This window comes from Pseudobutyrivibrio sp. YE44, assembly GCF_900104335.1.
In the GTDB taxonomy this organism is placed as follows: Bacteria; Bacillota; Clostridia; order Lachnospirales; family Lachnospiraceae; genus Pseudobutyrivibrio.
Genome location: NZ_FMXT01000003.1, coordinates 1 through 115,343, shown reverse-complemented (window position 1 = coordinate 115,343; position 115,343 = coordinate 1). Strand labels below are relative to the sequence as shown.

Here is a 115,343-nt window from a genome sequence, read left to right as displayed (position 1 = left end):
TCACGGGATTTCTTTGCATAAGCCTTTTTTATGGCGCGCACATCATCTGTTGGCTCAATTCCAAGATCCTGCCATATGCTTCTAAAATAACTCATTTACTAGTCCTCTTTATCATCCTTGCCCATAGAGCCTTCAATATATTCCTTCCAAAGGTTGGCATCAAATTCAGAGAAACTAAACATTGATTTCTCCACCTGATCAACAACCTCCTGAAGTTCCTCCCCTGCCTTGCGGGAGGCTTCAATTCCTGCACTTTCAAGAATCATCAAATAATTCCTGATTGCAGCCTCAAGAAACTTACGCTGCTCCAGGTTGCACTCTGCTGCCAGTCTGCTAGCTTTTTCAATAAGCAATCTGGATTTCTCACTACTAGACTGATTTTCTCTGATTCTCTCAAGATTTTGGCGCTTAGCCTCTATTTCTGCCTCTGACAATCCTTGAGCATTTCCAAGGTGTACAGTCTTGTTCTCCAGCAGACCATCTCCTGTAATCTCTACATCAAAAATACCATTTATGTCATAGGAGAATCTTGCTGCAACACAAACCTGTCCAGCTGGACGTGGTTCGATCTTTAAATTAATTGTGGTAAGGAGCTCATTCTTATCTGCAATGATATTCTCACCTTGATATATTTTAAAGTTAACTTCCTTCTGGAAGTCCCCAGCATTGGAATAATACTCTACCTTGCTACATGGCAGTACCTGGTTCTTTGGTACAATTACCGAGAAGGAACCGTCTGCCACCTTTGTTCCAAGAGAAAATGGAGCAATATCAGTAAGAATCAAATCCCTAACCTTATCATTTCTAGACTTAATTCCAGCAACAATTCCAGCTCCTTCACAAACAATAACATCTCCGTTACGCTCGTACTTTGTATTACCCTGGAAAAGTGAATTGATAAACAACTGTACCACTGGCATCTTTGAAGAACCGCCAATCATGATAACACCATCAATATCATTAATAGCAAGACCTGCGTCATTCATAATTCGCTTCAAAACAATTGTTATTCTATTGAAAATATCTCCTGAAATATCTAACAATCCCTGTCTATCCAAGCTATAGTTGTAAGCCTTGCCATCCAAATAAATTGTGTGCTTGCAGCTAACCTCAGCAGTAAGAGCTATCTTTATCTCTTCACCGTGATTTAAAAGAATTGCCTTCTTCGAAGCATCCAAATCACTCCATTTAATATTGTTTTTCGCACAGATATCAATAGCGATAGCCTTGTTGAAATCAGCTCCTCCTAAATAATTATCTCCAGAGATACTCTGAATTTCGATAATATTATCGAAGGCATCAACGAGAGTAACATCCAAGGTTCCTCCACCAAAATCGAATACCAGGTATGTCTCGTCCTCATCCATATTATTGGCATGATAAGTAAGGGCCGCTGCACTTGGCTCATTAATCAAACAAATCACATTAAGACCTGCTATTAAACCTGCGTTTCTTGTGGCAGCACGCTGCTTATCAGAAAAGTATGCTGGCACAGAAATAACTGCGTCTTTTATTGTCTCACCTGTAAACTTTTCTGCATCTGCCTTAAGCTGCTTAAGCACTAAGGCAGAAAGCTCTTCTGGTGTGTGACTTTCGTCGAATGCCTTATAGATTCTGTCTGAACCCATATCACGCTTGAATTCCTTAAAGGTGGTTTCAGGATGTGTAACAAGACGCTCCTTTGCTACAGCACCTACATAATAAGTTCCATCCTCGTCAAAGCTTACCACCGATGGAGTCAAAACCTCTGCAAAACTGTTTGGTATAAGCTGAAGTTCTTCATTTATAAATGCACTAACAGATGAATTGGTAGTGCCTAAATCTATTCCAATTATCAATTTCTATTTCCTCCAAAAAACTACACAACTGTCTGATAATTTAACATGTGAGCATAGTCAGGTCAATAGATAAACAATTAATTCACATCTTTGTGGTAGTATGACCTCAGGTCGTATATTTATGAGAGGTATTACACATGGCAGAGAAAAAACACAAGGACGCCCTAATTAGTGATTCGGGCATAATCGAAAGCAATAAAACAAAACAGTCCATCAGATTTGTTGCCCTGTGTGATGTGCTGGCTGTAGCGTTAATTGTCCTTGGTGTAGTTGCGTTTGTTAAGGGATATTTTTAGAGGTGGCCTATGTACGATTTTAAACGAAGAATATATGAGGTTCTTGAGGTTGGAAGCGTGGAAGATAGGTCAAGTCGCGCATACGATCGACTGATGACTGTGGCCATTATTGTGGGTTTGGTACCTCTGACACTGAAAGGAAATAGCAGATACACCATCGCCATTGATATTGTCACCAGCATTCTGTTCCTTATCGACTATGTTGCCAGAGTTTATACTGCAGATTATAAAATGGGCTATAAAAACTATAAGGCGTATATTGCTTACCTCTTCACACCGCTGGCAATCTTCGATTTTCTTTCTATCGTTCCTGTGATTTATATATTTTTACCTATTTCCTCATGGATTGGATTACTTAGACTGTTTCGAGTTTTTAGAGTATTGAAGCTTATAAGATATTCAAAGACTATGATAGTCATTGCAAATGTAATCAGGAAGGTTAAAAATCAACTGTTGGCAGTTTTGATTCTTATTATTGTTTATATTTTCGTTTCTGCCATGCTGGTATTCCAGCTGGAGCCAAATCTTTTTGATACATTTTTTGATGCTCTTTACTGGGCCACAATCTCCATCACCACCATTGGCTACGGAGATATTTCTCCAGTGACCCCTGTGGGCCGACTAATCACCATGGTTTCCGCCTTGGTAGGAATGGCGGTAATTGCACTTCCAACCGGTATTATCACCGCCGCTTACATGGCAGAGATTTCAAGGAAGAAATCTAAATATGAGTTGTGATTATTTGTTTCTATATAAACAAAATCCCTAGTACTCAGCTTAATATGTCTCCTCTTTACTGAACAATCAGTAAGTATGATACATATAAGTCTGGGGTCTAGGGATTATTTTTGTTTAGTAAGAATCTTCTTCCTTTGCAATATCCTCTGGTGTCATATACTTGCGGAAAACTTTTTCCAATACTGGATGAAGACCGCAGGCAAAAAGACCTGGTGCAAACAGAATCAAGAATGGAATGTAATACATAAGCACAAGGATTGCTGCGCAAAGCAATACGATTACCATGCTCCAACCAAGGTTTAGAATCATGAAAATGAAAGAAACCTTGAAGGACTCCTTGAAGCCATTTTCAAAACGAGCGATGTATGAAAAATGATAAATGGCCCAAACCATGGTAAGTAAAAACAATACTAAGAAAAAGATTGACGCTGCTGCAAATGGACTGCTTGGATCAAGCATATTTCGTGTGATATAAATATCTCCTGCAAGAATTCCAAAGATAAGTGAGAAAATCAACCAAGATAAAGTTGCCTGCTTGAAATTCTCCTTGAAGGATCTAAAGAACTCTCTGTCATAACCGCGCCCCTTATAAACCACCTTGTGGATGGTGTAATAAAGAGCTGTTGCACTGGCTCCAATTGTAAAAACTGGAATAGAGCAAATCGCAAAAAAGAATCCTAATATTAAAACGTCTGTGGCCTTTGTAAGGCTGTCAAAAAATCTGCTGTTAAAAAATCTTCCCAAAACTATTCTCCCATCTCTACCTTATATAATAAATCATAAAAATTATTCAAATATTCTTCGCTGCCACTTAAATCTGCGATCAAAAGATATTTGATATTGTCATCCAATCCAAAATACTCATGGATTGGGCTATTACTAATGTCTACCGCCACATCATAGGTGTCTGTCTTGCCACCGTCATCTGTGACTTCCATGCTGTAAATCAGGCCTTCATCTGTCCACTTGCTGAGAAGCTTGTCTGGAACAGTGTCCTTCACATCTCTGACAGCACCCATGTTTACTAAATATTCCACTCCGGCTTTGTCCGTAAATGCGAAGTCAAGCTGGCCTGCCATAACATAGATATCAAGCTTGTTGCCATATCCACCCATGTTGGCTGTTTCGTCGGTGTATAAATCTGCTGTGATATTCACACCGTCATGCTTTTCCATCTTCAGGATGTCATGTAGCTGCCCCTCGACCTTCGTGTCGTACTGGCCTGAGTTGATAACCATTCCGTAAAACTTGTATTGAACGTAGGTCATGGCATGATGAACGCCCCAACCTATCACTCCTAAAATGAGAAGCACCACAAAAATATGAATCTTGTAATAGGTCCAAATGTAGTCCAGCTTCTCTTTTTTATTCATTTTTGAAAGCTTGTTTTTTTCGCCGGCAAAGGTCTTTGTGACAGCCTCCTGCTCGGCATCTTCATATCTGTTTCCCATAGGCTTTATCCTACATTAAAAAAATGGCTACCGCAAGACGCGATAGCCAAAATTTACAATTATTTTATTTAGCCTTCGGCAAAGGCTGCTCTAACATAACTAGATATCAAGAAGCTTTGCGTATGCTGCAAGAGCATCTGTTGTGTCGCCAGCAAGAACCTTCTTTGCAAGAACCTTACCAAGCTGAACACCTTCCTGATCGAATGAGTTAAGGTTCCATACGAAGCCCTGGAACATAACCTTGTTCTCGAAGTGAGCAAGAAGAGCACCAAGTGTTTCTGGTGTAAGCTGCTCGCCAACGATGATTGAAGAAGGACGGTTTCCTTCGAAGTATTTGTTTCTGTTGTCATCATCCTTACCACAAGCAAATGCCATGATCTGTGCTACAACGTTAGCGCAGAGCTTCTGCTGTGATGTGCTGTCCTCGATAACAACATCTGTTGCCATCTGGCTCTTCTTGAAGCCTACGAACTGAAGTGGGATGATGTTTGTTCCCTGGTGAAGAAGCTGATAGAAGCTGTGCTGGCCATTTGTACCAGGCTCACCAAAGATAACTGGACCTGTAACATAATCAACAGGCTCACCAAATCTATTAACGCTCTTACCGTTTGACTCCATGTCGAGCTGCTGTAAATGAGCAGGGAAACGGCTTAAGCCCTGTGAATATGGAAGAACTGCTGTAGACTCGTAACCAAGTACGTTTCTCTCGTAAACACCAATAAGTGCATCGAGCATAGCAGGGTTCTTTCTGATATCAGCATTCTTTGCAAGAGCATCCTCTGCAGCTGCACCGTTAAGGAAACGAGCAAATACGTCTGGACCAAATGCAAGTGAAAGAACTGCACCACCTACAGAAGATGTAGATGAGTAACGTCCACCGATGTAATCATCCATGAAGAATGCATCAAGGTAATCAGCGCTCTTTGCAAGAGGTGATGTCTCAGATGTAACAGCGATCATGTGCTTAGAAGCATCAAGACCAGCCTTTGCGAGAGCATCCTTAACAAATGACTCGTTTGTAAGAGTCTCAAGTGTTGTACCTGACTTAGAAACAAGGATGAAGATTGAGTGAGCAACATCAACTCCAGCAAGAACTGATGCAGCGTCGTCTGGATCTACGTTTGAAATGAAACGAGCTTCCATCTTGAATGTGCCTGTAACCTTTGCCCAGTTCTCAAGTGCAAGATACATAGCACGTGGGCCAAGATCAGAACCACCGATACCAATCTGAACAGCTGTTGTGAACTTCTCACCCTTTTCGTTAACAATTTCACCTGCGTGAACCTTGTTAGCGAACTCAGCAATACGCTCCTGCTGCTTTACATAGAAATCTCTCTTGTTTACGCCATCAGCCATAACATCGCTACCAAGCTGACCACGTGTAAGCTGGTGAAGAACAAGTCTCTTCTCACCTGTGTTGATAACCTCGCCGTTGAAAAGTGCTGAATACTTTTCTGTAAGCTGAGCCTCATCAGCAAGCTCCTGAAGAGCTTCGAGAACGATACCGTCCACCTGCTTTGAAGCAAAGTTGTAAGACATACCGTTTGACATTGGTACAGAGTACTCTGCAACACGCTTTGCACCATTTGCACCAACCATAGCTGTCTTAAGCTCTAGTTGATTCTTAAGTCCCTGAAGCTTTGAAAAAGACTTAAGCTGGTCAAAATTCTTCCATTCTACCATCATTAGTCACTCCTTTATTATTAAAAAAATACATTGGCCTAACTACTTTTCCCCTTTTAAATGTTAATCTAGTCTTCCCTTAAACGTTTAACGAACTATATTTAGTCCTTCTACGCCTACTTTAAATTAACACTCAAATTTTATAATAATTCTCGCGTATTATCAATACACTTTATGTTAATCAACATCTATCCTTGTGTGTCACTAATTCTTTTTTGGTGTTTTGATGTTCTTATTACTCGTGATTAATCATTAATTCCGACTCTGAAATGGGTGGCATCTCTGGCCATGGCCAAATTTCCAAAGGCATGTTTAATATTGAAAAGATTCAGTATATATACAGAGCCAACCGCATCTAGGCAAAGTCCCAAAGTGGCATATTTGAAGTCGATTTCTGCCCCCTTCTTTAACTTATAATAGGAACTCCACCAGCTCAGGCTGTAGCTTCCACCTTCTTTTCTGGCCCAGCCTGATAGGGGTGTTCTGGAAACATAATCGTTGTCCACAACTGTATCACCAATATATGGATGAAGCAGTACAAGTTTTTTAGCCACATCCTCTACAGGGACCTTTGCATCCTTTGGAAGACCTGCCATTTCCTTTGCCAGGGACGCAAACTCATCTGCAGCCCTAAAGATTACCTCTTTGTATTGATTGGAATAAACTCGATCCACAAGAAGCTCCAAGTTTTTGGAGTTGGACTCAGTTCCTTTCAACACGTATTTTTCTGCCTCGGCAAAGCTTTTTTCCAGAAGAAGAAACAGCTTCCATCTGTCCACTACCCAAGGCATTCCTTGGTATTTTCTCTTATCATATTCCATGGTTGGCCTCCTGAAGGAATTTGGCGGTATTAAAACCCCATCCGCCTTGGGATGGGGTTGCATACTATTTTAATGTGTTATTTTGTGATCTATTGAATTTAGTTTTCTATCCAATGGTTAGGTTCCTGTATCTGGGCTAGGAGATGCCGGCGCTGGTTCTGGGTCAGATGCTGCTTCTGATGGAGCTGAACCTGAGTCGCCTGATGAATCCGTGTTTTGGTCTGTGGAGCCAGAACCACCTGTATCTCCTGCTTGTGAGGATGGTTCTGATGACTGGCTGTCAGAGGTACCGGTTGAATATTCACCCTGGTTATTCTTATCTGAGTTTGTGATTGTTCCCTGACTGTTGTTTTCCTGAGAATCCTTATCCTGAGATTGGCCTTCTTCTGTTGTCTCTCCAGCTTCAGTTGCATTGGTCTCTTCCGTCACTGGCACAGTCTCAAAAATTTCCTGAAGGAGCTCGATAGGCTGCTCATCCTCTTCGGTGATGATTGGCTCGACCTCCCAGGTCAAAGAAACTCGTGGACAGATTTCCATGTCATCCCAAACTCCATTTGGATTGCAATATCCAATGAGTCCAAAGGAATAAGTGTCGAAATCTATATTCTCAGGGGCTCCTGACATAACATAGCTGTAGGTGCCTGATTCTGGGTCGATATTGTAAACATAGGCATTTTCTGGGGCCTCACGCATCTGAACCTCGATGGTGACAGAACCATTATCGATGAGAGGACGCTCGTGTCCCTCATCATCTACAATTGCCATGTACATTGCGCAATCTTCCCTGTCCCCAAAGTTAGGATTATCCACCATGTCGATTTCATCCAGGTTGCTCATGCTGGCGGTAACCTTAACTACCACTGGCACATTGCTCTGATTTTTAACGGTGAACCGATCACTATATCGAGAGAAATCATAATCACTTTCATGATTTCTAAAGAGCATCGTTGCCCCTTCATCCACTCGACCACCGCCATACTTTGCGGCATCTGTAAGATATACCAACTGCTGTGGGTCGATAAGAAAATCCAATGGCGATTCGCCCTCATCTGAAATAGATGGAAACAATACTGAAATGATTGGATCCTTATGAGCTGTGGTTGGAATTGTGACGGTCTTAACGATTTGCTGCTGGGTGGTGGCTGGAGTTTCAGTCGCGGCTGTTGCTTCGTCACCCTGGGCTTCGCCTGTGTTAGCGTCCGTGGTTTGGCTGTCGGATGTAGTTGCAGTGTCACCTGTGGATGATGTCCCGGAATTGTTCTGACTATCATTCCGCGCCTGATTACCTGTAGTAGCTGGCGCAGTAGTACCTGTAGAATTTTCTGAATTAGTAGAAGGGCCACCTGTTGTGAACTCTGCTGCTGTTGAATTTGTAGCTGAGTTTGATGATTCTGATGAAGATGAAGTGGTTCCTGTTTCGCTTGCACTTGACGAACCAGAACTCGACGATTCGCTTCCACCTGACTCACCTGAAGAAGAGCTCTCCGCTGAAGCAACAGAGCTCTGTGAATTATCAGAAGATGTTTCTCCTGACTCGCTAGCTAGCACACTAATTGGAGCCACCAAAATAAGAGTCAGCACAAACACCAATATTGTCTTACAAACCCTAAACCTTCTCATAGAACATGCCTCGCAGATTATAAAACCCCAGATTCTTGCGGCGCTAAACAAAACTCGTGCAAAGAACCTCAACTTGCTGCAGTCACTAAAAAGTCCACCGACAACAAGTCACATTAATCTGTATTATGCATTATACTCCCTAAGTGTTAAAAAACTTTGACCTATTCTATATATCGGAGAGATTTGTAATAAATATTATTTTTTATACATTCGTACTTTTTATCATAATTGGCGATTTATAGCACTCCTTTTGTGCTATAAATCGCCAGAATTTATTTTATCAAATCGTCCATTGTTATTATATTAGTGAATATACCACTATATTCATTCTTATCTAATCCAAAAGTAGTCACCAACGTGTTTCTAACAACCTTCTTTCTATCTATTTCATTTTCTAACAAGCTTTGTCGCTCTCGAAGCTGCATATAATAGTCTTTGGTGACTTTGAAATTATTGCCATAGTATTTCATTTCACACATGTTAACAACATTATCGGCCCTATCTATTATTAAATCAATTTGATAGCCTTTTTCTGTTGCTGAAGCTTTTTTTCTCCATGATGATATAGATGTTTTTACACCAGGGATTCCCAATGCTGTTTGTATTTCGTTTATATGATTTATACACACATTCTCAAAACTAAAGCCTCTCCAACTTACAATCTGTGAGCTATTATTTGCAGATGCCCAAAACTCGTTTGTAATCTCTTTCCTTCCTTGTACAAAGTATAAAAAGAATTTACAAAACGGATCTATAAGCTTGTAATATTCAACTTTACCTTTCTCTGCAAAAGGTGTGTACCTCATAACAAAATCACTAGCCACAAGCGCATTTAAATCATCTGATAAATTACCTCCGTCAGATAGACTAAGTGATTCTATTATCTCATTTCGAGTATATCCGTCGCCTCGTTTATTTAATAATTCCACTATAGCTTTCATTTGATCCGGTTTTGAAAAAATAGACTCAAACAATCTATTATATTCGTCTGATAAAATCGCATTACTATCAAAAAATAACTTATCAATATTTTGTGACAAGCTTAGTTCTGGTCGCATATAACCAAGATAATAAGGTATTCCTCCAAATATCATATATGATTGGACAATATCATACTTAGAATAACTCACGTTTTTTCTTTCCAAAAACATTTTTGTTTCGGACAAATTGAATTGTGATAGCTTCATTTGGTATGTTGTCCTATTATAAAGCCCTCCATAATTGTTTATTAAATTATCTAAAATCCATGAACTAGCACTTCCACATACGACAAGCATAATGTTTTTTCTTGCACATGCCCATGAATTCCAAAAAGCCTCAAGCGCTGTGACAAATCCTGACCTCGGTGTGTCCATCCATGGTAACTCATCAAAAAATATTACCTGTCGTTTACCATCATCCTTGTCCATCAAAAGTTGTTCTAACATAAAAAACGCCTCAAGCCAGCTCTTTGGCCTATGGCTTTTCTTCATCCCGTGCATTTGAAGAGATAGGTAAAAATGTTCAAGCTGTGCTTTTAGTAAACCATTAGGTTTCTTCTCAACTGGTGATAATCCTGTATGGCGAAAGGCAAATCTATCTTCAAACACTTCGTTTATTAAATATGTTTTGCCAACTCTTCTTCTTCCATATACAACCACAAACTCAGCTTCACCGCTATCATATAATCTATTTAGTTCTTTTATTTCATCATATCGTCCAATCATAATTCTATTATATATTCGTTTTATCGGGCTGTAAATATAATATTTTACATTAATTCCGCCTATTAAGACACATTATATGCAGTTTATTCGGCGGAATTACTTTTTTCAACATTTTCAATGTGGAAATTTTCCCAAATTTAGTCGAATATCTTCATTTTCTCATCGGATTACAAATCCCCAAAGCATTTCGCTCCGCCATCTTCAAACATCACCCAGTAATTATCAAGATGGTTATTCCCATTATTCTTCCTGATATATAAATCAAAATCCATTTTATCCATGCCAAGAGCCTTTAGGTGCTCTCTGTAAAACATGCAGCCCTCACGCATGGTTCGACGCTGGAAAAACTGGTTGAAGCTTCCGTAGGACACGCCAAGCTTTGCCAATTCCCATGGATACAGTTTACCCTGGCTTAAATCCTCGGCTTTTACTAGCTCACGATTCTTAATCTCGAAATCCATAAGAGGTGTATCGATATAATATAGTATGCCCTTAAGGTTGTTTATTAATCTAACTTCTGCCATAGCTGCTGCATCCTCCTTTCGTATTCTTTTGAAAATGACGTGTTTAAAATATCCAAATATTTTATTTCATCTATTCCAGCGTATAGTTGCTTAAGACGGAAAGCATCGTTCAACTCCTCCAAGAATTCAAAAGGGTCTTTCCCATACGGCGCCACATATACATTATTCATAGCCTCATCAAAAGTCTTGTAATTGTCCCTATAATAATCGTGCTCGAACAGCCCCATTCCATTATCAAAGATTAATGGGATGGAATAGTCCCCTTTGTTAGAATTGAAGAACAACCCAAAGTTTCTAGTGTGACGATCCACATTCCCCACAAGACAATCTATAACCGCCAAATCCACCATATATTTCTCTGCTTGCTCATAAGGTAAGCTCCCTATTTCAGAAAGCTGCGATGCACACCATTTCAATTTCTCGATGCTTCCCCTCTTTATAAAGGAATCGTCCTTTGTTGATAGATGCTTTGTAGCTATCAAGGATTCAAAGGATAAAAAAGTATATCCATCAATCTCAAAATTTTTGGAATAAACTCCATCCCATTTGCGATTACCAAATGCAAAATTACATTGATGCTGCTGCACACATGGAATTCCTAGCTGATTAGCAAGGTCTGACGCTATAATTTCAACCGCCCAATCTCGCATCTCAACACCTGAGATGACTGCCTGGGATTTTATAAATAATTTCCTGTCAAAAGACAATGCTTTCATCTGATAACCGTCAGTATCAGTTCTTGTAAGAATAAGGTCCTTCTTTTGAAACTGAAAAACAGGGATTTTACTGACATCATCAGTCTGTATGTCTATCACTTCATCCACTGAAAAGTCCTTTTTACCGTCTGTAAAAAGAAATGTTCCCGGCTCATCCACTCCCCTATCCATAAAATACTTTTCTTCTAGAAGACTGGCAAACTGCTGCCAGGTAGGATTATTATTAAATCCAAATGGAAGCTTGGAAATCTCCATGACATAATTAGATAACACTAGACCTCTTTTGTGAAAATCTACTTGCAAGGTAGATACTCGTTCACCATCAACAATCCAATCAATTTGTACAGGTTGTTCAGCCTTAGCTTGCAATCTCTTGTGCAAGGCCTGGCGAGTCACCCCGTGTTCCAAAGCAAGGCTACTGAGACTTTCACCATTCTCGTAACGCTCTTTTATTTCATTTAATTGTTCATCGGTTATTGTAGGCTTTCGGCCTGCATTTCTTTCATTAGACATAAAGATAGCCTCCATAATTTGATTATGGAGGCTAGAAAGCAAGTTGTCAACTTATTAATTTATTTACAGTTTCCTCACTCCAAAAAATTCTTATCTGCAAACACAACATTATACTTATCCCTATTTCTCTCAAAGAAAAAAGTGATTAATCTTTCGGATAAGAATCCTGGATAGCGATTTTGGTAATTATCCTCTATAACTCCGCCCTGCTCAGCAACGTGAAACAATACTGGGAATAGCCACTCACATAATGAATCAAATACTTCTTTTCTGGCTATAAGCATATTGCAAGGATTATAAAGACCTGAATTTTTATAATACTCTATTGCTGATTCATATTCAGCCACATCTCTTTCCTTTAGGTACTCCAACATCAAATCCCAATACTTCTTTACATGCCTATTGCAATAGTTAGCTTCTACATTTGGATGAACATATAAAGGAACTGGGAGGATTACATCTATATCATTTTCTTCCATTATTTCAATCCAATTTTCTGGAAGAATAAAATGGCGGCGGTAATGTACCAAGCCAACGATATCATCCTTGGCATTTTTCCATATCCAATACAACGCTGTAAGCTCACAGAATTGCTTGTTTTTAGCAGAGATATTTTCACCAGTATTATCAAAAAATACAGCATCTATTCTGTCACTTGTTAGAGATGCTCCAACTTGGATTTTTTTCTCCATATCCAAAAATGAATAGTGCGACTTTAATTCCTTATCAAATATTGAATTAGCTACATAGATGGTAACATTCTTAGTAGTATCATGTTCACCAGCTGGGAGCTCATAGATTTTATCGTATTTACGATTTTGATTCTCATAGTACTTCTTCAAGTAATTATTTCGAAGTTCCATGTCCAGCCGGACATCCACAGGAATGATGTATTTCATGCCGCATTTAAGCAATGTCTTTGTTAAATGCTCTTGATTTACACCACGTGTTCCAATGTAAACCGTTTTATCCACATCCAGCTTGGAATTCTCATTAATTCTACATACAGGAACCCCATCCACCTCTGACGGGTTTTCTTCGTCATTATCATATAGATACGAAATAATTTCCACAGATGGATCCAAATACTTTAAATAATGTCCTGTTGAAATGCCTCGAGAATGCGCTCCCGCTATATATATTTTTGGCATAACCGTTCCCCCAATTTACATTAATACACAACCTATTCCCATCCATTGGTCTGGATATTTAGAAAAAATCCAGTGTTTCCTATCTTTTGTTCGTTCAAGCACCTCATTCCAGGTCCTAACTGCTCCACCATTCTCATCATCATATTCATGTGCATAGATATCATGAAATCCAACCAAAACCTTCGCTGCTATTCCCATATTTTCATAATCCTTAATTGATGCATCATAGGAATGATCTGCGTCTATAAACACAAAATCAAATTTCTCATTCCTATAATCATCTGATGTAGCTGGAATACATAATTCCAACTGAGGAAGAACACTCTTAAACAACTCGTAATCATCTATCCTATTGGCAATATCTATCATCTTGTATTTTAGATTCACGTTCTTACGTGCCAAAATTGAGCATATAAAGAATGCGCTTCTGCCTCTATACACACCTACTTCTGCCGCTGTCTGAATTTTCAAAACGGAGAGCCTACAACAAAACTGCGCAAATTCCTCTGGCACCTGCTGCAATCCATATACTGCCCAGTTTAGTTTTTCGTCTGCCTCATGCCAGTGTTCCTCATCAAAACAGAATAAACCATACTCTATAACTCGTGAATACATCCAATCGTAATCTGATATTTCCTTATCCGTTGCAGAAAGGATTTCTTTTATTACTTTAAGCTGCCTTTTGTTGGTAAATTCCAAATAATCACTTTCTGCCGTCTGCGAATCTAGTTCATTTATAGTGACACATTTATCTGCATAAACCTTTCCTAAACCCGCAATCTGCTGCTTAGCACTCTCTATATCAGCAACCTCAACAGTCAGCAGAATATAATCCATATCCAAACTTTCCATCTCTGTTGGATCTACAACTTTTGCACCGTAGATTGCTCCCTTGATCGAATTAGTCGACACATAAGCTACAATCTTATAGTTTTCTTCTAACCATTTTCTATACATGGCAGTTCTTCTGCCTGTGCCCCAAACGACAACCTTTTTCTTTTCAGCCATACAAAACCTCATATATCCCGCTTCAAGACTAATAAAAAATAACCTTCACCTTAGAATTCATCTTTTTTATTTGTTCATATATCTCCTGACCATGCTTCTCATTTGCAACTATTACTCTTGCATCACTTGTTAACTCCACAAGCTTATTCGGTGAAACAACGGTAATTCCATTCACCGTAGTATTCCATGTACTTTCAGCGTTATCCATAAAATACTCTGCCTTGAATCCAATTTCTCTAATATATCTTTCGGCCTCTCGGCCATATATTCCGCAGCCAAAGATTATTATCGGAGAACCTTCCGTCAAGAATTTTTTAAATTCGTATTTACGATTTTTTCTTAATTCTACATACTTATCAATAGAATCAGTTACACTCTTATAAGTCATCTTTAAAGCATCAGGTAAAGTTTCGTAACTTACATGTCCGTCACAACTCGCCATATGGAGCAAATCAACAAACCAAGTCAGAATCTCGCGTCCCTGAACACTTTCCAAAAAATCTTCTGCACTTTCCATGCACGCTCTACAAAATGCCCTTGCCATCCTTGTATATAGCAGTCTTTTCTCATCATCGCAGCTAATAGCATCCACTAAAAATCCATATTCTTGTCGTAAATAAATCAAGGATTTTCCTGTATTTGATGATGCTCCATCTCTATCTGTACAATATCTATACAAAGATTGGTCTACATATCTTACTCGCTTCGCAACCGCCTTTACCCTATGTAAGAACCCCACATCTTGAAATGCTGCCCCTGAGGTTTCTGAAAATCTTATTCTTTTTTCTTTTAAAAATGAAGTCTTATATATTCCATTCCATAGATAGCTATCATTTGACATTTCTATAGGGTGTTCCATTGGCACAAACACTGACTGATAAAACAACTTATTATCGGTTATATTTCGTCTTGTAAAAACTCTTTCTCCATAAGCATCTGTTATATATGCATCGTAATCAGACTTCACGTAATCCAAATCCTCCTTCGATGCAATTTTATAAAGTATTTCACACATATCTAGCGAGATAAAATCATCGGTTTCAAGTATTGCTATATATTCACCAATAGCCTTTTCTATCCCCATATTAACTTGGAATCCGTAGCTTTTTATTGGACTTTGCAAAGCGATAATTCTGTCATCTTTAGCAACAGCCTTCGAAATAATATCAACAGTTCCATCCGTAGACCCCGCATCAACAGATATTATCTCTATATCTCTTATTGTCTGTTCTCTGGCACTTTTAATAGCTTCTCCAATATAATCTGCCACATTAAGAGATGGCATTATTATTGAAACTTTTGGTCGCATATTATTCCCTCCAAAAGCGCCTTTCATGAATTGACTTCTAAATTAACAGTCTGACGCATTTATCAATATCACAGATATAAATCTTACTTGGTTCTATTCCATTTTCTATCAAGTAATCATATATTTCCCCGCTATGCTCGCGATTCGCCACCAAATAAAGCGGATTAGCAACCCCACTTTTTGACTCCTCAAGAGAAAAAATCACCTTGCCATTAAGCTTCTGTCCATGTTTTCTAACATCACTGTCTATATATCCTTTGATATCATATCCACGTGTAGATAAGAAATAATGAAGATTTGCGCCATAGCTTCCCGCACCATAAATATATATATAATCGCGCCCTGTTATCGCGGATATTAATTCTTTCTCTCGTCTTATTCGCTCCTCATCCTCTGCCTTCTCGACAGATAAGTATTCCTCCTCTGAACGCAGTAACATGTCAAGTTTCTTTAGTTCATCTTCATAAAAAATACTTCTATTTACAGATTTATCATAATACTCTGTCAAAACCTGCCTCATTCTATGAATAACCTGCGGTTTAAGATCTTCATCAATACGCTTCAAAGCCATACAATTATCATAGAAAAAACCTCGACAGTATGGAGTCCTTAATTTTTCAAAATCAATTTGCCCCTCTGAAATCTCTTTAAGAATATATTCATATTCCACGCAAACATTCATTGTCTTTTTTGGATCTTTGACAGATGCATAGGGATTATCTGACCTATAATGATAGAAACTATCCTTCATCAAATAGACTTTTGTAGCATATGCAAATGTAAGAAACCAAAAACCTGTATCCTGAAAGGCAGCTCCTGGGGTTTCATTATGTCGAATGTTGTACTTTCTTAAAAAATCTACTCTATAAAGACCAAGCCACTCAAACATAACCCACTTAAAGCATCCCATATATTCCCTTGGATTAAGAATCTTCTCGTAATCATTGCTATTCAACGCAACTGTTTTTGGAAAGTCATATCTATTTTCTCCCTCTCCAATAAAAGAACTGAAATTAGATTTTACGAAATCTACTCCAGTTCTCTCTGCTACCTGATACAACTTTTCCAGCATATCTAATTCAATGTAATCATCTGACTCTACAATGGCATAATATTCCCCTTTAGCCATATCAATTGCCACATTTTTAGAATAACCAGTGCTCTTCTTAATGTCATCAACCAAGGTCACTCTGGTATCCTTCTTCATATACTCTTCTATTATTTCCCGGGTGCCATCTGTAGAAAATGCATCCACAACTATGACCTCGATATCTTTCAAAGTCTGTCCCAAGACACTATCCAAGCATTTACCTATATACTGAGCAACATTAAAAGATGGCACTACAACTGTGACCTTAGGTTCCATCAATTTAGCATCCTTTCATTCCCGACAAAATGAACATCATCATATGGTTTAACACAAGATGTATATCCTCAACTATCTGCATATTATCGATATTAACATGTATATTGTATTTTGATATCTCTTTCAGCTTACCACCGCTATAACCTGTTAGTGCTATAGTATCCGCTCCTATACTGTTGGCATATTCAAAAGCTTTAATAACATTAGTGGAATTACCACTACCAGAGATTCCTATTACAATATCGCCTAACTTCAACTTATTTCGGAGTGGAACAACAAAAATATCATCGTATCCAATATCATTGGCAATAGCCATAAGCATAGGAACATTATCACTCAAACATTCAATATCATACTTAACTGTTTGGTCATAACTTATACCTTTATTGAAATCACATTCTAAGTGCGCTGCAGTTGAAGCACTTCCACCGTTTCCACAAATAAAAACTCGCTTCCCCTTTAACCTTGCATTCTCAAGGACATTCATCACCTCATTTATTTCTTCTCCATCCAGGTTGTCCAATACCTGCTTTTCCATGTCTATATACTGCTTGATTTGAGCCTTGTAATCAGTCATCTCTCACTCCCCCACAATCTGTTTAACTGCCTCTAAAAGATTATCTGCTACAAAATCTGGTTCTACATAATACTTCTTATCCTGCCCACCTTCGCCAGTCTTTACTAATATGGTTTTCACTCCTGCATTTATTCCTGTTTGAATGTCTTGAGTAGTATCACCAATCATATAAGATTTTGATAAATCAATGTTATATTTCTTTACCATCCTATCTATCATGCCCGTCTTTGGCTTTCGACATTCACACACAATTTTGTATGCAGGATTTTCCTCTGGGTATCCTTTGTCAGGATGATGTGGACAAAAGGCTATATCATCTACATATGCTCCATCATTTCCAAGAATAGACTCCATTTTCTTATGGATATACTCAACATCTGATATGTCACATAGTCCTCTTGCAACCACTGGCTGATTTGTAATAACTATAGCTAGATAGCCTGACTGGTTTATTAGTTTTATCGCCTCTGAAGCGCATTCTTCTAAGACTAATTGCTCATCCTTGTATACCAATCCAACCTGCTTATTGATAGTACCGTCTCTATCCAAGAATATACATTTCTGTTTTTTCTCTAAACATTTCTCCTCCCACACCCCTGCCTTTTGCTCTATACATGCATTTGCAAAACGCTCTGGTGTACCAACATCTTTAACATATTCTGGAGTAATATATCCGTAGACTTTTCCTGTTCCCATTAATGGGGCCAACAAGTCTTTTTCCAAGTCCGTTTTCTTTAATTCTTGTATCGTATTTACGAATTTTTCACTTAAAATATAAATACCTGCATTTACACAATTGGAATACCAATAATCTCTTTTATTATTCTTTGAATCTATTCCAATAACCTCTTCATTCTCTGCCAAGATTAACAAATCTGAATCATATGGATGGGCATTGGGATGTGCCAACAAAGTAGCATCACCCATGTGCTTCTCATGAAAAGAAATAATTCTATTCCAATCGATACAAAACATTACGTCTCCGAAAATCAAGATGTAATCTCTATCTGAATAGAATTCGTTTAAATAATATAAAGCTCCAGCAGAACCTAATGGTTCTTTCTCCTCTATATAACGAATAGAAACTCCAAAAGAGCTTCCATTACCAAAGTATTCTTTAATCTTTTCACCTAAATGTCCTATGATAATTACAAATTCTTTGATCCCATATTTTGCCACATTTTCAATTTGCCACTGAATCATAGGTTTTCCATTCAATTCAAGCATAGGTTTAGGAATTTGGTCATGAGTTAGGCTAACCATTCTTGTACCTTTTCCGCCTGCTTGAATCACTGCAACATACTTCGAGTTATTCAAATTATGCCTCCAGATTTTTTCTCACTGTAATCCTTACTGCTTCATCAGAATTGTACTTTGCCTTCCAACCTGCTACATGTATTTTATCTATGTTATATTGAAATCTAGGAACATCTCCTTTCCAACCACCTTCACCACCGGTGTAGTTATACTTGACATTTTTTAGTCCCATTTCTTCGCAAATAATATCTGCAATCTTAGTAACACTGGTCGCCCCTTCAACACCAACGTTGTAAAGTGTTACTCCCTGTGGTGCTTCCATAAACTGAAGCATCGCATCGACTAAATCCTGAACATAAATATATGGCTTCGTCTGGCGGCCATCTCCAAGAATTCGTAGCTGTGAACTATCCTCTTTTAATCGATGCATAAAATCGTATATAACGCCGTGAGTTAAGTTCTCACCAATAACATTAGGAAATCTAAAAACCAACACAGACATATCATTCATGTATGAAAAAGCACTGATTAAAGCCTCGCTTCCAAGCTTTGCTGCACCATAATAGGAAATTGGAGCAAGCCCTGGAGTGTTTTCATCCAACTCTACATCTCTTTTATCTCCATAAACTGCAGAGGTCGATGAAAAAAACAGTTTCTTAATATTATGCTTTCTCATGCAAGATAGTATTTGAAAAGTTGTAGAATACGTATTTACGTACTCAACATCAGGATTGCTAGCACTGGCCTGGATATCTGAATTTGCCGCCAAATGAAAAACATATTCTGGTTTGAAGGTTGTAAACACTTCATCCAGCTCATCAAGTTTTGACGCATCACCTTTTACAAGTTCAAATTTGCTATTTTTCTCTAATTCTCTAATATTATCCTCATTACCCAGAGAAAAATTATCAAAACAAGCAACCTGATGGCCCATCTCTAAAAGCCTTTTACAAAGATTGCTTCCAATAAAACCTGCGCCACCTATAACAATTACTCTCATAATAACACTCTCCCAAATTACCAGTATTTATCTCCAATATATACAACAGATGTTCCATCATGTTCAAAAGCACAAGGGAACCTACGTAAGTTCAATGCCTCCAGCAAGTGCTTTTGTCTATATTTTTCACAATAGAACAACAGGAATCCTCCACCTCCTGCACCAAGAAGCTTTCCTCCAGACGCACCATTTGCCATGGCACACTCATACATCTCATCAATACGAGGATCTGTTATTCCACTTGCCAATTCTCGTTTCTTTTTCCAACCCTCATCAAGAATTGCCCCAAAATCTGATAAATCATTATTCTCAAGAGATTTTTTCATAGCATGAGCCAAACCACACATATGAATCAGATTATCTGTCTTATCCTTCTGTGAGATATTATTCTTTTGCTCTGCCAATATTTTATTAGCATCGTGTGTTAACCCCGTGTAAAGAATAATCAAATTGTCTTGTAGTGCCTGACTTGTCTCTGGCTCCATGATAATCGGACTTACCGAAACAGTATCATCCTTATGAAATTCAATGAAATTCAATCCACCGAATGCTGCTGCATATTGATCCTGCTTACCAATAGGATTACCCAACTTATTGATTTCTACATCACATGCTTCTTCAGCTATTCTACCCTTAGACACATACTTACCCTTGTAACAATAAATTGTGTTTAAAAGACCTACTGTGAAAGTGCTGGAAGAGCCAAGTCCAGTACCGCTTGGAACATCGGCAGTACTAGTTATCTCTATCCCCTTAAGGTTCATATCTCCTAGTACTTCCTTAAAGATTGTATGCTTGATTTCACTTATATCATTAACAATCTCTGTGCGAGAATATTTAAGGGCAGTTTTTTCCTCATCAAAATAGGGATGAATGGATATATACATATACCTATTTATAGATGTACTAAGAACGCATCCACCATGCTCCCTATAAAATTTTGGAATATCACTACCTCCTCCACAAAAGCTAACTCTAAAAGGTGTTTTTGTAATAATCATTAGCTCATACCTCCCCAGGTAAGTATCTATCAAAAGGATTCAGCCATATTCTTTGCTTCTCTCAAAACCTTATCCATATTCCAATATTCAAAGTTTCCGAAACGACCATTTAAATCTATTCCTTCAGCTTTGTAGTAATCTCTGATAGCTGTCATGTTCTCTTTATGCTTTAGGTCATAAATCACATAGGCATATTCATGCCTAGTAATGTTTATAAAGGTTGTATCTGCTAATTCTTTCGCAAATCCAACACGAACCATACCATCGGAAATTCTATGTTTTAATTCTTCTTCATTAAGTTGGTCTGTATAATCCCCTTTTCTATAGGTGACCTCCACCATATATGTTGCTGAGTCTGATTTATAAGCATCTCCTAGAAAATCCATCTTAGATATTCGGTGAAAAATAATATCTTTTTCTGGATTCATAAACGCAAAATTGTCGCCACTTAAATCTTCTTTAGTTTTTACAAAAGCAATAATTATTGAATTATATTTTAAGTCGTTGACATGCTCTACCACACTTGATGGAGCAGCTTTGTATGCCGTGTTCAATGCCTGTATTGGAATTGTGGAAATTAATCTATCAGATACATACTCGTTCTCTGAATTAGTTCTTATACCAAAGCTTCCATCCTCTGTTTTCCATACTTCTGATACTTCTTCATTTAAATGAATGGTACATTTCTCAGTTAGCTTTCTTGCAAATCCTTTAGGCACTGCTTCTATACCACCTTCACTTGGGAAATGAAAATATAATTGATGAACATAACCATCCACTGTCTCACCAGAGGCACTTCTCATTATTTCCTCATCGGTAGGCTGAGGTATTCTTTCCACCATCTGTGTATCCATAAAGGATGGATCATACTTCCAAATCTTCTCATTGTACGGACGTAAATATGTATTTGTTATTCCTTCACCAAAAGTCTTTAAAAAGAATTGCAGCATGTTCTTAGGCTCATATCCCCTATATGGATTAGCCTTAAACATGCTGACACAATAATCCAAATCATCCTTTGGTAATTTGGACAAATCATTTTCAAATGGATATTGGACCCACCGGCCCTTGTAGATAATCTGATTAGAGCGTTTTAAATCATTTTTTGCATCAAGAACAGAGAGCATAAGCTCTAGCATCTCTTTATCCTTCGAGAAAAGAATATGAGGACCTATATCATAGGTATAGCCATCTTTTCTAATACTACGACAAAGTCCTGCTATATCATCATCTTTTTCGATGATATCAATGTGTTCAATATCATCTCTGTCCTGCAAAAAATACGCAAGTGAAATTCCTGATAAACCAGCCCCAAGTATTGTAATATTCATAGTTATACACCCCACAGCATAACCATTGCTAATTAACAATTATTTTAAAATTGTAATCAGCAAGATAAAACACCATTGTCGCTAAGACCCAAACAAAACCATCTTCTTGACACTCACTAACTCTGTTTTGTAGTTCTAATATTTCTATATCTGATATTTCACTGTATATATCTTGTAACTTTTGATTTTCTATTTCATATATATTTCTAGTTATATAGTTCGCCTTTCGGATGGATTCCCTTGTTATTGCATTTATTAAAGACCTTGTTGTAGCCCAATAATCCTTTCCACACATTTCATTCGCTTTAATCGCACAAATAAGATTATTTATATAATGATAACAACCTTCTTTATCCTTAGTCTTAAGATTTGAAATCAAATCCATAACATTTGCTTTATCAGAACAAAAGTCCAATTCTAGAATTCTCTCTCTTATTCTCTCATCTGAAACCTTTTTCGCAATTTTTTGAGGATATTTAATTACAGAACTAACATAGGTTTTGTCTACTTTTCCTTTAAAAGATTTACCACTTAAATCTGATACAGAAACAGTTTTATCCTTGTACGCTGAAGAAGGCCATCCATCAAAATCTTGTATTGCTTCTATCATTGGATAATTAATATATAGCTTTCCTTGGTCAGTCGAATCCGAAAAGTACTTCAACATCCTTTGTATCTTCTCACCAGTAAAAAATGTATCTTGTCTTTCATAGTCAAATATCATAAAAATTTCTCTATAATCATCTTTTCTAGAAGCTTCTATACTTCCCTCCATTTTGCTGACTATGAAAGCTAAATCTACATCCTCTTCATCCCAACATTCGTCATACTCTTGCACTATTTTATTGTAAAGATTATATATGTTACTGCCAAAAACAACTATTTCGTTTTCTGCAACATTAATTTCTGGATATGCTTTAAATATCAAATGGATAAAGTCATCTCTTTCTTTTACTCCTTCAACTATAAAAAGCATTTTTCGACGTGAAGGTCTCTCTAAATACAAATAATCACTCATATTTTTCAAATTCTCCACTTATAAATAGCTTTTCTAGGTTGTGACCTTCTCGTAGCTCTCTTGCAGTAGCATCACAAAGTGCTGTAAGTGTTCCTTCGGATGACAATATAAACACGCAGTCTGGACGAACAAGTCGATTTGTCATCAGATTCGTATTATGGGTGGTCATAATAACCTGCGAGTTAGGTCTATTCATTTTGAAAAATTTAATTACCTTTTCTGCCATTTCATAGTGATAAAAAGCATCAAATTCATCAAGATATATGAACGAATCATTAACCGATGATGTTATTTTTCTATATAAATCTATTAATCTTAGTGTTCCACTAGATGCATTTTGTATAAATGGAATCGGTCTTTTATAATCAAAATAAATATCCTTCTCCCAATCAGTTCTTTTTTGGATAGAAAGTTTACATTTGACTCCCATAACATTTAAAAACTGCTGAAAATCTTCCAATTTTCCATTGTCCAAAGCCTCAACAAAGGATTGATATGAATAACTACCATTATACTCTAGGGTTTCGTTTGCCGAGAAAAACCTCATCCCATCAATTGAATCAGCCAATTGTCTCAATAATGATTTTTCTTCTAAAACGGTATTATTTATAATCCATCTTAAAAAAGGTACATTCTCTCTTTCAATAGCGTCGCTATTATTTTGATTTAATTCTTTGAACCTATCTGCAAGTGCAGGCATAACATCTAATCCAACTATATTGAATTGGCATTCATCTGTTAGAAAATCATATTCGAAGGTTACATCTCCATCAACCGTCATTTTCTCATATATTAGCTGTCTTTTTTCGTTTCTCCAGTATTCATATTCAAGATTTATCCCGTCAAATACAAAATCATATATAAATACAGCATGTGTACTATCTGAATCAGCATTCAAAAAGGTTTGGGTATTCTTGACTTTTTCCAAACCCATAATATCTCTAATGTCAAAAAGCGCCAAACCCAGGTTAGTTTTACCACTAGCATTCTTTCCATACAGAAGCATTTTTGAAACAAGACCATCACAAAGACAGTCTTGATTAAACTGATATTTACCTACATTAGCGAAGTCAATTTTTATTGAGTTCTTAAAATTTTTATAATTCTGCACCTGAAAGCTTTTTAACATGACAACATTCCTCATAAAAAATCATTTATATCTTGATTTTAGTAGATTCTCCCTTCATTTGCAACACCATCCGTAATTTTTTTACGGATGGTGTTAGCTTATTATTTTTCTTCTTATCTCATATGCCACATTATGATAAAACGCATCATTCACATGATATGGTGCACATCCGAATGGAAAACCTTCATAGGAGAAAAAGCTTTCATTTTCATTTGGTGTAATCACTACTACCCCTGGACATTTTTCGATAAAGTAATCATAGTATCGATCTAGCTTTTTGTTTATTTGTTCTATCCATTCGTGATTAAAAAATATAGCTGTGCCCTTGTAAAATCCCATTCTATTGCACAAACGGTTTCTAACAAGCACTATACGAGTTGCATCTGTAACTATTAAAAGCTTTTCTATTAATCGATCACAAGCTTCCCTGAACAAAACATCTGCTTCATCACTTAGTCTACTTATTCTTTTAACATCACACTCTGATGTAACCGTGTCTTCATATAAATCACTCCAAGTAAAGTATGAATCACCCTTTTTTCCAATATCAAAACGTTCTTCTAGAAAATCTATAAATATGTACTCGCCTGTTTTAGGCTTTATCTCTGTTAAGAAGCCTTTTTGAAAGTCATTCTCAAACCATCTTTTTCTATTATTATCTTTCAGTTCTACCCCAGGTGCTTTCAACGGAGAAGACATCAAACTTACAACTGAAGAATACTGCTGATGTACTCTGATTTCATCAAAAGAATGATAGGCTAGCCATACCTCTCGCCTAAGGCTATAGCTGCCAATGATGTATTGCTTTTCAAATATATCTGGGTATCTATTAGTATGATAACTCTTTATTTTTTTAATCAGTTCATCTGCTTCAGCGTCAATATTTCCGTTAGCCACATTACGCATTGAATCTACGCCAGCCAAGGCAGTGTCTACAGAAATCATTCTTAAGATTTGGTGTAATGAATCGTCGTTCTCTCTTTTAAAATAGTCGTGGAGTGTATTTAGGCAAACATCCATTGTTGACCACGCTTTTATAGTGTTTACAAGGCTTCCTCCACGTTCAGCATGATAGTAATACAACGGCTCCCTTACTCGCGCAATACCTCTTGCTTTATAAAGTACATAGTGCATAACAGCCCTATCTTCTGCCGCGCACCAAGGAGTTTTTATACGGTTTTCAGTAAACAGTTTTTTTCTAAAAAGCTTACCGTTTATACTCACTTCCAACATCTGTAAGATTTCAGGATTCTCATCATAACATTCTGACCCATCCTGCATAATTGGCTTAGTCATTGGATATTTGTTAGTTACTCTTCCATCTGAACTAAAATGATAGTTTATCCTGTCACACATACAAATATCTGCATTCGACTCTAAAATAGCATTGCTCATCTTCTCAAGATAAGTAAGATTCCACCAATCATCAGAATCTATGAACGTAACATACTCTCCTCTGGCATATTCTACGCCTTCATCCCGAGCTGGTCCCAAGCCTTTGCTTTTTTGAAAGTAACGTTTTATTCTAATGTCCTTCTTTACCCAGGAATCTTCACGCTCAATAGTACCATCAGTGGAATTACCATCAATTATTATAACTTCAAAGTCAGAATATGTTTGATTGATAATCGAGTCCAAACATCTGTCTATGTATTTTTTCACATTGTATGTTGGTACTATTATGCTTATCATGTAGACCAATACTCCTATATCTGTTATCTATAATATCTGTCCTACATATCTTCCATCCAATTCATTATTTGTCATTTCATAATACGATATATGTGACTTATCTACCCCTAAATCCATCAACTGCCTCATACAATCTAGATAATATTTTTGATTTGCAATCAAATAATAAGCATCTCCGTACTTATTTATAGCATAATCTGGTGTATACACATCCTTTCCTCTAATTAGCTGATTCTCGTGAGCTTTATTATCACAAAAAGCAATTATTTTTATATCTTCAAATTGTTCTAATACTGCGCATATTCTAGTGCCAAATACTCCAGCACCAAAAATTATTACACTTTTTCCACGCATGTTTTTGATTATACTTTTTAGATAATTATCCTTTGCAAGTATTATAGATTTGACATATTCACAGTATAATTCAAAATTATCCTTTAAAAGCGCCAACTCACAGTATTTCTCCATACCTATCATTTTAGGTGTAATATAAGCCTCGCCAGCATGTAGGTCATATATCCATTTTTCTATAACCTGTTTTTGCTCGCCTGAAAGTTCAAAGTCATTCTTTACGTATAGCTCCACCCATCGTTTTAATGTATAAAACATTTTGTCGTAATAAATCGACCAATGTTCTGACATCGTTTCTGAAGAATTATTCAAGATATTCCTAACAAAAAGAAATTCTCCATAATCCTTAACTATTCCATTAAGATTATTCATAGATGAATTAGCATTATCGTTGCGATAAAAATAATATGACTCATCGAGATACATAGCTTTTCTTGCTTTTAATATTGTTTGCCATTGAAATCCATGATCTTGATATGATGGACCTTTTGATTCATTTAATTTTACGTTCTTATCCTTCAGATATTCCCTTCTATAAATACCGTTCCACATACAATGATCAAACCAATTAACCTCAGGATACATGGATGGATTAATAATAAGGCCATAGTTTCTCTCATATGGAGACTCTCTGAAAACTCGTTCTTCCTCAAAAAAACGTTCGTTTCCTACATCTGTAAAATTCGTATGGTTACCCTTGACATAGTCCAAGTTATTGGCTTCGGCTACATTATATAACCTTTCAAACATATCTAATCTGACATAATCATCCGTCTCTACAAATCCTACATATTTTCCTCTTGAAATAGCGATTCCAATATTGTATGCATAACCGCAACTTCCCATATCATCATCTAACAAAATTATCCTATTATCATCATTCTTATATTCCTCAATTATTTCTCTTGTACCATCGGTAGAATTAGCGTCAACACATATTATTTCTATATCACGTAGCGTCTGGTTAATCACGCTTTCCAAACATTCTTTAATATAATCTTTTACATTTTTAGATGGTAATACAATAGATACTTTGATTTCATTCATAGTCAGCCCCATATCTTTTTATAAATTTATCAATATCGTAAAAATCCTTATAGCACATCTTTATTTTTTCAATTGGCCAATCCCACCAAGCCAATTTATTCAAAGCGGCTATTTGCTTTTCGTTAAACCGATATCTAATTATCCTAGCAGGATTTCCCACCACAACTGCATAATCAGGAATATCTTTTGTTATTATACTTCCTGCTCCAGCAATTACACCATTTCCTATTCTTGCTCCATTCGTAACTACAACGTTCTGACCAAACCATACATCATTTCCTATAACAACCTTTTTATTTATACTTTCCCATGTGTACTCTTTATCTTGTTGTAATTCCTTGCAATTAGTAAACTCAAATAAAAATTCATGAGTCGACACAGCATCAAGAAGATGGTTTCCTACCACACAACATCCAGGTGCAAAACTACAAAAAGAACCAATACTATCAATCAATGGTTCATAATTATCAACTAACGGTCCATACGAAAATCGTCCAACCTTATTCTTTTTTTCTGACTTATCATCAACCAAACTTACTATATTAGATTCATCTATATAAACAGTTAACTCGTTATAAATATCAGCGTTTTTTGATGTCAAAAGTATTACTGAATCACTAACATCATTGTCTTTTAAATCCCTAACAGCCAAAACATTTTTATTGTAAATACTTAGACCATTATCTACTATTAAATACTCTTGTATATCAAATTGTATGTTTAATACATTCTTCACCCTCATTCCACGTTCGCCAAATGGGCAAATTATAAATTTTGACACACCTTTTTCAAGACTATCCTTTATGACCTTATCAGCGAAAGAAACTAATTCCATAATATACGTCCCCACATTAATCAATAAAGAAAATATCATCGATTGAATCGTATGTTTCAATTTTATTATTAAAAAGTATGTCTCCTGTATGTTCTCTAACCCACCAATAGTGAAGAACATGCATCATAACCGCATTGTTAGAAAATTTAACCTCTTTATTCCTTGCATAAATCTCATAGCAATATGTTTTTAGCTTATCCTCTAGATTATAATCAGGGGTAATTAGAGAAGCCTTAAACTCAAATAATTTTCTATCCTCATCTTTTATTTCAATACCAAATATGCTCCTCAACGATTCACCTACAATCAACGGATACTCAGCATTAATTGTATGCAATTTTTCATTGGAAATATTACTCTCCCCTTCATAATACTCCCCAAGTATTTCAGGTAAATTTTCAATCTTCGTTACTCTCATTAGCTCGGTCCATAATTTAAAATCTTCTATTGAACTATTTTTATCATAACTAAAACCTTGCTCGGAGAACAATTTTCGCCTCATCATAACCGTCGAATGACACATGTTACAATCAAACAGTAAAATTGCTCGACATTTATCATACTTTCTAGCTGGTGCGTGTACCCAATCACTTTTTCCGAAATGATGCTGCCAAGTGCCTAGCACTCCAACATCATCATTTTCTTCTAAATACTTGACCTGTTTTTCTATTCTTTCTTTATGCGCCAAATCATCTGCATCTAATCGAGCTATGTACTTTCCGTCAGCATTTTGTATACCTATATTTAAAGATTCTGCCAAACCTTCTTTTTTCTTATTCTGAATCAGTTTAATTCTCGAATCTTTTTTTCTATAAGAGATAGCAATTTCAGCTGTTTCATCACATGTTGTTGCCTCATTAACAATTATTAATTCCCAGTTGCTATAGGTTTGTGCCAAAACGCTATCTATAGCAAAGATCAACCTGGCCGCTGCGTTATACGTAGGCATAACAATACTTACTTTTTCTTCTTCCATATATACCTCGCCTTATGTACATCGCTCTGATTTTGCATTTATACCAACTACTATATGAAAATAATACTTTTGCTATTTGCTATTTCACTCAAAGTTATTGTTAATTCCCTATTCTCCTTACCGCCGTTTATAGCTACAAGTATGACATCGTACTCAATATCTACTATAGATGATATATCAAATACATCTAGTCCCATTTTTCTATACTTTTCAAAATTTGAGTCAACCCATTTAACAAGCTTAACACCCTTAGTTCGTTGAATCTGCATATAAAATGATTGGCCTATATTTCCCGCACCAAACAGCACAATTTTCTTTCCTTTTATCAGTTCATATGGAAGCCTCCAATCTTTCATTTTTATTTCATTCCAATCATTCTGAGAATAAAAATAAAACATGAGCTCCTCTACAGTATTTTTCCTTATATAGTTCAGCCAGTTTCTATAATGCTCGTCTCCAATATAATGTTTTTCAGGAACTTTCAATTCGTCTATCAAAAAAGACCTTATATTATCATATACGAGCTTATATGTATTCCATGTATTCTCCCTTAATAGAGCATTTACACATTCCACTATTGCTTTGTTATAATAACTTGTTTTAAAAATTTCAAATAACTGTACTACGCCTAAGCTTTCCCTTATATCTCGTAGGGCTTCAATAAAACATAGGCTAGTTTTATTCATTGCTCGATCCTGTGTACTGATTCCAGTATTAATACGATAGTTGTATATAGCATCATCAGAACAAGCAATTTTTTCAGAATGTACTAATATCATACAACCAAACAATTCATCATTCGCATCATCTAAATTTGAAAATCTAATACTATTTTTTATGACAATATCCCTTTTCACCACCTTATTCCAAATGTTAGTTGAGAACATTTGGAATAGCGTATCTCCATATTCATTAGCATTAAACGGATTGCATTTAGGCAGTAAATCCTCTCGGTATACCCACTGTATCGGATAGGTTAATCTGCTATTTTCATCATAATAATTTGCACCAAATACAAAAATATCAAAATCTTTTTTTCTTATCGTTTCTGCTATTGTATACAGATAATTCTCACCTACAAAATCATCAGCATCTATAAATATTAGCCACTCTCCCTCGGCAACTTCTAACGCCATATTTCTAGCATCTCCTGCATTAGTATGCGATTTCTTCAAAAGTTTTATTCTTATATCTCCTGTTATTGTTGCTTTTATAATATTCAAAGATCCATCTGTAGAGCCATCATCAACTATTATTAATTCATAATCAGAAAAAGGCTGATTCATAATACTTTCTAAACATTTTTTTATATATTTTTCTGAGTTATAAACAGGAATGATAATAGAAAAAAGCATTTACTTATCCCTCATGCTTCATTGCGTCAAAACAATGCATACCACCTAATAGATATCAAAAAACGCTCCACACCATTACGATGTGAAGCGCACTTCCAACAATATTACCTTTTTACTCCCCACCGGCCGTTTATTTATGTACTAATTATATAAAAACGGCCCGTTATTTACAATACAATTAGGCTGTCGAACACTAAATTGTCACACTTTATAACTTTCCAAATACTTTTATCTCTAATCCTATGATTTTACTCTCACATACCTTTGGTTTTTACTTGATGGTCTATTAGGTATGGTCATTTTTACATCGCCACTTTCTATCAGTGGATCAATATATCTATGTATAGCATATGTAACCGATTCTCTATTTAGGAACTGGGCAATCTCTTTACGAGTACGTTCCTGCTCCAAGAATTCCAATATTCGAGCACGGGTATTTTCCTGTATATGATTCTCAGACTCTTCTATAACTTCCATCGGATGATTGCTAAATGTCACAACAAAAGAACCTCTTCTATCCTCAAAAACAGGTTCTCTCAAACCAAAGTCTTTAATAGCTGTTTTTATGGTTGGAATTCCCGAATATCTATTCTCTGTGACCCCCATTGTCTCTAAAATCTTGACCAAGACAGGATTTCTTGTATCAGGTTGTATTTTCCCCAATTGATCTACTGTTATTCTACCGTATAGTCCTCCCGGATTACTAATCTCAAGTCTATCTTCATACATCACAAGCTGTATAGGTTTTCCTTCTGTATGTATACTATAATCTCTATGTACCAATGCATTGAGAATTGCTTCACGTATTGCTATTATTGGATATTCAGGTTTATCAACACGTTCTCCTGTATTTGAATTAAACAACACACTATTCTTCATATTTCTAAGCACAAATGATACCGCACCTTCTAATAGTTCAACGATATTTCCTTCAATATTCTGATTGTCAATAAAACGTACTCCAGCTATTGATGAATCACCTATTTCCTTACCCGGAACCACAATGGCATGTATAGAAAGTTGTGGATAAAATGCTTGTGGAAAATGGCAAAATGTGAATACCGAGCTTATCGTGTAGAAACCATCCTTCTTTATATTAAAAAGATTCTCAACAACTTCATCTGGCATTTTTTCCAAATTTGGTTTACCTTTTCTAATACGCCTAATAAATTCATCAAGAAGTTCCTTGTCAATATATTCTTCTTTTGCTCGTTCAACAGGACGAATATCATCTAAGTATTTTTTTCTGTATGCTTCAAAACTATAGATTTCATATTCTGTCATTCGCTCATCGCTATCCCCAACACGAATATAAGAGCCCTTAATTTTTCCAGCCCCCTTGTAGAAGCATGGTCTGTCAACTATATCAACTGCAGGTATTTCAGCCGCCAAAAAGAATTTACCTTCTTTCATCAGCTCCGTTAAAACTGGTCTAATAATCGGTTCCATCTGTAAACACTGATTATTCACCTGCTTTTGTAAATCGTTAATATCATAGACACCACATTCTTCATAGTTATTCGTTTCATCTATGCCAAAAATAATAACTCCGCCATCATCTTGATTAGAAAAACTAGAAAGTGTATCATATAATTTTTTCGGGCATCCTTCTCTAGCGGCCTTTAATTCTAAAATTCTATTTTCACATTTTAAACTTTTAATTTCATTCAATAAATCTATAAATTCTTCTTTTGTCATTTAAATTCCCCTCCCGTTTTTATATAATTTATTTTAACATTTAAATTTCATTGCTTCAATATTTAAAATTTATTGTTCATAATTTTAAATTTTAATTAAGATATTTAAAATTTAAAATATTAACAAAAGAGGACCTGGTGTTTACCAGATCCTAAAAGTTTTATACTTATCAATGAAGTTAATGAACCGAACAGTGAAGTGTAGTGAAGTTTTCAGTGAAGTGCAGTGAAGTTTTTGTTTACAACTTCACTGTATTTTTTATGAGCCACTCTCAATACTTAATAAAATATTTTTGAAATTTCTAAAATGTATTATTAAAGTATCTGGCATTCACCAAATTCTTTATCTTCAACTCTGCACTCCTGCCTCAACAATCCTCCACTCATCGCTGTTTGTACAATAATTACAAGCCTCTACATAATCTGACAAATAGAAATCCCTTAATTCTCTAATAGCGTCATCTTTATAAATATCTATATAATTCGATTCATCCTTACAAATTCCTAAATCAAATAAAGATGCTGCTCTTGCGCAACAAAATAACCGTCCCTCCATCAATGTCTTGCAAAACCTCGCGGAACTACATTTTAAATATGATTCTCGACACAATTCTTTCGACTTTCCTTTATAAACTGGTTCTCCTGAGTCAATCCATATTAAATCATTTAATATTTCATAGTTAATTCCATATTCCTTGAATTTTTTTATAAGTCCTTCGATTTTTGCGGAGGCATTATATTCACTAATACGTACAATAATTCTTTTATCTCTTAATGCCTCTAACACATTATTATTTGGAATGATAGTACCATTTGTGGTTATTTCTAAAATATCATACTGTTCTATTCTCTCTAAAAACAATAATAAATCACATAATTGAGGGTAACAGAATGGCTCTCCACCTATTATTTCAAGAACCAAAATATGCTGAACTACAGAAAAAAGTTGTTCAATATCTTTCTCTATTGAATCTAAATCAAGATGCCTTTTCTTTTGATAATATGGCATAAGATTATTACAGTATTTACATTTCAAAGTGCAATGTGTTGTTGCTTCTATAACTACCCTCGGCAACACTATTCCCGTCTTATTCGCTCTCTCCAATATATCGACGACATACTTCATTCCTTGCAAGCATTTACTTGATATTTTTTTATAGTGTAAGACATTTTTGATTTCTTCTTTTATTGGGTTAGTCATAAAGAATGTTTCTTTGTCATATAATATTTTAGAAGTTGAGCCGATTCCCCAAACAATCTTCTCCTGTTTGACCCCCTGCTCTAATAAAAAACTATTTATATCGCACGCTACTGAATGATTTGCTACAGCTAATAATATCAAATCATATTCTTTTTCTAAGAATACATTTATAGATTCAATGTTTAATCCCCACTCAGAGTATTTTTTATAGTCTTTATCTATCCATGACACAACTTCACAATATCCCGACTTAATTATTTGAAAGTAATATGCCTGGCCTACATCACCAGCTCCATACAGAATTATTTTAGCACCAGGTTCTATATCATCATACGGAAACACCCAATCTTTTCTTTGAATATATTCACTCTCATACCGCTCAAAGTTATTACTTTTTCTCATATGTTCCCTCGTATATTCATCCTATATGTTAATCCACTCTAATAAATCAAAATAATTCTCTAGTACAGGCTCGTCCCGAACCATAAAATACTCATCAGGAACATAAATAATGTCTTCGCCACCTATACTTAAAGATTTTTTTGTTAGGATAAGAAGCTTTTTCCCGTCTAATTGCATAAATTTTTTACATACATTTAAACTAATAGGTGGCCTATATTTTTGTTCCTCCATAATATATACAATTCTATTCCAATTAACCCTTTCAATCATTAAATTCCATCTTTTTTCAGCTTGCTCAAATGTATCTGTGTGACCAATTTTAATTGTAATATCTCCTACTTTTCCTATAATATGTGGCGTATCAATACCATCTGATCTGCATTCTCTAATCCATCCGTAACACTTTAATTCTTGAGTAAAATAGTAACTTATATTATTTACTAACTTTATGTAGTCTTCTCCTTCTATATTTACATTTATTGTTGGAGACGCTAACGGCAATCCTAATGCGTCATAAATATGGCCTCCCACACAAGTATTAGTTATTATAGTTGGTACCTCTCCTTTAAAAAGCGTTCTCCGAAAGTATCCAAGCATTTTATTGATATTGTATACGTCGTCTTTACTACTAATACTCTTATAACGTGGTATAAGACAAATAATGTCCATATCAAATAAATGATCATACCATAATAACTCACCAAGTATTTCTTTATATACATATGGAGTAATAATCATCCTTATAGATTCATGTTTAATATTATTAAGTTCCCCTACCTCAAATACTGGATGGTTATTGTAAAGAACATCTCGTTCCTCACGTCTTTTGTCAATATATCCTATATATGATATATTGCACTTGGTTAAGTAATGACCAACCCAAAATCCTGCGTTTCCAGCTCCATATATATATATTTTCCCCGGTTCCTCTTCAAAAAAAGACTTACAGTCATTTGTCACTCTAATCATTTTGTTTACACTCCATAACTACTTGTTTAATTGATTGTAAGCTATTAAAATGGTACATATCTATTTTCTCAATAGGTACTTTTATCTTATACTCTGATTCTATCAACTTCACATATTCTAATATATCCAATGAATCAATATAGCCATCTGTCATAAGATTATTATCTTTAACAAAATTCTTCCCCTTTAACTGCTTTAATAATTCCATTAATCGTTCTTCCAAATCTAATCCTCCATCTAGATAATATCTTTGATTAACAATACTAAGTCATTCAAGCTACTACCATCAGACTCACATACTATATATGACTCAGAAAATCTTTTCTTTAATCTAGCTATATTCACCTCTGGCAATTCACGCTTTAGCTCAGATATTATTTCATTTTTCTTCATGTCATATTCAATCCATCTACATGTTGTTCTTGTTTGAACTCGCAATATGTTATTTACTAATTCAACACAATCCACCCCCAGTTCACCTTGTAAAACCTTTCTGTTAAAAGCACTGAATTCCTCAATTTTATTATTTGAAAAACTAATTACATATGCCTTCTCTCCATGATTAGGAAAAACATATATATCATCACAAAACATAACGGGAGGATAAAACACTCTTCCGTCCATATTTTCTATTTCTGAAAAGCATATCTCGTCACATACGGCTGTATTTTTATGTATTCTCACTATTTTATTCTTGTCTCCCTCAGGCCCCAATACATAATAATATTCATCGATATGACTAAATGACTCTATACCATCCAACTTTATTGGTAATTTTTTTATTTCAAAACTGTCATTAAGTAATGACAGTTCTAGAAACGCTCCCGTATACCCCATTGGAACGAATGCCTTATTATCACATATATGAAACCCAAAAGAAAAAAATCGACGATTTCCCCTGCTATAATCAATACCTTCTACTTTTTTTATTTGATATTCTTCAGTAGCTGCATTTAAAATTAGTATACCTGGAAATGAATCTCCAAACATGTATATTTTATTACCATATATAAAAGATGTAGCAAACCACTTATTTGACGTTCGACTAATATCACATGATATATGGATTGTTCTAATCTCTTTTTTTTCACAATCTACAATAAGTATTTTTTCTGCTCTATATGGTATAAAAAAAAACTTATTCATGTACAGTAAAATGTTATAGTATGCATAACTCAAATCTATATTGTCTTGGTCAATATAGATTGTTTCCTCATCATCGTTTAAAACTTTAATACCGTTATAGTTTGCAATTGCATATGCCTTTTTTTCTTTTGAATATACCTTTGCACCACATGTATAATAATTCATAGCTACACGCTTTCTCTTTCCCTCAAATAATATTCTACCAATTGCTTTCTATCCACTTTACCATTATTATTTCGGATAATTTTTTTTATTCTTATGTACTCATATGGTCTCATATACACAGGCAGTTTCTCATTTACAATATCAGCAAGAAAACCTTCATCTACCTCTCCCTCAAAAAATACAATTATTCTATCTTCATAATATACTGTAGCAGCCTCATAGACACATTCTACCTGTTCAACCATTTTGTCAATTTCCTCTAACTCGATTCTGTATCCTTTGTGCTTTATTTGATTATCTATTCTTCCTATATAATAAATTGTATCTCCTATTTTTTTTACCAAATCCCCTGTTCTATATTCACAGCTAAAACCGTTATCCTTTTTCATAAAAATGATATTTCTGTTTTCACTTTCCGGTAAATAATTACTATATAAACCATCTGTCTCTACATATAATTCGCCAATTTCTCCGTTCTCAACTTCTTTAGCAACATCGTCTCTTATATGTATTTTCACATTTTTATAGGGAGTACCAATTGGAATACTTCCAGAATCAATGTTTGTCTCCTTAATATTTATTCCAATTATTACTCCAACAGTCTCTGTTGCACCATACCAATTTATAACCTCGACATCAGGGATTTCTCCTTTTAATCTTTTTACTAAATCTTTTTTCAATTCAGAGCCTGCTAGACAAATTCTTTTCAGAGAGTCAATTTTATACTTCTCAATAAATCTGTATTGTAAGAACATATATATCCAACTTGGTGTTCCAATTAACATACTTGGGTGTTTATCCTGTATAAATCTCACTAATGATGCTGGCCCACCGCCTTTATCATTCATAATAGAAATAGTTCCATGACTTTTATATATACAAAAAAAAGACATTATCGATAGAATAGTAGAAAATGCAGATACAACCATTATTCTTTCTTCAAAATTACAGCTATCTTTCATAGATGCAATTCTGCTCACCATAGCATAATTACTTATAACAACCCCCTTAGGATGTCCTGTCGTTCCTGATGTATATATGATGGTAAAAATATCTTCTCCTAACGTTTCTTTTTCAACATAATTCCCATCCATTTTACTTTCAATTAATTCTTCATATATCTCATACTCTACTCCCAAGTTTTCCATTATGCTTTTGCAACTAATATCTACTAATACAATAGGATTATCTAAACTTCTTATAATACTAATAGTTCTATTTATAGGAGTATTCTTTTCTACTAATATAAAATAATTTCCACTTATAATAACTGACATGATAGCCAAGAGATAGTTCTCTATTGTTCCCATCACAAGAACAACTGGTCGCTTATATATATCTAAATCAGATAACGACTTAGCAAGAACATTTGACGAATTAATTAATTCTTCATACTTAATAGTTCTATTTTCTGTTTCTATTGCTGAAGTTTCATCATTTTTATTAGAATTAAATACATAATCCATCAGATAATTCGACAAAATAATCCCTCCACAAAAAAGCCCCTAATCGGCTTTCGCCAATTAGGGGCCAAACTATTATTTTATTTTATATTATGGTGTATATGTGCCCTTATATGTAGTGCCATCATATACGTATTCCATATTTAACTTACCACCATCTATATCTGCAAATGAACTAATATCTAAGGCAGTCTTTATATCTGGCCATGAAACGATAATCATATTTCTACCTATAGATGCCTTAGCAGTTACATCTACATTGTTAGCTTTTACACTTGTAATCTTACTAGCTTCTAATGTAGTTGTAAAACCACCCTCTGGTGCTGCTGCAACGTAAGTTGTACCATCTCCACCTGTCAGCAACTCGATTGTAGCTGGTGTAGAAGCTTCTGGATCTTCATATGACCAAGTAACCTTAATTGAAGGAGCTGTTGTATCTGACTCAATCTCCTTACCTGTTGTTGTCTCGCCCTCAAGCTTAAAAGTGGTCTTTGCCCAAGTATTTAAGAAATCAGCTTCAGTAGCTGATGAATTATCTGTCTTTGTCTGATACTCAGCTAGTGTCAATACTCTATATTCATAACCACTCTTATCTGCTTTTGGTGCTATTTTATAATTTCCAGGAGTACCTGCAATCTCAACTGTTTTTGAAACTGCTTCAGTTTCAGAAAGAGCCACTGCTGTCTCAGAACCTACAATAAGTCCTAGATATAATCCAGCTTCCTCAGGATCGGTCAAATCTGCTTTTGCAACTAATGGAATATCCTTAGCGCCTGCAACTGTCTCTGCCTTTACTGTAAGATTAATCTTATGGCTACTCTTATTTGTTACTGTAAGCTCTGTTGAAGTTGCCGCATATCTAGTATTATCCTTATCTGCGCCATCTCCACCAACCTTTCCTACTGCGAAATATACACCTTTATCATCTGTTCCTGTTGGGAATGAAGATGCTGTCCACTTTCCACCGCTAGTTGTAGCAATCAAACGTTCAGGATCCATTGTGTAAGCAAAAGTTGAAGCTGCTACTTCTGTAGGTAAAATAACGTCAATCTTTTTCTGATTAACGTGACCTTCAGATGTACCTGCACCAGTTGTTGTACCTGTTGTTACAGGCTCTGTGTCCTCAGCAAATGCTGTTATGGACATAGCAAACACCAATGTAGTTGCCATTGCTACTGCTAGAATTCTTTTACATTTCATGGGCTTTTCCTCCTTGAAAGACTTATCTTCCCTACCATCCGTGGCAAGGGTTTTGTAAAACAATTGTTACCATGATAATTCTTATTGGTTTACTACAATAGTAATACCAATTCTCAAAGTACTTACTGTTTTTTGTTCTTCATCAATAAGATGGTAAATACAAACACAATCGTAAGTACCCGCGTCTAATGGAGTATCCAAAGCAATCGTCTTTATCTCACTTCCCCTTGGAAGGACAGGTGACTTATAAATAACATTGCTTTCATCGTCTGCCATAACCACATCAAAGTACACATCATTAGTATTGCTAACATCATTTGCAACATATGCATCCTCCGAAACGTCGGATCCCGTAGCAAACGTCCATGTAGTACTCATTTGTGTGTCATAATAACCAGGTTCAACATAATCCGCCATTGTCATTTCTTCTACAACGTCATCTACATTGTCTTGGGTTACTACAACATTCCTCTTTTCAGGCTCTTCCGCTTTGTCTTTTCCTACCAACAGGAAGATAATCACCCCCAGCAAAGCTACTATAACAACTATTCCAACTACTATCGCAATCTTTAAACTGTTACTTCCTTTGCTGTTTGTATTATCTGACACGTCTAAGCCCTCCAAATCTTTCTGTACAATTCTCCATTACCTCGATATTCAGTTTTCCAATATTCAATTTTATATTATTCAGTTGTTTCAGTTTCGCGCGACTCACCCCCTATAGTGTCTATATCGGTGTGAGTATGCTTATACTAAACCCTAATTGTTAAAAAAATGTGTTGAAAATCGATTAATTTTCACTTTTGTAACAGTTTACTAATTAATTGCAATCATTTTCGACATATTGCAAATAAATTTTCGCACTTCTTGCCAAGGATTATTTCAAGGAGTTTTTTAATTGGCGCCCTCTATATTTATTTATCAAGATGCGATGAACCATCTACCTAATACCATAGGTTCTTAGTCACTATTCTACTCTATTTTGTCGGAAAGTACTCCTGTTTTCACAGAATGTTGCGAATTTTCTTGAAATATATTTAGGTAAAGTGAAAGCGGCGCATTGGCGCCGCCTTCACTTTACTCTTATTCACAAATAGCATCCCTTATTTCTTTTGGTAAGACACTCAGAATCTGTTGTCGATTCTTCCCCTCGGTATAAAACGGCTTTAGTGTCGACTTGTCATATCTTTTCACCGAATCTTCCGCTGTTGATTTTATTAAGAGATCAGTAAAATATCTTTCCCAGCTAAAATAATCTTCACTAGTAATAAAATCTTCTGGAGAATCAAGAATTTCCATCCACAGAAATACATCTGTTATTTCCAAAAACAGATGAATAGAACTGATAGCCCGACTTAGAATCCTCCACCATGACTATAACATCTTTTTCAGGTTCAATCTGTTTTTCCATATAGATATTGTAAAATTCATGATAAATCTTATCTGGATAGTGATACTTTCCTGTAGTCCTAATACCATATATTTCTTGTATGCTATAAGGTATATTGTACAGTGGTTGCCTTGTTATCAACACATAGTAATTTGATGTGTTCTGAATTTTATCAGCAAATTCCTTCGTGTAAATAAATGAATAATCCTCGTCAAAGAATACTATACTGTTTTTATACGTTTCTAGAATAATATTCCAACTCTGACTATCTCCTGAGTAAACCACACATGGAACATCCGACTGAAGCATAATACCGCTATCATCTTTAAATTGGCTATACAAACGAAGCAAGTCAATCAACGTAGTTTTTCCAGTAGCACTATCTCCCTGAATAATTGTAATATTCCTCTTAATAGTAAACTCGTATTTTAATTTTTCTGTTTCAATAATTATTCTATGTTTGCCCTTCATCAGTCAAACGTTCTCCACTTACTATACATATTTAATAGCCAATTCTAAGTACTCACTCATGTTATGAACAATACAATTATCATTCAAAATATTTATTTCAAAGGTTTCAGCGTCGTCAAATGGCATTAGATACCTAAGATTAACGGTAACATCTTTTCTTTTTCCTATTTCTATTAACCATTTTGCACAATTCTCACCACAACTGGTCGCATTGAACATCAAATCAGGTCGCTCATAAATCGATATTAATGTTTGTAATCCTCCAGATAATCTTTCTGGTGGAATTGGACCTAGGACTTCACTTTCAATCAGCTCTCCACCCTTGTAGCTCGACTTATCTATGCTTTCCATCATCTCCTGAACTAAAGAATCAGCTAACCACTCCGAACGATAGTTAAATCTAAACCAGGTTGGTCCATGCATTACTTTTTCTCTTTCCCCAAAATAAATATTTAGCATATAATTACTCTTCCTTGATTTGTTGGATTATTAATTTCATTATAACGGTTCGATTGATTACTTCAATAGTTCTCATAATGTTTATATTGTTTTACATAGACATAAATTTTGTCTAATTTTATCGTCTTTATCAATCTACACTTGTTATCTCTCCCCTTAAGAATACATTTTCTCTCCAACCGTTCTTTAACGGATGAAGTACATTTGTCTTGATTAAGTGACTCATGTTCTGCCTTGTGCACTCCAACATAGTACAAGCCTCTGTCGTATTGACTATACTATGCTTTGCAAAATCCCTAAACACTTGTGCATAAATTGGTATCACAATTCCATGTTCTAAGAGTACTCTCTTCTCTATAATAATATCTTCATTTATAGAAACACTATATCCACCAGCATCGACCTTTAAAGTTGAAAGCAACCTCTCATTAGAAAGGATTGTTTCAAGTTTTGGAACGTCTTCTAAACATTTTCTTAGGTCCACCTCAAGAACAGTATCATCATTTAACAGACATATTATTCTGTTTTCGACTATTGGAAAACACTCATATATATTGTTTTTCTGTCGCTCCTTCACCCAATCAGGGATTTGATTCTTTTTTATTCGCTTAACATAACAATCATCCTGTGAAGATTTTCCATCACTTAATTCTAAAAGTTTTGCTTCATCATATTTGTTTAATCCTGCATTTTTTAAGATAATTCCAATATTTTGTCTGTTGGGAGGAATAACACGTTAAACCACCCACAACCTGGCGTAATTCCTCGGAATAGTATATTTCCCATTTTTTACCATACCCGCAAACAATAATGGAGCATTCCATTCATCAAGATTTTCTTTTAACTCTATAACATAATGATTTGATCTCCCTTTTGTGATCATTTGTGATTAAACCAAAAAGAGCCACCAGCCCAAGCCAGCAGCTCCAATTATCCCTATTATATAAGCATCAACTCTGATACCCCCTCCTTATTCTGCTACTATTTCTACTACATCCTTCTACATCTCCGCCATCACCTTCACATAAGCTTCCTTCTTATCCCTCATAATCTCAAAGCCTTCCACTATATCCTCCAATGTGAATCTATGAGTTATTAGCTTCTCAGGATGAATGCCCCCCTGCTGCAATCGCTTCAAAACATAATGCCAGTCATCATCAGCTTCATGTGTGAAGGATGAATTCCAGGTGCCCACTAACGTAAGCTGGTTTCGAAGAATCTGCCAATATGCGTGGCGGTGTAAGTCCATGTCCCCAGAAGGATTTCCAACTGTGCAAACAACACCTTCAGGTGTAGCTCCATAAATGCACGCATCCAGCGACCGGCTATTGCCGACACATTCAAATAAGAAGTCGGCCCCTTTAACACCTGTGTTTCCTCTTATCCAATCGATTTCATCCCAAACATTTATATCACAATAATCATCCTCATCCACGCCAAGGCTTGTAACCATTTTCTTCTGCAGCTCTTTATTTCCTATCGTATATACGTTTTTAAAACCTAAATCCTTTAGGAACATTACCACCAAAAGACCGATGGTGCCAAGCCCCACTACCACAAACTTCTTATCCGCAAGCGCAGACACATCGTCTACATCATATCCCTTTGTTCTGAAAGCCTGCCTGATAGCGTGAACTGCCACGGCCATTGGTTCCAGCATTGCTGCTGCATCAAAGTCCACCTTATCAGGAAGCTCTATCAAGTTCCACTCAGGCACAGTCACATATTCAGCAAAGCCTCCATCCCGACGACTTCCCAAATAAGAATAAGACGAACACATTTCGTATTTACGAATTTTACAGCAGACGCATTTCATACAGGGGATAAGAGGGAATACACCGACACGCTTTCCAACCCAAGCTTCTGAAGCCTCTGAACCAACAGCTTCCACCACTCCTGCAAACTCATGTCCGATGATAAGAGGCATATTGTGAGCCCCATCTCTATAGGCCCTTGGAATGTCCGAGCCGCAGATTCCACAAGCCTGCACCTTCACCAGCACCTCATCTGCACCAGGCTTCGGACAAGCCACTTCCTCTATTGCAATTTTCTCTGGAGCTCTTAACACCAATCCCTTCATAACTCTGTCTCTCTAATCTAATTCTCAAAAACCCTTTACAAAATATCCCAGCAACACACTATTCTAAATCGCTACCAAACTATCCCTTCACCATCTCCGTAAACCTATCCAAGTCCTCCTGGGTAGTAATCTTGAAATTCCTCTCATCTCCAGGAATCAAATGCATCTTCATACCCGCCTTCACCGCAGGCTCTGTTGATCCATTTATCACATCAATCTCTCCGGATGCCATCACCTGTTCATTTGCCTTCAAATATTTTCCAAACACAAAGGTCTCTGGTGCCTGGCCTGCGAAAATCTCCTGACGCTTCAAAAGAGAATCAATCTGCTTGCCATCACTGCTGACATACACTGTGTCCTTCATTGGAAGCACAGGAATCACGCCATCATAACCCTCCATTCCCGCAATAGATTTTTTAATCATCATATCTGACAAAAGAGGTCTGGCGCTGTCATGAATAAACACATAATCCTCGTCACTAATCTTGTCCTTCAAGTCCATAAGGGCATTGAAAATAGAAAGTTGCCTATTTTCCCCTGGAGCAGAAAAGCCCATCAGCTTTTTTCTCAATCCGTATTTACGAAGCCACTCTTCAATTTCTGGAATCCACGTATCCTCAGCCACAATTTGTATACCTGAAATCAAGTCATTGTTTTCCAAGGTTTCAAGGCAATACACAATCAAAGGCTTACCTACAACTTCCACATAAGCCTTCGGCACGTTGGCCCCCAGTCTGGCCCCTTTTCCACCTGCAAGAACAATAGCAACCGTCACGCTAAAACCTCATCTCTCTTATATCCCTCAAAATATCCTTATACTCTCTTCCCCGTCCAAACAGCAGCGTGGTTCCTAGCACGAAACCGTCCACTCCCATTGGTCCATAGGTCTGAATTTTATTGGCCGAGCAAGCTCCATCCCAGTATAGCTTGAACCCCATCTTCTCCTTCAGCTCAATCAGATATTCCACCTTCTTGCCAACATAAGGTAGATACATCTGGCCAGCATTTCCAGGATTAACCGACATTACCAAAACCTTATCCACAATCCTCAGCATTTCCATGACAGTTTCCACACTGGTGCCAGGATTGATGGCGATTCCAGGCGTCATACCTGCATCAATAATCTTCTGCAGAGTTGTGGAAGGATGATATTCTGCCTCCGGATGAATATAAATAGTATCTCCTTTACGAAGATTCCTGATAAAAAGCTCGATATTACTGCTTGGATGCTCAATCATCAAATGTACATCCAGCGGCTTGAAGGTGGTGTTGGCAATATAGCTCATGTCGTTTAGGGACATGGCATAGTTTGGCACGTAGCGTCCATCCATAATGTCGATGTGGAAGGAATCAATTCCTGCCTCCTCCAGCTCTGTCACCTCTCTTGCCAAATGTCCATAGTTGGCACACATCATAGATGCGTTAAGTTCATACTCCATCAACTCCCCCATTTAGCCCTCCTCGCAGCAAAGAACATCTGCATTTTGAATCATTATTGGTTTTTCCAACAGCTCGTATAGCTGCACCAAGCTGCTGCCGTCTCCGTAATAGGCATCACTGACAATGATTGCCCTGTCCATATCTGGCGAATCATCATATATTCCCCAGCCTTCTTTTTTATATTCCTCAACGATTGCCTTGTAGTCTTCACAAAGATCTGGCATCATGCTTTCCAAGGTTGCCATTGTCAAAGGATGTGGTCTCCAAAGCAGTGCCACGTCATCCTTGTTTTCTTTGAAAACTTGCAGAGCATCCTTTATCTTTGTCACCATCTTTTCTTCAGCATTAAGAAATGCAACCAGACTCGTGTTGTAAAGGATTATCTTTTTCTTGGTGCCATCAGGCTTCATAATCACTTTCTGCCAATCATCCGGCAGAGGAATATCCTGCTCCTTCATGGCAAGAAGCTTTTCAATTTTTGGAGATCCTGTTCCTTTGATTTTATTTTCCCAAGTCTCACGAGAATCCTCTCCAAACCTGCGAGTCAACACCTCCACATATGCCTTCTTCATATTTTCCGACTGGACAATCACCTCATCCGCATTAACAACTCCCTTTGATAATGCGTATCCAGCAATATGCTCTAGCGTTTTTTCATCTGTAGGATCAGGGTCCGCCAGCACAAAATATGGAATATAAATCAGCTTATCCGTCCACTTTTTTATATTCTCACTGTAAAAGTAAGGATGCACGGAAGTAACAATGTTCAAATCATCATAAGGATTGTGAATGTACACCTCGTCAGGATGCTCTGCCTCAAACTGAAACTTCTGAAAGTCCACTACAGGCACATCCTCTGGATAATCAAGGCCCTCAAAGTGCATTTCCTTCACAGAGCCATCTTCGTTTCTGTCAAAATAAGGAATAGGAATTACCAAGGCTTGGGTTCCCGGCTCCTGGCTTCGCCTTTTCCACACAGTTTCCAGAGAATCCCACATGCTGGCCTTATATGGCAAAAAAACTACTTGTGTCTGAATCTCTATATCTGACTTAGCACTTTCCTCAATTTTATTAACTCCATTTCCTAGACGAAGCTTGGCAGAATCTGCTGACAGGCCTCGCTCACTTAAAATATCTTCATTTACTTCATAAAGCAGCTCGCAGAAATCCTCCAACCCCTTAACGGTGGCGTGGCCCAGGCCTTCCTGCTGTTCTATGAATTCTCCAAGTTCAATTGCCTTTTGTTGGCAGGTATTAAGATACTCGCTGGTTTTGTTAAAATCACTGTTTGTAGCCTTCAATTCCAGCTCTATCGCCTCCACCAGCTTTTTAAACAAAGCTATGTAATTCTCCACCAACTTGAACTTGTATTTTCTCATACCTTCCCCACTTTTTCGCCTTAGAATATAAGCAAAATAATCCGCCAAGGGGGTTCCCCTGCCGAATATCGTAGTATCTTATTACCATTTTACAGTATTTATGGAAGATTTTTAACTATTCACAAAATATTCTGAATTTTGATATAGAAATAAAGAACCCCTAGTAAGCATCAAGCTCTTATGTCTCTCAAGGGAAGCTTTCTATAGCTGACTCTGAGAGATATAAGGCTTGTGGCTGTAACTAGGGGTCATAGTCTATTTTATAATAGTGTCAAAAATGGCATGTGCCACTTCTTCTTTAGACATTATTGGAAGTTCTACAGCATCCTCAGCTGTAATAAGAGTAACCACATTGGTGTCTGTGCCAAAGCCTGCACCAGCTGTGCGAAGATTGTTGGCAACAATCATATCAACGTTTTTCTTTTTCAGTTTAGCCTTGGAGTTTTCTAGCATGTTTTCAGTCTCCATGGAAAATCCGCAGATAAACTGATTATCGCTCTTGTGAGCGCCAAGATATGACAATATATCCTCGGTGCGCTCCAATTCTATGTTAGAACCTTCTCCGTCCTTTTTCTTTATCTTTTCAGTTGCCACATTTACAGGTCTGTAGTCTGCAACTGCTGCACTCTTGATGATGATGTCGCTATCCTCGGCTCTGGACTTCACAGCCTCAGCCATCTCGGCAGCGCTACGAACATTTACCACCTCCACAAACATAGGTGGAGTGAGAGCCACTGGGCCGCTCACAAGAGTAACCTCAGCTCCTCGTTCCATTGCTGCCTTGGCAAGAGCATAACCCATCTTGCCAGTGCTGTGATTTGTAATGTATCGAACTGGATCAATAGCCTCTTCAGTAGGGCCAGCTGTGATAAGAACTTTCTTGCCAACCAAATCATGGTCGTGGGCAAGCTCTCTTAAAATATACTGTAAGAGTACCTCTGGCTCAGGCATCTTTCCTGCCCCAGTGTCGCCACATGCCAAATATCCGCTGGCTGGCTGGATTATTTCAAAACCGTACTTCTTGAGAGTCTCAAGATTGTCCTGAACAATGGGATTTGTAAACATGTTTGTGTTCATGGCTGGGCTAACCAGCTTCTTACACTTTGCCGCAAGAATAGTGGTGGTAAGCATATCATCTGCTATACCGTGAGCCATCTTGCCAATCACATTGGCACTGGCAGGAGCAACCATAAAAATATCTGCCCTTTTTGCCAGCGCCACATGTTCAACATTAAATTGAAAATCTCTATCAAATGTATCTACAAGACATTTATTGCTTGTTAAAGTTTCAAAGGTAATAGGATTGATAAAGTTTGTGGCATTTTTTGTCATAATGACATTAACATCCGCGCCCAACTTAACAAGCGCTGATGCAAGATTTGCAATCTTATATGCTGCAATGGAGCCTGTTACTCCAAGTACCACACATTTACCCTTTAACATGATTCCTTATTACCTCCGGACTGTCGTATTGCTGTTTTATATCTTAGCTTACCAATGGCTTCTCTTTGGCGAGAAGCTGTCTGCGATAGCAGACTGATGAGGTGTGTTACTGCGCCATTTTCTGAACAGAATCTGTTCCAGCCACAGTATCTACCTTTATATTCTTCTTTCCTGAATATACACCTGCTGGCTTAATCTTGTCGAGGACAATACCAACAAGGTATACAATTACTGCACCAACGATTGCCTCAATAACACCGTTGAAGCTGATGATTCCACCAATTACTCCCATAAGTGCGCTTGGGTCAATCTGAAGAACCTCTGAATATGGGATTCTGTAGAATGCATAAATGCTTCCCATAACAAGAAGTGTATTTGTCATTGCACCAGAAATACCTGCTGTGATAAATCCGAGTGCTTTAGCATCTTTATTCATAAATAAATACTCGATAGCTGCGAACACTGCGATTCCTACAACTGCGCCAATCACCTGTGCAGTTGTTACTGAAAAGCCAACCTTACCTTCAGAAATCATCTTATTGAAGAATGCGAAAACACCAAAGCCCATGATGAAAGAGATGAGCACGTTAATAACTGAACCGTAAGCAAGCTTCTTCTCTGAGCTGATTGCCTTCTTGATTCCAACATAAACAAAATATGGAACCACACCAATAAGGATTCTAGGAACGATTGCAATGAATGTGCTCTTGAAAACAAGTGCCATTGCCTGTCCTACAGTATCATGTGGAAGCATAGTAAGAGCTGCCACTGGAGAGAATGCGAATGCTGATGGAGTTGGTGTAAGTGAGCTCTTAATAAAGCTTGTGATACCAAATACTCCGCCAAGGCATGCTCCCTTCTTTGGTCCTAAGAAAAGTGAACCAATGATAACTGGAATATGAAGTGTTGTTGCATTAATAACTACGAGTGGAATATATCCGAGTGGGGTTGAAGCCATAACTACAATAATGGCTACGAATAACGCTGTGAGCACAAGCTCATAGGTCTTAGAATTGTTGCTTTGCATATTGTTTCCTCCTTCTGGTAGAAGCCCTTAGGCGGGTCTCCTCCTGTTAAAACAGTTTTTTGCAAGCTAATTTGATTGATAAAAGTTTAACAGCACATGAATTCTATCACATAGATTAATATGTGTCAAAAGTCCGGTACAAGTCGCTTCGGATCTTGTCTGGACTTCTGACACACATCTATAAGTTATTGTGATCCTTTCCTTTAATGACTCACAATAAGTCGTGAAATAGAATCCTCAACTACTGAGACAGTCCGTCAGTGTAGTAGTTGTTACCATATATATCGGTGAAGACATAGGATATCAATATAGGCTTGTCTTCAATCACCAAATTCGAAATTTGAATATCTGCCATATCCTTTTGTAATACCATATCTCCAAGAGAGTACTTATCGCTAAATTCTCCATCATAGCTATAGTAATCACATAGGAATTCAATTTTATCCCCGGCCTGAAGCTCCGTAAGATTCTTGGCAATTGTCTCTGTCGCACCATCAATAATCTTATAATCAAAGGTGGCACCTGCAATGTAGCCATCCTCGTTTTCTGAATCAAATACAAGGATTAGCTCTGCTCGCTCACCATTTAATAACACTGGAACACGTCCTGTGATTGTGTAGTTATCTTCATCTCCTGTGGTATCAATGTGATAATATGCCACAATCTGACCATCTATTGCCAACCAGCTTCTATCGGTGTTGGCCTTAAGATTCCCATCCTCATCCCAATCAAAAACGTTATCTAGACCAAGGTCAATATAGCCTTCACCGTCATCTACAAATGTTGAATACTCTATTCCTTGAATGTTATCCCACTGGCTTTCACTAAGGGCAATAACATTCTCCCCAGCATCATTCATCTTCCACTTTAAATCATCTGGGTTTATGTTGTTCTCAGCAATATATTCAGCTGCTTCCTCCATAGAAGGACCCTTGTTAAGGAAGTTATCCATGGTAGACTTCTGGGTCATTACAGCATTAAGGATTTGCATAATTGCCTGGGCACTATCCATACTTCCGCTAGAACCATTACTGCTTCCTGTTCCAAGAAGAATGCTGGCAGGATTTGCGTTTGATGTACCTGAACCTGCTGCCTGGCCATAATATGCCATTGATGCAAACTTCTGAATACAGTTGCTATAGCTTTCGTCCATACCAATCTCGTCGTAGGTGTTCACCATGCTGTCCACCTTGTTTGTCTGACGGTATGGGAAATAGATAGAAAGACCATAGGCATTTGTCATGTTGCTAGAGGTCTTGTTGTACTTTATAGTGCTCTTCAGAGATTTTGATAGCTCCTTGCCAGATTCATCATCCATCTTGATGGCAAAATCTATAAGGTCAATTTGGTCGATTTTAGAGGATGTGGCAAATTCTCTTGAGGATGATCTTGCATTTGAAACAACCTTGTATTCCTTCTTGTCAATATGATTAGTTGTAGCCTCAGCAAAGCTCTTTAAATCCTCAGGAACTGTTGTCGAAAGCTCAGCCAGATCCACTATTGAAAGAGTTGTCTTCTGACCGCGGCAATTAATGTCACACTGTGCCACAAAATCATCAACTATGTTCTTGCCAATCTCAATTGTTGGCATTGAAGTATTCTCATTTAACTTGGTAAGCCAATCTGTGTAATACCAGCCGATACCTGGCTCAGTCTCCTCAGATGCCACCATATAATCACCGTGTGCATCTAGCATAAGAGCATTTTCTACTGTTGCCATGAGACACGCATCGAAACCGATGAAATCGAACTTTATGCCACCTGCTTTAAGAGCTTTATTTATTTTTGCCAGGTCCATAGAACCTGCATCTTTGTGCTTCTCATCATAACCATAGCCTGTGACAGAACCACCGCCATGATCCCAGAAAATCAAATCGTATCTGTCTGCTTTGTAGTTCTCACTACAAAACTTTATATATGAAGATAGAGTGTTAGGGTCCGTCATTGGCAAATCACCAAGGTTGTCCTTAACTCGCACCATCTTGCCATTCTTAATCTGGTAGATTTGGTTGGTGTTTTTGCTGACTACCGTATTTTGCCAATTGGTGCAACCGCCAGTATATACAAGAAGATTAATCTTATCTCCTACTTTGGCATTGAGCATCTCCTGAATATCCTTAGATGCCATGGCACCTCTAGATTCAAGATCTGTACCACACATATAGACCATGATTGTGACAGTATCTTTGCCATCACCCTGAAGCACTGTGTATTTTTCACGAGCACCATCAGCCACGGACTCATCTAATACGCCGGTATTTGCCTTGCTACTCCAACTTGCATTTCCACTTTGTGCCATGCTTGTGCTGCCATTTCCAAGGAGCAGTGATGCCATGGAACTAATTGTGTTTATAGTGGTTGTGGTGCCAGAGCTTGTAACAGAGCCAGTTGAACCTGAACCGCCTCCTAAAAAGGCACCAAGTCCTCCACCGCCACCGAGCAAAAGAACTAAGGCAATAATGATAATCTTGCCAAGCCCGCCTCCATAGCCACCATCTCTATTTCCGCCAAAGCTTCCCCCTGAACCAGGCACATGTCCTCCACCAACAGGACCACCGCCTAGACCGCTACCTTTGCGATTAACTGAACCTGAACCTGTCACATTCTTTTTTCTCGAAACTGGTCTATCTGCCATATGTTTTCCCCCACGTATATTGAATTTCTATCTAAATTATCCCGATATCTATTAGACTAATTTTACTCTAATTATTATAAATGTGCAAAATAAGGGTTCTGTCTCCCCAAACAAAAAAGCTGGTAGGCATCAAGCTCATGGGTAACTCAAGGGAAGCTTTCTTCAGCTTTCTCTGAGTTATCCATGGCTTGTGGCCGTAACCAGCATCATAGTTTAAAATAAACAGAACCCGTTGTTCTTATTTAGTTTTATTTAAGTGCCATTTCTTCCATTTCCTTGGCGATTCTATTAATCACATCAAGAGTATCATTCATTTCTGCAAGTGCATCCATAGCCTGATTACTTACCTCACCAACAGTATCAGCAGCCGCAGCTACTTCTTCTGAGGTTGCTGAGATATTTGTAATATTGTCCATGATTTCCTGGTTTGCTGTAATAATCTCATCAACAGAACCTCTTACCTGAACAACACCGCCTCTTAATTCATCAGTGCCTTCCTTGATTGCATCAAGCTTTGTTCCTGTCTCCTCGATTAACTCATTCTGCTTTGTTGCATACTCAGCAGATTTTGACATTGCCGAAGATGCGGAACGCGCATCGCTTATAAGTCTTTCAATAATCTTTGAAATCTCTTCTGTTGCCTCTCTTGTGCTTTCTGAAAGAGCTCTAATCTCATCAGCAACAACTGCAAAGCCCTTTCCGGCCTCACCAGCTCTAGCTGCCTCGATTGAAGCATTAAGCGCTAGCAGATTTGTCTGACTTGAAATACCAAGGATTGTTTCTGTTATTCCCTGGATATCCTGGATACTATCATTAAGGGCCTGTGTGGTTGAACTTGTTTCAATGTTGATGTTAGCAACTTTTTCTGCCTGACTCTTTAGCTGATTAATAAGATCAACACCTTCGTTAACAGATTCTTCTACACTTATTGAAACATCATCAATATTGCCTGCCTCACCACCAACTGTCTGAATGCTTTCCTGAATAACAGCTGTCTTATTAGTTTGGTTTTCAATAGCTTCTGCTGTATTCTTTACACCTTCCACGATTTCTTGTACAGAATTGTTTGCATCCTGCATAGATTCGTTAAGCTTTGTAGATACTTCGTTTGCTTCTACGAACTTCTGATTCAACTGCTCAGCCAGACTAACAATAGTAGCTGAGGTTTCTTTCATTTCATCTGCACTTTCTTTAATGGTTTCAAGAGTCTCTGTAGTCTGCCTTCTTTGCTGCTTACATACAACAACTGAGATTGTGCACGCAATCAAAGAAAAAACAAGCTCTGTAACCAGCTCACGACCAGTAATGTTTTTACTTTTTAGTTCTATAATTCCCGATGTCACCAAGCAGAAGTTAGCCACAAAGCATCCAATCTTTACAGTGTTTGCCTCTCCATAAATCATAACAATAAGAATGATTGTATACATAAAGATATACATATTCTTATCTGCAGGAAAATAAATATTTATTACGAAGAGTACCACCATAGAAAGTGTTACTACATACTTATACTTGTACTCTGAGCCACATACCTTGTACATTACCTGGAAGATAATCAAATCGACAATGGCAACAATTAACCTGGCAATTTCCAAGGCATTCATACCATCTAAGGCAAGGGATCTTATTGTGCAAAACAATAAGGCTATACATGTTATTGTTCCGCAATATCTTGCCAATCGGTTTCTTTCAAGCATTTGCCTGCTTTTGATATCCATTTGTTCTTCTCTATCTGGCATACTTGACCCTCCATTTAGAAACTAAATGGCCGTTACAAAACGGCTTTAATCCTATCTTAATATCTGTAGTATACCAAGATTTCTGTGAATTTAATGTTAAATAGCAGATATTTCACAAAAATTTCACTCTATCCCCTTATTTTCGTATTATTCGTTAAGGCAAAAAATAAACCCCCTTATTCAAGGGAGTTTAAATAATTGAGCTTCTAGTAGCTATCTAGCTCTGAGTGTTACTCAATGAGAGCTTTCTTCAGCTCTCCGGAGTAATATTCAGGCTTGAGAGCGTAACTAGAAGCGGAGTATTTATTCACCTGGAGCGGAGTTTATTACTTTGCCGGTATTCCAAAGCATTGCAGCTTTCTCAGCTGCTTCCTGCTTTCCATCTTCAGTCTTGTAACTAACTGTACCTGTGTAGCTGCCACAATCGAGACATGCTACATAAAAACCATGGTCTTCCTCTTCAATAAGACCTGCACCGCCACAAATTGGGCAGTCATCTACTTCAATCTTTTCAGTAATATCCATTTATTCCACCTTACTAAGTCGTAAAAACTAAGAAACCTTGAGCTTGAACTTTTGTAAATCGTGCTCAGAATCAACTTCTGCAATATCAGCACCAAGCTTTGAAAGCTTTCCGATGATATCCTCATAACCACGCTGGATATACTTAATATCATCAATAACTGTAAATCCATCTGCAGCAAGGCCTGCGATAATAAGAGCAGCACCTGCACGAAGATCTGGTGCACAAACCTGAGCTCCAGTATATCTTTCAACACCTGTTACGATTGCAACTGTGCTTTCAACCTTAATGTTTGCGCCCATGCGAGCAAGCTCATCAACATATTTGAAACGATTCTCAAAGATAGACTCTGTAACTGTACTTGTACCATCAGCGATTCCAAGAACTGCAGTAATTTCAGGCTGCATATCTGTAGGGAATCCAGGGTATGGTAAGGTAGTAACATGTGTCTTTGTAAGCTTACGACCCTTTGCAACTACACGAACTGCATCATCATATTCCTCTATGAGACAACCCGCTTCAATAAGCTTTGCAGATGTAGCCTCCAAATGCTTAGGGATAACGTTCTTAACAAGAACATCACCGTGAGTAGCTGCAGCTGCGCACATATATGTACCAGCCTCAATCTGATCTGGAATAACTGCGTAAGTTGTGCCGTGAAGCGCTGGAACACCGACGATACGAATCACATCAGTACCTGCACCACGGATATTAGCTCCCATACTGTTAAGGAAAGAAGCAACATCAACTACGTGTGGCTCCTTGGCTGCATTTTCAATGGTAGTCTTGCCCTCTGCAAGAACAGCTGCAAGCATAATATTGATAGTGGCACCTACTGATACCTTATCAAGATAAATATGGCTACCTGCGAGTCTGTCTGCTCTAGCTGACCAAAGACCATAAGATACATCTACATTAGCGCCAAGAGCCTTAAGACCCTTAACATGTAAGTCGATTGGTCTTGAACCAATAAGGCATCCACCTGGAAGTGCAACCTCTGCGCTCTTATATTTTCCAAGAAGTGCTCCCATTAAATAATAAGAAGCACGAATCTTTTTAATGTATTCATAATCTACTGAAAGTCTAGATATGCTTGAACCATTAATTTCAACTGTGTGCTCATCTACACGGTTAACTGAAGCGCCAATGTCTTCAATTGCTCCGATAAGTACATTTATATCTTTTACATTTGGCAGATTTTCAATTGTTACAGTCTCGTTGGCCATAATAGCGCCAGCCAAAATTCCGAGAGCTGCGTTCTTGGCACCACTGATTTCTACCTCTCCAGAAAGCGCAGTGCCGCCCTTAATCACATACTGCTCCATATTGTCTCCTACAATCTAATTCTCTCTAAAATCTAAAAAAGGGCATAGTTATCCCTATTCGATTTGACTCCGATATAATTTAGCATAATATCCGTCTTTATGCAACAATTCTGAGTGATTACCCTGCTCCACAATCTGTCCATCTTTGACGAATAAAATCACGTCCGCCTCGCGGATAGTGGAAAGTCTGTGAGCTACAACGAAAGTAGTTCTACCTTTCATCATTTTATTGAAAGCTGACTGAATTTTCTGTTCAGTTCGTGTATCAATTGATGAGGTTGCCTCGTCCAAAATAAGCATTGGTGGGATATTTAGCATTACCCTGGTGATACAAAGTAGCTGCATTTGTCCCTGTGACAAGGATCCATTATCTCCGGAGATAACAGTGTCATAGCCATAAGGCATGCGCTTTATAAAGCTGTGAGCATGTGTTGCCTTTGCCGCTGCTACAATTTCATCGTCTGTAGCATTCGGACTAGCCATCTTAAGATTCTCCTTAACAGTAGCATTCTTCAGCCAGGTTTCTTGAAGCACCATTCCAAAGTTGCTTCTCAGATTATCAAGCTCAATGTCTTTTATATTTTTGCCATCTATAAGAATCTGACCACCATCAATATCATAAAATCTCATTAGGAGATTAATGATTGTACTTTTGCCTGCTCCTGTAGGACCAACAATTGCAACTCTCTGTCCTGGCTCAACCTTTAGATTCAGGTGTTCTATAAGCTTTTTGCTCTTATCATAGGAGAAACTTACATCTTTAAATTCAATAGCTCCTCTTGCGCCATCTATACTCTCCTGCCCCTCGTTAACCTCAACCTCTGCATCAATCATCTCAAAAAGACGACCTGCACAAGCTATGGCATTCTGGAATTCAGTAACAACACCAGAGATTTCATTAAATGGCTTTCCATAGGTGCTTGCATATGACAAAAAGCTGGTAAGACCACCTACAGTGATGCCTCCGGAGATTGCCATCAATCCACCAAAAACACCTACCGAAGCATATATCAGATTATTAATTAATCTGGTGCTTGGATTTACAATAGAAGAATAAAAGGTAGCCTTCATTGCTGCATCTGTAAGCTCATCATTCATTTCTTCAAACTTATCAAGAGCATGACCTTCATAATTCATATTGCGAACAATATTCTTATTGAGGATGATTTCTTCTATATAAGAAGTTTCTGCACCACGAAGTTTTGCCTGCTTTCCAAAGAACGAGTAGGTTCTGCTGGAAATAAACTTTGCTAACAACAACGATAATGGTGTGGCAATGATGACAATCAACGCTATCTTCCAAGAAATCATCACCATAAAATATATGGTTCCAAGGATTGTGAGAACACCTGTAAAAAGCTGAGTAAAGCCCATTAAAAGGCCATCTGCAAAGGTGTCAGCATCTGAAACAATTCGGCTGACATAATCACCATGAGGATGGCTATCAATCTCTGCAAGCTTCATATTTTGAAGCCTTCCAAAGGCTCTATCCCTAAGATTCTTTGTAATATTGTAGGTTATACGGTTATTTATTCTACTCATAACCCACTGAGAAACAAAGGTTAACGAAACAATAACGGTCATTTCCTTTAATACAGATATTAAGGAATCATAATCTATTTCCCCTGCTTTAACTATACAATCCACAGCTCGTCCTGTAAGAATTGGTATACGTAAAGTCAAATATACAGTGGTCATTGCACATAAAATAGAAATGATAATATTAAAGCTATAAACACGCAATTCCATTAAAATACGATTTAATATCTTAGATTGAGACTTATTATTCACCGCTTGCCTCCTCTCTAGGATATTGACAATAATATATCTCCTGGTAGGTCTCACAGCTTTCTATAAGCTGTTCATGGGTTCCAAGTCCTACACATTTGCCGTCATCCAATACTAATATCTGATCTAGCCCTTTTACAGAGGATGCACGCTGTGAAACGATAATTATAGTTGGTTTCCAGCTCAACTGAGTTAAAGCCTTCTTTAATTTTGCCTCTGTTCCAAGGTCCAGTGCACTGGCAGAATCGTCTAAAATCAATATCTTAGGCCTTCCCACTAAAGCTCTCGCAATGGTCAATCTCTGGCGCTGTCCACCTGAGAAGTTGGCTCCTTTTGCAACTACAGTAGCATCAATCTGCCCTTCTTTCGTTGAAACAAATTCCAACGATTGCGAGATATTAAGTGCTGATATAATTTCATCATCAGATGCTTCTGTTTCCTTCATTGTAAGGTTACTTCTGATTGTTCCTGAAAGCAAAACTGCCTTCTGAGGTACAATTCCAAAGTCCCAAGCCAAAGTGCTATCATCAATCTTACGAACATCCTGTCCGTTCAACTCAACAACACCAGATGTTGCTTCGTAAGTATGATTCAAAAGCTTAAGTAAGGTGCTCTTTCCAGAGCCAGTTCCACCGATAATACCAAGAGTAGAACCAGCAGGAATCTCAAGATTAATATCTTCAAGATCCATATCAGCGCTCCCATTATAGCTAAAGGAAACATGTTTAAGAGAAAGAGAACCAAGAGGCTTCGATCCACCGATAATCAGCTCACCATCTCCGTATTTTTCTTGGCAACGCTCATCAGATTTCATTTCCATTATCTCCTGAACACGGTCAGCAGAAGGAAACGCTTTCATCAAAAGCACAATAAGGTTTGCAAGCTTAATCAATTCAATAAGGATTTGCCCCATATAATTAACAAGAGCAACCACATCACCCTGCTTTAAAACACCCGAATCTACACGGCCCATAGCCACATAGATTAAACCTACAATACCGATATTTACCACAACATAGGTTACTGGATTCAGAAGTGCAGAGATTTTACCTGTAGCAATTTGCATGTTAGCCAGAGTAGCAGTTTTTTCTTGGAAGCCAGCCTTTTCCTCATCAGTTTGACAGAAGGCCCTAAGAACTCTGGCACCAGCCAAATTTTCTGAGGTTGCGTGAAGAACTTTTTCAAGCTTAGCAGCAATAGCTTTGTATCTTGGAAGTGTATATTTCATTATGAAATACACAATCAACGATAAAAGCCCGACAACAATCAAAAAAGTAAGTGTGGATTTAACATCCACGATAAACGCCATGATTGTCGCACCTGCCACAATAAATGGCGAGCGCAAAAACAGTCTTAAAACCATATTTATGGCATTTTGAATCTGATTTATATCGTTGGTGATACGAGTAGTTAACACCTCTTCACCAATCCTATCTTTAGTACCTTGAGACAGTCCTAATATCTTTTCAAACAAATCTCTTCGAATCTCGGCAGCCGAATGCACAGCCACGTAGGCGCTAAAGTATTGGGCTGTTATTGAAAATACCAGTCCAACTACAGCCAGAAACAATAAAACCCCACTCATCTCAAGGATGTAGTGGGTATCTGAGTTTCCGATTCCCTTGTTGATGATGGCTGCCATCACAAGGGGAACCAATAACTCAAATATGGCCTCTAACATTTTGAAAAGTGGGGCTAATATTGCTCTGAATTTATATTTCTTTACATAGGAAATAATAAAATTCATTTTTTAATTTGCATCTGATTCTTCACTTGCATCCTCTGTCTGCTCAGAATCCTCAGTGCTCTCCTCAGTTTTTTCTTCTGTTTTATCTTCAGTCTTTTCCTCAGACTCTGCTTCTGTAGACTCTTCTGAAGTTGTCTCTTCAGTTTTTTTCTCGGTTGTCTCTTCTGTTGTAGTCTCTTCAGCTGGCTCTTCAGTTTCTTCCTTCTCTACAGCTTTGAAAAGAGTATCAAACTTAACTTCTTTCCAGAGCTCTTCGTCAACCTTCCATGTGATTGACTCTTTCCACTTATCCATAAGCTTTGTAAAGGCTTCTGACTCAAGGCTTTCCTTCTTGTTTGTAGAAGCATCCTCGTCATGATCCTTATCAAGCTTAAGTACGTAGTAACCTACACCATCAACTTCGATAACAGCTGAAACCTCCCCTTCCTTAAGGGCCTCAGCTGCAGTGATAATGCTCATATCCACTGTAGAATCCTCTGTCTCACCCTTAAGATATGAATAAGGAGTTGTTGTAACACCAAGCTTTTCAGCCTGTGCTGTGAAATCCTTAGCTGCTGCTAATTCCTCAGCATCCTTCTTAAGATTTGCAATCTCATCCTCTGTATACTCAGTAACGTTGCCTTCTTCGTCCTTCTTTCCAGTTGTTTCAAACACCGCGTATGTGAAGGTACGCATCCAGCAATCATCTTCTGTAATGTCAGCGCCTAACTGCTCCTTAGCAGCATTACTTACATATGTATAGTAAGTTCTGCTCTCAAGATACTGCTTTACATATTCCTCTGTAGCGCCCATTGCTTCAATGGTTTCCTTAGAGTTATCAGACATAAACTTCTTTGCAGCTTCATCGATTGCCTTTTCCTGGTCCTCTGAAAGCTTAATCTTATAATCTCTTGTATGACACTTTGCTAAGTACTGCTCTTCAAGCTCTGTAAGAACTCCGTCTTTTGTTTCCTCTTCAAGTGTTGAGCCCTTTCCTGACATATCCTGGCTCCACATATCCTCGCCATAGTAACCTAAAAGAAACTGGTCATACATTGACTGCTGATATCTAGCAGCGAAATTAGCATACCCAAGACTAATGGTATCAGTAGCGTCTCCATTCTTAATTGTTACAAGTGTTGCATCTGAGTCAAGCTTTCCACATCCTGTGAAAAGAACAGCAGCTGAAAGTGCTGCAATTCCTGCTGACTTTAATCTAGTATTATTCATTATTACTTCCTCCTTGGGGCTAATGTAACCGCCTCCCCAATTATTTTCTCAAGCCTTTTAATTATAATTAATTATAAGGGTTAATTCAATCATCCTTCAAAGTCTTTAGGTCTAATAAGAAATCCTGCAGATAATCGTAAACTTCATTTGGCTTAATTCTAGTGTTTGCCCTTGTATTAAATACGAAAGCTGGATTCTTAGGATCTGCCGCAAAGGTAATATGCGGATTGTTTCTCTCCAACAATGCAGGAATCTGTCCAATATCTATCTTTGCCTTTTCGTACATTACAATGCGGATAATATCTCCCTTCTGCTCAATAGAAGAAACATAGGCATCGTGAGCCTTTACACGCAACATCGCCACCCAAATAAGATTCTGTACGCACCTCTTTGGCTCTCCAAAACGATCCACAAGCTCATCCAGCATATCATCCCTATCTTCTTCAGAGGAAATAGCTGCAATTCGCTTGTAAATATCGATTCGCTGCTCCTCATTGGAAACATAGGTATCTGGAAGATAAGCCTCGATATTAATATCAACCTGGGTATTAAAGCTGTCTTCCTTAACCTCGCCCTTTTCCTTCTTTACGGCTTCGTTAAGCATCTTACAATAAAGATCGTAACCTACTGCTGTCATATTTCCGTGTTGTTCAACACCAAGTAGGTTTCCAGCACCACGAATCTCCAGGTCTCGCATGGCAATCTTGAAGCCTGAACCAAGGTCCGTAAACTCCTTAATAGCCGCCAGTCTCTTCTCTGCAACCTCTTTAAGCATCTTATCTCTCTTATACATTAAGAAGGCATAAGCTGTTCTGTTGCTTCGGCCAACACGTCCCCTTAGCTGATAAAGCTGGGACAGACCCATATTATCTGAATCATGGATGATAATAGTGTTTACATTTGATATATCAAGACCAATTTCGATGATTGTGGTAGCCACCAACACATCGATTTCATGATTTATGAACTGCATCATCACATCTTCTACTTTGGCCTCTGTCATTTGGCCATGAATATAGCCGACAGTTGACTCTGGAACCAACCTCTCGATTTCTGCCGCCATATCCTGTATGCCACGCACACGATTGAATACGTAATAAACCTGACCATCTCGTGCCATTTCGCGCACAATTGCCTCTCTAACCATCTCCTCGTTGTATTCAAATACAAAAGTTTGAATAGGAGTTCTCTCCATTGGAGCCTCATCCAAAACGCTCATATCTCGAATTCCAACCAATGACATATGAAGAGTTCGAGGGATAGGAGTAGCAGATAGAGACAACACATCCACTGTCTTTTTCATCTGCTTAATACGTTCTTTATGGTTTACGCCAAAGCGTTGCTCTTCATCTATAATTAGAAGCCCTAAATCCTTAAATTCTACGTCTTTAGAGAGCAAACGATGTGTACCAATAACAATATCCACCATCCCCTTTTTAAGGTTTTCGATGGTTTTCTTTTGCTCAGCTGCACTTCTAAATCTACAGAGAAGGCCTATATTTACGGGATAACCGCCCATACGCTGAACAAAGTTATTGTAGTGCTGTTGTGCAAGAATGGTAGTAGGAACCAAATAAGCCACCTGCTTGCCCTCCTGAACTGCCTTAAAGGCCGCACGCATAGCAACCTCGGTCTTACCAAAGCCTACATCTCCACAGATAAGACGGTCCATTATCTTCTTAGACTCCATATCTGCCTTAACAGCCTCTATAGCAGTAAGCTGTCCTTCTGTCTCCTCATATGGGAAGCTTTCTTCAAATTCTTTCTGCCATACAGTATCAGCACCATATACAAAACCATCTGTATTCTGTCGTAATGCGTACAAATCCACCAATTCCTTGGCCACAATACCAACGGCTGACTGTACCTTTTGCTTGGTTCTGTTCCATTCCTGGGTACCTGCACCTAAAGAATTAAGCTTAGGCTTCTTTCCATCAGGACCAGAATACTTTTGTATCTGGTCTAGTTGACTGGTGAGTACATAAAGATTACTTCCCTTGGCGTACTCGATTTTTATGTAATCTCGAATGACTCTATCAAGTTCCATCTGTTCGGTGCCTTTATAGACTCCCAAACCGTAATTTTCATGAACAACATAATCCCCCACATGTAAATCTGAAAATGAAGAAATTGACTCACCTTCATACTTTTTAACACGCTTTTTCTTCTTCCTGACATGACCAAAGATATCCCCGTCAGACAGCATTACAAAGGCTGAATCAGGGTAATCAAACCCTCTTTTAATATTTCCTGTGCATATCATAGTTTCACCAGGATTTATCTCATGACTCAAATCCTGCGTGAAATAAGCGTTCAATCCTTCATCCAACAGATCCTCGGCCAAACGCTGACCCTTCGTAGAAGAGCTTGTAACCAAAAGAACCTTGTACTTTCTTTTTTTATACTGTAGAAGCTCTTTTGTGAGAAGCTCAAAGCTACCGTTATAGGCGTTTACTCCCTGAACAGCAATACTAAAGTGATCTTCTGATTTTAACAGCTTATTCTTAGCATCAAGTACCGACATAAGGGTGGTAGGATACTTCTCAATACGGGCAAATATCTCCTCTACACCGTACAACATATCCATTTGCCCCTTAAGCATATATCCGGCTTCCACACGGCGTGTCATAGCATCAGCAAACTCTGTGGCTGTTACCTCTGCCTTATTAATTACCTTCTGAACCTCATCCACAAACACATAGGTACCCTTAGGCATAAAATCTATAAAGGAACCCAGCTTATCACAGAAGTATGTAAGATTAGTCTCCAGCTCCTGGCTTAATCCCCACTCCCTGGTTTCCTCCACTACTCTGTCTGCATATGTTTTTAGATGATAAGCCTCTTCAGTTTTCATATCTTTTCGATATGCTTCATAACGCTCATCTCGCTCTTTTTCAATTTTCGCCAGACCTGCCTCCACCTGCTCAGCGCTTAATATTAGCTCTACTGCAGGGAAAATTAAAACAGCATTTATGTTTTCGATTGACTTCTGATTTGTAGGATCATAAGAGCGAATGCTATCCACCTCATCCCCCCATAGTTCAATTCGAACAGGTAAATCTGAGGTTAGTGGATACACATCGATAATTCCACCTCGAACCGCAAACTCTCCAGGATGCTCACAGGTTCCTACATACTCATAGCCCATAGCCACAAGCTTACGACGTAATGCCTCAAGCTCCACAGTATCCGTATCTGATATAGCTACAACACCTTCCTCAAAATACGACACGTCTGGAAGCTTATTCATAAGGGCATCAATAGTGGTGATAACTGTACACGAGCTGTTGCTTATTACAGCCTCTATAGCCCACATACGCTCTCTTGTAAGGGCATTTCCACGGATATCAGACTGATAAAACAGAAAATCCTTAGCTGGAAAATACACCACATCATTATCGAAGAAACGATATTCCTCGTATAATTCTCTAGCCTTAAGCTCATCGCTAGTGACTATAAGCTTATACTTAACGTCATGTCCTATACCATAAATAAGGTGCGCCTTATCAGCGCACCCTGTAATATCATATATCTTCCCATGCTTGCGCAGAGCCTCTCGAAGAGACTCTACTGCTGTAAGGGATTTAAATGGTTCTAAAAAAGATTTCATATAATTAATCCTGCATTTAATAAACTAGTAAATTACTTTAACCAAAGGATTTCTTCCGCTCTATCTAATGCGGCATCAATGTTAGGTTGGAAGTTTTCTTCCCCAACAAGCTTAATAAAATCTGCCTTTTCCATCATACGACGAGGCTGCTCATTAACATGAGAGAACACAACTGTTACCCCCTTCTTCTCTGCACGCTGAACCAAATCACGAAGTGCACGAAGAGCAGTAACATCGATTGCAGGTACTGAACGCATTCTCATTACAAGTACCTTTGTGTAATCCTTTACATTAATACTCTCTGCAAGCATATCAGATACACCAAAGAAAAGAGGTCCTGTAATCTCAAATACTCGGATTTCCTTCTTTACAGGACGAAGATCATCTACGAACTCTTCTTCATCACTCTGGTATGTCCAACCACTAACATGAGTCTCCTCGCTCATTCTCTTAATGAAGAGGACACAAGCAACAATCATACCCCACTCAATAGCTACAACAAGGTCGAATACAACTGTAAGAACGAAAGTAAGTACAAGAACGATAATATCTGATTTTGGTGCATACTTTACAAGTCTAACAAATGGTCTCCACTGACACATATTGTAAGCAACCTGGAAAAGGATTGCAGCGATACATGGCATTGGAATGAACTTTGCATAAGGCATAAGCACAACAAGGATAATAAGCAATGTTACTGAGTGAACCATACCAGCGATAGGTGTACGTCCACCGTTCTTAATGTTTGCAGCTGTACGAGCAATAGCGCCTGTAGCAGGGATACCACCAAAAAGAACTGAACCGATATTTCCGATACCCTGTCCAATAAGCTCCTGATTACTTCTATGCTTGCTGTTTACCATACCATCAGCAACAACCGCTGAAAGAAGTGACTCGATGGCTGCTAAAATTGCGATTGTGAATGCATTTGGCATCTCTTTCTTTATTAACCCAAGTGAAAAATGAGGGATGGAAATGCTTGGTAAACCGCTCTTTAAATCAGGATAAAGCTTTCCGATTGTGTTTACATCTAAGTGAAGCAACTGAACCATTCCGATAGCGACAAATACGGCAATGATTGAAGCTGGAATCTTAGAGAAGAACTTTGGCCAGATAATAAGCACTGCCAGACAAACAACGCCCACTAAAACTGCCTGCCAGTTGATCGTATCAAGATTTATAAAGAAAAGCTTAAGCTTGTCCATAGTCTCGATTGGCTTTTCTCCGTGAAAATCCATACCAAAGAAATCCTTGAACTGACCAATAAGAATTGTAACAGCGATACCTGCTGTAAATCCTGTAGTGATTGTGTAAGGGATGAACTTAATAAGTGCACCGGCCTTAAACACACCAAGAAGGATAAGGATGATACCAGCCATAATAGTAGCGATGATAAGACCATCCATACCATCAGTTGCGATAATACCAGCTACGATTGTAGCAAAGGCTGCTGTTGGTCCAGCAATCTGTACAGTGCTTCCTCCAAAGAAGGAAATCAAAAATCCAGCCACAATTGCAGTGTACAGACCTGGTTCAGGACCTACGCCTGAAGCCAAAGCCAAGGCAATAGAAAGTGGCAATGCTATGATTGCCACTATAATTCCAGAAACTACATCTTTTACGAACTGCTCCTTGCTGTAGCTTTTCATGCAAGTGAACAGCATTGGTTTAAAATGTTCCATTTTTCAATTACACTCCTAATCTTCTTCCTAACATTTCTGCGTTAACGGCAAATTCTAACGCAGTCTCCTTAGTGATTGTACCATCCTTTACCAACTTGTAAAGACTTGAATCCATAGAAATCATTTCATCTGTGTCACTTGAATAAATTACACCCTCAATTTGAGGCACTTTGTTCTCTCTAATCATGTTTCTAATGGCTGGTGTAACGGTCATAACTTCAAAAGCAGGAACCAATCTACCATCAAAGGCAGGAACCAGCTGCTGGGATACAACAGCCTTAATTACCATAGAAAGCTGAAGGGCTATCTGATGCTGCTGCTCCGATGGGAACACATCAATAATTCTATCGATAGTGTTGGCCGCACCAATGGTATGCAAGGTAGAAAGAATTAAATGTCCTGTTTCTGCTGCTGTCATGGCAACGGAAATTGTTTCTGCATCACGCATTTCTCCTAAAAGGATAACATCAGGACTTTGTCGTAGGGATGCACGAAGAGCCGTTACATAGTTTTCCGTATCCAGATGAATCTCACGCTGAGAAACAATGGATTTACTATGTCTGTGAAGATACTCCACAGGGTCCTCCAAGGTAATAATATGTTTATTGTAATTCTTATTAATTCTATCAACTATGCAGGATAAAGTGGTGGACTTACCACTACCAGCAGGTCCTGTAACCAGCACAAGGCCCTTTGATTCTCCTGCAAGATTAATAACAGACTCTGGAATCTTTAACTGCTTGTAATCCGGCAATGAGAAGGTAATAACTCTTACAACTGCTGCAAAAGTACCTCTTTGCTTGAAGGCATTTACTCTGAATCGAGATACATCTTTAATCGCAAAGGAGAAATCATCATCACCATTCTTTTCATAAGGCTCAATATCTCTTTTTGCAAGCTCATATATCTGCCTTACCAATTCTTGGGCTGTTGCTGGCATTACTGGGCCATCGTCTGGCTCAGATTTAACGGCACAACCAGCCTCAAGCTCAGACCTGGTCATAACCAAATCGTTTACTCTAAAAGAAACTTCACGACCAGTGATAATAAACACATCTGATGCTCGATACTTTTTAACTGCATCTGTTAAATAGCTTACGATATCTACGGCCATATTTCCTCCTTTTTAAGCAAGTATTTTATTCCAGTATTATTTAAAATCCCATATCATCAAGGGTAATTACAGGCTGAGTGCTGTCTGCCTCCCAGTCGCTGACATTCTGTACCTGCCAGCTTTGAATCTCACCATTTGCCACCTTAACCTGCAAAACCTGATTGTCATTTATATCTATTGATAATTCCTGATTTTTCCACTTATTCTCTGCAATAGATTCATAGGCCTGATTAGATGCATCGTAATACTCTGCAGTATGATCAGCCAGCTTCTTGCTTAAGTTGTAGTTGTTCTGACTTGAAGATATTGTTAGTGCTGCAATGACAGCAAAGGCCATTCCTATCAGAATCACTACCATCAGCGAAGTACCAATATTTACAATTGAACGGGTTTCCCTTTTTCTTTCTTCCATAATCCTTTCCCTTATCCACTAAAGGATTCCTATTTCACAGCCTTTTCCACCTTTAAGGAATAGATTTCCTCATCCTCCGCATTGGACACTACCACTTGCAAGGACTGACATCCGCCAGACACATTCGCCTCTGTAATTACCCCTGTAGCCTTATAACTTCCCTTATCATCCACTGGCTTCCAGTTGTCATCATAATAATCTGTAAAATCCCCAAAGCTATCGCTTCCAAGGTACTCTTCAGCTGCGTTTGTAGCGATGTTAACCGCCTGTGTCAGCTCCTTTGCATCCTTACTCTTTGCATATGCAGTGGCAAAACACTGTACACAAATGGCTGATACGATAATAAAAAACAGGATGGAAAACATCAGCTCAGTCATGAATATTCTAGAACCATTATTCCTATTCTTCATCTGACGCCTCCCGATTTCACTGCAATACTAACATCACTAGTCTTTTCCGAGGTATCTGTAACCGTAACGTGGATTAGTTGATTTTCACTTCCACTAATAGCCATATCCTTTACTTCCATGATTTTATTACCAAAATCAGCCGTTACTTCTGCCCCTTCCTTGGTCTCCATCTCCATCAGATACCCATCATAGCAATAAATATAGACAACAATTCCATCCTCAGAAGCAAGCTTTATGGCATCCACTCCATCAAAGGTATCCACCTGGACAGCTCCAGCTTTATCATTTTGTCTTACTTTTTCGCGGATATAAGCAATGGCGGTTCTTGCGTTTGCATTCTCTTCGTTTGCATATACCACCGATTTGTAGGAATTTACAGCCATCAAAAGAACACTCACAGCTGAAAATGTGAATATCAAGAACAATATCATTAGAAACATGACATCGATATTATGTTTTCTAACCTTCCCCTTGCTCATACTCAAATCCCCTACTGCAACCTGATAATAGTCACATCCGGCTTCATATTTGTACCAAAAATTACATAATCGACTCTAAATAGCTCGTCATCATAGATAATTCCGTAGTTCTTCTGTAGATATTCAAAGCTTTCCGGATATCTTCCCTCGGTGACATAACATTGAATAATAGCCCTATCTATGGCATCCTTCAGATTCTTGCTCTGTTCAGAAACTGAACCCTGTGTAGCCTTTGATACCGCAAACAGGAACAACACAAATATGATTAGAAATAGGCCTGCTGAAATGATGGTAGTGCTGGCCACATTCTTTTTTTTGATTTGATGAATGCCATCTAGGCTTCCAAATCTTGTTTTAGACATACTAAATCATCCCCGACATAATATTTAACAATGGCAACATAACTGATAAAAGAATGATACCAACAATAACTGAAAGGATAATTACAAGTGTTGGCTCTACAACGGCGATAAGGTCGTTAATTTCCTCATCTGCCTCCTCCTGATAGGTGGTTGCCACCTTCTCTAGCACATTCTCCATATTACCGGTTTTCGCGCCTAAAATAGCCATCCTGCCGTATAGACCTCCGAATATTCCTGAAAGAGAGAAAGCTTTACCAACATCCATTGTCTCAGCAAAGGAATCCTTACACTTTTCAACCTTTGCCTCAAAATCAGGAGCTTCAACAATACGTCCACTTACGTCCAAGGCCTGCATAACATCCATACCACTTGAAAGTGTCATAGCCATAGCAGATGCGAATCGGCTTGTTGCTATCTTCGAATGAATGGACTTAAATCTACGACTCTTGTAAAGAACCGCATTTCTATGATTCTTGCCCCATGTACTTTTGTTTAAGAAAATGAGATATAAAACCAGTGCAAAAAGAATAACCAGTAAAATCACTCCGTTAGCCTTCATGAATTTACCCACTGTAAGAAAGCCTGCTGAAAGACCATCCATTGTGCCGCCCAGCTGCCTAAAGACCCTGTCGAAAACAGGCATAATTTCTGTAACTAATACGATTATAATAACAAGCATCATAGCAACCATCATAAGAGGGTATGTAACCGCGCTTCTGATAGCACTACTAATTGCCATTTCTCTTGAATAATGAGCTGCAAGATTTGTAAGAACTGCATCCATCTTACCTGTCTGCTCACCCATCTTAGCCATTTCCACGAAATAATCTGGAAATACACCAGAATCATCGATAGCTTTTGAAAGAGAACCTGTCTCTCCCACTACCTTTTCCATCTCTGTAAGAAGCTCTTTTTCTTCGCCTCCTTCAGATTCATCAATCATCATGGTAATGCCTTGTATTGCTGAAACACCGCTGGAAATCATCATTCCCATTTCATCAGAGAATGCATATAGCTCCTCGGAAGTTAATTTCTTTCTAGATTTCTCACTCATAGTCCCCACCCTAATTAGTATTTAAACTTTAATTGATAGTAACTGTCGTCTTCTAGATATTTCTTAACTGTGCTGCTGCTAGCATAGGATCCAAGGGTCGGATCCATCAATGTCCATGTGCTACCGTCAAACTGTATTACCTTGTCAACCCAGCCCTGATCTTTGATGTACACAGATATCCATGCATGATACTCCGTTCCTGCGTATCCTATTTCAAGTCTGGTAGGAATCCCTTGGGACCTTAGCATGGCTCCCATAAGGGATGCATAGTCAAAGCATATTCCTGTTCCGGTGGCCAAAGTATCATCCACCTTTGGAATATATCCTGATTGCACCGTAGCCGCCTTGTCATAGTCATAGGTCACATTCTTTGTGATATAGTGGTAAACATTCTGTACCACCTCCAAATCACTATTGGCGCTGGCTGCCAGCTCCTGCCCCTTTTTAACCGCATTTGAGGATGCATTAAAATCCACATATGCGTTAGGATAAAGGAACATACTGTATTCATCTTTCAGGGTTACATTCACTGACTGAGTAAATGCTGCTGCATACTGGTCGTCGTGTAGGTTCTCATAGACACCGATTTTGTAAGTGCCGCTGCCTTCCGACAATGGATAAACATCATAGTTTCCATCCAAAGCCATAAGGTAATTGTATGTATTCCCTGCGGGTGTCTCTATTAGCATTCTAACCTTGGCTGCAGAACCTGTATATTTCACCATAACGTAGCCATCCGTAGCGTTGCTGGCATCTATGGACGCATCAGAGTTTCCATAGACATCAATACCGCCGGCTACTGGCTCCAGCACCCTTATGGTGCTATCCCTTGCCCCCTGTGATCCCTTCGCCTGGGTTCCCCCAGAAGAAGTTGCAGAAGAATCACTGGATGTAGGAGAAGAAGGGCTTGCGCCCTCCAAGGTTCCACATGCCACTAGGCTTATACTCAGAACAATCAGTGAAAGCAAATATTTGAATCTCTCCACTTGCTTCCTCCACTTGCTCTTATTATTTCAGCAATCGAATAAGCTCTACCCCACTGTTGAAGTTCTCTTCAACATCTTTCTCTTTATTGTAAATTACTCCCTGCCAGGTAGCATTATCGCGACCTGTAACCATGATAACGTAGCCCTTTTCTTCATCTGCTGGAATCAGATTCTCAGCATCAAGGACCTTGTTATCAATATCAATTTCCTCTGGGACAAAAGCACTTTCAGTCTTTTTGAAGTCTCTGTACTTTGTCTTTAAGGCAGGGAAATTCAAGGCATCCATAACGTTATCAACTATATAAAACAACTGAGTAACGTCATTAAACACCTGTGGCTCCTTGCTATAGCAATTGTAAACTCTACCTTTGAAGCCATCCTTAGTCTCATCAATGCAAACTCCCACGCAATTAGGAGTTCTATTCATTCTGTTTGAAACTGGCATTAGTCATCACCTCTTACGATATCCTGAAGCTCATCTGTGTCATTATCTGTTCCAGCACTAGCAAGATTTACTGGCGCAAGGTGATACTTGATATAGCGCTTTCTTGATTCCTTGCTTAAGTTCTCGTTAATTCTTGCCTGAACTAATACGCAATCCTCCTGAGTAATATCAAGGAGAAGTACAACAAACTGGTTGTTGCTGTATCTTGCGTACATATCTCCGCCACGGGCTGAGGTTCTAATTGCCTCTGAAAGCTCATCTGAAAGAGTATTTAATCTATCAGAATCGTTTAAAGCAAAGCCCTTACCATCTGTGATGGTGCAAAGCATAAGCCATGCAGACTGGCCTGAACGACGAATAACCCTCTTAATGTATCTGTAGCTTTCTACGAAGATTGGATAAGTACAATAGAAGGCACCTTCAATATCTTCCTTTGATGTATCAAGATTCTTCTTAACCTCGCTGATAACATCTGTATTGTTCTTAACCTGCTCTCCAAGCTTATCAAGCTGCTCAGTCATACTAGATGAAACAGAAACACCTAGCTCCTGGAACATAAGAGCTTCAGTATCCTCGTAAAGCTTCAAAGCTTCCTTTGCCTTGCCAAGCTCAATAAGAGCCTGCATCTCATATGTCTGCCAATTATCATAAGGGTAAAGAGTGTCAGCTTTGTGACTAACCTTGTAAAGTTTATCGAATTTTTCTTGAAGCACGTAAAGCTCTAGTAGTTGCTTTACGCATCTGTCATAAAGTTTCTTAAGCTTAACCTGTACGGAAACCACCCACTCGATTCCGCTTAATCCAGGAAGGAAATCACCTCCGTAGATTTCACAGGCCTGCTCTAAAAGCTTCTGCTGCTCCTTAATGTCTTCTGCACCCAAAGCTTGCTTCGCCAAGCTTTCAAACTCGATTGCGTCGCAATCAACTGTCACATTTGGACTGATTTTGTAAGTACCACGCTTAACATGAACGTAGTCTTCATCAGGTAGTCCAACCTTTGGAAGAGCTTTTCTAAGTCTGAAAACAAGCGCTCTCAAACTGTTAGACTCATCTGCAATATCCTCATTGTGGAACAGATTGTACATAACCTGCTCTCTAGCCAGCCCGTTTGGATAGTACAGAAGCATCTGGAAAAGCTGATTAACCTTTGTTGTGTTGTTTCTCTCAATAGTGAATGGCTTGCCCTCATATGAGATTTCAACAGTACCCAACATTCTTGCTTTGATAATAATTGTTTGATTTACCATTACACGTCCCTTTTTCGTCAATTTATTGAATAACTAACTACTTGTTACGATTTAAAGTATAAAATTTTTAACCGTTATTGTAAATAACTATGTTATAAAAACGGGCACACTTTAACGTGTGCCCATAAGTTCTACTCTATTTCTCTTTTATATTGTATTTGTTCATTGCAGCATCTAAATCGTCCTCTAAGAACAACTCTACCGCACCTATAACCTTTTCCATGGAAGCGTCCACCCGTTCTCTGTCTTCAGCATCGTAACGACCTAACACATGGGCTACCATATCACCGTTCTCACACTCTCCTACTCCCACTCTGATTCGTGGAAATTCATTGGATCCAAGAAGGGCAATAATGTTTTTCAAGCCATTATGTCCGCCAGCGCTCCCTTTCTTTCTCACACGGATATTTCCTGTGGAAAGGGATACATCATCAGATATGACCACTAATTCTGTTGTTGGATCAACATCATAGTAATCCGCTAAAGGTTGGATGCATTCTCCACTAAGGTTCATGTAGGTCATTGGCTTTGCTAAAATCACCTTGTGGCCGTTAATTATTCCTTTTCCAACCACGCCCTTATGTTCCTTGTGATTCACCTCTATTCCAAACTTCTTTGAAATAGCATCAATAGCCTCAAATCCTACATTGTGTCTGGTCCCATCATATTTTCTCTCGGGATTACCTAGACCTACAATCAAATACATAAAATCTTACTCTGGGAACTCTTCTTTATACTTATTAAGAATCATTGTCTGCATCTGCTCTCTTGTTGTAGAGCGAATAGGATGAGCAATGTCCTTGTAGCCACCTTCAGAACCACGTCTTGATGGCATAGCGATAAAGAGTCCCTTATCTCCTTCAATAATCTTAATGTCGTGAATTACAAACTCCTCATCAATTGTGACTGAAACAACAGCTTTCATCTTGCCTTCTTTTTCGATCTTACGAATTCTGATGTCTGTAATTTGCATTGTGTTATACCTCCCCAACTGGCATATCGTATCTGTTCTTGTTACCGGTAACTATGCGGATTCCATTTTCCCCGATATATGTTGATCCGCTGAGCAACGTCTCATGGCTTTCGACAATGCAATTCTCCACATGCACGTTGTCTCCTATGTACGCTCCATTCAAGATTACGCAGTTCTTAACCACAGAATTGTTTCCAACAAACGCTTTCTTGAAAAGTACAGAATTCTCAACAGTACTGTTGATGATACATCCTCCCGCAATGAGTGAGTTTGTGACCTTTGAACCTGAATTGAACTTTGCAGGTGGAAGGTCATGTGTCTTTGAGAACACCCCTGGCTCTGTGTGGAAGAAGTTATCTCTAACATCCTTGCGTAAGAAATCCATGTTTGCATGGAAGTAGCTGTCTACGTCAGCAATGTTAGCCCAATAGCCTTCCATTCTGTATCCGTATATTCTCTTCATGCTCTTGTATCTTATGAGAATGTCTGTAACAAAGTTGTATCTACCCTCTCGATTGCACTCCTCCAATAAATCGATGAGAGCTCTTCTTCTGATGACATATACACCAGCTGATACTAAATCTGAAGTAGCAACCATTGGCTTCTCTTCAAACTCAGTGATTCTACCGTCCCTGTCCATAGAAACAACACCGTATCTATTGATGTCATCTCCCTCAGGAAGCTTAGCGCAAACCACGGTAATGTCTGCCTGCTTAGCGATATGGTAGTCAAGAACCTTGTTAAAGTCAAGCTTGTATACCCCATCACCGCTGGCAATGATTACATATGGCTCATGTCTCTTCTTTAAGAAATCAATGTTCTGCCAAATGGCATCAGCAGTACCTCTGTACCACCAGCTATTGTTTGTGGTAACTGTTGGTGTGAAGAGGAAGAGACCTCCCTGCTTTCTACCGAAGTTCCACCATTTTGATGAATTAAGATGCTCGTTCAATGAACGTGCATTGTACTGCGAAAGTACTGCAACTGTCTGGATGTGTGAGTTTGTCATGTTTGAAAGAACAAAATCAATACATCTGTAGCTGCCTCCGATTGGCATAGCAGCAATAGCTCTCTTATCTGTAAGCTGCTGCATTCTGCTGCTGTTTCCACCTGCTAAAATAATACCTAATGCTTTCATACTCGATCACCTGCCTTGATAATATAGCCGCCACTAGCCAGCTGTCCGTCAGGATAATCTGCATCGCTAGTCTCGCCTTTGATAGCTGTATTCTTTCCAATTGTAACATTTGCTGGGATAGTAGAATTCTCGCCGATAACCGCAAGTCCAAATGAATAGATACTTGCGTTAAGCTTGCTTTCTGCTTCCTCGCCTTGTCCAATCTTGGCATTGTCGCCAACGACTGTATTCTCAGCAATGATCGATTTATCGATTATGCAATTCTTACCGATTGTTGCGCCTTCCATAATGATGGAATCACGGATTACCGCGCCTTCTTCAATCACTACACCTGCGCCTAAAACTGAATTATATACTTCACCGTAGATTTGTGCTCCCGCACCTACGATTGCCTTCTCAACTACTGCTGTACTTGCAACAAACTGTGGCTCGATGATGTTCTGATTAGTATAAATCTTCCAGAACTCTTCATATAGATTGAATTCTGGGATTAAATCTATAAGCTCCATATTGGCTTCCCAATATGAGCCAAGTGTTCCAACATCCTTCCAATAGCTATTAAACTCGTAAGCATACATTGGTGAGCCCTTCTCATGAAGATATGGCAACACATGCTTACCAAAATCACAATTACTCTGATCCTTAAGAGCTAAAAGTGATTCCTTGAGGGCCTTCCAACTGAAAATATAAATACCCATTGAAGCTAAGTTGCTTCGTGGCTGTGGTGGCTTCTCCTCAAACTCGCTGATTCTCTTCTCCTCATCAGCAATAACAACGCCGAATCGCGATGCCTCTTCGATTGGTACAGGAATTACTGCAATTGTAACATCTGCACCCTTTGCCTTATGAAAATCTAACATGGCCTCATAATCCATCTTGTAGATGTGGTCACCTGAAAGGATAAGCACATACTCCGGATTATAGTTTTCCATGTACTTAAGATTTTGGAAAATTGCGTTAGCGGTACCAGAATACCACTCAGATGTGTCACTCTTCTCATATGGAGGAAGAACTGTGACGCCGCCGTTATTTCTGTCTAAATCCCAAGGAATACCAATTCCAATGTGTGAATTTAAAACTAGCGGCTGGTACTGAGTAAGTACGCCAACGGTATCAATTCCTGAATTGATACAATTTGATAGAGGAAAGTCGATAATACGATATTTTCCTCCGAAAGAGACGGCTGGTTTTGCTACATCAGACGTTAGTACGCCGAGTCTGCTTCCTTGTCCACCAGCCAGAAGCATTGCGATCATTTCTTTTCTAATCATCCCTATCATCTGCCTTTCTCGTGGTGTCAATCAAGGAATGTGCCCCAATAACTCTAGACACTCCCCTTAAAACAGATTGTCCAATATATAATGAAATTGACAATCTTATGCATTTAGTATAACAAAGTACTTATTTTCACGCAATATTATTCTCATTTTTACCATATTCTCGTTAATTTTTTGACAATTCATTGTGGATTTCACTAAATTATGCACCATTATTTTCCAACTTGACCCTTGAAAGTCAGATGAATTGGGTATATCTTAGGGGATGATGTGTCCTCATAACCATCCTTTTTGAAAGGAAGGTGTCCTCCAAGGACGGATGAGGTATATAAGAAAGGACATACATATGTATAAAATAGATTTTAACGACAAAATCCATGTTCATTTCATAGGAATCGGCGGCATCAGCATGAGCGGTCTCGCAGAAATCCTCCTTGGAGCTGGATTTACAATCTCTGGTTCAGACAGAGCTGAGTCAGACTTAACCAAACACTTACAGGCTCAGGGAGCAACCATCAATTATCCACAGGCTGCTGAAAACATTACAGACAACATCGACCTTATCGTTTACACAGCTGCCATCAGAGAGGATAATCCAGAATTCGCTGCTGCAAAGGCTAGCGGTAAGCCAATGCTTACCCGTGCCGAGCTTCTTGGTGAAATCATGGAAAACTACGCTCGCTCTATTACAGTTTCTGGTACTCATGGTAAAACCACTACCACTTCTATGATTAGCCAGATTCTCTTAGAGACAGCTGACGACCCAACTATTTCTGTAGGCGGTATCTTAGATGCTATACACAGCAATGTACATGTTGGTGATAGCGATGTATTTATTACAGAAGCTTGTGAGTACACAAACAGCTATCATTCATTTTTCCCAAAATACAATATTATTTTGAACGTTGAGGCAGACCATCTTGATTTCTTCAAAAATCTTGAAAACGTTCGCGCATCCTTTAAGAAGTTTGCAGAGAACACTTCTGATGACGGTCTTCTTATTATCAATAACGAAATAGATGACGTTAAGTACTTCACTCAGGATCTTAAATGTAAGGTAATCACTTACTCTTTAAAGGGTGATGCTGACATGGTTCCTACAGACATTTCATATAATGAAAAGGGCTACGCAAGCTTCACACCAGTATTTGAAGGTAAAGCCCTTGAGACAGTTACCTTAAATGTTCCTGGCGACCACAACATAAGCAACGCTTTAGCTGCTATTGCTCTTTGCCTTGAGATGGGTATCGACTACAGCTGTATCAAAGCTGGGCTTGCTAAATTTGGCGGAGCTCATCGTCGTTTCGAATACAAGGGTATGTTTAAAGGTGCCACTGTTATTGATGATTACGCTCATCATCCAACAGAGATTAAAGCCAGCCTTGGTGCTGCCGCAAACTACCCACACAATCGCGTAGTTGTTTGCTTCCAGTCTCACACCTACACCAGAACTCTTGCTTTCCTTGATGAGTTTGCTCAGGCCCTTAGCGCTGCAGATGTAGTTGTTCTTGCAGATATTTATCCAGCCCGCGAGCCAGACATTTATGGAGTCAGCTCAAAGGACATTGCAGATAGAATTGAAAAGCTTGGAACAGAAGTCCACAATTTAGGCACTTTTGAAGCTTGTGAAAAATTTTTAGAAAAAAATCTTTTGAACAATGACTTGTTGATAACTATGGGCGCCGGAGATGTGTATTTAGTAGGCGAAAACCTACTTAACAAATAGTTATCCACATTATCCACATTTTTTACCTGGAGTTTTCCAGATAGAAAATGTGGATTTTTTTACCCCTTTTTTGCTATTATTGGACTACTTTTCCACATTATCCACAAACTCCACAAACCCTTTATTTACAAGGTTTTACGGGCCTTCTACCCTTTTCTTTTCATTTTGACTTTGCTATAATTTGCCTCAGGTTAAGAGGGAGATGAATAATATATGGCTGACATCATGTTGCATACTAGCTCGAACACAGGCTTTACTTGTGTTTCAAATACTTTCATAGACGATTTCATGAAAGATGCCAACGGAGAATATGTTAAGGTTTACCTTTATCTATTGCGTTGTCTAAATAAAGATGGATATGAATTTTCCATCTCACAGTTGGCGGACTGCTTAGACCACACAGAAAAAGACGTAATGCGTGCCTTTACTTATTGGGAGAAAGTAGGCTTGCTTCGCCTTGAGTATTCCCCAGATAAAGAGCTTTCTGGAATCTACTTAGTAGATGTGAATGAAAATGGATTTGACAAGACCGAGAGTCCTGTCATTTCCAACATCACATCACTACACAATGCTGTTAATTCCGCAAGCTATGCAGCTGCTGCTCCTGTTGCCACAATGGCCGGTGCACCTGCTGTTAATAATATCAACGCTATACCAAATACAGACCAGGATTACACTTCAGATCAACTCACCAGCTTCTTCTCAGATGATGAGGTGAATGATCTCAAGTTCTCCACTGAAAGCTACCTTGGTCGTCCACTTTCAAGAACAGAGGCTAACAAGATCTACTTCTGGCACAACGATTTACACATGCCTATGGATCTCATTGAATACCTTATTGGTTCTTGCATCGACAATGGACACAAGAGCTTCCACTACATGAATACTGTTGCTATCAACTGGGCTGAGGAGGGTATCACCTCTGTTGAGGCTGCCGTAAATGCCTCTAGCGCTCGTAACAACACAGTATATTCTGTTATGAAGGCCTTTGGTATCAGCGGGCGAGACTTAGTTCAATCAGAGCTTGATTACATCGAAAAATGGACTGTTGCCTACGGTATGGCTCTTGATATAGTTTGTGAAGCATGCAAGCGCACCATTTTACAGACCAACAAGCCAAGCTTCAAATACGCAGATTCTATTATTGAAAGCTGGCACAAGGCGGCTGTTACATCTATGGAAGATATCGCACAGCTCGATCAGAAGCACACAGCTGCTTCAGTAGCAAAGATTTCTTCTGCAAACCGTGCTCGCACCACAACAGCAAACGCAAACACTGCTGCTCGCACAAAAGCAAACAGCAAGTTCCACAATTTCTCACAAAGAGATTACAATTTTGATGAACTAGAAAAAAAGATATTAGGAAATTAGCACCAGAGCTTCCCATTAGAGCGAAGCTAACAGCCTAAGCTGATTGGTGCTCAAAAGGGGGAATCCACATGGCATTATCCAACGAACAATACGATGCGCTTATGCGCCAATATAATCATAAACAGGCTCGTAACAACCAAATCGTTGCATTCCGTACTGATGAGCTTTACTCTGCCATTCCTGACCTTTCTGGCCTCGACGAAGAGGTATCTAAGGTTTCCGTTTCATCAATCGCATCTATTTTTAGCGGTGAGGATATTTCAGCAGCTACAGCTGCATCTCGTCGCAAATTAAACGAACTTAAAGACCGTCGTGTAAAGCTTATGGAATCTCACGGTTTCCCAGCAGATTACCTTGAGCCTCCTTACGACTGTCCAGATTGCAAAGATACTGGCTACATCAATGGCAAACGTTGCCATTGTTTCAAGCAGGCTGCTATCAATATCATTTACAAGCAGTCTAATATCAGCAACATCCTTTCTAAGGAGAACTTTGACAACTTTGACCTCAGTGTCTATGACAATGACTATTATGAGGGTTCATCAGGCCTTAGCGCTCGGGCTACTGCACAAATAGCCCTAGAAAGAGCACAAAACTTTGTGCAGAATTTTAAGGAAAAAGGTGGTAATTTATTGTTGCTTGGACAGACAGGCTGTGGTAAGACCTTTCTTTCCAACTGCATCGCAAAAGCTCTTTTAGATGAAGGCATATCTGTTATTTACTTCACAGCGTCAGAGCTTTTCAAAGTTTTCGAAGAACAGACTTTTAAGAAGAATGCCGACATGGCAGATCTTCATGATTCTATATTTGACTGTGATTTATTAATCATTGATGACCTTGGCACTGAGTTTCCAAATAATTTCACTATTACAAAGCTATTTCAGTGCTTAAATGAAAGATTACTTAGAAACAAATCAACTGTTATTTCCACAAATTTATCTCTCGAAGAAATGAGAGACACCTACAGTGAACGAATTACTTCGCGAGTATTTTCTTACTATGATGCCATTAGGCTCATTGGAGATGATATTCGTATTAAGCAAGTAATGTTAAATAAATAAATATCTTTTCAAGGAGCAAACAATGCCAAATAATGAAATCGTGTTGGAAAACACACCACCTATGGCTGAGCTTGGATTAATTCCACACAAGAGCTGTACAGCCATCGCGGAGCGAGTTAATGACTACCTTCTTCAGTGGAGACAGGAACGCAAAAGCGACCAGTCTATCATTACCTTAGCGGGTTACCGTAGTGATTCTTACATTGTTGATGCTGAGTGCCCACGTTTCGGTTCTGGTGAAGGCAAGGGCCTCATCAAGCAGTCAGTTCGTGGTCTTGATCTTTACATCCTCGTTGATGTAACAAATTACAGTCTTACTTACACTGTTTGTGGTCATGAGAATCACATGAGCCCAGATGATATCTTCTGTGATCTTAAGCGTATCATTGCTGCTGCAATGGGCAAGGCTAAGCGCATCACTGTTATCATCCCATTCCTTTATGAAGGACGTCAGCACCGTAGAAGCGCTCGCGAATCCCTTGATTGTGCTATGGCACTCCAAGAGCTTGTTAGCATGGGCGTTGATAATATCATCACCTTCGATGCTCACGATCCACGTGTTCAAAATGCGATTCCACTTCATAGCTTTGAGACTGTATCTCCTACATACCAGTTCCTTAAGGGCATCCTTAAGAACTGCAAGGACTTAAAGCTTGATAACGACCATCTTATGATCATCTCTCCAGATGAAGGTGGTACAAAACGTGCCGTATATATGGCATCAGTTCTTGGCGTAAATGTAGGTATGTTCTACAAGCGCCGTGATTACAGCCGCATCGTAGACGGACGTAATCCTATCGTAGCTCACGAGTTCTTAGGCAACGACGTTGCTGGCAAAGACGTTATCATCGTAGATGATATGATTTCTTCAGGCGAGTCAATGATTGACGTTGCTACAGAGCTTAAGAAGCGTAACGCAAACCGTATCTTCGTAGTTGCAACCTTCGGACTTTTCACAAACGGTATGGAGAAATTCGACAAGGCCGTTGAAGAAGGCATCATCTACAAAGTCGTTACAACAAACCTTACATACCTCACAGACGAAGTTCTCAACAAGCCATACTTCATCAAGTGCGATATGTCAAAATACATTGCTTACATCATCGATACTCTCAATCACGAGTGCTCAATCTCAGAGCTCCTCAACCCATACGGACGTATCGAAAAGCTCATCACTCGCTACAAAAACGGCGAATACTAAATCAAAATCACAGCGGCCCTCACTTATTAGTGCAGGGCCCTTTTTCTACCTCTTTTCTATCTGAATCTATCTTGGCACCCCTGCCTCTTTTCATGCTCGGCCCCACCTGCCCTGGCCCACTCCACCTACTACCTAGCCGCCGCAAAGCCAAAGAATTTGTATTTTCTAAATGCTACACTGCGCTTTTTTTATTGTAGGTGTCTGTTCAATTCATTGCACTTTGTGCACTACAGTATGTATTGCTCAGACACACACTACTTTCAGTAATGCTTCCCCTCAGGATATATAACTATCAGTTGCTGGAATTTGAAGTGCGCTTTATCCTGAGGGGAAGCATTATTATAACCTATAAGTGTCTGAGCTATACATACAATAGCTTCAAAGTGCAACACCAGTGAACAGACACCTACTAAAAGCTCGTTTGTAGCATTAAGAAAATACAAAATTCATTGTCAATCATGCGACAGCTAGGTAGTAGGTGGAGGGGGCCAGGGCAGGTGGGGCCTGGATATATCAGTAGGCAGGGGTGCAAGAAAATATCTAGGGGAAAAGAGGTAGAAAAAGGGCCCCAAGAATTTTCTTAGGGCCGCTGTGGTTTGATTTTATTCGCCGTCTTCTGTAGCGTCTTCGATTTCGTTTTCTTCTTCCTCTTCAACGTAGTTTGGATCGTATACGATGTACTCGTTGGATTCACGGAAGATTGTGTTTGAGCTACCTACTTGACAGACTTTGATTTTGTCGCCGTTGTGGACGTCTGAGGCTTTTACTGTAAGTACTTGGCCTGACTCGTATTTGGTAGATATTTGCTCGTCTCCAATGTATACCTTGGACCATTTAGAGAATTGGTCGCCGTATATGTGAAGCTTTCCATTGAAGAAGTATGCTTTATCGATTGTTACGTCATTTACACCCATTTCGATTTCGGATGGCTTGTAGGCTGTTCCGTCCTTGTAGGTGTAGCGATTGCCGTACATAATGTCGTACTGAAGCATACGTAAGTCGTTCATGTATTCGCTTGTACCGCGCTCTTTTCCAGCAGCCATAGCTGTCTGGTGGTATCCGTTGATGTTTCCGTTGTGAATACCAAGTCTGTTAAGGTATTCAGATACAAGCTGATATGAAGCTAAATCCATATCTTCCTTAGGCATATCAAAGTTGTTCCAAGTGAAGTATTTAGTCTTGTATAAGTCACCTGTGGCAACCTCGTCAGCTGTAAGACCCATTGTAGGAAGGTGATCGCCAAACATGATGACGATTGTATCTTCACCACGCTCATCGAAAGCCTGAATGTACTGCTTAATGAAGTCGTCAACGTTGTGAATTCTATTTACATAGTATTCCCAAGCGTTGTTCTGGCCTTCAGTCTTTCCGTTGGCCTTAACCTTGATTTCAGGGTCTTCCTCTACCACATATTCTGGATAAGAACCGTGACCCTCAACAGTGATTGTATAAACAAAGTCGCTGCCCTCTGTGCTGTCCATGGCATCCATTGTAGCGTCTAAGAGGATGTCATCTGTAGGCCAGTTACCAAGAGGTGTATATTCAGTGATATCAAGCATTTCCTTTGATGTGAAGGTATCAAATCCCATCTGAGAGAATGCATTCTTTCTAGAGTAGAAATTACCACCATTGTTGTGAACAACATGACTGGTATATCCAATCTGATTTAAAACGTCTGCGTAGCTTTCTACGTCCACCTGCTTGAGGATTGTCTTCTGTGGATACTCACCTGGTCCAAAGAAGTTACAGCTAAGTCCTGTAAGAACCTCAAACTCTGAGTTACAAGTTCCGGCACCTACAACAGGCACGATACAGTGGCCTGTAGAGTAGTTCTTTTCCAATGAATGGATAAATGGAATTGGGTCTTCACTAGTCTCAAGGAATTCACACTCTGAAACATCGTAGAAGGATTCCAAAAGGATAACTACGATGTTAGGTCTTTTTCCATCTGCTGTCTGTAAGGTCTGAACATAAGCACCATCATTCTCAAGGATTGTGTCTATCTTTGCTTCAGAATAACCAAATGGACGACTCATACCTCTATCTAAAACTGAGGTTGAAAAACCGTATAAATAACCGTAATCCAAGTATCCTTGTGCAAGATTTCCGAAATATGAAGTCATGATTCCGGAATTTCTAAGAAGGATTGTAGATGGATATAAGGAAACAAACAAACCAGCCACAAGCACTAATCTCATCCAGAATGGCTTTGGGTCCTGCTTCTTTGGCCCCTTCTTGGCGTATATCACCATGATGATGATATAAATAATCAAGGCTGCTATTGCAAGCATTGCCTGCTGGGCTGAGAAGTAGTTTGAATCCTGCATAGTAAGCAGGTCACTAATCATGTAAAGGTCTGTATATCCAAATGGTGATACACGATTCAACAAAATGACACTGTTTATAATACCAAGGATTATAAAGAACATTGTGACGAATACGCGCCACCATCCACGTCTTCTGCTAAGGAATACAATGGAAAGTGCTACAAACACACAATATGCATTAAACAAATATGGACCAGTGTGATGTATTACGAAGCCGCATGCTGCACCAAAGGAATGTCTAGAGAGCCACTCCATAACAAATATAATAAGCAGTGCCAGAGGAATCTGCATCCAAAATGTGCTTTTATCCCAAAGCTCCAACCACTTCCTTCGGAACTTACTATTAATATATCCCTGAACAGCCTTTGAATTTGCAAGCTTACTAAAAGGCTTCTTTATATTATTACCAAGCCATGATAGGCCGGATTTGATTCTACTGAATACTTTTTTCATTTTACCTCCGATATGCTATAACTCCATCTATCTTAGACAGTATGAAAAAATAGTGATACAATAATCCCACGGATTATAACACTTTATTTTTTATTAAGCAAGAAAGCGAGTCTTTAATGAAATTACAATTTTATAAAAAGGGAATTCCCACTGAAATCATCAAGCGCGCTATCATTTTACTGACTGCTTTTATAGTATCAGTTATCTTTTTTGAAATTGTCACAAATATTTCCGAGAAAGTTGAGATATCTAACCTATCATCACCAACCCTCCCTGTAGTTACCATTAATTATCTAAATAACGGTGCTACTGAGCTTCATGGTTATGTGAATGAGATGGATCCGGCATACATGCGCGATGCCCTCATTCCACTGGATAGTAAACGTAATGTTTCCTTATCTATAGATGCCAAGGATAATAAAATTAGCAAACTTTCTTATGAAATACGCTCACTTGATACTCAGCGTAATATTTCAAAGAATGATTTGGACTTCAAAAAAAAGGATGGACTTATAACTGCCAACTTCCAAGCAGAAAACCTGATTGAAAAGAACGAAGAATATCTGCTTGTTATAAAGGTTACCAGCTCAGACAAGGAAATATATTATTACACAAGAATCCTTCAGCCTGAGGGCTGCAACGAAGAGGAAATCCTTGATTTTGCCCTTTATTTCCATAATACAGCTCTTTCAGAGGATGCCTCAGATTTGGCCACCTATATAGAGCCTAACGCTTCCATGGACAATAATGACCTTAGTCATGTAAATATAAATTCAAACCTTTCACAGGTTTCCTACGGTAGCTTTAAAGGCACACAAATCGGCAATACCAATATTTCACTTACAGATATAAGCACAAACTATATCAGTCTTACCTTAGACTATCTGCTTAGTCTCGATAACGATGGAAAGTCAGAGTACTATACCTGCTCTGAGGATTTCAGAATTCGTTACACAGCAGATAGAATATATTTGTTGGCCTACGACCGCACAATGGAACAGCTTTTGGATGAGAATTCCATTGATATAAGCTCTAACACTGTAAATATCGGCATTACCAACGAAGATGTTCAGTATCTTTCAAACGAAACTGGTACAATCGTATCCTTTGTTCATAACGGCAGCCTTTATGAATACAACCAGACTGACCGCCAGGTAAAGCAGATTTTTAGTTTTGTGGATGATCCAACAGATACACGTTCCACCTACAATCAGCACAAGATTCTGATTTTGAACATCGACGAATCAGGAACTATGGACTTTGTTGTATATGGATATATGAATTCCGGCTCTCACGAGGGCGAATGTGGTATCAACCTTTACCATTTTGATGCTATCAGCGGCATCTCAACAGAGCAGGTATTTATCACCTCAACAAGTTCCTTCCAGATTTTGAATGCCAACTTCTCGGATCTCTTGTATGAGACAGCAGACAACGAATTCTACATTATGGTCAACGGAACACTTCTATATATGAACTTGAACGATTTGACCACAAAAGAACTTTTAACAGGACTTGATGATGCCCAATACGCGGTTTCTGGTTCACGAAGATACCTTGCTTGGATGGAGAGCGCCACTGTGTCAGATACCATCCACATTATGGATTTAGAGACTGGCAACTCCTTCGATATTTCAGCTGCAGACAACCAATTGTTGAAGCCTATGACCTTTATTGATGATGACTTAATTTACGGTACACTTCATCAAAAGGATATCACCACAGATGGTGCTGGAGGAAAGGTTTATCCTTTAAGTTCTCTTACCATCTCTGAGATTTCCTCTGGTGCAGAGCATCAGCTGAAAACTTATCAGAAGAGCGGATACTACATCACTGACGTACATCATGAATCCTACACCATCTATCTTGACCGAATTCAGATAGATGCAGATGGAAACATTCTTCCAGCTGAAGAAGATACCATCAAAAACAGCGCTGGTGAACAGAACAAAGCAGTTCCAATCACAACAGACACTGACGATATAAAACAGCAGGTGGTTGTCCTTAACATGACTCCACTGGCCGAGGATGAAAAGCTAGGTAAAATCAAGTACGAAACCGCAGAGCTTGTACTTGCAGATAAAGCCAGAAGCATTTCTGTTTCCACCTCAACAAGTGCTACACAGTACTTTGTCTACGTAGGAAACAAGGTTACATTGGCCACAGACAACCTGCTGGCTGCCATTACTGAAGCAGATACAAATATGGGTATTGTCCTTGATAACGACCCTAAATATATTTGGAAGCGCGATAAAAAGAATTATCAGAATGCCATAACCGGCCTTGCGGTAGGTTCATCAGATTCAGAGGCTTCCATGGCAGCAAAAGCCCTTTCAGCAATGCTTGTACACGAAGGTGAAAGCATTCAGGTTCACACCCTTATGGATGCTGGCGAGACACCTATCTCAATCCTTACAAAGACTTTAAAGGATTACACCATCCTTGATTTGACCGGTGCCACCTTAAACGAAGTGCTTTATTATGTGAGCCTTGGCAATCCGGTTTACGCTTACACAGGAGAAGATACAGCGGTGCTTATCGTAGGATACGACAACACCTCAATTATTTACTTCAATCCTGAAACCAGTGAAAACAAAAAAATGTCGATGACCGAAGCCACCGACTATTTTGCATCCTTTGGTAATGTATTTGTAAGCTATCTACAGTAATTACAAACTGAATATAAACAATAATATAGCTGCGTAGTATGTTCCCAGTTCAAGGTAATGTGCTACGCGCTTATTTTTTTTGTTCTTAAAATGATAGAAGGATCTAATCATAATAGTGATATCACTGAACAGGAAAAGCACGCCGGCAATACCACAAAGAGGCATACCATTGAGGCCACATTCTACCGCCTTAATAGCCATAGTGCTGACGAAGTAGCTGTAGATAATACAAGGCACGAACAAACTTCCCATATGAAGGTGTAACCACTTTCTAAGGCCTACCACTAAAAGACACGCACACACTGGAACAATATAAACCAATACATTGGTTTTATCTGTAACACGGCACATGTAATTCAAAAGACCCACATGGCCAATCATAAAGGCAATGATACCAAGCGCTATAACCTGCTTGTTTAGAGAAGTGTTGTATATGGCCATGAAAATATCACCAATAAAGCAAGCTAGAAGAGCCCAGAACATCAACCATAGCTTTTCTGAAAACATCTGGTTAATCCATAGAACCACTAAAAAAGAAGCGGAACACACCACCTTAACAGGGACATAGAACCGCCTTGATAAGCTATTGTCGCATACGAAAAATAATGCAATTACAAGTGCCACATAAATTAACGTTTCAATAACCATCATTTCCCCTCCAACATCAATGGTCAAGGCATTAACGCCTTGACCATAGTTTCATGTTTTATCCTATTATAGCTATTCTTCATAGCAGTCCGCAAGAATTGCTTCAAGCTTTCTCTGCTTACTCATCATTATAGCACCTGCTCCCATAAGGAAGATTGCCATACATAACAAGTATCTAGGGTCAAAGCCATCTGCTGTCTTTGGTGTTGTATCCTTTGTATGACCTACAGAGATAGAACCGTCTGCTGCAACCTTATAGGTAACAGTTGTTGTGGTCTTTGCTGTTGGACTCAACACCTTAAGACCAGTCATAGCATATCCATCGCTATACTGGAACTGAACAGCATGGTCACCAACAGACATAGTGTTCACAAATTCCTTTGTAAAATGAAGGATTGTAGAACCAGACTGAATGGTGTAATTGCTTGGAGAAACCTGATTTCCATCTAATAAAATATATGCAAGCTTCTCAACTGGTCCGTTACATACGATTCTAACAGGACCTGCATTCTGCTTAACCTGCTGGTTTGCACCATCAGTAACCACATAACTCTGTGTGGTCTGAGCAACTGTGCTTACATAGCCAGATGCTGGTGGGTTTGTGTTTGGCTTTGGAGCTGGTGCGCCGCCTCCACCAGATGAACCACCTGAAGATCCGCCACTGTCAGAGCTTCCGCCTCCACCGGAGCCACCGCCACCGGATGAACTCTTGGTGTAGTTGAAGGTGTGTGACTGGTTGGTTGATGATGTAACTGTATATTTATCTGAGCAAGTATAACCAGCATGAGCTGTTGGAGTAATTACGTCACCTACAGCCTTACCTGTGTACTTTATTGTCTCTGAAGTATTTCCATAATTCTCTGTAATTATAACTGAAAGTCCAGTTTCAGAAGAATCTGCTGCATAAATAAAGGTATGGGACTGGTTTGCTTCAGTTGTTACAGTGTATGTTCCATTACATACATATCCAGGTCTTTCTGTTGGGGTAATGACCTCACCCTCATGTCGCTCTACTGTCTCTGTATATGTAGAAGCTCCATACACTTCATTGATTGTAACAGAATATGTCTGACTAGCTGATGATTCTGTATATGTAAAGGTGTGAGTCTGTGTGGCTGCTGATGTTACTGTATATGTGTCATTACATACATAACCTGGATGGTATGTTGGAGAAATAATAGTTCCTTCTGTCTGATTTGGATAGATGACTGTAGCCGAATTACCTCCATAAACCTCTGTTATTGTAACTGTACAGGTTGTAACTGCACCTTCCACGTACTCAAAGGTATAGCTCTGATCATCATCATCTGTTACGGTATATGAATCTGAGCATGAATAACCTGTGTAAGATCTAGGAGTAATTACATCATTCTCCTCCTTATCAGTATAGGTTATTGTTCCTAAGATTGTACTGCCACATTTTTCTGTGATGGATACTGTATAGGTATCATCAGGAGAATAGCCTGCTCTCCATTCCAAAATAGCCTTATTTGACTTTACTAGTGGTGTGAAGAAATTATCTACAGCTGTAGAGTCTGTATAGTCGTTATTTGGGCAATATACATGCAAGAATAAATTAGGCCAAGAGCCCTGACTATGAATAGTTACAATATCGCTAGAATCAACAAATTGAATTACTGATACGTTACTTCCACTAAATGCATTTTCTGCTATTACTGTAGTTCCATCTTGAATAATTAAAGGATTTTCAACACCTGCAGGAACTTTTTCAAGGATAGTTCCATCGTCACTATAAACAGGCTCTGTTCCGTCATCATCGTCTGTTGATGCACCTAGTAATAAGTTTGAAGATCTAAGCATAGTCTTCTTCAAACTCTTCTGTGATAATAACTCTTCTTCTCTAAGTCTCTGCTCCTCTGCAAGTCTTTCCTCTTCTGCAAGTCTTGCTTCCTCTGCTAAGCGTTCTTCCTCAGCAATCTGCTCAGGAGTCTTTTCGCCTTGATTGCCAGTTTCTGCAGAACCAGTTGTAGTTCCGTCTCCATTCTCAGGATCAGTCGCTGGAGCACCATTTTCGCCACTAGTATCTCCGGCTGCAGGAGTCTCCTCATCAGGAACCTCCACAGCTTCTCCATCTTCATTTGTATCTGCTGTTGGTATATCTTGATTACCCGAATTGTTTTCGTCTGTTAGAACCTCATCAATGATAGGTTCATCTCCCAATTCGGCCTCAGAAACAGAACTGCCAGCAAAAGTCCAGCCTGCCAGAATAATAGATGCGCTAATTAGAATACATCCTGTCTTTTTTAAAAATCCTTTTTTCACCATAGCATCCCACCCCAAAATAACTAGTTGAGAAATAAAAGTGTCTATAAAATATCTTATCTGACCCTCTTCGCTACGATGAACATTCTGCCGTCTTCCATATAAGTATTACACGTGCTGAGAGTCAATATTTTATCTGTGCTAGAAATATCGATGGTCTCATCAAATGCTGATAATGCCTGTATATTATTCAAAAACTCCTGGAGCTCGGCACCTGTAACGGCATCAATGAAATTGTAGTATTTGTAGGTGTCATCATCGTCATAGCCTACCTTTGAAAGGCCCACACCAACAACTTCGTACTCCTGCTCCTCATATAGAGTTTTGAAAATAATAGTCTTGTGTGACTGATAATAATCGTAATTAAGATATCTCTTTAGGCCACCAAACATAGTTCCCGAACGCATATTGTGTCCGTAAATTATGGTATTGGTGGTTGGATTTACTATGTCGCAACGATAATCCACGAAAAGTGTGCCAGCTGTGCTGTCATTTCCGTTGAAATCCCTTCTCAGATAGTACTCAGGGTCGTTAGGAGTCTGAACTACCGGATAGTTGATATCTGTATCTACAATTGTCAAAACTCCTACCAAATCGGTATTTTGCGAGTATAGTTCGCTGAGCTCAGGGAGAATTTCCCTATAGTCTGCGTTGTAATGCATATCCCAAGGACTTTGGATCAGGTCGTCCTGGATTTGGTTTGCAGAGGCTGAATTAGATACACTTTCACCCCCATTTGAATCCTCTACAGAACCTATATCGTCAATTTCATTATTAATATTAACGTTATTTTGTGAATTATTAGTGACTTTATCGTTCTGGACACTCTCTATTTGCTTCGCTATTTTGCGGGTTTGAACTATGTCCTTAATCTCCACACCTGCAAACACCACTACAAGCACTGCTGCAATAGACACAAAAAGAAGGCCCAGTCTCCTAGAACTCTTGGCCTTTCCTGCAGCTTCCTCTATGATTTCCCTATCGTCAAGCATACCTGCAGACTTGTTTGCTACGATGTCTGCCACATGGTTTACATACTGCTCTCCTATAGGGCTATTAAACACAATAATTCCGTCGCGAATGTCATTATAAAGGCGCAAAGCAACCTCAGGGTCTTGGATATCAAGCTCCTCATTGATGCACTCTATTTTCTTTACATCCTCAAGTGCTGCCCTGTACTCATAGTGGGTCTCGAATTCGAACCCGCCTATGATAAACCTCTTTTTTTCTGACATGCGTCCCCCATACACAATACAGTTATTGATACTATGAGTCTAACACTCATTATTAAAGAATTACACCATAATCCCTGTTATTTCGCAGAATTTTCATTATTTCAGACGCAACAAAAGGAGGCCAGAGCTAATCCTCTAGCCTCCTTTTATTAAATTTAGCTTACTTAATAGTTACTGGCTTCACACTTGAAGCATTAACCTTTCGAGGCTCGTTGTCGCCTTCGACAACATATCCCTCTAAGTGTACATAGTAGGTCTTTCCTGATGTAAGGCCTGACTTAGTGAACTTACCAGTAGATGCTGGAATGATTGCAAGAACCTTTCCTTCATCATCTTCTGTCTCAGAGAAGTAGATGTAGTACATATCTACTGTATCACTTGCAGCCATTGTTATTGTGGCCTTTCCAGCCTTCTTGCTAATAACATCAATATCTGTTGTAGATATATCTGTTGTTGCCTTAATGGTCTTCTCATCAGCCTTTATTCCTTCGTTTGCTCCAGCGTATGCAATTGCAGCAATCTCATAGGTTGTGCTACTTGTAAGCTGGTCGAAGGTGTATGTGTTGCCAGTCAATCCAGAAACTGTTCTGTAGCTTACCACGTTACCATCGGAATCAAGCTTACGAAGGATAAGTCTTGTTCCATCTGAATACAAATCTCTTACCCACTTCACAGTGAGACTTGTTCCTGTATTCTCTGTAACTCTAAGGTTTGCAACGCTCTGAAGCTTAATAGTGTATGTCTCAGTGGTTGTTCCGGTAATCTCATCAGAAGTTCCTGTTAATACTACTTCTGCATTGCCATATACGTAGTTACCATATTCAACACTATAATCGCCATCACCATTGTCGTCCCTTGTTAGTGTTATTTCTTGAGTCTTACCGGTCTTCAAATTCTTAGAGATAAGTAATACTTTTAATGCAGGTGTAACGGCTTGTCCAGTATATCTTGTTGTTTCCTTTTGAAGAATAACACTTATTCCTTCACCGTCATCATCTGCGTCACCCATATAAGTATCAGACAATGATCTTGGAAGAATTCTATAATCCGCTTCTGTATCGCCTGTCTCCTTACCAACCTTGTAATGAATTACAGCTGTAATCTTTCCACTAGCACCGGTAAGTGATGTGAAGTCATCTGTTTCACTAGTCATATCACCGTTTCGGTAGTATTTAATATCGGTGATAGTAGCTGTTGGATAGTTCAATCCAAAGTCTGGAACGATAGGATATCCAGTGTATGCATAGCTTTCCTTATAGTTGGTAGCTTCAATCTTGTCAGGATTAAACTCAATACCATAGTTAATAGACTTGTCGCCCATCCAATAGCCAGAGCCCTGACCAGTGTAAACTACAGTACCATCAGTGATGTATCCATCTGTTGATGAGTAACCTGTTGGCTTGTAATCTGTATCAGTCTTAAGAATATAATCTTCATCCAAAGCGTTCTGCTTACGTAGAATCAGATAGATTCTTGGGCTACCATAGGTAATGTTTGTACCGGTGTAATCCTGCTCAGGGATGCCCTGAACATACTCATTACCTTCTTTGTAGTATACATCTGTGTCACTTAAGTTACCCCAAATGTAGTACTCTAAGGTCTTTGAACCTCGATAATTTCCAATACCTTCAACAATTACAGTAGCTACACCAGGCTTGATATTATTTTCGTAATCAACTTGATAATCCTGGTTTTCTACCAAAGTACGAGTTCCATTAGTAACTTCTACCTCTGGTCTGATTTCCTTACCGTCATCGTACTCATACTTATTTCCATCTACACCATTCTTGAAGCTTACAATGAAATCTGTCTCAATATTGTGCTGCACGATGATATAAGCAAACTTGTAGGCGATTGAATCACTGGATGTTGTGTAGTAGTTACCTATATCATTATCGCTTGTACCCTTGAACTTAACAATCATTGTGCTATAGGTCATCAAGGTAACTACATCACTTGAATCCTTACTATAGGTGGTAACTGTATTCTCATTGTCATAGGTGATATCAAGGTCTGACTCTTCATCGATTATCATACTTGTTGTACCATTTCGACCAAGAGTTGTATCTTTTACTGTTACCTTTGGTTTAATGCTCTCACCGTTGTATACAGCATAATAGTATCCAACGAACTTATCGGCCTCTGTCTGGCTCATTATTCCAGTGTCTACCAAGTACTTCTTTGCTGTTCCTGATTCACCTGCGGTGAATTTAGATACAGCATTTCCGGTTACCTCAAATTTCAGTACTCCATTGTCTGTAGCCATTGGATTTTCGTTTGTAAACATTTCGGCAGTATCAGTAATCTGCTTTCTTGTTATTACATACATCTGAGACATAGTTCCACAGTAGTTACCTATACCTGTAACAACTACATTCTTGTAGCCTGCTGTGATAGATTCATCCTCATCATCTGCTGCATCTGTGTAAGAGATTGTATAGTCTCTATCTTTTCTCAGATTTGTTCCATTGTTCTTTACTGTAACGTCAGGAACCTGCTGCACTCCATTATAGGTGTACTGCCATCTTGCTTGGTTAGTTGTTGGATGGTCATAAGCACTATCATAATGATCATAGGTGGTTGTTCCAACCTTGTAGCTAATAGTAAGACCAGTCAATGTATTTATATTCTTACCAATATTGTATGGCAGCGTAATGCTACCCTTGTAATTTCCCTTACCAGTAATAGTTACTGCAGGAGAATCTGCTGTTGGTAGGGCATGGGTATCATCATCCTTAAGTGTCTTAGACCAAGCTGCTGAACCAGCCTTAGTGTTGTTAACCACTGCCACTGTATAATCAGTGTCCTTGCTAAGCTCATGACCATAGGTTACAACACCTGTTGTAGTATCAATACTCTTTACAGCGCCATCATCTACAATAGAGATAGTAGGTGCATTTGTAGGATTATCAGTAGCTCCCACATTTTCTACATCATATACATAGATTGTAAGAGTATCTCCTGGTACTGCGCCGTCAGTCTGGCTTACATATCTCTTGTTAGTTGAATCATATGTCCATGAACTACCTACGAAGGCATTTCCAGCACCACTATAGTAGTGATGATAGTTATTTGGAAGTGAACGTTCAGTTACTGTGAAGTCTTTTTCTATGTACTCAGCACAGTTTGCACTATCAGTACCATCGATTCTAATCTTATAAGCGCCCTGATCCTTAAGCTGTGACTCTACACCATTCTTAAGGACTGTAATCTTATAGTCAAAGGCTGTTGTACTGTCTTTATAAGAGATAAGCTCCTTATCGCCAATCTTTACAGTAATCTTGTCGTATGGATCAATGATAGTTCCTGTCCACTCTGTTTCTGATGGGTTAACAGTAATATCTGTACTTCTTAAATCAAGCTTTCCGATAGGGAAGTTTTTAATTACATCTCCAGAAGGAACTACATAGTTCGAGCCTGTTCCTGCTGTTACCTGAACAAAGCCAGTTCCAACAGATGTATTATTACCATATTTAACAATAGCGTAATCAACACCCTCAGTTAGTGGATGTGTTCCATTCTTTACAGTGATTGCTGGCTTGACTTCCACACCTGCGCCTGCATAATATGCGTCAGCCACTGTAATCATATCTGCAGTAATAGTTTCAGGCGTAATGGTAAAGGTTTTCTGTGTTCCTCCAGAATATCCATTTATACCCTTGATTGTTACACTAGCTGTTCCAACATTTACATTTCCTGAATAAGATACAGTGTAGTCTGTATTCTTCTTTAGAGTTACATCATTATCAATCTTTACAGTAACTGTTGGCTCAAGTGGATCACCAGTGAATATATGTGTGTCGTACTCAAGAGTAACAGTTGCATTTGCAATATCCACACCTGATACAGTAAAGGTATCGTTAAGCGTTCCATATACCTTAGTTGTATCTTTAGGTTCTGCCAAGATTGGGTAATCACCCATCTTTTTAACAGTCTCAGGAGTAATGGATACTAATGAATTTGTTGCCAACTTGTGATCGTAAATAATTATCTGAGCATTAGATCCATCAGCCTTCTTCAAGCCATATGCTGCATAAATTGTTGCAGGAACAGCAATATCACTTCCTGTATATGGGATTCTATCAATTTCGACACCATCTGCATCATATTTTATCTTTGTATTTGAAGATCCCAAATTGTACTTAATCTGGAAACTAAATTTATTTCCTGATGTCTTTCCTGTTATGAAGTATTTGCTTTCGTCTGTAGGCACAATTACGGCATACCAAGTACCAACATCAACTGCATCTGTGCTGGTTGCTGTTGCTGTGTAATCTGTTGTATAAATTACAGCATAATCACCCTGCTGAGCAGCTGTCTCAGCCTTTGTGGCACCCTCTAACCCCGCAAAGGATACAGTGACAGCCTGTCCAGTATATTCATATACAGTACCACTATTCATTGTAATTCCTGTATATGTTCCAAGATCTGCAAGGAAGTATACTGTAGCAGATGTAGCTGTTCCACCTGCAGTTGTTGTTTCATACTTACACTGGGTTGCAGAACCCTTACATGCACTATCAGCCTTTCCTGTTACTGTGATATTAAGATCTGGTCCAGGCAGCTTATCTCTTGCTCTTGTGACAGTTACGTTACCAAGTACTGGAGTAATATCATTAAGATTTCCTCCATAAGTTCCGCCGCTTTCTCCTACCTGTCTATAAAGAATAACAGGTGTTATATCCTGAGTAGGGATTCCATCAGCGCCCAACTCATAACTTGCTTTCTCAATATATACCTTTGCATATACGCTGCTAAGGTTTAATACATGATTGAATGGCACCTTAAGATAACCGCTGTATGCGTTCAAACCATGTAAATAAATATAGTTTGTTCCGCCTACACCAGGTTTATTATTTGCACCCTGAATAGCAGTCTCTGACGAAGTTGATGTTTGCGCTTTAATAGCTGTAAGAATACTTCCATCCGTATCTGCAGTCACTATTTCATAATCAGTACCATATTCAAGCTCGGTATCTCCAACCTTTAAAGTTAATGTTGTTGAATCATTTTTATCTTCTACTTTTCCCTTAATTATTTCTGCTGTTCTTTTTACAGACTCATAAGGAATATCACTAAGCGTTGCAGAATATGTCTCAATGGAATTTGTATTAACCATATAGGTCATGGTAATAGTCTGCTTTTCGATATTGGTATGAGCCTCAGAAATAGCTATAGTAATAACCTTCTTGCCAGCCTTTTCTGTTAAGGTTGTGCCGTTCTCATCCACTATGCTAATACTATAATCTGTACCTGCTGTAAGCTTAGTTACACCATCCGTTGCATATACAGAAATCAGTGGATACTGTGTACTTCCATTATATTTATATGCAGTATAGTAATCCTTTGTGTCATCAGAAAGATTGTATGTGAAGGTTGTAACAGAGGATTCATTTGTTGTGTCGGCTACCAATACTGGTGTATCAGAACCGTCACTATTCTTAGATCTCTTAATCTTTACATAGCCTTTTACAACCTTGTTATTTAATATCTTCTCACCCGTAAAGTTTCCTACACCTGTGATTGTTGTAGTAACTGAAGATGATGTTACATTTGGTCCAATTTTATAGGTTGCTGGTTCATAGTCCTTTTTTGTTCCACTATTAAGCTCATATGCCTTAATCGCGGTACCATCATTAAATGAAAGTTTTGGAGTAATGGTAATTGCTGTATCTAACTCACCTTCATAACGATGTGCCTCTTTACCATCAGAAGAAACTCTACTATCCATTAATGCTGGATAAATGTCGTAGTAGAATTCTACAGTACCATAATATTTATTTGCTCCATCCTTAGCCGCAATTGTTACATGAACAGTGTTGAAGTTGGCACTTGTCTCTTCGCCAGCTCTTCTTGAAGCATAATTACCTGTACCAAATTCTGGAACATCAGTAATTGTATAATCTGTACCTGCCGTTAATGTTGTAGCAGCTGTAGAATCTGTATAAAGGATAATCTTTGGCGCATAGTCAGAAGAGCTACCTCGCCATCTTACTGTATTTGCAAGGGAGGTCGCTTCTGTTCCATTATTTTCCATCAAGGTCTTCAGTAGTGCTGTATTCACAAACACATCTGATCCTGTTGTCTGGTATGCTGCGTTAATTGTAATATACGCATTAGAAATATCACTACCTACTGTATAGGTAATGGTTCTTGTACCTGTGTAATTTCCGCGACCAGTTACGGTTATAGTCTTCTCTCCTGCAGATGTAATATCTGTTGGATATGTGATTGTATAATCACCAGTGTTAGCTATTTCTGCACCTGTATCTGGGTCTACATCAGGACCACTAAGTTCATTTCCATTTACTGTAATTACAATATTTGATAATTCAACAGGACTTCCTGTCCATGCCTTCTGGAAATTATCATCCTCTGTAGCAGACCAAGTAATATCATCTGAAGATATATCTACAGGCTGGATGTTAAAGTAAACTATCGCATTATTATTTGCGTAGTCATTAAGTCCTGTTATCTTAAGGCATGGTGATGTTGATGAATAATCAGTACTTGTATTTACATCTGTAGAATAGCTATTATATGAGGCGCTATAATCAGTATTTTTAGTCAAAGTTTCCCCATTACTACCAAGTACCTTAACACTACCGTTATACTTACTTCCTGTATAATAGGTTACTAAATTAGGGCACCTATAATATCTTGTGTATCCTACTGTATTACCATCAACTACAATTGGATCTTCCTTCCAATATTCAGCCTGATACTTTCCTGCAATCCAAATTTCCTTATAGGCCTTTGTATTGGTGCCAATTGTGAAGTTTATAATGGCTGAACCTGTAAGGTTATTCTTTCCTGTAATGGTTATAGTAGCTGTTCCAGGAGAAATATTATCTACATAGCTTACAGTGTAATTTGTGGTTCCCGAACTAGAGTCACTATAGTTATAAATCTCTGAGTATGAATCAAAGCTTACACTTACGTCAGGATATTTAGCAAATCCACTATAAGTAAGGTCAGGGGTTCCATAAATTGCGACATCACTGTCTGTTAATGTATGTGGATTAATCTTGTATTGATACTCAGATCCACTAAGCGTACCTGTATAATTTCCAGCACCTGTTATAACCGGACTTACTTTTCCCTCATTTATATAATTGCTACCATAGTTAATTGTATAGTCCACACCCTCTTCAAGATATGTACTGCCATATTTAATAGTTAAATCTGGCTCAGAAGCTTCTGTATAACTAGAAGTAGACCAAGTCTGTGGTACACCATCTGTAATTGTTTCTACAGTCTTTAAAGTATCTCCTGATACCGCCGTAGACCATAAAAGTTTTGCTCCTGTAAAGGTCTTTATCTTGGCATCATCTCCAAAGGTTTTTGTAATGACTGCATCAGACAGTGGACGCTTCACAACTTCATATGTGGCAGTTACCACTGGCTTTCCAACATAGTTTCCTATAGGAGTAATAACTATATACTTTGTTCCAACATTCTCGCTAAATTCAGTATGATTATCCGCATCAGTATAGCTATCATATACCTCATATGTATAATCAGTACCATTAGTAAGTGCTCCATCCAAACGTACAGTCAAACTAGGGATACCAGATGGAGAAGGTTTTGTCTTAGTTCCATCAAAGTATCTAGAATATCCTGTTGCATATCCATTCTGATAGGTTCCGTCATAGGTTGTACCATTGTCACCAATTCTAACAACTAAGTCAAGCTCATAATTTGCAACGATTGTATATGATTTCTTTTGGAATGTTGTGGCATCAAAATTAACACCCGCACCTGTTAATTTTACATATGGAGTGTCTGTTGTATTTATATGATCTACTGGATAAGTCTCAACATAATCAGTAACATCAACCTCAACACCTGTATCAGTTGCTGATTGATAATTCAAATATACCTTATAGTCTGTGCCCTTTGTTGGCTCCACTACCTTTCCTGTGTGTGGGAACTCTCCCGTTCCATTAGTCCATACTACTGTGGTGTTAGCCATATCAGCCTTCTGAATATTAAAGGATGTCATAACACTTCCCGTATATCCAGATCCAGCGTTCATTGTAAATACTATTGCCTTCTTACCAGCATTTTTTGGACTTGCTGTCGCACCATTTGCTGCATAATCTGCTGCTGAATACCCATCTACATAATCATAAATTGCATAGGTTGAATTACTGTTCTTTATTACATTAGTTACTGCAACGCTATTTGAATTATAGAAGGTTACCTCACTCCAACCTGCATCCGTAACTGCTGTCAAAGTGTAGTCTGCACCTGTGTAGTAGCAGCTCTTTAAGCGCGATGCACCACTAAGCTCTGCTGTGATTACTGAAGATATGTCTGTAGGTGTGTAATCCACAGTAACCTCTCCAGTAAAGTTACCAATACCAGTTACTGTAACTGTGTTTGTTATTCCATTTAAGCTATCAATAACAGCCGTAAAGTCTGTTCCATAAACTGGTGTTACCGCCAATGCATTATTACTATTGACGTTGGTTACAGCTGAAATGCTACCTCCAGAAATGGTAAATTCAGCAGCCTTAAAGGCATTCTGACTATCTGTGGTACTGGTTGTAGCTATATTTAATGGATTGATTGTAAAGTATCTGGTATAAGTAAGTGTGGTTGTTCCTGCCTTATAAGTTACCGTTACTGTTGCTTTACCTGCCTTAGTATTATCTTTCCAGGTAAGTCCAACACCGGTGCTTACTGGTGTTCCGGTTGAATCCTTATATAAATTGACTGTAGGCTTTATCTCACTTCCTGTATAGTCAGTATCGTAGCTAATAACGTCCCCTATAGCATCTACTCCACCAATTTGAATATTCAAAACAACAATGGTAATCGTAGCCGGCGTTCCACCATTAATAGATGCTGAAATTGTAGCTTCTCCTGATGAAAGTGCTCTAAGCTTTGCTTTCATTGCACCATTTGCAGTTACGCTTGCAACCGCACTTGCACCGCTAGTCCATGTAACTGTTCTTTCTACTGATGTATCAGACAATACTGCGGAAAGATCTATAGCTGCATCGCTAGATGCCATTTTTGCTACATAGTACTTTCCATCAGAACCTATTACAAGTCTTGTATCATCTGTGGTTATGTTTGTAACAGAGTAGTCCCCTGGAGGAGTATCTGTTAAGGTCATAGTGTCATCATCAAGATAGAAGGCTCCTTCTATTCCAGAATTAGTCCAAGTCGAACCAGTACCCTTAACCCAAACTACAGATTCTCCTTTGTTTGTGCCATATGCAAGATTAACAATATTATCATTATGGGTTATTACAATTGCGTAGGTACTACCTGCAGAAATATATCCATTACCTGTTGTCTTCTCTGCTAAATCAATATCGATGGTGTAGTAACCTGTCTTGGTAGCCTTAAAGCTTTCTGTACCTGTTGCAATCTCTGTACCTGATGTTGGGACAGCAGCAGATGTAGGATTTCTATATACCTTTGCCTCAAATGAGTATTCCTCATTTTTCTCTGCATAGATGTCAAATTTTGCCTTATTAATCTTAGTGTATGCTTTTGCATTGCTTGCTGTAGCAATAGCTGCAAAGGACTGATATGTATCAAACTCTTCATATGTAAGACTTGAGGTTGATCCAGTAACATATGTAGAGAAGTGCTCAGCCTCAAACTCTACCTCGTCACCCTTTACTTCTGTCTCTATTTCAGTAATCTCATAATCATCTTCGATTCGATATACTGTAACCTCTTCTTCATCTGCTGTTTCTATTTCTTCCAAACCACTGAAGCTTACTTTTAGAGTGTCGTCATTCTCGTTTGGTTGATACTTTTTTCCACCAGCGTCGTATATATTGATATTGAAAGCTTCATAAGCAGTAAATACGCCTTCATCTAATCTTTCATTAACAATTCTCTCAATAATCTTTGTTCCAGCTCGATAAATTGTTACCTTAGAATGTCTTGGCATCATACCAGAAACAGTTACTGTGGTATCTCCAAAGGTCTGAGAGTAGCTCTGCTCCTCAAGTGTCATATCAGCCGCGCCACAACACTCACAGAGGCCATCTTCTCCAAATTCATGAGCTTCTATTATCTCTTCACCACATTTGCTGCACTTCTTTGTATGGGTGCCATCCTTATTGTCGACATATTCCCATTCGTGCTCACATTCTTCAGGCTCCTCATATCCACAAAGCTCACACTTGCCCTCTTCGTTAAGCTGGCAATTCTCTATTGTCTCCTCACCACACTTGGTACATCTCTTTGTATGAGTTCCATCTTCATTAGAAACATATTCCCACTCATGCTCACACTCTGCTTCTTCGGTCTCCTCAGACTTCTGATATCCGCAAAGCTCACACTTACCTTCTTCATTGAGGGTACATCCCTCAGTAGACTCCTGACCGCACTTAGAGCACTTCTTCACATGAGTTCCGTCTCCATTAGATGTGTAGCTCCAATCGTGCTCACAATCCTCATCAGTCTTATCCTTATCTTCTTCAACTATAGGGTTACCGTTTTCGTCAAGCTTAGGTTCCTCTTCTTTGTTTTCGGCATCAGTTTCATCATCAGGGTTTTCAGGGTTATTTATATTCTCAGGGTTTTCGGCATTTTCAGGGGTAGGGTTTTGGGCATTACTTTCAGACACTCCATCATTCTGAGTGTCTACATTTTCTTCCTGTATAGGATTTCCGTTTTCATCAACAACTGGCTGCTCTGGTGCAGGCTCAGCAGCTGGTTCTGGTGATGGTTGTTCCACATGGGACTGCTCTACATGGCCGCAGTTGTCGCAGTATCCATCTCCTTCTCCCACCGGCTGCAGCACGTTGGCAGCATAGGTTTGCTCATCCACATACTCGCTGCAATTGTTTTCCTCAGTGGCCACAGCAAAAATATCATTTCCCACCATGCTTCCAACCATGAAAACACATAGGAAAAACGCCACTAATCTTTTAATCGCCTTAATGTTCTCTTTCATAGGCCAATTCCCCTTTACAGTAAAACCCCTTTTCCTGTATCTTTCTTGATTATTTGTAGGTATTCTGCGTTACTTTTAGATCACATTTTTCTATAAAAAAGGACGCAAAGAGAGACGCAGTTATACTACTACAATTTCTTTATCGGCTTTAATTATTAACAATTTTATAACGCTGTAGGGAATTAACTATGAAATAATTGTGAAAAGAATAAGGATTATGCACTTTTTTACGGTACATAATCCTTATATCTCTACTAGACATTTATATAGCAGCTGTTCGAAAGGCTCATAGTTGAGAATTGAGCTTTCCTTGCTGGCTAGAATCATATCGTTTTTGGTGGTCTTGGAGAAGTCTATATCGAAGTGATGACTGTTCTTACAAATGTATTCGATGAAGACTCGTTGGGCTCGACCATTGCCTTCTCTAAAAGGATGAATCATATTGATTTCACCAATAAGATAAGCAAGCTTCTTGGCCATTTCTTCCTTGTCGCTTACGTCCTCAAGATAATTATTGGCAATAATCCAATCCTGAACCTTTTTAAATTCTATTTCTATAAACTGAGTGAGGCAGAAAATGGTGCCTTTTGAAATGTCCACCGTGCGAATCTTACCGGCCCATTCATAAATATCCTGGAACAAATACCGGTGAATTGCGCAAAGATGGTCTAAAGAAAAATCTCCTGGGATAGGGCGCTGGCTGATTTCAAAGTATCTAGCAGAAGAAAGCTCCTGCTCAGCCTTGAATAGCTCTTCCTTATCCATGATGTTTAGTTTGTTTTTCAGGATGTGAGTGTGTGGATAACAGTACTGGCCGTTATCCTCGTACTCATATCGATAATACTCATCCATCATAGGCTTATCCTACTGAAACATACCTAGATGTAATCTCGCGAACTACATCTTCAACATCAACTTTTTTTTCAATAATCATTCTACCGCGTTCAATCTCCTCTGGAGTGAGAATCATATCCTCCATCGCAAATGAAGCTTTGATGCTAGCGATTTTCTCGTCTGTAGACATTCGTCTCTCCTTATTTATCGGTCTAAATTCCATTTTCCTCAACTCGCTCCCGTATTTTCCGTACGTCGTATTACTGTGAAAATATTATATCATAAATCGTAATATAAAAACAGCTAGGCGGTAGCCATCAAGCTCTTAGATCTCTCAAGCGAAACATTCCACGTTGAGCGGAGAGACCTAAGGCTTGTAGGCGTAACCGACTAGCGTTGTACATTAGGCGTTTTGTATTTTCCCAGTATATAGTTGATAGTACTTTCCACCTTCACCAATTAATTCCTCATGACTGCCTCGCTCAATAATGCGTCCCTGGTCTAAAACCATGATACAGTCAGAGTTTCTAATGGTAGAAAGTCTATGGGCGATAACAAAGGTTGTACGTCCATGCATCAGCTTATCCATACCATCCTGAACAATCTTCTCAGTTCTGGTATCAATAGAAGATGTAGCTTCATCTAGAATAAGCACTGGTGGATCTGCGATAGCTGCTCTTGCAATGGCAAGAAGCTGTCTCTGTCCCTGTGAAAGATTTCCACCATCACCAGTGATTACTGTGTCGTAACCCTTTGGCAAACGATGGATAAAGCTATCTGCGTTAGCAAGCTTTGCTGCTGCAATAACCTCTTCATCAGTGGCATCCAACTTTCCATAGCGGATGTTATCTGCGATTGTTCCTGTGAAAAGATGTGTGTCCTGAAGAACGATTCCAAGAGATCGTCTCAAATCCGCCTTCTTAATCTTGTTGATGTTGATACCGTCGTAGCGAATTTTTCCATCAGCGATATCATAGAAACGATTTATAAGGTTTGTAATTGTGGTCTTTCCTGCACCTGTAGCACCAACGAAAGCGATCTTCTGTCCAGGTGTAGCAAAAAGCTTGATATTGTGAAGTACTGTCTTATCAGGATTGTAAGCAAAATCCACGTCATCGAAAACAATATCACCTGTAAGCCACTGGTAGGTAGTTGTGCCCTCAGCCTTGTGATAGTGCTTCCAAGCCCACTTTCCTGTACGCTCCTCACACTCAACTGGCTGTCCATCCACATCCTTTGCATTTACAAGCATTACATAGCCTTCGTCTGTTTCTGGCTCCTCATCAATAAGGTCGAATACACGCTCGGCACCAGCCATAGCAAGAACGATTGACTGGAACTGCTGTGACACCTGCATGATTGGCATAATAAATGATCGAGTAAACTGAAGGAAGGAAACAAGAGCACCAAGGGTAAGTCCTGTCCATCCGTTGATAGCAAGGGTTCCACCTACTACCGCACAAACTACATAATTAACATTACCAAGCTGTGCATTGATTGGTCCAAGGCAGTTTGCAAGGCGGTTAGCTTTGTAGGCATTCTCGTAAAGGCCTTCGTTAAGCTCATTGAACTTTTCCATTACCTCTTCTTCATGACAGAATACCTTTACTACCTTCTGGCCCTTCATGATTTCCTCAATATTTCCGTTTACGGCACCAAGGGATTGCTGCTGCTTGCGGAAATATCTTCCTGAAGTTCCAGCTAAAACCTTTGTGGCAAACACGATAATAGCAACCATAAGGATTGTCACACCTGTAAGAGGCGCTGAAAGCATACACATGTAAACAAATACTGTAATAATAGTGATTGCACTGTTGAACATCTGTGGGAAGCTCTGTGAAATCATCTGTCTAAGTGTATCAATATCGTTAGTGTAAATTGACATGATATCACCGTGAGCATGACTATCAAAATAGCGAATTGGAAGGCTTTCCATCTGCTCAAACATCTCGTCTCTCAAATCCCTAAGGGTTCCCTGAGCTACGAAAATCATAATCCAGTTGTAAAGGAAGGTTGCTACTATACCGATTGCATAGAACACTATCAGCTGGCCAATTGCCGCTGCAAGTGGTCCGAAATCCTTGCTTCCACTTTCCACCATAGGGATAATGTAGGAATCAATCAATTCCTGCATAAAAGCTGTTCCCTTTGCATTACAAATAACTGCAAGGAATATACAAACAATAACAACTAAAAGCTGGATAGCATATCTGCTTCCAATGTATTTAACTAGTCGGCCAAGAACTCCTCGCCTTTTGGCCTTTTGCTCTGCTGTGAGCTTTTGCATCTGTCCTGGTTGTGGTCCTCTAGGCATTAGTCCTCGCCTCCTTTCTCAACTTTATCGAAGTCACCGCTGCCGGCGCCTGTCTGCTGCTCGAAAATCTCTTTATAAATTTCGTTTCTGTTCATGAGTTCCTCATGTGTTCCGAAATCATTCACTCTACCATCATCCATAACGATGATTCTGTCTGCATCCATCACAGAAGAAATACGCTGTGCAATAATAAGCTTTGTAGTATTTGGTATTTCTTCCCTAAAGGCGCGGCGGATATTAGCATCTGTTGCTGTATCTACTGCAGATGTAGAGTCATCGAGGATAAGAATCTTTGGCTTCTTAAGAAGCGCTCTGGCGATACATAGTCTCTGACGCTGTCCACCAGATACGTTTGTTCCACCCTGCTCAATAAAGGTGTTGTAGCCATCTGGGAACTTCTCTATAAATTCGTCAGCGCAAGCAAGCTTGGCTGCATGCTTTACTTCCTCATCAGTAGCCTCTTTATCACCCCAACGAAGGTTCTCAGCTATTGTTCCTGAGAAAAGAACGTTGTTCTGAAGCACAACAGATACCTGATTTCTAATAGTTTCAACGTCATAGTCCTTTACGTTGATTCCTCCTACAACTACCTCGCCCTCATCTACATCGTAAAGACGAGAAATCATAGAAACAAGTGTAGACTTTGCTGAACCAGTTCCACCAAGCACACCGATAGTTTCTCCCGATTCTATCTTTAGATTGATATGGTCAAGTACAGGTCTATCTGCTGTCTTATTATAGCCGAATACAACATCCTTGAATTCAATAGAACCATCAGCAACTTCATATACTGGGTCAGGCCCATTTGTGATTGTTGTCTTCTCTTCAAGTACCTCATAGATACGCTGCGCACTGGCAACTGACATGGTAACCATAATGAAAATCATAGCGAAGAACATCAATGACATAAGGATGTTCATACAGTATGAGAAGAAGGATACCAATTCACCTGTTGTAAGAGTCTGATCAATAACGATAAACTTTGCACCAAACCAGCTAATAAGTATAATGCTGGTGTAAATAACTATAGTGTTAACAGGCATTGTGAAGGCTATCATCTTTTCAGCTGTTGTGGCTGCCTTATAGATTGCACTACTTCCGTTTTTAAACTTTGTTTTTTCGTATGCTTCACGAACATAAGCCTTTACAACACGGATACCAGTAACATTCTCCTGCACTGACGCATTCAAATCATCGTATTTCTTGAGCATTGCTTCGAATAATGGACGTGTCTTTGTAAGTACAAATGCCATAAATCCAAGGATTACAAACATCGCACCAAGGAAAACACAAGCAAGCTTTGCGTTGATCTTGAAAGAAAGAATCATTGCAACTGCTACTGTAACTGGAGCTCTGAAGCCCATTCTAAGAATCATGATAAATGCATTCTGTACATTTGTAACGTCTGTAGTAAGACGTGTTACAAGACCTGCGGTAGAATACTTATCAATGTTTTCAAAAGAGAAGGTCTGAATGTTCTCAAACATCTTCTTTCGAAGATTCTTTGCCAAGCCGGCAGATGCCTTACTTCCGTAAACGGCACCCATAATACCACCAAAAAGACCAATGAATGCACATATAAGCATCTGTCCGCCAATCTGATAGATTTCTTTCATGTTTCCAGCTTCTATACCCTTATCTACAAGGTCAGCAATCAATAGTGGAATAATCATTTCCATTGCAACCTCAAGAATCATAAAAACAGGAGTTATTATGGCTGAAAGCTTATATTCCTTAATTTCCTGTAAAATTCTTTTAACCAAATTTTATTCCTCCTTCTGCAGCTTTACATATGATTTATATTCTGCTGCATTTTTTCTAAGCTTCTCTAGCACGTCCAACAACATCTCAATTTGTTCCTGTGGAATGCCTTGAGTGATGTAGTCGTCTACTTCCATTATCTGAGCTTCAGCAAATGCCGTAAATTTACGCCCCTCTTCTGTGACAACAATCTGCTTTTTTCTCGCATCGCTATCAACAGAAACCTTTTCAATATATCCGGCCTTTTCCAGATATTGAATCATATCGGCCAAGGATGACTTAGGGAAATGAAAGACCTTTTCCAAATCCTTCTGGAAGATAGGACCTTCCTGGCGTTCCAAATATCCTAATAGCCAACCATGCTTCATGGTGCACTGACCCTGACTTGTGTCTATAACACCACGACTAACGGCATTTCTTATTTCTCGAGAAGCACAATCAAATAGAAAGCCTAAGTGTATTTTATCATCAAATTCTCTCTGCACCATTTCTCTCCTTTCCTTAATTTTTCTTGAAAAATCCCTCTTTTTGGGACTATTTATATAGATTTGTTCGACCTCGGATTGTCCGATTCCGAATAGTTCGCCTTCGAACTAATTCGCATTATACACCCCAAATTGTGTCCAAGCAACAAAAAAAATGTAAATTTTCTATTAAAAATTCCACTAGGGCTTTTTTCCGTGGTATAGTAGACAATGAACTAGATAGAACTCAATTGTTGACTTCAGATAAATATTTTTTGGGGAAAAAATAATTAAAAAGGAGCACGTCTTATGAGAGAAAGAAGTAAAGATTTAAGAGTTAGGAGAACTATCAATTCCATTAGAAGAGCTTTCTTCGAACTCGTTTTAGAGAAGAATTATAATGAGATTTCTATTACTGAGCTTACTGAAAGGGCAGGTATTAACAGAAAAACATTTTATCTTCATTTTTCATCTTTGGATGATTTTGTTTCAGAGATTGAGGAGGAGATTGTTTCTGATATCCTCGATCACATCGGAAAAAATGCAGAGGATTTCGATTTAGCAGGATGTATTAAGAATTTCTACCTGTACCTAGAGTCTTGTAACGAGGTTCAGCAGAAGCTTCTTTGTGATGAGCATTATTCATTCTTCTATGAATCTGTTACAGAAGGAGTTCTTAGAAGTCCATCCTTCTCAAGATTCTTTGAGCGCACAGATTATCCATCAATCGTACGTTCATATACAATCTCTATTACCTTTATTTATAGAGACTGGTTAAAGAGCGGCAAGGAGATTCCATTTGATATTCTTACAGAGCAGGCTTCTAAGATTGTAGAAAGTGGCTACTCTGGTATTTTGAGTGCATCTAAAAAAGCTTGAACAATGTAATTGTGCTCAACCACATATGTAAATAAAGAGCCAAGCTATTAACTAGCTTGGCTCTTTTATTGTTCAAACTTCCTGTTTTCTATTAAAGAATGAGCTTCATAGCTCCATAGATTCCTGCATCATTTCCAAGTGTTGCAAGAGTAATTTTTGTGTTCTTGCAGCCGTGGAAGGCAATCTGATTAAATCTGTACTCTACTTCATCGATAAGGTACTGTCCTGCCTTAGAAACACCACCGCCGATAACGAAAGCCTCTGGGTTTACAACGCATGAAATAACCTGTAAGCCCTGTGCAAGGTACTCACATGCTCTCTTAACAACTTCCTTAGCAACAACGTCACCCTTCTTAGCCTCGTCAAATACTGCCTTGGCATCAAGAGTCTCTACTGTTCTAAGTGAGCTTGCATCCTCGTTCTGAGCAAGACGAATCTTTGCAAGACGAGCGATACCAGTAGCTGAGCAATACTGCTCAAGACATCCCTGATTTCCACATCCACAAGAGATTTCCTCTGTGTAATTAACTCTGATATGACCAATCTCTCCTGCTGCACCAGCTGAACCGCTGATGATATCGTCATTGATGATAACACCGCCGCCAACACCAGTACCAAGTGTAACCATTACAGAGCTAGAATATTCTTTAGCTGCGCCCATCCAAGCCTCGCCAAGAGCTGCAACGTTTGCATCGTTACCAGCCTTAACCTTAAGACCACCAAGGCACTCTGAAAATTCTTTTTCAACGTTGAATACACCCCATCCAAGGTTTACACAACGATTAACAACACCATCCTCAGATACTGGTCCTGGAATACCGATTCCAACGCCCCAAATATCCTCATCAGCGATGTTCTTCTCTGACATTTTATCTCTAACAGCCTGTGCTAAATTCTTAAGAATATTAACACCTCCGTTAGAAGTATCTGTTGGAACTTCCCACTTGTCGAGAAGCTCTCCTTCTGTGGTAAACAAACCACATTTGCAAGTTGTTCCGCCTAAATCAAGGCCAAATCCATACTTTGCCATTTTAAAACTCTCCCTTTCACATTCCTATTCTGTTGTGGTAGTAATTTCAATATCTGTTGCATTATCAGGTATTGCTCCCGCTGGAACCGAGGTTCCATCGAAGGTTTGCGTAATAACTCTGTAGGATGGTTGCTCCTCCTGTGGTTCCTCCTCAACTTCTTCACCTGGGTTTTCCTCGTCGAAGACCCCATAATCTTCGTCCTCTAGCTCTTCCTCGTCGCCCTCTTCAAGGTCTTCAACTTCCTCCTGTTGCTCCTCTGTGCCAATATATTCTATCGGCTTTTTAAATGGAACAGGAGTAAGGCCTTCATGGGCTTTCAGCATGTATTCCTGCCATATCTTTGCAGGATATGATGAGCCAGTAAGCCCTGGCACCTGCTTTGGAAGATCATATCCAACCCACACACTGGTGGTGTAGTAGCTGGTGTATCCAACAAACCATCCGTCTCTATTACTATTTGTTGTGCCTGTTTTGCCACAGGCCGGCATTTCACCAAGGTTTATACCCTTAGCTGTACCGTCAGTCAATACAGATTGTAGCATATCTGTCATCGTTCGTGCAGCATTTTCTTGATAAACTTCAATTTCCTCTTCTTCTTTTTCGTATATTACCTCACCCTTTGCATCAGTTATTTTTTCAATGCAAGTAGGATTTCTCATATAACCATCGTTGTAAAGAGTTTCGTATCCCTTTGCCATTTCAAGCGGACTCACGCCTATTGTGAACCCACCAAGGCAAGCTGCCATTCCATAATCATCCTTTTCAATATGAGAAAATCCCATTTTCTTCAGGTATTCCATTCCCGTTTTTGGTGTTAGTTCTTCATACAGTTGCCATGCTATAGTGTTCTTTGATTTTGCAACTGCTTCCCGTAAAGTAATCTCCCCAGAGTAGGCTCCACCTGCATTTTCAGGTCCTTCCTCCAGCTTTTCATCTATTACTACTGTTTCTGGTGTGTATCCTCGTTCCAAGGATGGAGTATAAACTATGAGAGGTTTAATGGAGCTTCCAGGCTGTCTGAAGCTTTGGAAGGCTCTATTTAAAGTGTATCCTGTTACCTCTTGGCTTCTACCTCCTACAATAGCAACTACCTTACCTGTTTTATTATCAATGGTTACAGCTGCTCCCTGAAGGGCATAGATTCCCTCCTCATTCACATCTGTAAACTCCTCTAGATTTGTATCTATCACTTCCTGTAGCTGCTTCTGCAAATCCAAATCTATAGTTGTGTAAATTCTATAGCCTGATGTAAATAAACTTTGATTCCATTGATTATAGGCTTCCTCATAAGCCTTCTCGTAACCTGCTTTTCCTTTATCAGTAGTAAAATCTGTTTGAAATTCGAAGCCGTTAACCTCCATCAAGGCCCTGGTAGCGCAGTAGTATATATAAGTTTCTACATAATTATTTTTAGTTCCACTTGTTCTTGTAAGAGTTATCTCTTCAGCAATTGCACTCTTATAGGTGGAACTGCTGATTACGCCGTCATCCAACATGGCCTTCAAGATTAGATTTCGTCTTTTTATTGTATTCTCCGGATTTGCAACAGGGTCATAATATGTAGGACTATTTGGGATTGCCAGCAGGAAACATATCTGTGATAAAGACAACTCTCCCAAATCTTTGCTAAAATACCCTTTTGCTGCTGCCTTTATACCGTAATATCCATTAGCAAAATATATATTATTTAAATAGAATTCTAAGATTTGGTCCTTAGAATATTTTTTCTCCATCTCAGAAGCTATATAAATCTCCTCTACCTTTCGCTGCCAGGTTTTCTCGTTTGTAAGGAAGATGGTTCTGGCTAGCTGCTGTGTAATGGTACTACCACCTTGGGTGATTTCCTTCTTTCGAATCATCGCATACATAGCTCTAGCTATGGCCTTATAATCAACACCATTGTGCTGATAAAACTTTTTATCTTCTATTGAAATAATCGCTTGGGTAACATATGTAGGAATTTCCTCAAAAGGAACATAATAGACATCCTTCTCACCCTTAAGCACAGATATAGTATCTCCATGGTCATCATAGACAACGCTTGTCTCAATTTGTCTAAAGGTTTCAGGACTAGAACGCCGCACTATAGTAAAAGCTTCCGTTTTTAACTGGGAAACCTTCGCTCCATAGCCACTCAAATAATAAATAGAAACGCCTGCAATAACAATGAGTAGCAGCAATATTTGAATTCTTATCAGGCGCATGAGTTTTTTATCTCGCGCCTTAATTGTTTGCGCAGTTCCACTCATAACTTCATTGTAAACATTTGGGGTTTTCTCTACAATACAAGCCACTTTTTCTCCACACAATCTTCAAATTATATACATATCTTGTAACAACCATAATTTTCATAATCATTATTACTATCCACTTTTTATTCTAATAATTCATAATCCGCTCAAAAATGTCATATCCTTTACGTATTTGATTTGAAAATTTATGTAATTGTTCTCTACTTCTTGTATTTACAAGTATAGACAAGTATTATATTTCTTAGGTTTAAAGTCCCAAACTATTTATTTTTGGGGCGTATTATTATATCTATTAGGGAGGTTTATCGTGGAAAAAGAAAAAATTGGCGTAACTGCTAATAACGAAGACATTATCGCCTACACTCTCGTAAACAAAAACGGTATGCAGGCTAAAATCATGAATTATGGATGTAACCTTCTGGAGCTTTGGGTTCCAGACAAGGATGGTATCCTTTCAGACGTTGTTTTAGGATATGAGAAAATTGAGGATTACTTTGTAAATAGTCCTGGTTTCGGATGTTGCATCTGCCCTAACGGCAATCGTATCGGTGATTCTAAGTTCACTCTTAACGGTGTTGAATATAAGCTTGATGCTAATGATGGAAAGAATAATCTTCACTCTGGTTTCAATCCTATGCACAAGCGTATCTGGGATGTTGAATCTGTAGATGATAGCCATATCACATTTACATGTCATAAGGCAGACTTGGAGTGCGGATTCCCAGGAGAAATGGATATCACAATCACATATACTCTTTCTGATGACAATGCCATAAAGCTTGAATATTCCGGGGTTTCAGATGTTGATACAATCTTCAACCCAACTAATCACAGCTACTTTAATTTGAATGGTCATGACTCTGGTTCAGTTATGAATCATATTGTTTGGATTGATGCTGATAGATATACTCACACAGATTCAGAGTCTATTCCACATGGTGAATGCCGTGAAGTTAAAGGAACTCCAATGGATTTCACTACTCCAAAGTCTCTTATCAAGGACACTGAGGCAGATTATGATCAGCTTAATTGGGCTGGTGGTTTCGACCACAATTACTGCTTAAACAATCACACTTTAGACAAGCCATCTTGCACACTTGAAGATCCTGAGAGCGGAAGAAAGATGGAAGTTTACACTGATTTACCTGGCGTGCAGCTCTATGCAGGCAACTATCTTGATTCATCACACATCGGCAAAGGTGATTTCCCTTATGACAAGCGCTACGGTGTATGCTTTGAGTCACAGTTCTTCCCAAATGCAATAAACGTACCAAGCTTCACTCAGCCTATAGCACACGCTGGTGAAAAAGTACACTCAACTACAATATATAAGTTTGTATAAATTTTATAACCCACTGGTCACGGCAACAAGCCTTAGTATTTCTCCGCTCATCTAACACGATTCGCTAAAGAAATCTAAGAGCTTGTTTCCTACCAGTTCATCAAAAAAGCCAACCCACTGTAATGTGAGTTGGCTTACTTTTTCTTTACGAATACGATTAGATAAATGATTTAATCTGCTTGTAGATTCCTGCAGCATCAAGCTCGTACTTCTCAAGAAGCTTTACAGCTGGGCCTGACTCTCCGAAAGTATCCTTTACGCCGATGCGAAGCATCTTTGTTGGGCACTTCTCTGAAAGAACCTCTGCTACTGCTCCACCAAGACCACCGATAACTGAATGCTCTTCAACAGTAATAACCTTACCTGTCTTTGATGCGCTCTTTACAATAAGGTCTGCATCGATAGGCTTGATTGTGTGGATGTTGATTACCTCTGCATCAATACCATCTTCAGCAAGCTTCTTAGCAGCCTCAAGAGACTCATTAACCTCAAGACCTGTAGCGATGATTGTGAGGTCCTTGCCTTCCTTAAGAACAACACCCTTACCAATTTCAAACTTGTAATCTGGATTATCATTGATTACAGGTACTGCAAGACGTCCAAATCTAAGATAAACTGGGCCGTCCATCTTGTAAGCAGCCTCTACAGCAGCCTTAGCCTCAACATCATCTGAAGGGTTGATGATTGTCATACCTGGGATTGTACGCATAAGAGCGATATCCTCGTTACACTGATGTGAAGCACCATCTTCACCTACTGAAATACCTGCGTGTGTAGCACCAATCTTTACATTAAGGTGTGGATAACCTACTGAGTTACGAACCTGCTCAAAAGCTCTTCCTGCAGCAAACATAGCAAATGAGCTGCAGAATGGAACCTTTCCTGTGCTAGCAATACCAGCAGCGATACCAACCATGTTTGACTCTGCGATACCACAATCAATATGGCGTTCTGGGAAAGCTTTCTTAAAGATACCTGTCTTTGTAGCTTCTGCAAGGTCTGCATCTAAAACTACAACATTATCATATTTCTCACCTAAAGCAACGAGAGCGTTACCGTAGCTCTCACGAGTTGCGATTTTCTTAACGTCTGCCATTCTTACTCACCAGCCTTTCCCAATTCTTCCATAGCAATTGCATATTCCTCATCGTTAGGAGCTTTTCCGTGCCATCCTACCTGATTCTCCATGAAGGATACACCCTTGCCCTTTACTGTCTTCATAACAATTGCTGTAGGCTGTCCCTTTGTCTCTCTAGCCTCTTTAAAAGCAGCTCTGAGCTGTTCAAAATCATTTCCATCTGCTACTTCTACAACATGGAAATTGAATGCTCTAAACTTGTCTGGGATAGGATATGGGCTGTTTACGTCCTCGATACGTCCGTCAATCTGAAGACCATTGTTATCTACGATTACGCAAAGATTATCAAGATTCTTAGCTGCAGCAAACATAGCTGCTTCCCATACCTGACCTTCCTGAATCTCACCATCTCCAAGAAGTGTATATACTCTATAGCTTTCATTTGAAAGCTTAGCTGAAAGAGCCATACCAACTGCAACAGAAATGCCCTGTCCAAGTGAACCTGATGAAGCATCAATACCTGGTGTATGCTGTACACATGGATGTCCCTGAAGGTGTGAACCAATGCTACGGAGACCCTTTAAATCCTCAACTGGGAAGAAGCCTCTCTGTGCAAGTGTAGAATAAAGACCTGGTGCTGTATGTCCCTTAGAAAGCACGAATCTATCTCTGTCCGCCTTCTTTGGATTCTTAGGATCAATATTCATCTCTTCAAAGTAAAGGTATGTAAATACCTCTGTTGCTGATAATGATCCGCCTGGATGTCCAGCCTTAGCAGCATGAACACCTTCAATGATGCCCTTGCGGACTTCAATCGCTGTTTTCTTAAGCTCTTGATTTGTCATTTTTCTCCTCCTAATACTTGTAAATCACATTATTATCTCATCTCATCTAGCGTAATAAGCATAATGTTTTTAATAGCAGATGAAATGGTAATAGCATTTTCATGGAATCCTGCGTTTGAGAACACAAGATAGAATGCATCGCCCTGTCTATGAAGCTGCTTTGTCTTCTCAATAAGAAGCTTTAACTGAGCAACCTCTATAGGTTCATGGTTGTAGTAGCATTGAGCAAATATAGTTGCAGATTTGCCCTCACACTTCCCTAATGAAACAAGATCGAAACCATCTGTTGTTCCTGCTTCGTCATCGTTTACCCACCAGTTACCGATTTCCTCAACTGTGAATGGTAAGAGATTCTTATCGCTCTGGTCTGCAAGGTACTCGCCACAGATTTTGATGAATACTGTTTCCATATATTCATCCATGGATTTTTCTACAGCCTCCCAAAGTGCCTCTATATCACCAGCAACATAACTATCGTAGTTTGGAACAATCATCTTGTACCAAAATAATGTACTTGTACTTACGATAGAGTATCGTGTTTTCTTTCTATTAGTTATCTCAGTAATGGCTGTATCCTTTGTACATATGCCAATTGACATTAATGAATTAAGATAAGGTACAACAACATCCTTTGGCTTTTCAACCTCAGCAGAAATCTGATTAACACGATTTAATCCCTTTGCTAGGGCTGCAAGCATATAGTTATAATATGCTAGCTCTCTAAGCTCAGTAGCCATAACCTTTTCAGGATTAAGACCAAGCTGCATTTTTTTATCTAAAAATAATTTTGTTGTGATAGCTTTAAGTTTGTTATCTTCTGTGATTGTTGAAAGTCCATATTCCTCAAATCCTGGTACTCCCAATAGATTTGCAACTCTAACTAGGTTGTAAGGAATTCCGCCTGTAATACCATAAAGATATGCTGCTTCCCTAGGGCTTGCATCAGCAAAAAACTCACAGGAATCATAGAATCCAAATGGCTTAACTTCCAAATCTAGATTAATATCTGCTTTCCATATAGCTTTCTTGCCCTTAACGTATTTATCAATAAGAACAAAGGCATCAGAGCAAAGAATAATCTTAACTGGTAAATTCTTCCACTGTTTCTTCACATAGCTATGTAATAAATAATCAAAATCAGAATCTGCCTTAACAAAATTTGGATATTGATCAATGACAATGAGCTGCTTTTCATCAGCTGCTCTCTTAGTGATTTCTTCACAGAATGCTGTAGCAGTTAATCCCTCTATATCCATAAGCTGGCCTAATCTTTCTAACTGGTGCTTTCCAGTTGTTTCATAGGCCTCAAAATACAGGGCATTCTTATCTTTTATAAATTCCTGAAGGAGTGTTGTTTTACCAACCCCTATGGAACCTGATACTACAGCAACAGAAACATTATTTCCCTCATAAAAACCATTTAGTAATTCTAATTCGTTTTTTCTACCTATAAACATAACACCTCTCCTTTGCTCGCATATGTGCGCGTGCAAATCTATGGTATCACGTTTCAACTATTACTGCAATATTATCAGATAATTTGAATATTCTTTTGATATTTCTAAAATATTATATAGTTTCTTAAAACCATCTTCTTTACTTTAGCATTATCTCCTATAAAATGCAAATTATCGCTCTCTTTTTTTACCAAATAAGGGCAAAAAACTAACACTTCTCTTTAGGATAGTAGCTATTTGTTGTTTATTATTATATTTAGTGCCTTGTTCAACTCTAAAGGAGAAAAAAATAAAACCCCTCAAAGAACTACTTTGAAGGGTTTTAGATAAAAAAATAGTGCCCAGAGTCGGAATCGAACCAACGACACGAGGATTTTCAGTCCTCTGCTCTACCAACTGAGCTATCTGGGCACGTAGTTGCGGGAGATGGATTTGAACCACCGACCTCCGGGTTATGAGCCCGGCGAGCTTCCAGACTGCTCCATCCCGCGATATTAAAAAAGATGGGCGGTGGTGGATTCGAACCACCGAAGCAATTTGCAGCAGATTTACAGTCTGTCCCCTTTGGCCACTCGGGAAACCGCCCATATTATTAACAATAACTATATTCTATTAAATGGGACCTACAGGGCTCGAACCTGTGACCCTCTGCTTGTAAGGCAGATGCTCTCCCAGCTGAGCTAAGATCCCAAACTGATAATTTAATTTAAACGACCCCAGAGGGACTTGAACCCTCGACCTCCGCCGTGACAGGGCGGCGCTCTAACCAACTGAGCCATGAGGCCA

89 protein-coding genes and 5 tRNA genes (1 of these 94 running past the window's edge) are annotated in these 115,343 nt (G+C 38.8%); 9 read left to right on the top strand and 85 right to left on the bottom strand.

The window, feature by feature from the left end:
• Positions 1 to 95: the beginning of a J domain-containing protein gene (locus tag BLR54_RS07095; protein WP_090418766.1), read on the bottom strand. Its footprint begins 1,447 nt before the window's first position; only the first 95 of its 1,542 coding nucleotides appear in the window; the start codon lies at positions 93 to 95; the stop codon falls past the left edge of the window.
• 3 nt (positions 96 to 98) lie between these two features.
• A complete protein-coding gene (locus tag BLR54_RS07090) occupies positions 99 to 1,838 on the bottom strand; it encodes an Hsp70 family protein (protein WP_090418763.1) in 1,740 nt (579 codons plus the stop codon).
• Positions 1,839 to 1,975: 137 nt separating this feature from the next.
• Between BLR54_RS07090 and BLR54_RS14935 the strand changes: the two genes are divergently transcribed.
• Positions 1,976 to 2,134: a hypothetical protein gene (locus tag BLR54_RS14935; RefSeq protein ID WP_176761884.1), complete on the top strand. Its 159-nt coding sequence runs from the start codon at positions 1,976 to 1,978 to the stop codon at positions 2,132 to 2,134.
• A gap of 9 nt (positions 2,135 to 2,143) precedes the next feature.
• Positions 2,144 to 2,872, top strand: coding sequence for an ion transporter (locus BLR54_RS07085; protein ID WP_090418760.1), 729 nt, complete (start codon positions 2,144 to 2,146; stop codon positions 2,870 to 2,872).
• A gap of 114 nt (positions 2,873 to 2,986) precedes the next feature.
• Here the strand turns inward: BLR54_RS07085 and BLR54_RS07080 are convergent, their stop codons facing one another.
• From BLR54_RS07080 to BLR54_RS06765, 63 genes are all read right to left on the bottom strand, one after another.
• The gene (locus tag BLR54_RS07080) at positions 2,987 to 3,616 is read right to left on the bottom strand and encodes a YesL family protein (RefSeq protein WP_176761883.1); all 630 of its coding nucleotides are present in this window, start codon (positions 3,614 to 3,616) and stop codon (positions 2,987 to 2,989) included.
• Between the two features lie 2 nt (positions 3,617 to 3,618).
• Positions 3,619 to 4,323: a hypothetical protein gene (locus BLR54_RS07075; protein WP_090418753.1), complete on the bottom strand. Its 705-nt coding sequence runs from the start codon at positions 4,321 to 4,323 to the stop codon at positions 3,619 to 3,621.
• 99 nt (positions 4,324 to 4,422) lie between these two features.
• Complete coding sequence (locus BLR54_RS07070) at positions 4,423 to 6,006, bottom strand: glucose-6-phosphate isomerase (RefSeq protein WP_090418751.1); 1,584 nt, start codon at positions 6,004 to 6,006, stop codon at positions 4,423 to 4,425.
• A gap of 245 nt (positions 6,007 to 6,251) precedes the next feature.
• Entirely contained in the window at positions 6,252 to 6,827 is a 576-nt protein-coding gene (locus BLR54_RS07065; RefSeq protein WP_090418748.1) for a hypothetical protein, read from the bottom strand.
• Positions 6,828 to 6,944: 117 nt separating this feature from the next.
• The gene (locus BLR54_RS07060) at positions 6,945 to 8,447 is read right to left on the bottom strand and encodes a hypothetical protein (RefSeq protein WP_090418745.1); all 1,503 of its coding nucleotides are present in this window, start codon (positions 8,445 to 8,447) and stop codon (positions 6,945 to 6,947) included.
• A gap of 272 nt (positions 8,448 to 8,719) precedes the next feature.
• Positions 8,720 to 10,153 (bottom strand): AAA family ATPase, encoded by a 1,434-nt coding sequence (locus tag BLR54_RS07055; RefSeq protein WP_090418743.1) that lies wholly within the window; start codon positions 10,151 to 10,153, stop codon positions 8,720 to 8,722.
• Positions 10,154 to 10,320: 167 nt separating this feature from the next.
• Positions 10,321 to 10,677, bottom strand: coding sequence for a hypothetical protein (locus tag BLR54_RS07050; protein WP_090418740.1), 357 nt, complete (start codon positions 10,675 to 10,677; stop codon positions 10,321 to 10,323).
• The gene (locus BLR54_RS07045; protein ID WP_176761882.1) at positions 10,659 to 11,906 is read right to left on the bottom strand and encodes a HipA domain-containing protein; all 1,248 of its coding nucleotides are present in this window, start codon (positions 11,904 to 11,906) and stop codon (positions 10,659 to 10,661) included. Before BLR54_RS07045 ends, BLR54_RS07050 begins: the two co-directional genes overlap by 19 nt.
• A 74-nt stretch (positions 11,907 to 11,980) precedes the next feature.
• A complete protein-coding gene (locus BLR54_RS07040; RefSeq protein WP_090418734.1) occupies positions 11,981 to 13,057 on the bottom strand; it encodes a DUF4422 domain-containing protein in 1,077 nt (358 codons plus the stop codon).
• A 15-nt stretch (positions 13,058 to 13,072) separates the two neighbouring features.
• Entirely contained in the window at positions 13,073 to 14,065 is a 993-nt protein-coding gene (locus tag BLR54_RS07035) for a class I SAM-dependent methyltransferase (RefSeq protein WP_090418732.1), read from the bottom strand.
• Positions 14,066 to 14,093: 28 nt separating this feature from the next.
• Complete coding sequence (locus tag BLR54_RS07030; RefSeq protein ID WP_176761881.1) at positions 14,094 to 15,374, bottom strand: glycosyltransferase family 2 protein; 1,281 nt, start codon at positions 15,372 to 15,374, stop codon at positions 14,094 to 14,096.
• Positions 15,375 to 15,411: 37 nt separating this feature from the next.
• On the bottom strand, positions 15,412 to 16,740 hold the full coding sequence (locus tag BLR54_RS07025) for a glycosyltransferase (RefSeq protein WP_090418726.1): 1,329 nt from the start codon (positions 16,738 to 16,740) through the stop codon (positions 15,412 to 15,414).
• 4 nt (positions 16,741 to 16,744) lie between these two features.
• Complete coding sequence (locus BLR54_RS07020) at positions 16,745 to 17,317, bottom strand: SIS domain-containing protein (RefSeq protein WP_090418723.1); 573 nt, start codon at positions 17,315 to 17,317, stop codon at positions 16,745 to 16,747.
• A 3-nt stretch (positions 17,318 to 17,320) separates the two neighbouring features.
• Positions 17,321 to 18,634 (bottom strand): HAD-IIIA family hydrolase, encoded by a 1,314-nt coding sequence (locus tag BLR54_RS07015; RefSeq protein ID WP_255396685.1) that lies wholly within the window; start codon positions 18,632 to 18,634, stop codon positions 17,321 to 17,323.
• A gap of 1 nt (position 18,635) precedes the next feature.
• Positions 18,636 to 19,574 carry an NAD-dependent epimerase/dehydratase family protein gene (locus BLR54_RS07010; protein ID WP_090418720.1) on the bottom strand — a complete coding sequence of 313 codons (939 nt, stop codon included), beginning with the start codon at positions 19,572 to 19,574 and terminating at the stop codon, positions 18,636 to 18,638.
• A 17-nt stretch (positions 19,575 to 19,591) separates the two neighbouring features.
• Positions 19,592 to 20,575: a GHMP family kinase ATP-binding protein gene (locus BLR54_RS07005; protein WP_090418717.1), complete on the bottom strand. Its 984-nt coding sequence runs from the start codon at positions 20,573 to 20,575 to the stop codon at positions 19,592 to 19,594.
• Between the two features lie 29 nt (positions 20,576 to 20,604).
• Positions 20,605 to 21,906, bottom strand: a complete 1,302-nt coding sequence (locus BLR54_RS07000) for a protoporphyrinogen/coproporphyrinogen oxidase (RefSeq protein WP_090418714.1) — start codon at positions 21,904 to 21,906, stop codon at positions 20,605 to 20,607.
• A 28-nt stretch (positions 21,907 to 21,934) separates the two neighbouring features.
• Positions 21,935 to 22,924, bottom strand: coding sequence for a hypothetical protein (locus BLR54_RS06995; RefSeq protein ID WP_090418711.1), 990 nt, complete (start codon positions 22,922 to 22,924; stop codon positions 21,935 to 21,937).
• On the bottom strand, positions 22,917 to 24,053 hold the full coding sequence (locus BLR54_RS06990; RefSeq protein ID WP_090418709.1) for an AAA family ATPase: 1,137 nt from the start codon (positions 24,051 to 24,053) through the stop codon (positions 22,917 to 22,919). Before BLR54_RS06990 ends, BLR54_RS06995 begins: the two co-directional genes overlap by 8 nt.
• A 93-nt stretch (positions 24,054 to 24,146) precedes the next feature.
• Positions 24,147 to 25,745 carry a glycosyltransferase gene (locus BLR54_RS06985; RefSeq protein WP_090418706.1) on the bottom strand — a complete coding sequence of 533 codons (1,599 nt, stop codon included), beginning with the start codon at positions 25,743 to 25,745 and terminating at the stop codon, positions 24,147 to 24,149.
• A 27-nt stretch (positions 25,746 to 25,772) separates the two neighbouring features.
• Positions 25,773 to 27,143: a glycosyltransferase gene (locus BLR54_RS06980; protein WP_176761880.1), complete on the bottom strand. Its 1,371-nt coding sequence runs from the start codon at positions 27,141 to 27,143 to the stop codon at positions 25,773 to 25,775.
• On the bottom strand, positions 27,136 to 27,978 hold the full coding sequence (locus BLR54_RS06975) for a CatB-related O-acetyltransferase (protein WP_090418700.1): 843 nt from the start codon (positions 27,976 to 27,978) through the stop codon (positions 27,136 to 27,138). The genes BLR54_RS06980 and BLR54_RS06975 overlap by 8 nt, the downstream gene beginning before the upstream one ends.
• A 16-nt stretch (positions 27,979 to 27,994) precedes the next feature.
• Positions 27,995 to 28,954, bottom strand: a complete 960-nt coding sequence (locus tag BLR54_RS06970) for a glycosyltransferase family 2 protein (protein ID WP_090418697.1) — start codon at positions 28,952 to 28,954, stop codon at positions 27,995 to 27,997.
• A gap of 50 nt (positions 28,955 to 29,004) precedes the next feature.
• Positions 29,005 to 30,309, bottom strand: a complete 1,305-nt coding sequence (locus BLR54_RS06965) for a glycosyltransferase family 2 protein (protein ID WP_090418694.1) — start codon at positions 30,307 to 30,309, stop codon at positions 29,005 to 29,007.
• 240 nt (positions 30,310 to 30,549) lie between these two features.
• Complete coding sequence (locus BLR54_RS06960; protein WP_090418691.1) at positions 30,550 to 32,007, bottom strand: ATP-binding protein; 1,458 nt, start codon at positions 32,005 to 32,007, stop codon at positions 30,550 to 30,552.
• 348 nt (positions 32,008 to 32,355) lie between these two features.
• Positions 32,356 to 33,609 (bottom strand): radical SAM protein, encoded by a 1,254-nt coding sequence (locus tag BLR54_RS06955; protein ID WP_090418687.1) that lies wholly within the window; start codon positions 33,607 to 33,609, stop codon positions 32,356 to 32,358.
• A 21-nt stretch (positions 33,610 to 33,630) separates the two neighbouring features.
• Positions 33,631 to 34,578: a DUF1919 domain-containing protein gene (locus BLR54_RS06950; RefSeq protein ID WP_090418684.1), complete on the bottom strand. Its 948-nt coding sequence runs from the start codon at positions 34,576 to 34,578 to the stop codon at positions 33,631 to 33,633.
• The gene (locus BLR54_RS06945) at positions 34,571 to 34,801 is read right to left on the bottom strand and encodes an acyl carrier protein (RefSeq protein WP_090418681.1); all 231 of its coding nucleotides are present in this window, start codon (positions 34,799 to 34,801) and stop codon (positions 34,571 to 34,573) included. Before BLR54_RS06945 ends, BLR54_RS06950 begins: the two co-directional genes overlap by 8 nt.
• A 14-nt stretch (positions 34,802 to 34,815) precedes the next feature.
• Positions 34,816 to 35,889 carry a hypothetical protein gene (locus tag BLR54_RS06940; RefSeq protein ID WP_090418678.1) on the bottom strand — a complete coding sequence of 358 codons (1,074 nt, stop codon included), beginning with the start codon at positions 35,887 to 35,889 and terminating at the stop codon, positions 34,816 to 34,818.
• A 2-nt stretch (positions 35,890 to 35,891) separates the two neighbouring features.
• Positions 35,892 to 37,355 (bottom strand): AMP-binding protein, encoded by a 1,464-nt coding sequence (locus tag BLR54_RS06935; RefSeq protein WP_090418675.1) that lies wholly within the window; start codon positions 37,353 to 37,355, stop codon positions 35,892 to 35,894.
• Between the two features lie 87 nt (positions 37,356 to 37,442).
• Positions 37,443 to 38,552: a hypothetical protein gene (locus tag BLR54_RS06930; protein WP_090418672.1), complete on the bottom strand. Its 1,110-nt coding sequence runs from the start codon at positions 38,550 to 38,552 to the stop codon at positions 37,443 to 37,445.
• An 81-nt stretch (positions 38,553 to 38,633) separates the two neighbouring features.
• Positions 38,634 to 39,161 (bottom strand): hypothetical protein, encoded by a 528-nt coding sequence (locus tag BLR54_RS06925; RefSeq protein WP_090418669.1) that lies wholly within the window; start codon positions 39,159 to 39,161, stop codon positions 38,634 to 38,636.
• A 676-nt stretch (positions 39,162 to 39,837) separates the two neighbouring features.
• Positions 39,838 to 40,413 (bottom strand): hypothetical protein, encoded by a 576-nt coding sequence (locus BLR54_RS06915; RefSeq protein ID WP_090418663.1) that lies wholly within the window; start codon positions 40,411 to 40,413, stop codon positions 39,838 to 39,840.
• A 21-nt stretch (positions 40,414 to 40,434) separates the two neighbouring features.
• Complete coding sequence (locus tag BLR54_RS06910; protein ID WP_090418659.1) at positions 40,435 to 40,872, bottom strand: DUF4869 domain-containing protein; 438 nt, start codon at positions 40,870 to 40,872, stop codon at positions 40,435 to 40,437.
• A 130-nt stretch (positions 40,873 to 41,002) separates the two neighbouring features.
• A complete protein-coding gene (locus BLR54_RS06905) occupies positions 41,003 to 41,449 on the bottom strand; it encodes a hypothetical protein (RefSeq protein WP_090418656.1) in 447 nt (148 codons plus the stop codon).
• A 423-nt stretch (positions 41,450 to 41,872) separates the two neighbouring features.
• Positions 41,873 to 42,952: a galactitol-1-phosphate 5-dehydrogenase gene (locus BLR54_RS06900; RefSeq protein ID WP_090418653.1), complete on the bottom strand. Its 1,080-nt coding sequence runs from the start codon at positions 42,950 to 42,952 to the stop codon at positions 41,873 to 41,875.
• Between the two features lie 79 nt (positions 42,953 to 43,031).
• The gene (locus BLR54_RS06895) at positions 43,032 to 43,727 is read right to left on the bottom strand and encodes an IspD/TarI family cytidylyltransferase (protein ID WP_090418650.1); all 696 of its coding nucleotides are present in this window, start codon (positions 43,725 to 43,727) and stop codon (positions 43,032 to 43,034) included.
• 1 nt (position 43,728) lies between these two features.
• Positions 43,729 to 44,391 (bottom strand): ribulose-phosphate 3-epimerase, encoded by a 663-nt coding sequence (locus BLR54_RS06890; protein WP_090419164.1) that lies wholly within the window; start codon positions 44,389 to 44,391, stop codon positions 43,729 to 43,731.
• Between the two features lie 12 nt (positions 44,392 to 44,403).
• Positions 44,404 to 45,771 (bottom strand): hypothetical protein, encoded by a 1,368-nt coding sequence (locus BLR54_RS06885; RefSeq protein ID WP_090418647.1) that lies wholly within the window; start codon positions 45,769 to 45,771, stop codon positions 44,404 to 44,406.
• A gap of 255 nt (positions 45,772 to 46,026) precedes the next feature.
• Positions 46,027 to 47,214: a bifunctional phosphopantothenoylcysteine decarboxylase/phosphopantothenate--cysteine ligase CoaBC gene (coaBC, locus tag BLR54_RS06880; protein ID WP_090418643.1), complete on the bottom strand. Its 1,188-nt coding sequence runs from the start codon at positions 47,212 to 47,214 to the stop codon at positions 46,027 to 46,029.
• Between the two features lie 106 nt (positions 47,215 to 47,320).
• On the bottom strand, positions 47,321 to 48,241 hold the full coding sequence (locus BLR54_RS06875) for an ECF transporter S component (protein WP_090418640.1): 921 nt from the start codon (positions 48,239 to 48,241) through the stop codon (positions 47,321 to 47,323).
• Positions 48,242 to 48,482: 241 nt separating this feature from the next.
• Positions 48,483 to 50,876 carry a clostripain-related cysteine peptidase gene (locus BLR54_RS06870; RefSeq protein WP_090418637.1) on the bottom strand — a complete coding sequence of 798 codons (2,394 nt, stop codon included), beginning with the start codon at positions 50,874 to 50,876 and terminating at the stop codon, positions 48,483 to 48,485.
• A gap of 248 nt (positions 50,877 to 51,124) precedes the next feature.
• Positions 51,125 to 52,615, bottom strand: coding sequence for a methyl-accepting chemotaxis protein (locus BLR54_RS06865; RefSeq protein WP_090418634.1), 1,491 nt, complete (start codon positions 52,613 to 52,615; stop codon positions 51,125 to 51,127).
• 303 nt (positions 52,616 to 52,918) lie between these two features.
• Positions 52,919 to 53,140, bottom strand: coding sequence for a Lar family restriction alleviation protein (locus BLR54_RS06860; RefSeq protein WP_090418631.1), 222 nt, complete (start codon positions 53,138 to 53,140; stop codon positions 52,919 to 52,921).
• A gap of 27 nt (positions 53,141 to 53,167) precedes the next feature.
• The gene (locus BLR54_RS06855; protein ID WP_090418628.1) at positions 53,168 to 54,463 is read right to left on the bottom strand and encodes a UDP-N-acetylglucosamine 1-carboxyvinyltransferase; all 1,296 of its coding nucleotides are present in this window, start codon (positions 54,461 to 54,463) and stop codon (positions 53,168 to 53,170) included.
• 54 nt (positions 54,464 to 54,517) lie between these two features.
• Entirely contained in the window at positions 54,518 to 56,212 is a 1,695-nt protein-coding gene (locus BLR54_RS06850; RefSeq protein WP_090419161.1) for an ABC transporter ATP-binding protein, read from the bottom strand.
• A gap of 34 nt (positions 56,213 to 56,246) precedes the next feature.
• Positions 56,247 to 57,998, bottom strand: coding sequence for an ABC transporter ATP-binding protein (locus BLR54_RS06845; protein ID WP_090418623.1), 1,752 nt, complete (start codon positions 57,996 to 57,998; stop codon positions 56,247 to 56,249).
• A 3-nt stretch (positions 57,999 to 58,001) separates the two neighbouring features.
• A complete protein-coding gene (locus BLR54_RS06840) occupies positions 58,002 to 59,207 on the bottom strand; it encodes a peptidyl-prolyl cis-trans isomerase (protein ID WP_090418620.1) in 1,206 nt (401 codons plus the stop codon).
• A gap of 85 nt (positions 59,208 to 59,292) precedes the next feature.
• Entirely contained in the window at positions 59,293 to 62,817 is a 3,525-nt protein-coding gene (gene mfd / locus BLR54_RS06835; protein ID WP_090418618.1) for a transcription-repair coupling factor, read from the bottom strand.
• Positions 62,818 to 62,849: 32 nt separating this feature from the next.
• Positions 62,850 to 64,499, bottom strand: coding sequence for a SulP family inorganic anion transporter (locus BLR54_RS06830; RefSeq protein WP_090418615.1), 1,650 nt, complete (start codon positions 64,497 to 64,499; stop codon positions 62,850 to 62,852).
• A 7-nt stretch (positions 64,500 to 64,506) separates the two neighbouring features.
• Positions 64,507 to 65,613, bottom strand: coding sequence for a type IV pilus twitching motility protein PilT (locus tag BLR54_RS06825; RefSeq protein ID WP_090418612.1), 1,107 nt, complete (start codon positions 65,611 to 65,613; stop codon positions 64,507 to 64,509).
• 40 nt (positions 65,614 to 65,653) lie between these two features.
• Positions 65,654 to 66,025 carry a hypothetical protein gene (locus BLR54_RS06820; protein ID WP_090418609.1) on the bottom strand — a complete coding sequence of 124 codons (372 nt, stop codon included), beginning with the start codon at positions 66,023 to 66,025 and terminating at the stop codon, positions 65,654 to 65,656.
• Positions 66,026 to 66,054: 29 nt separating this feature from the next.
• Positions 66,055 to 66,435: a hypothetical protein gene (locus tag BLR54_RS06815; protein WP_090418607.1), complete on the bottom strand. Its 381-nt coding sequence runs from the start codon at positions 66,433 to 66,435 to the stop codon at positions 66,055 to 66,057.
• Positions 66,432 to 66,914, bottom strand: coding sequence for a DUF4860 domain-containing protein (locus BLR54_RS06810; protein ID WP_090418604.1), 483 nt, complete (start codon positions 66,912 to 66,914; stop codon positions 66,432 to 66,434). Before BLR54_RS06810 ends, BLR54_RS06815 begins: the two co-directional genes overlap by 4 nt.
• 11 nt (positions 66,915 to 66,925) lie before the next feature.
• Positions 66,926 to 67,276 carry a hypothetical protein gene (locus BLR54_RS06805; protein ID WP_090418601.1) on the bottom strand — a complete coding sequence of 117 codons (351 nt, stop codon included), beginning with the start codon at positions 67,274 to 67,276 and terminating at the stop codon, positions 66,926 to 66,928.
• Between the two features lies 1 nt (position 67,277).
• Positions 67,278 to 68,330, bottom strand: coding sequence for a type II secretion system F family protein (locus BLR54_RS06800; RefSeq protein WP_090418597.1), 1,053 nt, complete (start codon positions 68,328 to 68,330; stop codon positions 67,278 to 67,280).
• Positions 68,331 to 68,344: 14 nt separating this feature from the next.
• Entirely contained in the window at positions 68,345 to 69,316 is a 972-nt protein-coding gene (locus tag BLR54_RS06795) for a transglutaminase-like domain-containing protein (RefSeq protein WP_090418594.1), read from the bottom strand.
• A gap of 22 nt (positions 69,317 to 69,338) precedes the next feature.
• Positions 69,339 to 69,761 (bottom strand): hypothetical protein, encoded by a 423-nt coding sequence (locus BLR54_RS06790; protein ID WP_090418592.1) that lies wholly within the window; start codon positions 69,759 to 69,761, stop codon positions 69,339 to 69,341.
• A complete protein-coding gene (locus tag BLR54_RS06785) occupies positions 69,761 to 71,008 on the bottom strand; it encodes a BTAD domain-containing putative transcriptional regulator (protein ID WP_090418588.1) in 1,248 nt (415 codons plus the stop codon). The genes BLR54_RS06790 and BLR54_RS06785 overlap by 1 nt, the downstream gene beginning before the upstream one ends.
• A gap of 136 nt (positions 71,009 to 71,144) precedes the next feature.
• The gene (gene pth, locus BLR54_RS06780) at positions 71,145 to 71,714 is read right to left on the bottom strand and encodes an aminoacyl-tRNA hydrolase (RefSeq protein WP_090418585.1); all 570 of its coding nucleotides are present in this window, start codon (positions 71,712 to 71,714) and stop codon (positions 71,145 to 71,147) included.
• Positions 71,715 to 71,720: 6 nt separating this feature from the next.
• Positions 71,721 to 71,981: a septation regulator SpoVG gene (gene spoVG, locus BLR54_RS06775; RefSeq protein ID WP_028235339.1), complete on the bottom strand. Its 261-nt coding sequence runs from the start codon at positions 71,979 to 71,981 to the stop codon at positions 71,721 to 71,723.
• Positions 71,982 to 71,985: 4 nt separating this feature from the next.
• Complete coding sequence (gene glgD / locus BLR54_RS06770) at positions 71,986 to 73,119, bottom strand: glucose-1-phosphate adenylyltransferase subunit GlgD (RefSeq protein ID WP_090418582.1); 1,134 nt, start codon at positions 73,117 to 73,119, stop codon at positions 71,986 to 71,988.
• Complete coding sequence (locus tag BLR54_RS06765; RefSeq protein WP_176761879.1) at positions 73,116 to 74,390, bottom strand: glucose-1-phosphate adenylyltransferase; 1,275 nt, start codon at positions 74,388 to 74,390, stop codon at positions 73,116 to 73,118. Before BLR54_RS06765 ends, glgD begins: the two co-directional genes overlap by 4 nt.
• Before the next feature lie 352 nt (positions 74,391 to 74,742).
• On the opposite strand from BLR54_RS06765, the gene murC reads away from it, so the two are divergent.
• The 4 genes from murC (at position 74,743) to BLR54_RS06745 (ending at position 79,755) form a co-directional block, all read left to right on the top strand.
• Entirely contained in the window at positions 74,743 to 76,122 is a 1,380-nt protein-coding gene (gene murC, locus BLR54_RS06760; RefSeq protein ID WP_090418576.1) for a UDP-N-acetylmuramate--L-alanine ligase, read from the top strand.
• Positions 76,123 to 76,335: 213 nt separating this feature from the next.
• Positions 76,336 to 77,493 carry a DnaD domain protein gene (locus tag BLR54_RS06755; protein WP_090418573.1) on the top strand — a complete coding sequence of 386 codons (1,158 nt, stop codon included), beginning with the start codon at positions 76,336 to 76,338 and terminating at the stop codon, positions 77,491 to 77,493.
• A 68-nt stretch (positions 77,494 to 77,561) separates the two neighbouring features.
• Complete coding sequence (locus BLR54_RS06750) at positions 77,562 to 78,554, top strand: ATP-binding protein (protein ID WP_090418570.1); 993 nt, start codon at positions 77,562 to 77,564, stop codon at positions 78,552 to 78,554.
• A 22-nt stretch (positions 78,555 to 78,576) separates the two neighbouring features.
• Complete coding sequence (locus tag BLR54_RS06745) at positions 78,577 to 79,755, top strand: ribose-phosphate pyrophosphokinase (protein WP_090418567.1); 1,179 nt, start codon at positions 78,577 to 78,579, stop codon at positions 79,753 to 79,755.
• Between the two features lie 602 nt (positions 79,756 to 80,357).
• Here the strand turns inward: BLR54_RS06745 and BLR54_RS06740 are convergent.
• Entirely contained in the window at positions 80,358 to 82,535 is a 2,178-nt protein-coding gene (locus tag BLR54_RS06740) for an LTA synthase family protein (RefSeq protein ID WP_090418565.1), read from the bottom strand.
• 116 nt (positions 82,536 to 82,651) lie between these two features.
• On the opposite strand from BLR54_RS06740, the gene BLR54_RS06735 reads away from it, so the two are divergent.
• Positions 82,652 to 85,204: a hypothetical protein gene (locus tag BLR54_RS06735; protein WP_090418562.1), complete on the top strand. Its 2,553-nt coding sequence runs from the start codon at positions 82,652 to 82,654 to the stop codon at positions 85,202 to 85,204.
• On the opposite strand, the gene BLR54_RS06730 is transcribed toward BLR54_RS06735, so the two are convergent.
• The 9 genes from BLR54_RS06730 to BLR54_RS06695 all read right to left on the bottom strand — a co-directional run bounded on the left by BLR54_RS06730 (position 85,205) and on the right by BLR54_RS06695 (position 105,697).
• Positions 85,205 to 85,855: a lysoplasmalogenase family protein gene (locus BLR54_RS06730; RefSeq protein ID WP_090418559.1), complete on the bottom strand. Its 651-nt coding sequence runs from the start codon at positions 85,853 to 85,855 to the stop codon at positions 85,205 to 85,207.
• Positions 85,856 to 85,924: 69 nt separating this feature from the next.
• Positions 85,925 to 88,138, bottom strand: a complete 2,214-nt coding sequence (locus BLR54_RS06725) for a hypothetical protein (RefSeq protein ID WP_090418556.1) — start codon at positions 88,136 to 88,138, stop codon at positions 85,925 to 85,927.
• Between the two features lie 53 nt (positions 88,139 to 88,191).
• Complete coding sequence (gene srtB, locus BLR54_RS06720) at positions 88,192 to 89,370, bottom strand: class B sortase (RefSeq protein ID WP_090418553.1); 1,179 nt, start codon at positions 89,368 to 89,370, stop codon at positions 88,192 to 88,194.
• Positions 89,371 to 89,530: 160 nt separating this feature from the next.
• Entirely contained in the window at positions 89,531 to 100,300 is a 10,770-nt protein-coding gene (locus BLR54_RS06715) for a fibronectin type III domain-containing protein (protein WP_090418552.1), read from the bottom strand.
• 243 nt (positions 100,301 to 100,543) lie between these two features.
• Positions 100,544 to 101,155, bottom strand: a complete 612-nt coding sequence (locus tag BLR54_RS06710; protein ID WP_090418549.1) for a Fic/DOC family protein — start codon at positions 101,153 to 101,155, stop codon at positions 100,544 to 100,546.
• 4 nt (positions 101,156 to 101,159) lie between these two features.
• A complete protein-coding gene (locus tag BLR54_RS14830) occupies positions 101,160 to 101,357 on the bottom strand; it encodes a hypothetical protein (RefSeq protein WP_143008406.1) in 198 nt (65 codons plus the stop codon).
• A gap of 180 nt (positions 101,358 to 101,537) precedes the next feature.
• On the bottom strand, positions 101,538 to 103,448 hold the full coding sequence (locus BLR54_RS06705; protein WP_090418547.1) for an ABC transporter ATP-binding protein: 1,911 nt from the start codon (positions 103,446 to 103,448) through the stop codon (positions 101,538 to 101,540).
• Complete coding sequence (locus BLR54_RS06700; RefSeq protein ID WP_090418545.1) at positions 103,448 to 105,211, bottom strand: ABC transporter ATP-binding protein; 1,764 nt, start codon at positions 105,209 to 105,211, stop codon at positions 103,448 to 103,450. Before BLR54_RS06700 ends, BLR54_RS06705 begins: the two co-directional genes overlap by 1 nt.
• A gap of 3 nt (positions 105,212 to 105,214) precedes the next feature.
• Positions 105,215 to 105,697: a MarR family winged helix-turn-helix transcriptional regulator gene (locus BLR54_RS06695; protein ID WP_090418542.1), complete on the bottom strand. Its 483-nt coding sequence runs from the start codon at positions 105,695 to 105,697 to the stop codon at positions 105,215 to 105,217.
• A gap of 285 nt (positions 105,698 to 105,982) precedes the next feature.
• Between BLR54_RS06695 and BLR54_RS06690 the strand changes: the two genes are divergently transcribed.
• Positions 105,983 to 106,552: a TetR/AcrR family transcriptional regulator gene (locus BLR54_RS06690; RefSeq protein ID WP_090418538.1), complete on the top strand. Its 570-nt coding sequence runs from the start codon at positions 105,983 to 105,985 to the stop codon at positions 106,550 to 106,552.
• Between the two features lie 91 nt (positions 106,553 to 106,643).
• On the opposite strand, the gene BLR54_RS06685 is transcribed toward BLR54_RS06690, so the two are convergent.
• On the bottom strand, positions 106,644 to 107,582 hold the full coding sequence (locus BLR54_RS06685) for an ROK family glucokinase (RefSeq protein ID WP_090418535.1): 939 nt from the start codon (positions 107,580 to 107,582) through the stop codon (positions 106,644 to 106,646).
• Positions 107,583 to 107,606: 24 nt separating this feature from the next.
• A complete protein-coding gene (locus BLR54_RS06680) occupies positions 107,607 to 109,667 on the bottom strand; it encodes a transglycosylase domain-containing protein (RefSeq protein WP_242871211.1) in 2,061 nt (686 codons plus the stop codon).
• A gap of 475 nt (positions 109,668 to 110,142) precedes the next feature.
• Here BLR54_RS06680 and BLR54_RS06675 point away from each other — a divergent pair, with 475 nt between their 5' ends.
• Entirely contained in the window at positions 110,143 to 111,177 is a 1,035-nt protein-coding gene (locus BLR54_RS06675) for an aldose epimerase family protein (protein WP_242871210.1), read from the top strand.
• 157 nt (positions 111,178 to 111,334) lie between these two features.
• Here the strand turns inward: BLR54_RS06675 and BLR54_RS06670 are convergent, their stop codons facing one another.
• From BLR54_RS06670 to BLR54_RS06635, 8 genes are all read right to left on the bottom strand, one after another.
• A complete protein-coding gene (locus BLR54_RS06670; protein ID WP_090418532.1) occupies positions 111,335 to 112,273 on the bottom strand; it encodes a transketolase family protein in 939 nt (312 codons plus the stop codon).
• Between the two features lie 2 nt (positions 112,274 to 112,275).
• Complete coding sequence (locus BLR54_RS06665; RefSeq protein WP_090418529.1) at positions 112,276 to 113,100, bottom strand: transketolase; 825 nt, start codon at positions 113,098 to 113,100, stop codon at positions 112,276 to 112,278.
• A gap of 32 nt (positions 113,101 to 113,132) precedes the next feature.
• Entirely contained in the window at positions 113,133 to 114,557 is a 1,425-nt protein-coding gene (locus BLR54_RS06660) for an ATP-binding protein (protein ID WP_090418526.1), read from the bottom strand.
• 338 nt (positions 114,558 to 114,895) lie between these two features.
• Positions 114,896 to 114,968: transfer RNA gene (locus BLR54_RS06655), tRNA-Phe, on the bottom strand.
• A 6-nt stretch (positions 114,969 to 114,974) separates the two neighbouring features.
• A tRNA-Met gene (locus BLR54_RS06650) sits at positions 114,975 to 115,048 on the bottom strand.
• Positions 115,049 to 115,061: 13 nt separating this feature from the next.
• A tRNA-Tyr gene (locus BLR54_RS06645) sits at positions 115,062 to 115,143 on the bottom strand.
• A gap of 31 nt (positions 115,144 to 115,174) precedes the next feature.
• Positions 115,175 to 115,247 (bottom strand) — tRNA-Val (locus BLR54_RS06640).
• A gap of 21 nt (positions 115,248 to 115,268) precedes the next feature.
• Positions 115,269 to 115,342, bottom strand: a tRNA-Asp gene (locus BLR54_RS06635).
• Position 115,343 lies beyond the last annotated feature (1 nt).

What these genes read in the sequence shown, in the direction of transcription:
- BLR54_RS07020 (WP_090418723.1), bottom strand. Translation starts at nt 17,317, where the DNA reads ATGACTGATTACAAGGCTCAAATCAAGCAGTATATAGACATGGAAAAG.
- BLR54_RS06850 (WP_090419161.1), bottom strand. Translation starts at nt 56,212, where the DNA reads ATGGAATTGCGTGTTTATAGCTTTAATATTATCATTTCTATTTTATGT.
- BLR54_RS06790 (WP_090418592.1), bottom strand. Translation starts at nt 69,761, where the DNA reads ATGCCAGTTTCAAACAGAATGAATAGAACTCCTAATTGCGTGGGAGTT.
- BLR54_RS06710 (WP_090418549.1), bottom strand. Translation starts at nt 101,155, where the DNA reads ATGATGGATGAGTATTATCGATATGAGTACGAGGATAACGGCCAGTAC.
- BLR54_RS06990 (WP_090418709.1), bottom strand. Translation starts at nt 24,053, where the DNA reads ATGTTAAAAAGCTTTCAGGTGCAGAATTATAAAAATTTTAAGAACTCA.
- BLR54_RS06885 (WP_090418647.1), bottom strand. Translation starts at nt 45,771, where the DNA reads ATGAGAAAATACAAGTTCAAGTTGGTGGAGAATTACATAGCTTTGTTT.
- BLR54_RS06705 (WP_090418547.1), bottom strand. Translation starts at nt 103,448, where the DNA reads ATGCCTAGAGGACCACAACCAGGACAGATGCAAAAGCTCACAGCAGAG.
- BLR54_RS06870 (WP_090418637.1), bottom strand. Translation starts at nt 50,876, where the DNA reads ATGGCAGATAGACCAGTTTCGAGAAAAAAGAATGTGACAGGTTCAGGT.
- BLR54_RS06685 (WP_090418535.1), bottom strand. Translation starts at nt 107,582, where the DNA reads ATGGCAAAGTATGGATTTGGCCTTGATTTAGGCGGAACAACTTGCAAA.
- BLR54_RS14830 (WP_143008406.1), bottom strand. Translation starts at nt 101,357, where the DNA reads ATGGAATTTAGACCGATAAATAAGGAGAGACGAATGTCTACAGACGAG.
- BLR54_RS07045 (WP_176761882.1), bottom strand. Translation starts at nt 11,906, where the DNA reads ATGTCTAATGAAAGAAATGCAGGCCGAAAGCCTACAATAACCGATGAA.
- BLR54_RS14935 (WP_176761884.1), top strand. Translation starts at nt 1,976, where the DNA reads ATGGCAGAGAAAAAACACAAGGACGCCCTAATTAGTGATTCGGGCATA.
- BLR54_RS07010 (WP_090418720.1), bottom strand. Translation starts at nt 19,574, where the DNA reads ATGAGAGTAATTGTTATAGGTGGCGCAGGTTTTATTGGAAGCAATCTT.
- BLR54_RS06660 (WP_090418526.1), bottom strand. Translation starts at nt 114,557, where the DNA reads ATGTTTATAGGTAGAAAAAACGAATTAGAATTACTAAATGGTTTTTAT.
- BLR54_RS06825 (WP_090418612.1), bottom strand. Translation starts at nt 65,613, where the DNA reads ATGGCCGTAGATATCGTAAGCTATTTAACAGATGCAGTTAAAAAGTAT.
- BLR54_RS06970 (WP_090418697.1), bottom strand. Translation starts at nt 28,954, where the DNA reads ATGGAAGAAGAAAAAGTAAGTATTGTTATGCCTACGTATAACGCAGCG.
- BLR54_RS06755 (WP_090418573.1), top strand. Translation starts at nt 76,336, where the DNA reads ATGGCTGACATCATGTTGCATACTAGCTCGAACACAGGCTTTACTTGT.
- BLR54_RS06855 (WP_090418628.1), bottom strand. Translation starts at nt 54,463, where the DNA reads ATGGAGCAGTATGTGATTAAGGGCGGCACTGCGCTTTCTGGAGAGGTA.
- srtB (WP_090418553.1), bottom strand. Translation starts at nt 89,370, where the DNA reads ATGTCAGAAAAAAAGAGGTTTATCATAGGCGGGTTCGAATTCGAGACC.
- BLR54_RS07075 (WP_090418753.1), bottom strand. Translation starts at nt 4,323, where the DNA reads ATGGGAAACAGATATGAAGATGCCGAGCAGGAGGCTGTCACAAAGACC.
- BLR54_RS07050 (WP_090418740.1), bottom strand. Translation starts at nt 10,677, where the DNA reads ATGGCAGAAGTTAGATTAATAAACAACCTTAAGGGCATACTATATTAT.
- BLR54_RS06820 (WP_090418609.1), bottom strand. Translation starts at nt 66,025, where the DNA reads ATGGAAGAAAGAAAAAGGGAAACCCGTTCAATTGTAAATATTGGTACT.
- BLR54_RS06995 (WP_090418711.1), bottom strand. Translation starts at nt 22,924, where the DNA reads ATGAGTGATTATTTGTATTTAGAGAGACCTTCACGTCGAAAAATGCTT.
- BLR54_RS07070 (WP_090418751.1), bottom strand. Translation starts at nt 6,006, where the DNA reads ATGGTAGAATGGAAGAATTTTGACCAGCTTAAGTCTTTTTCAAAGCTT.
- BLR54_RS06725 (WP_090418556.1), bottom strand. Translation starts at nt 88,138, where the DNA reads ATGGTGAAAAAAGGATTTTTAAAAAAGACAGGATGTATTCTAATTAGC.
- BLR54_RS06930 (WP_090418672.1), bottom strand. Translation starts at nt 38,552, where the DNA reads ATGAAATGTAAAAGAATTCTAGCAGTAGCAATGGCAACTACATTGGTG.
- BLR54_RS06965 (WP_090418694.1), bottom strand. Translation starts at nt 30,309, where the DNA reads ATGCTTTTTTCTATTATCATTCCTGTTTATAACTCAGAAAAATATATA.
- BLR54_RS06985 (WP_090418706.1), bottom strand. Translation starts at nt 25,745, where the DNA reads ATGATAAGCATAATAGTACCAACATACAATGTGAAAAAATACATAGAC.
- BLR54_RS06915 (WP_090418663.1), bottom strand. Translation starts at nt 40,413, where the DNA reads ATGAAGGGCAAACATAGAATAATTATTGAAACAGAAAAATTAAAATAC.
- BLR54_RS06975 (WP_090418700.1), bottom strand. Translation starts at nt 27,978, where the DNA reads ATGGAATTAGTTTCTTTCGCTGATAAGGTCATAAAGGATAGTCTTGAA.
- BLR54_RS06785 (WP_090418588.1), bottom strand. Translation starts at nt 71,008, where the DNA reads ATGGTAAATCAAACAATTATTATCAAAGCAAGAATGTTGGGTACTGTT.
- BLR54_RS06875 (WP_090418640.1), bottom strand. Translation starts at nt 48,241, where the DNA reads ATGCAAAGCAACAATTCTAAGACCTATGAGCTTGTGCTCACAGCGTTA.
- spoVG (WP_028235339.1), bottom strand. Translation starts at nt 71,981, where the DNA reads ATGCAAATTACAGACATCAGAATTCGTAAGATCGAAAAAGAAGGCAAG.
- BLR54_RS06940 (WP_090418678.1), bottom strand. Translation starts at nt 35,889, where the DNA reads ATGAATTATTATACATGTGGTGCAAAGGTATATTCAAAAGAAAAAAAG.
- BLR54_RS06810 (WP_090418604.1), bottom strand. Translation starts at nt 66,914, where the DNA reads ATGAGCAAGGGGAAGGTTAGAAAACATAATATCGATGTCATGTTTCTA.
- BLR54_RS07085 (WP_090418760.1), top strand. Translation starts at nt 2,144, where the DNA reads ATGTACGATTTTAAACGAAGAATATATGAGGTTCTTGAGGTTGGAAGC.
- BLR54_RS06840 (WP_090418620.1), bottom strand. Translation starts at nt 59,207, where the DNA reads ATGAATAATACTAGATTAAAGTCAGCAGGAATTGCAGCACTTTCAGCT.
- BLR54_RS06890 (WP_090419164.1), bottom strand. Translation starts at nt 44,391, where the DNA reads ATGGAGTATGAACTTAACGCATCTATGATGTGTGCCAACTATGGACAT.
- mfd (WP_090418618.1), bottom strand. Translation starts at nt 62,817, where the DNA reads ATGAAATCTTTTTTAGAACCATTTAAATCCCTTACAGCAGTAGAGTCT.
- BLR54_RS06830 (WP_090418615.1), bottom strand. Translation starts at nt 64,499, where the DNA reads ATGGAACATTTTAAACCAATGCTGTTCACTTGCATGAAAAGCTACAGC.
- BLR54_RS06815 (WP_090418607.1), bottom strand. Translation starts at nt 66,435, where the DNA reads ATGAAGAATAGGAATAATGGTTCTAGAATATTCATGACTGAGCTGATG.
- BLR54_RS06845 (WP_090418623.1), bottom strand. Translation starts at nt 57,998, where the DNA reads ATGAATTTTATTATTTCCTATGTAAAGAAATATAAATTCAGAGCAATA.
- BLR54_RS07025 (WP_090418726.1), bottom strand. Translation starts at nt 16,740, where the DNA reads ATGGAACCTAAGGTCACAGTTGTAGTGCCATCTTTTAATGTTGCTCAG.
- BLR54_RS06910 (WP_090418659.1), bottom strand. Translation starts at nt 40,872, where the DNA reads ATGCTAAATATTTATTTTGGGGAAAGAGAAAAAGTAATGCATGGACCA.
- pth (WP_090418585.1), bottom strand. Translation starts at nt 71,714, where the DNA reads ATGTATTTGATTGTAGGTCTAGGTAATCCCGAGAGAAAATATGATGGG.
- BLR54_RS06955 (WP_090418687.1), bottom strand. Translation starts at nt 33,609, where the DNA reads ATGAGAAAAAGTAATAACTTTGAGCGGTATGAGAGTGAATATATTCAA.
- BLR54_RS06690 (WP_090418538.1), top strand. Translation starts at nt 105,983, where the DNA reads ATGAGAGAAAGAAGTAAAGATTTAAGAGTTAGGAGAACTATCAATTCC.
- BLR54_RS07035 (WP_090418732.1), bottom strand. Translation starts at nt 14,065, where the DNA reads ATGGCTGAAAAGAAAAAGGTTGTCGTTTGGGGCACAGGCAGAAGAACT.
- BLR54_RS07055 (WP_090418743.1), bottom strand. Translation starts at nt 10,153, where the DNA reads ATGATTGGACGATATGATGAAATAAAAGAACTAAATAGATTATATGAT.
- BLR54_RS06670 (WP_090418532.1), bottom strand. Translation starts at nt 112,273, where the DNA reads ATGGCAGACGTTAAGAAAATCGCAACTCGTGAGAGCTACGGTAACGCT.
- BLR54_RS06935 (WP_090418675.1), bottom strand. Translation starts at nt 37,355, where the DNA reads ATGGATTATGTATTTAATTCTAATAAAAATGATGAAACTTCAGCAATA.
- BLR54_RS07065 (WP_090418748.1), bottom strand. Translation starts at nt 6,827, where the DNA reads ATGGAATATGATAAGAGAAAATACCAAGGAATGCCTTGGGTAGTGGAC.
- BLR54_RS06665 (WP_090418529.1), bottom strand. Translation starts at nt 113,100, where the DNA reads ATGACAAATCAAGAGCTTAAGAAAACAGCGATTGAAGTCCGCAAGGGC.
- BLR54_RS06805 (WP_090418601.1), bottom strand. Translation starts at nt 67,276, where the DNA reads ATGTCTAAAACAAGATTTGGAAGCCTAGATGGCATTCATCAAATCAAA.
- BLR54_RS06765 (WP_176761879.1), bottom strand. Translation starts at nt 74,390, where the DNA reads ATGATTAGAAAAGAAATGATCGCAATGCTTCTGGCTGGTGGACAAGGA.
- BLR54_RS07060 (WP_090418745.1), bottom strand. Translation starts at nt 8,447, where the DNA reads ATGAGAAGGTTTAGGGTTTGTAAGACAATATTGGTGTTTGTGCTGACT.
- BLR54_RS06735 (WP_090418562.1), top strand. Translation starts at nt 82,652, where the DNA reads ATGAAATTACAATTTTATAAAAAGGGAATTCCCACTGAAATCATCAAG.
- coaBC (WP_090418643.1), bottom strand. Translation starts at nt 47,214, where the DNA reads ATGTTAAAGGGTAAATGTGTGGTACTTGGAGTAACAGGCTCCATTGCA.
- BLR54_RS06900 (WP_090418653.1), bottom strand. Translation starts at nt 42,952, where the DNA reads ATGAAGGGATTGGTGTTAAGAGCTCCAGAGAAAATTGCAATAGAGGAA.
- BLR54_RS06750 (WP_090418570.1), top strand. Translation starts at nt 77,562, where the DNA reads ATGGCATTATCCAACGAACAATACGATGCGCTTATGCGCCAATATAAT.
- BLR54_RS07030 (WP_176761881.1), bottom strand. Translation starts at nt 15,374, where the DNA reads ATGCGACCAAAAGTTTCAATAATAATGCCATCTCTTAATGTGGCAGAT.
- BLR54_RS06800 (WP_090418597.1), bottom strand. Translation starts at nt 68,330, where the DNA reads ATGAGTGAGAAATCTAGAAAGAAATTAACTTCCGAGGAGCTATATGCA.
- BLR54_RS06715 (WP_090418552.1), bottom strand. Translation starts at nt 100,300, where the DNA reads ATGAAAGAGAACATTAAGGCGATTAAAAGATTAGTGGCGTTTTTCCTA.
- BLR54_RS06740 (WP_090418565.1), bottom strand. Translation starts at nt 82,535, where the DNA reads ATGAAAAAAGTATTCAGTAGAATCAAATCCGGCCTATCATGGCTTGGT.
- BLR54_RS06745 (WP_090418567.1), top strand. Translation starts at nt 78,577, where the DNA reads ATGCCAAATAATGAAATCGTGTTGGAAAACACACCACCTATGGCTGAG.
- BLR54_RS06960 (WP_090418691.1), bottom strand. Translation starts at nt 32,007, where the DNA reads ATGACAAAAGAAGAATTTATAGATTTATTGAATGAAATTAAAAGTTTA.
- BLR54_RS06865 (WP_090418634.1), bottom strand. Translation starts at nt 52,615, where the DNA reads ATGCCAGATAGAGAAGAACAAATGGATATCAAAAGCAGGCAAATGCTT.
- glgD (WP_090418582.1), bottom strand. Translation starts at nt 73,119, where the DNA reads ATGAAAGCATTAGGTATTATTTTAGCAGGTGGAAACAGCAGCAGAATG.
- BLR54_RS06860 (WP_090418631.1), bottom strand. Translation starts at nt 53,140, where the DNA reads ATGGATATTACTGAAAAGATTGAAGTAGATGACTGCCCAATTTGTGGC.
- BLR54_RS07000 (WP_090418714.1), bottom strand. Translation starts at nt 21,906, where the DNA reads ATGAATATTACAATACTTGGGGCTGGTTTATCAGGAATTTCACTTGCG.
- BLR54_RS06730 (WP_090418559.1), bottom strand. Translation starts at nt 85,855, where the DNA reads ATGATGGTTATTGAAACGTTAATTTATGTGGCACTTGTAATTGCATTA.
- BLR54_RS06950 (WP_090418684.1), bottom strand. Translation starts at nt 34,578, where the DNA reads ATGATTAGAGTGACAAATGACTGTAAGTCTTTTTTTGAAGAGGAACCG.
- BLR54_RS07040 (WP_090418734.1), bottom strand. Translation starts at nt 13,057, where the DNA reads ATGCCAAAAATATATATAGCGGGAGCGCATTCTCGAGGCATTTCAACA.
- BLR54_RS06980 (WP_176761880.1), bottom strand. Translation starts at nt 27,143, where the DNA reads ATGAATGAAATCAAAGTATCTATTGTATTACCATCTAAAAATGTAAAA.
- murC (WP_090418576.1), top strand. Translation starts at nt 74,743, where the DNA reads ATGTATAAAATAGATTTTAACGACAAAATCCATGTTCATTTCATAGGA.
- BLR54_RS07005 (WP_090418717.1), bottom strand. Translation starts at nt 20,575, where the DNA reads ATGATTATTACAAAAACACCTTTTAGAGTTAGCTTTTGTGGAGGAGGT.
- BLR54_RS06695 (WP_090418542.1), bottom strand. Translation starts at nt 105,697, where the DNA reads ATGGTGCAGAGAGAATTTGATGATAAAATACACTTAGGCTTTCTATTT.